Raw genomic sequence first — 111,706 nt, 5'->3', positions numbered from 1 at the left:
GTGCGCGACGCGACGCGGCCGGGGCCCACCGCGCCGCAACCCCGCCGGGACTCCTTCGGACGACTCGACATGGCGCCCTACTTCGGTCCCGGCTGGGTGCGGGGCGACGAGCGGGGGGAGGAGTACCTGACCGTCAACATCTGGGCCCCGCGCAGGGCCGAACGCAGCCCGGTGCTGGTGTTCGTGCACGGTGGCGGGTTCGTCGCCGGCTCCAACCGCGCACCGGTGCACGACGGCGCCGCCTTCGCCCGCGACGGCGTCGTGCTGGTTGCGTTGAACTACCGGCTCGGTGTCGCCGGGTTCCTGGACCTGCCCGGGGCGCCGCGCAATCGAGGGCTGCTCGACGTGCTCGCGGCCCTGGAGTGGGTGCAGCGCAACATCGCGGCCTTCGGCGGCGACCCCGCAAACGTGACCTTGGCCGGCCAGTCGGCGGGCGCGACCACGGCCGCCGGTGTGCTCGCCGATCCCCGGGCCGAAGGCCTGTTCCACCGGGCGATCGTGCAGAGCGGCAGCGGACTGGGCGCGTTCTCCCCCGAGCAGGGCGCCCGGGTGGCCCGAGCGGCCGCAGAGGCGCTGGGCGTGGCACCGGACGCGGAGGGCTTCGCCGCGGTCCCCGACGAGGACCTGGTCGCGGTCGTCCCCCGACTCGCCGGGACCGACCTGCGCACCGCCGACCGCTTCGACCCGCTCATGGGACTCAGCCCGTTCAGTCTGGTGCTGGACCGCCAACCGGCCGAATGCCGCCTGGCCGATGTCGACCTGCTCGTGGGAACCAACGCCGAGGAAGGCAACCTCTACCTCGCGCCGCATGGCGACCTGCCCGCCTCGACCGCCGAGGACGTGCACGCGACCGCGGCCCGCGCCCACGGCGACCCCGACCGGCTCGTCGCGGCCTACCAGGCGCAGCGGCCGGACGCCGGGCCCGGCGAGCTGCGGTCGGCCATCCTCGGCGACGCGCTGTTCGGCTTCGGCTCCCGCAGGCTCGCCGAGGCGCACGGCGGCGCTCACGTCTACGAGTTCGCCTGGCGGTCGACCGCTCTCGACGCGCAGCTCGGGGCGGCGCACGCGATGGAGCTGCCGTTCGTGTTCGACGGGCTGGAGACTCCGGGGCTGCGCGGCGCGCAGGGATTGACGGGGCCGGAGGAGCCGCCGGAAGCGTTGGCCAAGGAGATGCATGCGGCGTGGATCGCCTTCGCCCGCACCGGGGACCCCGGCTGGCCGCGGTTCGGAGAGGGCGGCCGGGTCCGCCGGTTCGATACGGTTTCCGCGACCACCGAAGCGCGGGACCTGTCCGCCTGGTAGACGGTGCGCACCGTCGCCGCCGTCTGCGGCGCCTTGGAACACTTCGCTCGGCGGGGAAGGCGGTGGCGAAGCGGCCCGAATAGGCCGCGACCACCGTGACGTCGACCCCGGCGGCCAGGCGCGGCGGGACCGCGCCGGATGTTGCCGAAGAGCGCCGGCACCAACCCGCTCCGCGGTGGCGGGATCTCGGCAGGTGGCCGGCGCCGGCGCACGGCGCCGAAGAGTAGGACCCCGGGAGTACCGATCCGGACCTGGTGCGCGGGGTGCGCGGACATCGGCCGCGCACCCGCGCAACCCCCGGGAACCGCCCTGCGTCCCGGTCCGGTGCTGATCCGACGGCCGCAAGTTCGAATCCTGCCAGGCGCGCCACATATCCGCGGGTCAGGACACCGCGATGCGGTGTTTCCGGTCCAGCTCCCCGCCTACAGGGACCAGGGCGGGCCCATACTGCGACCAGGACCGCGCCGCGAGCTGCACTCAGCCTTTTCCGCGGGGTGCGCAAATCCAGGTCCGGCTCGGTTTCATAGCAGGGGGCTTCGCGGAAGCCGACGAGGTCGGCGGCGAAGGTCACGGGCACATCGGCGACCAGCGCCGGTGGGGTCGGGCCGGTCGCGGTGGAGGCCGGTCGTGCTGGCCCCGGAGAGTTCGGCGGGTCCGTTCTCGCGTGCGGTCCTCGTCGGCCAGGGACGACCGCCTAGAGCGACTGCGCCGCCCGCAGCCGGGTGTTGCGCGCCTCGATGGCCTCCCATGAGGCGGGCACCACAAGGTCGGCCCCGCTGAGCGCGAACTCTTGGGCTGCCTCCGCGTGGGGGCGCAGACGCCGCTCGTAGGCGCTGAAGGCCGCCTCGAGCTCATCGCCCCGGTGTCCAAGCTCCTCGGTGAGCATCCACGCCCCGAGCATGGCCAATGAGGCGCCGCGCCCGGCCATCGGGGTCGCGCAGTGCGCGGCGTCCCCGATCAGCACGACCCGTCCGCGGTGCCAGGTCGACATGTGAATCTGGGCGATCGCGTCGAAGTAGAGCTCGGGGTCGTCCTGCGCGGTCGTGAGCAGCGTGGGGACCTTCCAGTCGTCGACGCCGACGAAGGCCTCGGCCAGAATGCGCTTCTGCGCAGCCAGATCACGGTGGTCGTAATCGATCGGTTCGGAGCGGAACTGGAAGAGTGCCAGAGCTTTGTCGCGGTAGCGGGCCAGGCCGGCCATGCGGCCCGGCAGGTTGAGGACCTCCGTCGTGCGGTCGCCGGGTGTCGCCTGGTCGGATGCATCCCCGAGCGCAACGTACATCCCGAGGTGTTTGGTGAACTCCTTCTCGGGGCCGAACACCAGCCGACGCACCGTCGAGTGCACCCCGTCGGCGCCGACGACGATGTCGTAGGCGGCCTCGCGGCCGGAGGCGAAGGCGACCGCGACCCGGTCCCCGCTATCGGCCAGCGTCCGGACGGACTCCTCGAAGCGCAGGCTGACCTGCTCGGGCAGGGCCCGGCGCAGGATGTTCATCAGATCCTCACGGGGAATCTCGATGTCTTCGGAGGATTCGTCGATCTCCTGCCGGACCAAGGGGGCGACGGGCGCGCCGGACCGGTCGATGAACTTCGTCTCCTCGGTCATGGTGATCCGGTGTTCCTGCACCGCGTCGAGGATGCCCATGCTGCGCGCGGTGTCGATGGCCTCGCCACGCACATCGATGGGCGAGCCGTTGGTGCGCAGGTGGTTCGCCCGCTCGACGATCTCGACCTCGTGCCCGACGCGCGCCAGGTCGATCCCGGCGCTCAGTCCGGCCACGCCTGCACCGTTGATCAGGATTCGCATAGTCGCTCCTTCGTCCTCAGTGCCGTGATCTCTACAAGCCGGAGCTCTTTCGCCCCCAAAGTACTTGGTCGGTGACCAAGTCTCAATCGGGGAGCGGCGTGCGGCCGATTACTGTGGAGCACAAGGCCAACGGAGGAGCACATGGTTCAGCAGCGTCACAACAGAGAGGGGGTGGTCCAGGCGGCCCTGGATCTGCTGGACGAAGAGGGCATCGAGAAGGTCACCCTGCGCGGCGTCGCCAAACGACTCGATGCCCACCTGAACACCGTCTCTTACCAGGTGCGCACCAAGGCGCACCTGTTCGAGCTGATGGCCGACGCCGTCCTCGGCGACCTCGACCTCGATGGCCTGCCTGACGACCCCCGGCAGCGAGTCCACGCCTTGGCCGCAGGACTCCGCGCCGTCATGCTCTCCCGGCGTGACGGGGCTCGACTGGTGGCCGGCACCGACGCCTTCCAGGCGAATACGCTGCGTGCCGCGGACATCCTCGCCGCCGCCACCCTGCAGCTCGCCGCCGATGAGGCAACCGCTGCACGAAGCGTCTGGAGCATTCATTACCTGGTGCTGGGGCTGACTCTGGAGGAGCAGGCCGGTCGCAGCGGGATGCCTCCAGGTGGACGACTCGTCTTTTCCGAGCAGGATTACCCGTCCCTTCACCGCCTGGGTGCCCGAGCCGTCAACGAGCCCTTTGAAGAACGCCTGCGCTTCGGTGTGGAGGCCGTCATCACCGCCGCCGCGGCCCACGGAGGATGATTTTTTCGCTCCGCGCGGCGGCTCCTGCTTCACTCCCGCGTGTGCGGGACCCGCACCTGTTCCCGAACCACGGTGCTGTTGCGCATCGGTGCACTCCCGCGGGCGCGGGGCCTTCAGCGCTCTGTTCCCGCGGCACAGGCCGGTGGCCGGTCGGCTACTGCGCCGGCGCGGGCAGCAACCGGCTCAGGGCGGATTGCCCCACTGCGGTGAGCACCTCGACGTCCATCCCGGTACGGCCGAGCGCGATGACTCCGAGTTGGGCGGCGAGGACCGCGCGGGCAACCTCGCCAGCGTTGGCGTCGGGGTCGACGTCGCCTTCGCGCTGGGCGCGCTCGAGCGCCTCGGTGAGGACGGTGACGACCGCGTCGTAGCTGCGGCGGGCCTCGGCTGCGACGTCCGGGGCGCTGGCGGCGAGTTCGGCGATGCTGTTGGCCAGCAGGCAGCCCCGCCGCGCGGCCGCTCCCGTCGGGTCGCCGGTCATGCTGAGCACGAACTCGCGCACCAGGTCGACCCCTCGTGGCGCGGACTCCAGACGCTCGCGCAGCATCAGCAGGTTCGCGTCGTCGTAGTCGCGTAGGACCCGCAGGAAGAGGCTGTGCTTGTCCCCGAAGGCCCCGTAAAGGCTGCCCTTGCCCAGCCCACTCACGCGCAGCAGGTCGTCCATCGACGTCGCTGCGTAGCCCTTGTTCCAGAACTCGTCGCGGACAGCGACGACGACGCGGTCTTCGTCGAACTCCCGAGGTCGAGGCATCACCCAACTCTACGAGTTCTGGACCCGCTGGGCCACAACCGGCGGTCCGCTTCGCGGCCGCCCTGCTGCCGCCCCGCTTTCAGGGCGCCCCCGGGTGGCCCGACGAGCAAGGTCGTGAAGCCCCGCTCGGCGAGCCACTGCACGAGATATTGACCAATCAGTCCAGATAGGACAGAGTTGTGGACGATCCAGTCCATAATTCGAGGAGGTGGGCGGCGTGGCCGTCCTGACAGGCAAGGTGGCCGTGGTCACCGGCGGCAGCAGCGGCATCGGGCTCGCGATCGCGCGGGCCTTCCGCGACGAGGGCGCGAGGGTGTTCATCACCGGCCGGCGCAAGGAATCGCTCGACACGGCAGTCGCCGAGCTCGGCGAAGGCGTGACCGCCATGGTCTGCGACTCTTCCGTGCCCGCCGATCTCGACGCTCTCTACGAGACCGTCCGCGAGCAGGCCGGACACGTCGACGTCGTGGTCGCCAACGCCGGCATCGGCACGACAACACAGTTGGGTGAAGTGACCGAGGAGCAGGTCGACGGCCTGTTCGCCACCAACGTCAAGGGAACGATCTTCACGGTCCAAAAGGCGCTGCCGCTGCTTCGAGCAGGGGCCTCCATCATCTTGACCGGCTCGACCGCCGCGACACACCCGCAGCACGGCCTGGAGATCTACGGTGCGTCCAAGGCCGCGGTGCACAACCTGGCCCGCGGCTGGGCACACAGCTCGCGCCGGTACGGCTTCCGCGTCAACGTGCTCTCGCCGGGCATGGTCCCCACCCCGGGCATGCTCGACCTCGTCCCCTCGGAGGCTCGGGAGCGGGCCAAGGAGATGATCCCTCTGGGACGGATGGGCGCCCCGGAGGAGATCGCCGCAGCCGCCACGTTCCTGGCCTCGGACGCCTCAAGCTACGTCAACGGCTCCGCGCTCGCCGCCGACGGCGGAGCCGGGCAGGTCTGACTCCCCCGCCTGCCCCTGGGGAGCCCAAAGCGTCGAGCCGGGCGACGATCGCCTCCAGCACGTCCTCAGCACGGCTCCACCGCGGGGTACCGCGACGGAGCCTGTCGTAGCGGGTGCCGCTCCGCGCCGCGCGACGTGGCAGAACCCGGGCTCGGCGGCGTTGCGCCCGCGGTGGTCGGCCCGGTCCAGCGCGGGCGCACGCCCACCGCGCGATCCGCGCCGTCTGCGATGCCCTCGCTGGTCGGACGGCCCGGGACGACCGCGCGGTCCGCGGCCCGGGGTGCGGGCGGCCACCCGCACCCCGGGCCCTCTTCCTTCTCCGCTACCGCTACTGCAAGGTGTCCTTGATCCTGCCGGCGACACCGCGCGCCTGGCCCGGCACGTGGGGCCCGCCCGAGGCGTCGGTGCGCGAGGTGACGTACTGGTGCGGCCGGGGCGCCGGCGCCGAGGCCTTGCCGCCCAGCGCGGCGGGATCGGCCATGTACTCGAACGAGTGCCGCCCGTCGGGCGCCTGCCCCGAGGCCCAGGGCCCCTGGTCGGCCTCGCCTCCGTCGGACAGGTGCCAGTGGGTGCGGGCGTGGGCCTGGTTCTCCTCCTCGAACAGGTCGTCGGGAGCCACGGGACCTTCCAGGCCGTCCTCCTGCAGCTGCTCGATCGCGGCCAGCCACTCGTTCTGGTGCACGGTGTCCCGGGCCAGGTTGAACTGCAGCATCGCCTTCACGCCCGGGTCGTCGGTCATGTGGTAGAGCCGCGCCGTCTGCAGCCGCCCCTGGGACTCCGCGGCGACGTTGGCCCGGAAGTCGGCCATCAGGTTGCCGCTGGCCACGATGTACTTGCCGTTCCACGGAGTCCCCGCGGAGTCGACCGGCAGCGCGCCCCCGCCGCCGACGATGGCCTGCTGCGGGTTCATCCCGCCCACCACGGCCGCCACGGCCGGTTCCTTGACGGCCTCGGCGGTGACGTCGTCCGGGGCCCCTTCGAGGAGGCGGCCCACCATGGTCGCGATCATCTCGACATGCCCGATCTCCTCGGTGGCGATGTCCATGATCAGGTCCTTGTACTTGCCCTCCATCCGGCAGTTCCAGCCCTGGAACAGGTACTGCATCGTCACTGTCATCTCACCGAAGGCGCCACCGATGAGCTCCTGGAGCTTCATCGCATACAGCGCGTCGGGCTTTTCCGGCTTGGCTTCGAACTGCAGATCACTGGTGTGGCGGAACACGGACGACTCCCCTGTGAAAGTGAACGGCCAGCGCGGCCGCCTCGGCGGCGGCCCCCTCGGACGCGGGCCCGGTGACGACGGCCGCTACCCCTCGCCCGTCCGTCGATTCACCTCACTTCCACCCGGCTGCATCGGATCTAACGGACCGTGAGGAGGACGGTGCCGCGCTTGCGGCCCGAGTCGACGCGCCGGTGGGCCTGCCGGATGCCGTCGAGCGGGAAGCGGCCGTCGACGACCGGCGCGAGCCGCCCCTCCACCGCCAGACGGGTGAGCACCGCGAGGTCGGCGGCACGCTCCGCCTGCGAGCGCAGCCCGGTCAGCGCCAGGCGGGCCCTTCGGTTGCCGAACAGGCGCGTCTGCAGGGTGTGCAGGAGGATCGCGGCACCGGGCACGGTGGTGAGGTAGACGCCGCGCGGACGGAGCAGACGACGGCACCGGCCGTAGGAGCCGGTGCCCACGGCGTCGAAGACGACGTCGAAGCGCTCCCCGACGCGAGTGAAGTCCTGCTCGGTGTAGTCGATCACCTCGCCGGCGCCCAGCGAGGACACGAGCTCGGCGTTGGCGCCGCTGCAGACACCGGTGACCTCCGCGCCGTAGTCACGGGCCAGCTGGACGGCCGCGCTGCCGACGGCCCCCGAGGCGCCGTTGACGAGGATGCGCTGACCGCTCGCCAGGCGCGCGTGGTCGCGGAGGAAGGGCAGCGCGGTCAGCCCGCCGTCGGCCACGGCGGCCGCGTCCTCCTCGGGCAGGCCCGGCGGCCGGTGCAGCGCCCCGGCAGCCGATACGCGGGCGTACTCGGCGTGGGCACCCATCGCCGCGCCGGTCTCGGCGACGACGTCGTCGCCCGGGGCGAACCCCGTGGCTCCGGGCCCGGTCTCCGCGACCGTTCCGACGACGAGCCCGCCCAGGACCGGGTGGCGCGGTTTGCGCAGCCCGAAGGCCAGCCGGGCGAAGGCGGGGCGGGCGGAGCGGGCGGCGCAGTCGGTGGGGGTGACGGCGCTGATGCGCACCCGCACCAGCAGCTCGCCGCCGCCGGGGCGCGGGCGGGGGACCTCAGCGACGCTCAGCACGTCGGGGGCTCCGTAGCGGCGGCAGACGGCCGCTCTCATGGTGGTCGCGGGAGCGGCGTTGGATGGCTGTGGGGACATGGCGCAGTCCTCTCCGCCCGATGCGGGCGAGACGGTCGGCGGGCGCGGTCGGCGACCGCGGAAGGGAGCGCAAAAGGCGGAGCCCGGGCGGTCGTGCTCAGGCGTGGTCGCCATCGGGCGCGTCGGGATACTGGAAGACCTCTTCGAGCGGGGTGCCGAAGACCCGTGCGATCTGGAAGGCGACCTCCAGCGAGGGCGAGTAGCGCCCCTGCTCGATGGCGATCACGGTCTGGCGGGTGACGCCGATGCGTTCGGCCAGGTCCGCCTGGGTCATCTCGCCGCTGGCGAATCGCAGAGAGCGGATGGAGTTGGTGACGCGGGTGCGCTTGGCCATGCTAGAAACCCCGCCGGTACGCGGAGATCTTCACGGCCGAAGACGTGAGGGCGTTCAGCACGAACGCCAGGTAGAGCGTGTTGGCGATCCAGAAGTGCGCGAACTGGGCCAGGGTCAGCACCAGCGCCGCCGCGGCGACCGCAGCGAGCACGTAGAAGCCGATGTGCTCACCGTGCCGGTAGATCTCGGCGTCGCGCTCGTCGCGCCGCTCCCGGCCATGCGGGCCGACGACCATGTTCAGTACCAGCGCGGCGCCGATGGCCAGGAGCATCGGGCGGACGTAGTCCACATCGGCGACGGGGCCTGCGGCGACCCGCGCGAGGATGACTGCGGCGTACACCGCTGACACCACCAGGGTGACGGCGGCGTACGTCCACACCCGCCTCTCTTCGAGTGACACGTGCCCTCCCCGATGTAAAACGAACTTGACACCAGGAATGTAAACCAGGGCAGACACGACGTCAACTATTTTTAACATCCCGGGGCGCCGCACGCGGATCCTCGCCCGCGCCGCGTCGGGGTCGCCCCCTTCTGCGCGCGCATGACCTGCCGTGATCAGTCCACGTGCACGGCGCCCGACGGGCATGCGGCTTCCGCGTGGTCGACGGCCTCACGCTGGTCGTCGCCGGTTCCCCCTGCAGCACCAGGACGAGGCCGTGGTCCTCGTCCTGGCCGAACACGTCGGGAGCGGCGAGTACGCACTGTCCCGCTCCCACACAGACTCGCCGGTCTCCGGTCACGTGCATCGGATTCTCCGCTCTCACCAGGTGACGATCAGTTCGTCGACCGGGGAGGCGTTGTCGCCCAGGGTCTGGCGCCCCGGAGCGAACGCGCTGCCGTGCGCGAGGCGCAGCGCGCGGGTGTCGAGTCCGGCACCGAGCACGACGACCTGCGCGGCTCGATCGGCGTCCCCTCGTTCGCACCGGCCGGAAGCGCCGGTGGCGGCAGGTCGGCGCCTTCGGGGGTCAGCGGCCGTGCAGTTCCTCGAGAAGCGCGAACCCGTCCGCGATCCAGGCCAGCTCGGTGCGGGCACGGGCGATGAGGCCGTCGTAGGCGTACACCTTGTAGCGCACCGCGAGCTCGGCATCCCGCTCGTTCAGCGTGGAGAGGCGAGCCGCCAGGGTGGGGTGGCTGCGGTCGAGCAGGGTGGCCCGGGTGCCTTCGAGCATGCGCAGCTGCTCCTCCCAGTACGCCTGCTGCTGCCGCAGCTGCTCCCGCACGGCCGCGGGATCGGCGAAGTCGAAGTAGGCCGCCTTCAGGTACGCCGGATCGCGCTGCCGCTGCGGTACCAGGGGCGACTCCATCCAGGCGCGGAAGTCGGCCAGCCCGGCGTCGGTGACGTGGTACTCCTTCTTCGTCCCCTTCTTGCCCCAGGGCACCTCGACCGACGTGAGCAGCCCGTCGCGCTCCATCCGGTTGAGCTCGGGATAGATCTGCGAGTCGGGCGCATGCCAGACGTGCGCCACTGAGCGGCTGAAGCTCTTGGAGATGTCGTACCCGGTCATCGACCGACCTGTGAGCAGTGCGATCAGCGCGTAACGCAGTGACACCGGCCCCCGCCTCTCCGATTCGGTGGCGCTGTCCGTCCTTGCCAACTAACTATATCCATAGGTAGCTTGTGAGCCGCGCAACACATACCTCTCTTCATAGGGAGTTTCCATGACCCTCACCGCCTCCTCTCCCCTGGCGGACACCGCCCCACCGACCGCCGCGGCGGCGAAGATCTTCAACCACCCCCGCAACGCCTGGTATGTCGCGGCCTGGGACCACGAGGTCACCGGCAAGCAGCCGCTGGCGCGCACCGTCGCCGGCGTTCCGCTGGCGTTGTGGCGCAACAGCGAGGGCCGCGCCGTCGCCCTCGCCGACGCCTGCTGGCACCGGCTCGCACCGCTGTCGAAGGGCAGGGTCCTGGGCGACGAACTGCAGTGCCCGTACCACGGACTGCGCTACAACGCGAGCGGTCGCTGCACGGGGATGCCGGCGCAGGAGACGATCAACCCCAGCGCGGTCGTCCCCTCCTACCCCGTTGTCGAGCGCTACCGGTACGTCTGGGTGTGGGTCGGAGACCCGGACCTGGCCGACCCGACCGCCGTGCCCGACATGCACCAGATGGACGACCCGGCCTGGGCCGGCGACGGCGAGACCATCCACGCCGAGTGCAACTACCAGCTCGTCCTCGACAACCTGATGGACCTCACCCACGAGGAGTTCGTGCACTCCTCGAGCATCGGGCAGGAGGAGCTGTCCGGGGCCGAGTTCGACGTGACCCACGAGGGCGACACCGTCACGGTCACACGCTGGATGCGCGACATCGCGCCGCCGCCGTTCTGGCTGAAGAACATGCGCGACAAGTTCCCCGGGTTCGAGGGCAGGGTCGACCGGTGGCAGATCATCAGGTTCGAGGCCCCGGGCACGATCTGCATCGACGTCGGTGTGGCGAAGGCCGGTACCGGTGCGCCCGAGGGCGACCGCAGCCAGGGCGTGAACGGGTACGTGATGAACACGATCACCCCGGAGACCGACCGCTCCTGCCACTACTTCTGGGCGTTCATGCGCAACTACCGCCTGGACAGCCAGACCATCACCACCCAGCTGCGCCAAGGTGTGCACGGGGTCTTCGGCGAGGACGAGGACATGCTGCGCGCGCAGCAGCGGGCCATCGACGCCAACCCCGAGCACGAGTTCTACAGCCTCAACATCGACGCCGGCGGCATGTGGGTACGCCAGATCCTGGAGCGCATGCTCGCGGCGGAAGGCCGTCCCTCCTCCGCACCGGCTTCCGGCCGAGGGGCTTGAGGTGGCGGTGCAGGCCCGGGCCCGCTGGCAACGCGCCCGGGTGGTCGAGGTCGCCGACGCAGCCGAGGGTGTACGCCGCATCGTCCTCGAACCCGAGCATCCCGAGCACGCCGCGCCCGGCACACACATCGACGTCGAGACCGGCAGCGGCGCCCGCCGGGTGCGCTCCTACTCCGTGGTGCGCTCCGAGGACGGCGGCCGCAGGCTGACACTCAGCGTGCAGCTCTCCCCGACCTCGCGCGGCGGCTCCGCGGCGATGCACCGGCTGCGGGTCGCAGACGAGGTGGCCGTCACCGGACCGCTCCAGAACTTCCCCCTCGCGGTCGGCGCCACCCGCTACGTACTCGTGGCCGGCGGTATCGGCGTCACCGCGCTGGTGGCGATGGCCTCCGCGCTGCGCCGCCGCGGCGCCGACTACGAGCTGGTGCTCGCCGGCCGCAGCCGCGCCGTGATGGCCTACCTCGACGACCTGGTCGCCGAGCACGGCGATCGGGTGCGTGTTCACGTCGACGACGAGGGCACCTCGCTGGCGGTCGGCGACCTCGTCGCCGGGATCGCCCAGGCGCCCGCCGCCGCGACCACCGAGCTGTACATGTGCGGTCCGATCGGGCTCATGGACGCCGTCTCGCGGACCTGGGCCGAGCACGGCCTGCCGACGACCAACCTGCGCTTCGAGACGTTCGGTTCCAGCGGCCGGCACCCGGCCGAGGAGTTCGTGGTACGCCTCCCCCAGCTCGACCGGGAGATCACCGTCGCACCCGACACCTCGATCCTCGACGCCCTCGCGGCGGCCGGCGTGGACACGCTCTCGGACTGCCGCAAGGGCGAGTGCGGGTTGTGCCTGGCCAAGGTGGTCGACTCGACCGGCACCATCGACCACCGCGACATCTTCCTGAGCGAGTCCCAGAAGGAGCGCTCGAGCAGCCTGTGCCTCTGCGTCTCCCGGGCGGCGGCCGGCAGCGGCCAGGCCCGTCCCGCCGTCCTCTCCCTGCACCTCACCTGACCCGGCGCGCCGCCGCCTGCACCCGGACCCCCACCACCTGGACACCCCATGAACATCACCGCACGCATATCCCAGACACCGATGAGCGGCTACCAATGGCTGATCATCGCCCTCTGTACCTTCATGAACTGCCTGGACGGCTTCGACGTGATGGCGGTCGCCTTCACGGGGCCCTCGGTCACCGAGGAGTTCGGGCTGACCGGATCGCAGTTCGGGCTGCTGGTCTCGGTCGGTCTGATCGGGATGGCGATCGGCTCGATGCTGCTCGCTCCGTTCGCCGACCTGGTCGGTCGGCGCCCGCTGATTCTGCTCAGCCTCGCCCTCGGCACGATCGGCATGTTCGGCGCGGCGATGGCGCCCTCGGTGACGGTCATGGGCGTCTTCCGCCTCGTCACCGGCATCGGTGTCGGCGGCATCCTGGCCAGCACGAACGTGATGGCCAGCGAGTTCTCCAACGCCAGGAACCGCGGTTTGGCCATCGGCATCTACACCGCCGGGTACGGCATCGGTGCCACGGTGGCGAGCCTGGTCGCGAAGGCCGCGGTCGGCGGTGACTGGCGGATCGTCTTCTACGCCGGTGGTTTCGGCACCCTGCTCGCCCTGGTCGTCATCGCCGCCATCCTTCCCGAGTCGGTCGCCTTCCTCGAGCAGAAGCGCCCGAGCGGCGCCCTGGCACGGATCAACCGGACACTGGCCCGGATGCGGATGGAGGTCCTCACCGACACCGACCTCGACCAGGCCGCCGCCGCCCGCACGAGAGGCGAGCGGGCCGCTTCGGGGTGGCTCAAGCAGCGGCTGCCCCCGACCGTTCTGCTCTGGATCACCTTCATCACGATCATGTTCGGCTTCTACTTCGTGAACAGCTGGACACCCACGCTGCTGGTCGAGGAAGGCCTCTCCGAGGGCGCCGCCGTGACCGCCGGGATGGCGATCTCCATCGGCGGCACCGTCGGCTCGATCCTCTATGGAGTCGCCGCCCGGATGCGTACGCCGCGGGTGGTGCTGATCGGGTTCTCCCTGCTCTCCGCCGCGATGATGGTCGTCTTCATCCTGAGCACCTCGACTCTGTGGCTCGGGTTCGGCATCGGCGTCGTCGTCGGCGCCCTGATCAACGGCTGCATCGCCGGTGCGTACACCGTCGGCCCGGCGCTCTACCCGGCCAACATCCGCAGCGTCGGCATGGGCTGGGCGCTCGGGATGGGGCGCATCGGAGCCATCCTGTCCCCGACCGTCGCGGGCATGCTCAACGACGCCGGCGCCTCGGCGACCCAGCTCTACGTCGGTGCCGCCATGGTGGTCGCCACCTGCGCACTCGTCCTGGTCGGCCTGCGCCGGTACGACCCCGACTCCAGCCCGGCTGTCAAGGAAGAACTGGCCGTGTGACCTCCGCCCGGCCTCTCCGCGGCGCGGGCCGTCCGGTTCTCCGGTCGGCCCGCGCTCGTCACGCGCCGCGCACGGCCGCGCTCCTCCCGACCGGAACGCGGAACCCCCGGACGGGCGGACCGCTGGAGGCGCCGCTCCGATGCCGTGGTCGCCGTCCCCGGCACGACCAACCCCGACCATCTGCACGCCAACGTCGCGGCCGCAGAGGTCGCCGAGCACCTGACCGAGGCCGAGGTCGCCCACCTGACCGGCCTGGTAGACGAGTCGCGGGCCGTCCTCGACCCGACGTCCCAGCCGGGGTCCGGCACCGCCGCGGACGCCGGCCACCGCTGACACGGCAGATCCCACCGCGGCGCCCCCGGAGTGGCCGCCGGGCGCGCGCAGCGTAGAAGTATCACCCTTGACTTATATTGGGCGGTGCTTATTCTGGTCGTGTGCACGCCTTCGACGTTCTCGGTGACCCTGTCCGCAGACGCATCCTCGAGCTGCTGGCCGGCGGCGAGATGCCGGCCGGCGACGTCGTCCGCGTGATCGGCGAAGAGTTCGGGATCAGCCAGCCGGCGGTGTCCCAGCACCTCAAGGTGCTCCGGGAGTCGGGGTTCACGGACATGCGGGCCGAGGGGACCCACCGGGTGTACTCGCTGGACCCGGAGCCGCTGCGCAGCGTCGACGAGTGGCTGGATCCGTTCCGGCGATTCTGGGCACCGCGCCTGGATGCGCTCGGCACCGAGATCGCCCGCGGCAAGAAGGCACGACGAGACGGCGCCACGCCGGCGCCGTCCGACGACGAGGAGCAGCCATGACCGGGCCGTCCGACAAGATCATCGCCTCGCAGGCGGAGGAGGTGCGCCGCGACCTCGCCGTCGATCGCGAGGGGAACAGGCAGCACACGGTTCAGACCATCAGCCAGTCCTATCCGACCACGCTGGAGGACCTGTGGGAGGCCTGCACACAGCCCGACCGGCTCGGGCGCTGGTTCGCACCGGTCAGCGGCGACCTGCGGCTGGGAGGCCGCTACCAGGTCGAGGACAACGCCTCCGGCGAGGTGGTGGCCTGCGATCCGCCGCGGTCCTTCACGGTGACGTGGGAGTTCGCCGGGGAGTCCAGCCAGGTGGCCGTGCACCTCGCCCCGGAGGGGGACCGGGTACGGCTCACCCTGGAGCACCAGCACACCGGCGACGCCGACTCCGCGTTCTGGGCCCGCTTCGGACCGGGCGCGACAGGGGTGGGCTGGGACCTCGCCCTGCTGGGTCTGGCGCTGCACCTGGTCGCCGGGGAGGACCGCCCCGACGATCCCGACGCCTTCGCCCGGACCGCGCCCGTCCGGCGGTTCATCCGTGCCGCGAGCGAGCGCTGGGGCGAGGCGTCGGTGCGCACCGGAACACCCCGAGAGGACGCCGCCGCGGCCGCGGACCGCACCACCGCCTTCTACCTGGGTGAGGAGCCCGCGTAGCCGGCGGTCGCGTGGCCGCCTGGGCGGTCGGCATCCGCGCGCGGCATCGGTGCACGCTCCGCAGGGCGCGCCGTCAGGGTGGACTGCGCATCGGGCGCGGGGAGCGGAACGCGCACTCCAGCATCGTCACCGACATCGGCACCACGGGGGCCGTCGCCCCCACGAGCAGCTCGCGCCCCAACCCCGACCGCCCATCCAAGAAGTCCAGCACGTCGCGCATGTCGTTGCGTGCGAAGAGCCGGGCGAAGAACGCCGCGCCGTCCAGGCGCCCGGAGTCCAGGGCGCGCAGCAGCACGGCGTCCATGGCCAGGTGCCGACGGCTGTGCGGGATCGGCGGCAGGGGCAGGCGGCCGCGTTCCAGAGAGCGCACCACCGAGGCGACCTGGCGCTGGATGCCGCTGAAGGTGTAGCCGGTGGACGGTCGGGTCGCACCGCCGGCCGCGCCCATGCGGAAGACGCGCCGCCCCGCCCGCGTCGCGAAGCCGCCGTCCGTCATGGGGATGACCCCTTGCTCGGAGGCCGAGACCGTGAACCGCTCCAAGCCGAGCACCTCCGCGGTGTAGTGGTGCAGAGCCGCTTCATAGCCCGCGTCGTCCAGGACCCGGCGGGTGAACTCCGTGTACTCCACCAGCGCCTCCCGGGGAGAGAGCGGAAGCACGTAGCCGAACGAGACGCCGCGCCGCGGCTGGGCGGTGCGCAGGTCCATCAGCACGGCGGAGCCGGGGTCGAAGGCGTCGTGCCCGGTGTGCACGAACCATCCGCGAAAGTGCTGCAGCAGCGTCGTGCGGGCGGCGGGCGGAGCAGTCAGCGGGCGGGAGTCGAAGACCCGGCGCGCCGTGAGCGAGAGCGGAGAACCGTCGGCTCGCGACGCGTGCACCGTCGCGTGGTCAAAACCGTCGTCGATCGCCTCCACCGTCGCCGCGTACTCGTGGACGTTGGGCCCCATGCGCCCGCGGACGTGGTCTTCGAAGTCCCGGGAGCGGAGCATCTTGTAGGACTGGGGACCGATCGACTGCTCATGCCGGGCGCCCGTGGGCGAGACGACCGACAGTTGGTCCCACCGGGCGGCCAGGACCTCGTCCCACGGGCCGGCGCCGTGCTCCCAGAAGCACCACGTGCGCTCGTTCGGACGCGGCGCTCCCGCCGGAGGTTCGACGAGGGCGATCTGCGGCGTGCCGACGCCGGGCAGCACGATCCCCGCGGCGGCGTGGGCCAGGCTGAGGCCGGCCGCGCCGGCACCGACGATGAGCAAGTCGAATACCCGCATGGCGGTTAGCCTGGCACAAAGACCGGTTCCTTTCGCTTCGGCTCGGAGGATCATGGCAAAGACGGTCCGCGCGATGAAGGCCGGCCGGGTGGGGGACGAGTTCGACCGCGCCGCCGCAGCCTACGACCTGCTCGTCGCGGCGAACCCGGGGTACCACCGGCACCTGCGCGCGTCGGCGCGCAGGCTCGGACTCCCGCGGGGCGGGGAAGGGCTCCGCGTACTCGACCTCGGCTGCGGAACGGGCGCCTCCACCGCCGCCCTCGCCCGCGAGTACCCCCGTGCCGAGATCATCGGTGTTGACGCGTCCGAGGGCATGCTCGCCCGGGCCCGCGCCAAGCGCTGGGGACCCCGGGTCCGCTTCGTGCACGCCCGCGCCGAAGACCTGGCCGCGGGCGCCCTGGGCGGCCCCTCCGACGCGGTGTTCGCCGCCTACCTGCTGCGCAACTGCCCCGACACCGATGCCGCTCTGGCGGCGGTGCGCGACCTGCTCAAGCCCGGGGGCGGAATCGTGCTGCACGAGTACTCCGTCGCCGACTCGGTGGCGGCGCGCTGCGTGTGGTCGCTGGTCTGCTGGGGGGTGATCATCCCCCTCGGATGCGTCGCGACCGGCCGGTCCGCGCTGTACCGCTACCTGTGGCGCAGCGTCCTGGAGTTCGACGGCGCCGCGCGCCTGCGTCGACGGATGGGCGAGGCGGGACTGGAGAACGTCCGCACCCAGGCGCTGGGCGGCTGGCAGCGAGGCATCGTGCACACCTTCGCCGGCACGGCGCCCGCTCCCTCCGGCTCCCGGTGATGTGGGCTCCGGCCGACCCCCGGGCCGAGGAGGTCGCCCCCGCCGCTCCCCGGGCAGCACGGCCCGCAACCGCTCCGAGAACGGCGGTCGTGGGCGGCGGCATCGCGGGACTGGCCGCGGCCACGGGACTGTCCGAACGCGGCGTGTCGACCACCGTCTTCGAGCGCGAACCCGGCCTCGGCGGGCGCCTGCGGGGGTGGCCGACCACCCTCGGCGACGGCAGCGAAGCGACGATGAGCCGCGGTTTCCACGCCTTCTTCCGCCAGTACTACAACCTGCGGGCGCTGCTGGCACGCCTGGACCCCGCCCTGGGCATGCTCAGCCCTCTGCCCGACTATCCGCTCGTGCACGCGAACGGCCTCCGCGACGGCTTCACCGGGCTTCCGGCCTCCCCGCCGCTGAACGCATTCGCGCTGGCGGTGCGCAGTCGGAGCTTTCCCGCCCGCGAACTGGCCCGGGTCAACCTCGCCGCCGCCCTCCAGCTCCTCGACGTCGACGTCCCCGGCGTCTACCGGCGCCTGGACCACCGGGACGCGCCCGCGCTGCTGGAGGCGATCCGCTTCCCTCCGCGCGCCCGGCACCTGGCCTTCGAGGTGTTCTCGCGCAGCTTCTTCGCCGACCCTGCGCGGCTCTCGGCGGCCGAGCTCGCCGTCATGTTCCATGTGTACTTCCTCGGCTCCAGTGAAGGCCTGCTGTTCGACGTCGCCAACGCGCCCTATCCCCAGGCCCTCTGGGATCCCTGGTCCTCCTACCTCGCACGCCGCGGGGTGGGGCAGCGGCTTTCGACACCCGTCTCCGAGATCGCTCCGGGAATCCGGCGCCGCTTCGCCGTCCACCCGGAGGGCGGGGCCGCCGAGGAGTTCGACGCCGTCGTCCTCGCCACGGACATCGCCGGCCTGCGGCGGCTGACCGCCGGCTCTCCAGCCTTGGGCGCACAGGACTGGCGCCGCCGCGCCCTCGCCGCGCCCAGCGCCCCGCCCTTCCTGGTGAGCCGGCTGTGGCTGGACCGGCCTGTACGCGCCGAACGCCCCGGTTTTCTGGGGACCGCCGGCTACCCCACGCTCGACAACATCAGCGTGCTGGAGCGCTTCGAGGACGAGGCCGCCCAGTGGGCGCGGCGCACCGGCGGTTCGGTCGTGGAGCTGCACGCCTACGCGCTGCCGGAATCCTGCGACGTGCACGTCGAGCAGCAGCGCCTGATCGCCCAACTGCACCGGGTCTTCCCGGAGACCGCGCGGGCGGGCGTCGTGGACCAGCGCCACGAACTCCGCGCGGACTGCGCCCTCTTCCCACCGGGCGGCTACGAGCACCGGCTGGCCCCCGCCACCCCCGACCCCGGGCTGGTGGTAGCGGGCGACCACGTCCGTGTGGACCTCCCGGTCGCCCTCATGGAGCGCGCCGCGACCAGCGGGCTGATGGCCGCCAACGAGTTGCTCGCCGGCTGGGGCCTGCCCGGTCACCGGCTGTGGAGCGTGCCCAGCCGGGGTCGCTGGGCGCCGATGCGGGCGCTGGCCCGCTGGGGGCGCGCCGGGGCTCAGCCGGGCCAGTGGCCCGACGTCCGCAGCGCGTAGCGCCGCTCCGCATACGAGATGTCGTCGCGCCACAGGCGCCGGGCGGCCGCGCGCATCAGGGGGCGCACCACCGGCGCGGCACGTGCGGCCAGGGCGAAACCGGGCCGTTCGGAGGAGGCGATGGTCGCCTCGACGACCGCTGTCGTGGGGACACCGCCGCGAACGCCCAAGGGGGTCGCGTGGGTCTCGACCACGCTCCCCTCGCCCTCGCCTTCGATGATGTGCATGGCCACGGTGCGCGGTTCCGGGCAGCTGAACGCGGCCCGCACGGGCACTCCCCACCGGCCGGCCACCTTGAACGCCACCTCCGCGACCATCCGGTCGGGGTCCGGGTCGCTTCCCGACGCCGTCTCGGTGACGCGCAGACCCACGAAGGAGTAGGGGTGGAACCACGACCCGTGCCAGGGGTCGAGCCTGTTGGCCACCACGTCCTCGGGTTCGCACCGTCCGGCCAGGCTCTCCACCGCCGCGAGGGTGGTGGCGGAGGCGGGCCGCTCGGGGAGAACGGGGCGGGCGAGCGGTTCTTCGCCGCCGATCCGGTCCAGGCGGACCCACGCCAGCGTCCCGTCGTCGTAGGCGGGATAGGGCTGCCACCCGGGGAACCCCTCCGGCCCCAGGTCCAGGCCGTGCCAGCGGCACACCAATCTCCCCGCGTCGACGGCGCCCCGGCACAGTGGTGCTCCCAAGTGCGGACAGGCGCCGGGCGCCGCGTGCAGGCGCCCCTCGCCGTCCCGCCAGGCGACGATCTCGCTGCCGGCGACCATCCGCCCGAAGGGGCGGTCCCGACGAACGTCCGCGCTGGCGGCGAGCACGTACCAGTTCCCGGAAGGACGCGCCAGCGCACGTTTGACAGCGGCGCCGATCACCGCGGGGGACGCCTCGCGCCACGAGGGGCGCTGGCGGCTCCACCGCGTCGCGGGCAGTCGACGCAAGGGGAACCGTCGGGGCTCGAAACCGGGCATGTTCCTCCTTCACATCACCGGCGCCGGGTGCGCGGGCGGGTCACGCGCTGAGCCCGCGTGCCGCCCAGGCCCTGGCCAGCGCCGGCACCGCGGTGCGCACGCGGCGGGAGCGCGCGACGCGGTGGCGCCGCGACCATACGTCGTACCCGGCGTCCTCGATCTCGTCCAGGATGCCCCGGTACAACCGCAGGGCCGTTTCGACACACGGCCGCGCGACCGCAGAGAGCATCGCGCACCCCGGCTCGGCTTCGCGGTAGACCGCGCGGTTGAAGGCGACCACCTCCGCCAGGGCCCGGCGGACACGGGTGTCCTGGACGCGCGTACGGCGGCAGCGCATCAGCAGGTCGCGGTCGACACCGTGGCAGGCGAGCACGTCGGCCGGAAGGTAGACCCGCCCCCGGTCGAGGTCTTCGGCGAGGTCGCGCAGGAAGTTGGTCAACTGGAAGGCCGTACCCAGCGCCGCCGCGTGCGGCGCCGCTTCGGCCCGGGGCACCACGGTCCCCAGGACGGGAAGCACCTGCAGGCCGATCACGGCGGCCGAGCCGTACATGTACGCATTGAGTTCCGCGAAGTCGGCGTAGTCGGTGACGGTCAGGTCCGCGCGCATGGACCCCATGAACGCGGCGAAGTACTCCGCGGGGATTTCGTAGCGCCGGGCGGTGTCGGCCAGGGCCCGCACCGGCGGAGCCTGCGCCCGCCCGCCGGACAGGGCCGCGTCCAGATCCCGCTCGACGCCTTCGAGCAGCGCCGCGCTGTGCTCCGCCGTCCGCCCCGGTTCGGGTTCGTCGACCAGGTCGTCGACCCACCTGGCGAATCCGTACAAGGCGTGGATCCCCGGTCTCCGCCCGGCGGGAAGGACCCGAGTGGCCAGGTAGTACGTGCGCCCGTGCCGGGCGTGCAGAGCGCGGCTGCACGCGTAGTCCCGGCGCAGTGCGGTCCCGGTGACGCCCGCCGCGTCGAGCTCGGCGGCCGCTCCTCTCGCGATCACCGTGCCCCCTTGCCCACGGCTGCCCCGCCCGCTATCCGGGCGGCCGCCAGCTTCCCGGACACCAGGGCTGTGGGGAGTCCCACTCCGGGCGTGGTGCCGCACCCGGCAAGGACCGCGTTTTCGGTGCCCGCTACGCGGTTGCGCGGCCGGAACGGGCCCGTCTGGGCGAACGTGTGCGCCGTGGCGAAGGGGGTGCCGTAGGCCATGCCTCTGCGCGACCACTCCAGCGGAGTGGTCAGCCGCTCGGTCACGATCGCGGCTCCGAACCCCTCCAGCCCGCGCCGCTCCAGCGTGCGGACGAGGCTGTCGCGGTAGCCGTCCGCCGCGCGCCGCCAGTCGATCCCGCCGGTGCGCAGGTTGGGGCACGGTGCCAGCACGTAGTACAGGTCGCGCCCGGGGGGCGCCAGTGCGGCATCCGTGGCCGTGGGGCGGGTGACGAGCAGAGAGGGGTCGCTCATGGTCGTGCCGCGTCGGCAGATCTCGTCGAAGGTCTGCTCCCAGGCGGCGCCGAAGGAGATGGTGTGGTGCGGCGTCTCGGCCCACGCGCGGTCGACCCCGGCGTGCAGGACCACGGCGGAGGGCGAGAACCGCAACGGGACCGGGCGCCACGGGGTTCGCCCGAGCAGGCGGTAGGCCATGGGCAGGTCGGGGGTGAGTACCACGGCGTCGCAGTCGAGTCGGAGGCCTTCGGCCGTCTCGACCGCCGTGACCCTGTCGCCGCGGCGCACCAGGCGCCGCACCTCCTGGCCGAAGTGGAGGGTTCCTCCGGCGGCGACGACGGCGTCGGCGAGCGCGTCGCTCAGCGCCCTCATGCCGCCCATGGGGAAGTACACGCCCGCGATGGTGTCCATGTAGGCGATGACCGCATAGGCCGCCATCGCCTGCTGCGGGGCCACGCCGGCGTAGAGGGACTGGAACGAGAAGATGCGGCGCAGTCGCTCGTCGGACACGAAGCGCCCGATGGCCGGTGCGAGGCGCCCGAAACCGCCCATGGCGGCCAGGTGGGCGAGCTCCGGGGTGAGCAGCTGCAGCGGCGAGTCGAAGTTCGCGTCGATGAACGACCGCATCTGGAGCCGGTACAGCCGGCCCAGCCAGCCGCGCAGGCGCAGGTAACCCCGGGCCTCCCGGCCGCCGGCCTTGCGGGCGACCTCCTCGGCCATGGACTCCGCGTCCGTGTGCACGTCGATGGTGGAGCCGTCGGCGAATCGGGCACGATAGGCGGGGTCGAGCCGGACGAGGTCCAAGCGGCGGTCGAGGGAGTCGCCCACGGCCGAGAGGGCCTCGTCGATCAGGTGCGGCATGGTGAGTACCGTCGGCCCTGTGTCCATGCGGAAACCGTCTGCATCGTCGCGGCCGGCGCGCCCTCCCGGATGCCCGTCGCGTTCGACGACCGCCACGGATCGCCCGGCTCCCAGCAAGTGCAGCGCGGCGGCGAGTCCCGACAGGCCGGCGCCCACGACGACGACGTGGTCGGTGCGGCCCGGAACGGTACGCAGCTGAGATTCGCTCGGCTTCATGGCTCTCTCCTCTGTCGGACCGATTCCGGAACGCGTATCCGGGCCTGTACCGAGAGTCGCGCCGCTGTCGGTTGCCGGCCGTCACCAGCACGCGCCACCGGTTCGGTCAGGTCGCGCGTGTGATCGCCCCGTCCGCCCGCCGCCGGAGCTCCTCGTAGGCCATCGGGGTGATGGGCGCGTCTGCGAGGGAACGCGTTCCCTCGCGCAGAAGCGCGGCGAGACGCTGTTCCACGGCCTTCTTGGCCCCCAGGGCCGCCAAGAGGTCGGCGACCGCGCGCACGTCGGCGTCGGGGAGCCCGGGGTCGCCGATCGCCGAGTCCAGCATCCGCACCGCCTCGCGGTCCCCGCGTTCGCGCGCGCGCCGCAGGCCCACGGCCAGGAGCAGAGTACGTTTGCCCTCCCGCAGGTCGGCGCCGACCGCCTTACCCGTCTGCGCGGGTTCGCCGTACAGGTCGAGCAGGTCGTCGCGCAACTGGTAGGCGGAACCGACCGCCTCCCCGTACCTGCGCAGGGCCTGGACGACCTTCTCGTTCGCGTCGGCCAGGGCCGCGCCCAGGTGCAGCGGGCGCTCGGCGCTGTAGGCGGCCGTCTTCAGCCGGTTGACCCGCAGCGGGGTGGACTCGGCCGTATCGCCCCGCGCCTGGGAGCGCATGTCGAGGAACTGGCCGACCACCATCTCCGTGTGCATGGCGCGCCAGGGTCCACGTGCCCGCTCCCGGGCGTCGGGCATATGGCTCAGGGCTTCGGTGAACATGTCCTCCGCCCAGACCAGGGCCAGATCGCCGGCGAGCAGGGCCGCGCTCTGCCCATAGTGGTCGGGGTCGCCGAGCCACCGCTTCGAGCGGTGGTCGTTCGCGAACCGCACGTGGACAGCGGGCTCGCCGCGGCGTACCTCGGATTTGTCCATGACGTCGTCCTGGAACAGCGCGAACGCCTGGACGAGTTCCAGCGCGGAGGCGGCACGCAGCGCAGAGGCGGCTTCGGGACCGTCGTCGGCGCCGCCCGCGGCACGCCAGCCCCACCAGGCGAAGGTCGGCCGGACTCGCTTGCCTCCCTCGACGACGAACCGGGCCAGCCGGTCGAGGACCTCGTCGGCGAAGTCCACGTCCAGGCCCGCGACGGCGGGGCTCCGCCGACCCAGGAAGTCCTCGAGATGCCGGGTGACGGCCTCACGCAGACACGCGTCCCCGCATGCCGCCGGACAGGACGCTTCGTGGTGCTTCCGGTCGCCCCGGGGGCGCACCCTCGATCCGGATGCAGTCAATGTCGGCCTCCTCGACCACGAGTCGCGTGCGTCGCTCCTGCCGGGTTCCGCCGAAGACGGGAAGCTCCTGTTTTTCCTTCGCGCTTGCCGAGGCTGTTTCGAGGACCGATCGGCGGCTGCGGTCGGCACGCCGCGTCGGCGTGTCCGGGACCGTGCATTCCGGACGGTGCCGCCGAGCGCGGGCGAAGAGCCGGCGTTTCGGCCGCCCGTGTCAGCGACCGCCTGGTGTACCGCCGACTCGCCTACCGCCCCCGCACTTGCGCAAACCTCCGCCGAGTAAACGCCGACCGCCACGCGAAGGCCCCGGAGAATTCGCCCGCCGCCGTCGGACGCGCGAAGCGGTACTCCGCCGGCGCGGCCGGTTCTCCCAGGAAGAACCCGAGAATATCGCCGAACGGGGCGCGCAGCAGGCCCGGCACGCCGCCCGGCGCCGCAATGCCCGCCCGCACGTTCACGGGTGAACCGCTCGACCGCCCGGGCTTGTGCGACCCGAGGATCCGGAGCGGGTCCGGGCCCTTGCGCAGCAGCGCACGGCCCTCAGCGGGCGGGCACGGGCTAACAGGTCGGCGGGTCCTCGCGCAGGCCGTGGAGGACCTTGGCGGCGATGTCGGCGAACCGGTCGAGCTCATCGGCGGTGAGCCGGTCGACGAACAGGCGCCGGACCTCCTGGGCGTGGCCGGGCGCGGCCGCCTTCAGCGCGGCGAGGCCCTCCGCTGTGATCACGACGTCGACGCCACGGGTGCCGCACCGCTCCCGGCGGGTCAGGCCCCGCTTGCACATCCGGGTGAGCTGGTGGTGCAGGCGACTCTTCTCCCAGCCGGCCACCCGCCCCAGTTCATAGAGGGGGCGCGCCGGAACGACGGATCACGGCGCGGCCCGGACCGGGCAGGCCCCACCGGGCGCCGGACCTGAGGGGGGACGGGGCGCCGAGGCGGTCCGGCTCCGCCGGGGACTGCGCGACTCGGACCGACGCTATAACGCGCGGGGTGCCCGGCCAAGCCCGGTCGCGGGAAAGGCGGCCGGGATCGGGAGGAGTCCGTCGACCCGTCAATCCCGTCAACCTCGCCAAGCCCGCCGGACCGTCCGCGGCTACGTCCCGGACGGTCCGCGCAGGAAGTGGTGGACGGTCGACGCCTGTCCCACGATGGAGTGCGCGGCGTCGCGCAGGACGTGGACGGTCGCGTGCGGAACACACCGTCGCAACCGGCGGGCGGTCTCGTGCGAGTCGAGCATCGCGTCGTGGGCCCCGACGACGGCGAGAACGGGCATGGGCAGCCCGCGAAGGGCGTCGTCGGAGAAGGCGGGCAGCCTCTCCATGCGGGGCCTGAAGTGGGCGAACGTCAGGGCCATCGAGTCGAGGAACTCCCTCGTCCCGGCTCCCCGCAGACCGGCGACCGCCTCCAGCGTCCTGCGCTGTCCCCACCGTCCGAACGGCCGCAGCAGCAGGGCCTTGAGCATCCATCCCGACTTCTGCCTGCCGATACCGCCCGGGCACAGCAGCGCCAGGCGGGTGACGCGCTCGGGCCGCCGCGTCGCGTAGTCCAGGGCCAGCCATCCGCCGAGGGAGGCGCCGACGACCGCCGCGCGTGCGACGCCGAGGCCGTCCAGCACCTCGTCCAGCCAACCGGCGTAGGCCGCCGATCCCAGCGGCGGCCGGGACGGGGCGCTGAAGCCGGGCTCGCCGATCACGTCCACGGCGTAGACGCGGAAGTGCTCGGCCCAGACGGCGGCGTCGCCCATCCACATCGCCGTGTTCGTCCCCGACCCGTGCAGCAGGACCACGGGCGGCGCGGTCTCGGGCCCGCAGGCCACGGCGAACGTCTCGCCTTCCCGGGTGGGCACCCGGACGTGCGTGTTCGGTACCGACCACCGCTCCAGCAGGCCCCGGTAATGGTCGCGGACGGCCCGTGCACCGGCTTCGCTCCGGTAGATCCCCTGGGGTGTGTTCACGGTTCGACCACCGTCCCGACGAGTTCCAGGACGCGCGTGGTCTCGCTCAGGCCGCCGAGGACGACGACCTTCAGCCGGGCCCGCTCTTCGTCGTAGGAGGTCTCGAAGCGCAGCCGCCGACCGTCGGTGTTCCCGCCGGCGGCTCCCGTCAGCAGGGTGGTGACACGGTGGGCGTCCTTGGGGCCGATCGCGTCGATCTCGACGATGCTCGACACGTCGACGTGCCGCCGCCGGGCCGCGGCACCGGGCGCGGCGGCGACGGTGCCTCCGGTGAACGCCTCAAGGCTCTCATGGGTGATCCGGTACTGCTTGCCGATGCGCGCCGCCGGTAGCCGCCCGTCGCGCACGTAGCCGCGCACCGTCTTGACGTGCAGGCCCAGCAGGTCCGCCACCTGGTCCGCCGAGTAGAGCCGCTGAGACACGGCCTCCTCCTCACCGGTCGCCGTCGAGCGCAGGCCGAACCCCCTGGCATAGAATCCGCCATCACTCCCTTTGCGTCCCGATCGTAGACCATATTATGGAATGATAGGGAACATTGCGGAACGACGAGCCCGATCTACTCAGACCAGGGAGGTGAAGGCGGCGTCGCCCGGGTGGACACGGAAGCGGCGGCCTGCGGACCGCGGCTCGGGCGACCGGTCGCCCACCTGCCCCCTCACCGGCGTCTGCGGAGAGGCGGCGTGTCCACCGGGCAGGGGTCGCGGAGCCGCCTTCGGCGGCCCCGCCCGGCTCGCCGGTTCAGCCGGCGAACTCCAGGGGCGCCATGCCGACCGCACCCGGCACGACCCGGAACAGGGCGCCCGCCTGCGGCCACCGCTCTGTGTCGAGGTTCTCCGCCGAGGTGGTGATGTACAGCTCGGACAGGTCGGGGCCCGCGAAGGTGCAGGCGGTCGGGCGCGGAACGGGCAGTTCCACCACGGTGTCCAGCCGCCCGCCGGAGGTGTAGCGGTGGACGGCGGCGCCGTCCCACAGCGCCACCCAGACACCGCCCTCGGTGTCCAGGCAGATGCCGTCGGGGTTGCCCTGCTCGGGCGGGATCTCCACGAAGGCGCGCCGTTCGCCCAGCTCCCCGTCCGGGGCGACGTCGAAGGCGTCGACGCGGTGCGTGGGCGTGTCGACGTAGTAGGCACGGTCGCCGGAGGGTGTCCACGCCAGCCCGTTGGAGATGGTGACCCCGTCGAGGATCCGGGTCGCGCTGAGGTCCGGGTCGAGCCGGTACAGCGCTCCGCGTCCCGGCGCGGCGCCGTAGTCCATGGATCCGCAGTAGAAGCGGCCGTGGAGATCGCACCCGCCCTCGTTCATCCGCACCTGGGGATCGCTCCACAGCTCCGGAAGGCGGTGGACCTCGGCGGAACCGGGTTCGATGAGCGCGAAGCCGCGCTCCACCGCCACGACGAAACCGCCGTTCTGGCGGGGGCGGGCGGCGGCGGCGACGCGGCCGACGGCGGTGCGCTCGATGGCCCCGTCGGTGTGGCGGCGCGCCAGGATGTCGCCGGCCAGCATGTCCATCCACCGCAGGCAGCCGTCGGCGGGACACCACACCGGGCCTTCCCCGTGGTAGGCCAGAGGCGGTCCCGCCTGTTCGGCTCGCAGGCGCCGGGGACGGTCGCCCTTGGTCGGTCTGTGCGGCACACGGCAAACATACGCCACGGCCGGGCGCGGCCATCAAGCGGTTCCGCACCGGGTGGAGGGCGCCCGTCCGGGGCGCTTTCCGTCCGGCCCCGGGCGTCGAAGGCGGGCACGGCCTCCGCCTGTGCCAGGACCGGGCACGGCGGGCCGGCGCCCGGCACGCGGCCTTCCGCAGCCGTCCGGCGGGGGCGGGCGGGCCGGACGCGGTCGGCCGCCGGTGCCCGGCCCCGCCGACCGGTGATCCGCCCGGGGCGTCAGCTCCCCGACGCGGCGGGTGCGTCCGCGCGTCGGGACCCGTCCCCGTCCGGCTGCGCCTGGGCCGTGGGAGCGTCGGCGGGCGAGGAGTCCGGCGCGATGCGCTCGGCCGCGTTCAGCTCGGCCGCGGCCTGGCGGCTCAGCCCGAAGAAGTAGGTGAGCACGAACCCGGCGATGTAGCCGACCACCAGGCCCAGGCCGTAGACCAGGACCGCGGCGCCGATGCCCTGGCTGCCCTGCAGCAGGGGGAACAGGGCCAGCCCGGAGGGGCCGATCGCGGTCGAGCCCGCGCTCACCCCCAACTGGTTGGCCAGGCCCAGAAAGCTCCCGCCGGCCGCGCCGCCGGCGCAGGCGGTCAGGAACGGGCGGCCCAGCGGCAGAGTCACGCCGTAGATCAGCGGTTCGCCCACACCGAGCAGGCCGGCGGGAAGCGCCGAGCGGATTGTGCTGCGGATCCCCTCGTTGTGCTTGAGCCGCACATACAGCGCCGCGGCCGCGCCGACCTGCCCCGCGCCGGCCATCGCCAGCACCGGAAGCAGCACGGTGTAGCCGTCCACACCGATCAGAGTCGTGTGGATCGGGATGAGCGCCTGGTGCAGGCCCAGCATGACCAGGGGCAGGAACAAGCCGCCCAGGATCAGCCCGGCCAGCGCCCCGGCCTGGCCCAGCAGCCAGTCGGCCGCCACTCCGATGGCCGCCGACACCTCTCCGGCCACGAACATCAGCCCGTACACCGTGATCAGACCCGAGACCAGGACCGCGACGGTAGGGGTGATGAGGATGTCCAGGGTGCCGGGCACCCACCGGCGGGTCCAGCGTTCGACGTAGGCGCACAGCGCCGCCGCGCCCAGGGCCCCCAGCACACCGCCCTGGCCGGGCGCCAGTTCGGCGCCGAAGGCCTGGATGTCGGCCACACCGGCGAAGGGGATGATCGCGGCGACCGCGCCGCCCAGAATCGGGGTGCCGCCGAACTCCTTGGCGGTGTTCACGCCCACGAAGACCATGATCAGGGACATGAACCCCTTGGCGATTGCGTCCAGCGCGGGCAGGACGGGCGTCAGCCAGCCCAGGTTGGTGAACACGCCGGTCACCCCGGCCAGGATGCCGCAGGCGATCAGCGCGGGGATCAGCGGTACGAAGATGTTGGCGATGCTCCGCAGGAACAGCTTGAACGGGGTGGCGTTGCGCCGCTTGTTCTCGGCCCGGATCGCCTGGCCCTTGGCGGCCAGCGCTTCGGCGTCCGAACCCGCGCCGGACGCCGCCCCCTCCGCCGCCGCGGGGTCCGCGCCGCTCCCGCCGCCCGCGTCGCCCGCGCCGACGCGTTCGGAGTCGACGAGCCGGGCGAACTCCTCGGCGACCTTCGACACCGCGGCCGGGCCCAGCACGATCTGAAAGGTCTCGTCGTCGACCACGCCGAGGACCTTGAGGTGGTCGCGGATGTCCTGCTCACGGACGCGGGCGCGGTCGGCGACGCCGATCCGCAGCCGGCTGATGCAGTTGGTGACGGAGGTGACGTTGTGCTCGCCGCCGACCAGCGCGAGCAGCTCCCGTGCTGTCGCCGCATGTTCGGTGGCACCCGAGTCGCTCATTGCCAGCTTCCTTCCGGGCTCGGGGTTGGGGGGTGTGCGGGGGCGTCAGCCCCCGGGGGCGGCCGCTTCGACCGCCTCGCGGAGCCGACCGCCGCAGGCGCCGAGGAGGCGGGCCGCCTCCGCTGCGTCGACGCGGCCGAGGATGGTGAGGATGGCGGTCTTGACGTCGCCGCCGCTCGCGGACAGGGCCCGGTGCACCTCGTCGCCGCCCGCACCGGTGGCCATCTCAACGATCCGGTGCGCACGGGCACGCAGCTTCTCGTTGGAGCTGCGGACGTCGACCATGAGGTTGCCGTAGGTCTTGCCCATGCGGATCATGGCGACGGTGGAGAGCGTGTTCAGCACGAGCTTCTGCGCGGTTCCCGCCTTCAGGCGGGTCGAGCCGGCGAGCAGCTCGGGACCGGTGTCGATCTCGATCGGGTGGGCGGCGGCCGCGCCCAGGGGTGAGCCCGGGTTGGAGGAGACGCCGACAGTGAGGGCGCCGCGTTCGGCGGCGCAGGCGACCGCCGCGACGGTGTAGGGAGTCCGCCCGGAGGCGGAGACGCCCACCACGGTGTCCTCGGCGGCGAGGCCCAGCGCGTCCAGATCGGCGACGGCGGCCCGCTCGTCGTCCTCGGCTCCCTCGACCGCGCTGTCGATCGCCGCCGGCCCGCCGGCGATCAGCCCGATCACCTGCTCCGGATCGGTGTTGAACGTGGGCGGGCACTCCGAGGCGTCCAGCACTCCCAGTCGGCCCGCGGTTCCCGCGCCGACGTACACGAGCCGGCCGCCGGCGGCCATTCGGGCGGCGATGGCGTCCACGGCCGCGGCGATGGCTCCGGCCGCGGCTCCCACCGCGGGTGCCACGATCGCGTCCTCGGCGTTCATGGTGCGCACGATGGCCTCGGTGGCCATCCGGTCGATACCGCTCAGATCGCTCCGGCGGGCCTCGGTCGCCAACGAGGTGAGGTCGGCCCGCAGGTCGCGGATCGGACCCTCCGATTGCACCGGACTGTCGGCCCCGCTGGTGTCAGTAGTGGCCATGAGCTGGAGCAGTCCCTTCCGAGGCGTGCGCACGGCCGCAGGAGTTCCCTGCGACGTAAAATTTCCACCCGTAGTGTCACATATCAAGTAGGAAAGTTACATCCCTCATCCGGCTCCGGCGAGAAGGAGGGGCCCAGCGCAACGCAACCGCACCCGCCTCCGCGGCCCGGCTGGATGCGGGGGGCCGGACCACGGGGAGTACTTCCGGACGCGCGGGCCCCGCCGTCGCCGCGTGCCCCGCGGTAGCCGGCGTCCGGGGCGCGCCCAGGTTGCCGCGGAGTGCGCTGTGGGCGCACAGACGCCGCCCCTGTCGAGCTGCCAGCGTTTCGCAACCGGGTTCCGGACGGCCGGGGGAAGCTGGGCGCGCGCATCGGCCGGAATGCCGGAGCCCCGGCCGCCGATCCGCGCCGGTTCCGAGCACGGCGGCGTTCCGTCCCCTCCCCGACCGGCGCGCCCCACGCAGCAGGCGGGTGTGGAATCGGCGCCGCGTCCCTTGCGCCCGCCGCCGAGACAGCGGCGTCGCTTCCGCCCCGGTCCAGCGGGCCCTGTACCCGAACGCGGCACCGGGCACTGCCGGCGCGGTAGCGATGGCGAGGCGGCACTGCTCGACCCGGGCGGCGAGGCGGCGATCCCGTGCATTCGCGGAGGCGGTGCGTTCTTCACCGTTCCGCGATTCCTTGCAGCCGTCCGCCCGCCCTGCCGCTTCCGAACCACACCGGCTCTCCCCCGGAACCGGGAAGAAGCCGACGGCGTCTACCATTGCGGGTCGACAGCCGCTGCCGGCATCGGATCGTCGCATTTCGAGGATCGCGGGGCGGCTGTACGGCGTTCCCAGCGGCGACTCCACACAGGTCACGATGTACGGCATCCGAGGACGGCAGCGGCCGAGCGCGCGAACGCGCCGGCGCAGCCGCGTTCCGCGCACCGCGGCGGACACGCTCCGAAACCTGCCGACCACCGCAGGCGAGGAACCGAGGCACAGGAGCGCTCTTCCCTCCGGCGTCCGACACGGACTTTCGCGGAACCCCGCAGAAACGAAGAAGAGGAGAGGCACCATCTATCGGCACCGGAGTATCAGCGAATGAAGAATTCCCCGTCACCCGACCGACGAGATCCCGCGGGAGAACCGACCACCGACAGCGCGACGGCGCAACCGGCACCGCGGATCCGTACCGACTGGATCGTCTTCGGGGTGAACGCGGTCATCATGTTCGTCCTGGTCGGGTGGGGGGTCGTATCGAAGGATACGCTCGCCTCGTCGGCCCAGACCGCACTCGACTGGCTCCTGCGGAACACCGGGTGGGGCCTGGTGCTGGCGACCACGGCGTTCGTCGTCTTCGTGGTCTGGCTGGCGGTGAGCCGCTACGGGCGGATCCCCCTCGGCAAGGACGGCGAGGAGCCGGAGTTCCGCACCGTCTCGTGGATCGCCATGATGTTCAGCGCCGGCATGGGGATCGGCCTGATGTTCTTCGGCGTCAGCGAGCCCCTCACCCATTTCGTCAAACCGCCGCCGGGAACGGTGGACGGCGGCAGCGAGGCGGCCATCGAGACGGCGATGGCCACGACCCTGTTCCACTGGACACTGCACCCCTGGTCGATCTACGCCGTCGTCGGCCTGGCCATCGCCTACGCCAGTTTCCGCCGCGGCCGCACGCAGCTGATCAGTTCGGTGTTCGCCCCACTGCTCGGGCGGAGCAGCGCCGCCGGGCCCGTCGGCAAGCTGATCGACATCCTGGCGCTGTTCGCCACGCTGTTCGGTTCCGCGGCCTCGCTGGGGATCGGCACCCTGCAGATCCGCTCGGGCATGCAGGAGTCCGGGTGGATCGACAGTGCGAGCAACACGGTCCTGGTGGTCATCATCGTGGTGCTGACCATCTGCTTCGTCATCTCAGCCGTCTCCGGCGTCTCCCGGGGTATCCAGTGGCTGTCCAACACCAACATGGTGCTCGCCGGCCTCCTGGCGGTCTTCGTCTTCGTGATGGGGCCGACCGTGTTCATGCTCAACCTGGTGCCCACGAGCATCGGGAGCTACATCGCCGACTTCGGCGACATGGCCTCGCGCTCCGGGGCCACCGGCGGCCGCGAAATGGACAAGTGGCTGGGCACCTGGACCGTGTTCTACTGGGCCTGGTGGATCTCCTGGACCCCGTTCGTCGGGATGTTCATCGCGCGGATCAGCCGCGGGCGCACCATCAGGCAGTTCATCACCGGGGTGCTTCTGGTGCCCAGCACGGTCAGTGTGGTGTGGTTCTCGATCTTCGGCGGCGCCTCGATCGACCTCCAGCGCGACGGCGCCGACGTGTTCGGGGCGGGCGAGGCGGAAGCCCAGGCCTTCGCGGTGCTGGAGCACCTCCCCCTCACCGGGATCACCACGGTCATCGTGATGGTCCTGGTGGCGATCTTCTTCGTCTCCGGAGCCGACGCCGCGTCGATCGTCATGGGGACGCTCTCCCAGCGCGGAACGATCGAGCCGCGGCGGACCGTGGTCATCTTCTGGGGTGCGGCCACCGGCGCCGTGGCCGCGATCATGCTGATCGCGGGCGGCAAGGACGCACTATCGGGCATCGAGAACCTGACGTTCCTCGGGGCCCTGCCGTTCGCGCTGGTCATGGTCCTGCTCTGCGTCTCCCTCATGAAGGATCTGCGCAGCGACCCGATGATGCTGCTGGACAACAAGCGGGTGGAGGTCGTCGAGGCCGCGGTCCAGCAGGGCGTGGACGAGCACGAGGGGGAGTTCCGGTTCGACATCAGCCCGACGATCGACGACGACGGGGGCGCGTCCGAGCCCGGCGGCTCCCCCGGCCCGAAGGGCTCGTCCGGCTGAGCCGGGGCCCGCACCCCCGATGACACGAGCCGCCCGCCCGGCCCGGCGAGTCCCCCGGAGCCGGGCGGGCGGCCGGCGGAAGCGGCAGCACACCCAGCCGGCGGCACCGGGCTCGCCGCCGGTGGGGCCAAGGGCCGGGCGCCGACGGGGCTCAGGGGCGCGCGGTGCTTACTTTGTGCCGTCCCGGTCTTCGCGGTAGAGGACGAGGTGCTCGTGGTAGAGCACGCCGTCGCGAATGTCCCCGGTCGCGGTGAAGCCGGTGTCGTCCACGTAGTCCAGGTGGTTTCCGCGCACGGTGTACCGGCCGGTGTAGGCGCTGCGCCGGTCGCCGCGCGCCTCGTCATAGCGCCCGTCGGCGCGCAGCTCCTGCCGGATGTAGCCGTCCGCAGTGACCCACATGCCGATGACATCGGCGCCGGGCTGGTCCGCTTCGCGCAACGTGTTGCTCCTCATCCCTGCTCAATCCCTGCTCTTCCCTGTTTGCGGTCTCGCGCTGCCAATTCTGGGGAAGCGGCGAGGGCGGCGCCAGGCCGTGCGGTGTCCGGGAGTGCCGCACCCACCCGACCGGGCCCGCCTAAGTCCGGCGGGTGCAGCACCCGCCGAATACGCGCCGCTTGTCGCCCGAGTCCGCGGCGGCCGCGAACGCGGGAAAACCCGGGGGCGCCTGCCAGGCCGCGTCATTTCCCCGACGCGCGGCGCGGCTTTCCGGCCCGCATTCCCCTCCTTCCGGGATTCGAATGCGCCAAGGCAGCGCGCCCGGCTTGACGTGAAACGCGTTCCTGCCGTAGGAATAGGAAATAGGAACCGTGAAAGAGTTGCCGACGGGCAGCATTTGCAGAGGCGCCGGCGAGGGCGGCCGCAGCCCTCGCGCTCGGGCCGGAACCACCGTCCAGCCAGGGCACCCGGGTCGCCGTCGCGCAGCGGTAAGCAGCCCGGCGCGACGGCGACGGATGCCGTTCCGCGGCCCGGCAATGCCGGCATTCGAGGAGGCACAGTGGCGCAGAAGGTACAGGTACTTCTTTACGACGACGTCGAGGGAGGCGAGGCCGAGGAAACCGTGTCCTTCGGACTCGATGGAACCTCCTATGAGATCGATCTCAATTCGGAGAACGCCGACAAGTTGAGAACAGCGATCGCGCCGTTCGTCGAGTCCGCCCGCAAGATCCGCGCGCCCAAGGGCGGCGGATCCAAGCGCAAGAACCAGCCCAGCAACCGGGAGCGCACCGCCGCGATCCGGGAGTGGGCCAAGCAGCAGGGCAAGCAGGTCAACGACCGCGGGCGCATCCCGGCCTCGATCGTCGCCGAATACGACGCCGCGCACTAGTGCCCCGGCCGTGAACGCCGACCGCCGGGCTACCGCGCCGGTCGGCGTTCACGGCCGGTGATGGGACTGCCCGAGGCGGCCGCTGCGGTCGCTATTTCGGGCCCCATGCGGCCCGGTCCGCCCCTCCCCGCGTGCGAGGTCGGCTGTGCTGCGGCCCGTCGGCCGCCGCGCCTGTAGCCCGCCCGTCCTGGGAACTCGGCCCTTGCGATTGTCCGGCGGATGTCCTTCCGGCGGGGGCCGTCCATGCACCATGCTGATGCGTGAGCGGTGGTTCGCCGCGAAGGCGACGGCCGGCCGCCACGGGGAGGGCAGGGCGATGACCACACGTAGAGCGAGAGTGACCTGCGACTTGTCGGTCTCGGTCGACGGGTACTCGGCCGGGCTCAACCAGAGCGAGGAGCGCCCCTTCGGCGACGACGGCGGCGACGGCTGGGGCGGCAGGCTGCACGCCTGGTTCGCCGGAACCTCCGAAGAGAACCGGGCGGAGGTCAACCGGATGACGGCCGCCCGGGCGTTCATCATGGGCCGCAACATGTTCGGCCCCGTGCGCGGCGAGTGGGACCGGGAGTGGAACGGCTGGTGGGGCGACGATCCGCCGTTTCACGGCCCGGTCTTCGTGCTCACCCACCACCCGCGCGATCCGCAGCCGATGGACGGCGGCACCACGTTCCACTTCGTCACCGACGGAATCGAGTCCGCGCTGGCACGCGCGCGCGAAGCGGCCGGGGACGGCGACGTCGCGGTCCAGGGCGGCGCGACCACCGCCAACCAGTACCTCGCGGCAGGCCTGATCGACGAGCTGCGGCTGCACATCGTGCCGTTCACGCTCGGCGCCGGTACGCGGCTGTTCGACGGTGTTCCGCCGCTGGAGCTCGAACAGGCGGAGTCGCGTGCGGCGACCTCCGTCACGCACGTGACCTATCGCGTGCTGCCCTGAGCAGGTTCGGTCCGGCCGCGCGAGCAGGGAGAACCCATGGGCGGCGACGATCCGCACATCCATGTCGCGTCGAAGGTGCTCCGCGACGACGCCGCGGTCCACCCCCACCTGTGGCGCCGCTACGCCCACGTCCTCATCGACAGAACGCGGCCCTCCAGTTCATCGGCTCCGTCCGCGCGGGCCAGGCGTCGGCTTCGCGCTTGGAGTCCAGCCATGCGCCGCAGCCGCACCCGCCGAGTGGGGGGCCGAGGCGATCCTCCACCTGATCCGGACCGGCGCCGAGCGCGCCGACCTGGTTCCCGCACGGTTCGGCGGCACCTACACCGGCTGAGGACCGCCGCCGACGTCCGCCCTGCCCCGGCCGCCGCCCGCACGTGGACGGTCCGGCCGAGCGCACCGGCCGCAGCCTGCGAGGCACCTTCGCTCTCCGGGGCCGGCGCCCGGACGGCGGCGGGGCCGAGCGGGCGCGCCGTCGCCGCAGCCCCGGGGATACGGGTTTTCCGCATTCCGAGAAGGCGGTTTACCTTCGCCGCCGACAGGCGCACTATGGAACGCGCCGCCGTGCGCTCGAACCGCGGGGCGCTCGGTTCTGCAGCCATCGATGTCGCGACCCCCGTCCCTGACACGCGACACAGGGAGTGCTCCGATGCGTGTTCCATCCCCCCTCAGCCCGCTCACCGGCCGGGACGCCGCCTGATGGCCCGGTCACTGCGCACCGAACTCGACACCGGCGCGATGTCGGGATTCCAGTGGACAGCGGTCGCCGTGTGCTGGCTGCTCAACGTGCTCGACGGCTTCGACGTCCTGGTCATGGCCTTCACGGGGCGGGCGGTGCAGACCGAGTGGGGCCTGTCCGGCGCCCAGCTCGGCCTCCTGCTCAGCGCGGGACTGGTCGGCATGGCCGCCGGTTCGATGCTGCTGGCGCCGTGGGCCGACCGGATCGGCCGCCGCCCGATGATCGTGCTGTGCCTGGTTCTGGCCAGCGCGGGCATGCTGCTCTCCGGAGTCAGCCAGTCGATGCTGCACCTGGGGATACTGCGGGTGCTCACCGGCATCGGCATCGGCGGCATCCTGGCCGGCAGCAACGTCATCGCCAGCGAGTACGCCTCGAAACGCTGGCGCGGCCTCGCGGTCAGCCTCAACTCCACGGGCTATGCCATCGGCGCCACCGGCGGCGGTGTGGCCGCGGTGGTCCTCATCGACCAGTTCGGCTGGCGCTCGGTGTTCCTGTTCGGCGGTGTATGCACGGCGGCGCTGATCCCGCTGGTCCTGCTGCTCCTGCCGGAGTCGCTGGACTTCCTCACCACCCGCCGCCCAGCCCGGGCATTAGAGCGCGTCAACACCCTGGCCCGCCGGATGCGGCGCGAACCGCTTGAGGTTCTCCCGGCCCCCGAGCACGCCCCGAACAACATGGGCGCCGGGTTCCTGCGGCTGGTGGCCGCCGACCACCGCCGCACCACGCTGCTGCTGTGGCTGCTGTTCTTCCTGGCCATGGCCGGGTTCTACTTCATCACGAGCTGGACGCCCACGCTGCTGACCGAGGCCGGGCTCTCGGCCGACCAGGGCATCACCGGCGGCACCCTGCTCAACGTCGGCGGCATCCTGGGCGCGGCCGCCCTGGGCCTGCTTGCGGCGCGGTTCGCGCTGCGGTCGGTGCTGATCGCCTACATGGTGCTCACCGCGGTCCTGCTGGGGGTGTTCATCGCCTCGACGTCGGTACTGGCCGCGGCGTTCCTGCTGGGCGCGTTCATCGGGCTGTTCGCCAACGGCTGCATCGCCGGCCTGTACGCGCTGGCCCCGACCGTCTACGGACCGGGCGTGCGTACGACCGGCGTGGGCACCGCCATCGGCATCGGCCGGATCGGCGCGATCGTCTCTCCCACCGCCGCCGGAGCGCTCCTCGACCTCGGCTGGACGCCGCAGGCGCTCTACGTGGTGGTCGGCGGGATCTTCGTCGCGGCCGCGGCCCTCCTGCTCCTGGTACGCCCGGTCACGGCCCCCGAGCCGCAGGCGCCGGCGGCCGAGGCGCAGTGACGTACGGCCGCCCCCGCCCCGCGGTTCGCGACAGCGGGAGGGGGCGGCCGCGCTCGACGGGGCTGCGGTGAACCGGTTTCGCGCGCATTCCGGAGGTGAAGACCGGGCGGTCGTTCCGCAGTGAATTCCTCCATTACCGCCGGGTACAGAAGGCCGCACCGCCACGGGTTTCCCTCCTCTCCCGAAAGCACATACGGCGGTGCCGAAAGCCGTGCTCGGCCGCTCCGGTCGACGTCCTGGCCCCGGATCCGCCGGCCTTCCCGCTGCTGTAGCGTGGCGCACTCGGTGCCGTGACCCGACGACGGACGAAGGAGCCGAGACCATGACCACCGACGCTGAGGCGGCTTCCTCCGCCGGGACCGCGCTGCCGCCGCTGGCGACGGCGGTCGGCGGAGGACTCCTCGTCGGCTGTCTGACCTCCTACGGGCAGGGCCTGCTGCCGTCCGCGCTCGCGCCGCTGGCCAACTCGGCCGGGTCGTGGAGCCTGATCGCGTTCCTGCTGGCGATGCGCGGCCCGCGCCCGTGGCTGTGCATGCTCGCGGCGTCGCTGTCGCTGGCGGCCATGGTCCTGGGCTACGACCTCGCCTCGGTGCTGCGCGGCTATGCCGCCTCGCCGGTCGCGACGGCCTTCTGGCTGACGGCGGCCGTGGTGGTGGGCCCGGTGCTGGGCTGGGGCGCCGCCACCGTGCGCCGCCGGAGCGGGCTCGCTCCCGCGGCGATAGGCGCCATGAGCGGTGTGCTGGTCGGCGAGGGCGTGTACGGGCTGCTCTACATCGCCGACACCACCTCGCCCCTCTACTGGTCCGGCTCCGTCGCCGCGGGAACGGCGCTGCTCGCCTGGGCCTGTGTGCGGCGCTTCCCCGACCCGCGTTCCATCCTGCTGGGCACGGCCGCGACCGCCCTCACCGCGGCGGCGTTCGTCGGCGTCTACTCGAGCAACGTCCTGGTGCTGTTCTCCCGCATCCTGTGAGCCGCCCGGACGGGCGTCGCCGGACGGCCATCGTGTGACCTGCGGGAATCGTCACCCCGAGGACGTCGGATCAGCCCTGGATTACACCACTCGCATTCCGCGGCCGAGGCGATCGGGTGGCAATCGCCTCCCCGGCACGGGCGTCGCCTTTTACCCGTTCCCGGGTAGGCGCTCACGCATCCCCGGTTACCCGACCCCCGCGAGGTGCGTTCCATGCCCCGATCCACATCCGCCGACGACGTGCCGCGCCGTACGGCCCGGGTCCGTCTGAGCAGCAGCGCATTGCGCGCGTGGCGCCACGCCGGCCCCGAGCGGACCGCCGTCGTGACGGTCGCCAAGTCCGCGCTGGCCGCCACGGCCGCCTGGGCGGTCTCCCATACGCTGCTGCAGGCCACATCACCGGCCTTCGCCCCCTTCGCCGCCGTGGTGATGGTCCACGTCACCGTGCGGGAGTCGTTGGCGCGGTCGCTGCGGTTCGTCGGGGCCGCGGTGCTGGGCGTGTGCCTGCAAGGGCTGCTGGGGTTCGTGTTCGAGCCGCGGCTGTGGACGTTCGCGGTCGTGGCCACGGTCGCCCTCGTCATCGGCCGGTGGTCGAGGCTGGGCGCTCAAGGCCAGCTGGTGACCACCGCGGCGTTCTTCGCCTACTCGGTGTTCATCAGCGACGACGGCGCCGCCGACCGCATGGGCATGCTCGCGCAGCTGGTGGGCCTCGTGCTCGTCGGGTGCGCCATCGGCCTGGTGGTCAACATCCTCGTGCTGCCGCCGCTGCGCTACCGCCGCGCCGAGTACGGCGTTACCAACCTCGCCCGCTCCTCCGGCGACCTGGTCGGCGAGGTCGCCGGCATCATCCAGCAGCGACCGCCCGCCGAAGACGAGGCCGACGAATGGTGGCAGCGGGCGCGGCGCCTGGAGGGAATGGGGGCGCGGGTGCGCGAGGCGCTGGACGAGGGGCGGCGCAGCCTGCGGTGGAATCCGCGCCGGCTGCTCATGCGCACCCGGCCGTCGCTGGACGGCTACTTCGAACTGGCCGACCGCCTGGCGGCCACCGGCGAGCGCATCCGCTCGATCGCGACCGTCCTGCGCCGCATCAGCCGGGACGGCGACGACGCGGAGCCGGCGTTCCTCCGGCGCTACGGGCAGTTCCTGGCGCAGCTGCACCGCAGCCTGGACCGGTTGGCCGACATCGATCCCGACCACCTGGACCGGGCGCTCTCGGCGCTGGAACAGGAGAGCTCCCGCGCACGGGAGGTGCTGGAGGAGCTGGTGGCCTCGGACGCGGCCGGCGAGGTCGACCTGTTCGACGACCGCATCCGCGGCGGGCTGCTGTTGGAGGCGCAGCGGCTGATGGCCGAGATCCAGGGCGCGGACGAGGCGCTGGTTCCGACCGAGCAGCCCTCGCGAGCCGAGCACGGCTGAACCTGTGCCCGGGCCGCTGTGCGGCCGTTCGCCGACCGCCACCTCGCGGAGGGGAGGTCGGGCAGGTGCAGGCCGCCCCGGTCCGGACGGCGGCCGCGCCCCTGCTACGAGGGGTTGACGCCGAACATGTGCCTGTAGGACAGCTCGCCGCCCAACCATCCCGAATAGCCGAGAATCGCCGTGCTGAGCGCCGAAAGTATCAGCCCCGGCGGCAGGACCGCGCCTTCCGGATCGGGAATCCTCAGCAGGAAGGAGACCAGCAGCAGAACCAGCACGACGCCGTTGGCGGCTCCGTGCCGCAGCGCCTTCGCGTGCTTGCGGATCTTCCGGCTCCCGATGAAGTCCACGAAACCGGGTACGGCCGCCACCAGACCGCTGAAGAACCCGCCGCCGACCAGCCACAGGCCGGCCAGGGCCCAGGCCCGCGACCCTTCGGCCAGATACCCGATGTCCGCGGCCAACGCGGCGATGACCAGCCCGATCGGCAGCGCGATCAGCATCGGATGGATGGGGTGCCCCTTGATCGCCGCACGGCTGGGCGTCGGCTCATGACTCATTGACTACTCCTCCCGCGCTGGCCGGCCGCTACCCGCGGATCCGAGGACACTAACGGTCACGGGCCGAACGCAGCGCGGGACGCGCCGACAGCCCCGCAGGCAGGACGAGCGCGCCTCCGCCATGCGCCACGACCCCGGCCCGAAGCGGTGGTGCAACGCCCCCGACGACGAGGGCGGAAAGGGCTAGGACCGCGCCGCCCCGGGCGGCCCGGGCGGCCGTACCGCGCGAGGCGCGGCCCGGTGTCGCCGCGGGGCTTCCGCGCCCGGCCGCACACCCCGCCGCCGGACTTTCCTGCGCACTCGCAGCGCCCGCGCGCCCCGGCCGCACACCCCGCCGCGCCGTTCCCCGTCCCCCGCGACGGCGGGCGCCGCTGGACGCACGACCCCGGAGACGACGATCGTTCGGGGCCGTTTTCGCTGTTCACGCTCACACAGGGTCGGCGAACCGCCATACTGCCGCTGCTGGCCCTTGCGGGGCCGGTGATGCCGACCGGGGCGGTCGCCGCCGCGGCCGCCGCGGGCGGTTCGCGACGATTCCGCTGTACACCGGCTTCGGGCACAGGAGGGGAGCCTGAGCCGGTGCTGCCGCACCAGGCGGATACGCAACGTCGCGATGCGGGTGCGCAGAGTCGTGCCCCGGCCGGCGCATCCGCGCGGTTCGGCGGGGCCGCCCCCGGCGACCGGGCCGTTGCGCAGCGCTCTGTTGAGCCGGTGCGGAACGCCGCCCCGTTCGGACCCGACCGCGGCCACAGCCGCCCAGACGCCATATCGAACTCCTCGGAGGGGAACCACATGACGCAGACACCGGCGACGGAACCCGCCCACGGCCGCGACAGCGGCTCGGCCGCCGGCAACCACACCCAGCGCTACGAGAACACCGCGGTGGTGACCACCTGCGGTCTCGAGGCCCCGCACGTGGTCTCCTCCGCCGAGTTCGACGAGCGGCTGGCCGCGACCTACGCACGGCTGCGGCTTCGCCCGGGACTGCTGGAGAGCGTCGCAGGCGTCCGCGAACGCCGGTGGTGGCCCCGCGACGTCAGCTTCACCGACGCCGCCACCATGGCCGGGGCCAAGGCACTCGCCGAGGCCGGAATCAGCGCCGATGAGGTCGGGCTGCTGATCGACACCTCGGTCAGCCGCGCCCACCTCGAACCGGCGTCGGCCGTCGCGGTGCACCACGCGCTCGGCCTGCCGACCAGCTGCCTCAACTTCGACCTGGGCAACGCCTGCCTCGGCTTCCTCAACGCCGTCGAGCTGGCGGCCACGATGATCGACGCCGGCCGCATCGGGCACGCGCTGATCGTCGACGGCGAATGCGCGCGGCCCATGCAGACCAGGACGCTGGAACGCCTGGCACGCGAGGACGCCACCCGCGAGGACGTCCTCACCCAGTTCGCCACCCTCACCCTGGGCTCCGGCGCCGCCGCCATGGTCCTGGGGCGGCGCGACCAGCACCCCGCGGGGCACCCGTTGCTGGCCGCCTCCACCCGCGCCCACACCGAGCACCACCGGCTGTGCGTGGGCGACCTCGACGGCATGAGCACCGACGCGAAGGGACTGCTCGACGCGGGAGCCTCCATCGCCGCCGCCGCCTGGGCCGCCGTGCCCGCGTCGTTCGGCTGGTCGGACATGGACTGCTACATCTCCCACCAGGTCTCCACCGCCCACACCCGGGAGATGTGCGCCGCGATGGGGATCGATCCCGGACGTGTGCCGCTGACCTTCCCGACCTACGGGAACATGGGCCCCGCGACCATCCCGTTCACCCTGGCCGCCCACGCCGGCGGCCTCGAACGCGGCGACCGGGTCCTGCTGATGGGTGCGGGTTCCGGCCTCAACGCCTGCTCCGTCGAACTGGCCTGGTAACCCGACTGGACGCGGGCTCGAAAAGCGCGTCCGCGGGCGGTGGTGCCGTGGCCGGCCGTGCGGCCTGTCACGGCACCTGTCCGGGCGGCGGACCGTGCTTCGTGCCGGGCCCCTTCGGGGCGTGCGGAGGCAGGCGCCGAACCTGCTCGTCGTAGTCGTCGAGCACGCGCGCGAGCTGCAGGCGCGCCTCCTCGGGCATACCGGTCGGCGCGCTGTGCACCACGTACCGCGCGGCGGCCATCAGGGTCGCGAGCTCGTGCGCGTGCAGGGTCGCCCGGAGCACGGTCAGCCGCTCTCGTTCCAGTCGCACGGTCAGCCCGGGGAGCCGAGGTACTCGCCGATCTGGGCGAGCTCGCTGCTGAAGGTCTCGTGATCCTCCTGCATGCCGTTCAGGTAGGCGCTCCAGCCCAGGCTGTTCTTGGCGTAGTGGACGGCCTCCTGGATCTCCTCGTCCGACGCGCCGAACAGTTTCGCCGCCTCGGTGTGGAAGAGGGTGCAGTACTGGCACTTGGTCTCGGCATGCAGTGCGACGCCCATGAGTTCCTTGTACTTGTTCGGGATAAGCGTCTCACCCAGTTCGAGCCGCTTGAAGATCTCCCATTCCGGCGCCATCAGTTCGTCGGGAATCCGGGAAAAGAAGTGCGGCACGATACCCAGCGTGTTCTTGATGTCGGCCTCGACCTCGCCACGGTTCGCGGTGGTCATTTTTCGCCCCCTTGCCGAAAACCGCCCGCGCTTTACGGACGTATCACCTTCGGGACCCGAGCAGCCGACCGCCAACCGGAAACCGAACCGGCCGATCACCCCACTCGCAGTCCTCTAGCCTCAGTCTGCGCGCCCTCCGAGGGCGAACCAACCCCCTTTCCCAATCATTCGCGGTTTTTACCCCCGCGTGGCGTCGCGTCGCGTTTTCCCGAGAACCGGGCCGCACTTGAACGCCGCAGCGGACTCCGAATTCCCCGCGCCGTCGCGTCGTTTTCGCAGAGAATGCGCAGCGCACTCTCCGGAGGTGGGCCCGACGGGCGGCGCACGCGGCGATGTCGGCGCCGAACGGCCCGGCTCCGATCGCACCGGAACGGTTTATTGCGCAGCCGGCCGCGCCGCGGAAAAGCCCCCGGTGAGCGGCGGTTGTTCGCTTTGCCGCCGCTTTGCCGCGCGGCGGCGCCGATCGCGGTGGAGGGAGCCCGCAAGCACGGGGACCGGCGCGGACGCGGAGACCGCGGAGACTAAGCGCCCGCGCCTTCGTCGGGGTGCAGGGAGTCGAGGATGCGGGCGAGTCCGAACGTGAACTCGTCGGCGTAGTCGTATCCGGGGCCGAGGGCGTACTCGGCGAGCTCGGTGAGGTGGGGGTAGGTGTCGGCGGGCATCCCCTGCAGGATGGCGCCCGCGACCTCCTCCAGCTCCGCCGAGCCGCTGAACGGCAGACTCAGCTCCTGGATCACGAAGCCGTACAGGTAGCTGTCGATCAGGGAGAAGGCGTGCGCGGCCATCCGGACGGAGAACCCGCCGGCGCGCAAGGCGCCGATGACGGCGTCGTGGTGGCGCAGGGTCGCGGGACCGGGCCGGGAGCGGGAGTCCATCAGGCCGACGGCCCAGGGATGGCTCCGGAGCACGGCGCGGACGGAGGTTGCGCGGTGGCGCATGGCGCTCTTCCAGTCCGTACCGCCCGGCGGCAGGTCGATCTCGCCGAAGACCGCGTCCACCATGCCGTCGAGGACGTCCTCCCGGCCTGCGACGTGATGGTAGAGCGACATCGCCTCGACGCCCAGCGGTTCGGCGATGGCCCGCATGGTGAGCGCGGCCGAGCCCTTCTCGTCCGCCACCGCCACCGCCGTGCGGATCACGCGCTCGCGACTGAGCGGGGTGCGCGCCGACACCCTGCGGCGGCCTTCGCCTCCCTCGCGCATCCGTTCCTCCCTTCGCGCCTCTTGTTCGACTTACAGGATAAGGCTAACGTGTCTTATAGCGTAAGGTACGCATACCGGCGAAAGGACTGCGCCATGGGCACGGATCGGGTGAAGAGGGTCTGCATCGTCGGGGCTTCCGGGAAGCTCGGGAGGTACATGGTCCAGCACGCGCTGGAACGCGGCTACGAGGTGGTCGGCGTCTGCCGCGAGCGCAGCGTGCCGAAGCTGGCGGAGTTCGAGGGCCGGATGACCGTCGTCGCGGGGCCCACGAACGATCCGGACGTGATCCGGCGCGCGGTCGCCGGGTGCGACGGTGTACTGACCGTTCTGGTGCCTTGGGGCGTGCAGCAGCACGCGTCGGGCACGGCGCAGGCGGTGCTCGACCACGCGCGGCCGGACGCGCGCCTGGTCTTCTCCTGCGGCTGGCACATCACGCGCGACGGCGGGGACACGTACTCGCGGGCGTTCAAGGCGGCCCTGCGGATCGCCTCCCTGCTGGGCAGACTCCTCCGCTACGTCGAGATCGACGACCAGGTGGAGGCGTGCCGCCGGGTGTTCGCCAGCGACACCCGGTGGACCGTGGTGCGCGGCAGCACCCTGGAGGAGGGCGAGAGCCAGGGGCTGCCCGCGTGGAGCCGGCATGTCGGCGACCCGGTCCTGGCCAGCGACCGGACGCGCCGGGTGGACTTCGCGCTGTTCATGGTGGAGGCGCTCACCGACGACGCGCTCGTCCAGGAGGCGCCGGCGATCGTCGGCCGCCTCACGCCCAGCGCACTCGCCCACGCGGACGCCTCCCGCGACCGCGCCTAGCGCTCCGCGCCCGGGAGCCGCTGCGGCGGCGGGTGCCGCCGCGACACCGTGGAGCACCTACGCTCCCGGCGCGAACCCCGCGGTCAGGCGGTGTCGGGCTCGTTCTGCAGGTCGAGCCGCTCGCGGAGGCCGTCCCAGTCCTTCCCGCGGGCCATGGCCCGGTACACCGGCAGCGGCGTGGTCGTCCGCCGTCCGACCGTCATCGTCAGGCGTGGGCCGCCTGCATCCAGGCGGGCCCGCGGACGGACGGCGGTCCGCGCCCTGGCGCCCAGCATGATGGGCACGCGCAGTTCCCCGTCGGTGTGAGCACGAAATAGGGCATGCGGACGTAGACGATCCCGAAGACCAGGAGAACCACCCCCGGGAACGAGCGCGGCCGCGCCCGCCTCGCCGTCGACGGTCGCCCAGAGCCAGACGCCCGTGCCGGATACGCCGATACCGAGCGCCAGGAACAGCCCGCACAGCCACCAGGCGAACCGCACTGTGACAGTCACGATCTTCACCGCTTCCGGTGGAGGGAACCGGCCCGGCAGACCGGGCCGGTGCTTGATTTTAGAAGGGCTGCGGGATCCCGCGCCACTGCCCCGAACGGGGTCGTCGCGCGCCGGGGCGCGGAAATTCCGGGTGCGGCGCAGCGGCCAGGTGTGGAACCATCGGCGCATGTTCATGTTCTTCCGACTCGGCTAGCGCTCCGCTAGCCGATCCGAGGCCCGCCCGCGGCTAGCGATGCGGGAGCCGGCCGTCCGGCCGCTCCCGACCGCTACCGGGAAGAACAGTCATGCCCTCTGCGCGCCCCGGCGCGGCCGAGTCGCTCGCCCGCGCCCTCTCCCTCAGCGCATCGCCGCGGACGCTCGTGCGCACCGTCACAGGTCTCGAACACCTGGCCGCCCGTGAGTTGGCCGAAGCCGGCCACCGCGTGGTCGGTTCGTCCAAGCGCCAGCTCGTCGTCGAGCCCACCGCCGCCACCGCCATCACCGATCCGCCGCGGCTGGCCGACGACCTCTTCCTCGTCGCCGCCGCCGTCGCCGACCCCGGCAGGACCAGGCCGGGCCTCGCCTCGGCGGCCGCCGAGGCCCGCTCCCTGCTGATCCCGCCTTCGTGGGCCCGCGCCGCGGAGGGATGCGCGGTCACCGCGTCGTTCCACGGCCGGCGCAACTACACCCGCTTCGACATCGAGGACGCGGTCGGCGCGGCCCTGCGCGAGCGCACCGGCGCCGCCTATCACTCCCGGCGCGCGGGAACGGCCCCGCCCGCGGACAGCGTCGAGTGGCGCGTCCTGCTCGACGGGACGACGATGTGGATCGGCGTGCGGCCGTTCGACGCGCCACTGCACCGCCGCAGCTGGCGGCGCGAGACGGTGGTCGGGAGCCTGCACCCGCCCGTGGCCGCGGCGGTGGCCCGGCTCGCCCGGATCAAGCCGGGCCACCGGGTGGCCGACACCTTCTGCGGAGCCGGGACGCTCCTGCTCGAAGGCCGCGAACTCGCGCCCGGCGCCGAATACCTGGGTGTGCACCGCGACCCGCGCGCCATCGCCGCGGCGCGGGCCAACACGCCACGACCGGGTGCGGTCCGATGGCGGGTCGGCGACGCCCGGCACTTCGCCGAGTCGCATGCGCGGGTGGACCGCATCGTGACGAACCCGCCGTGGGACGTCCGCCTAGGCATCGGCGACCTGGCACCGTATGCGCGTAGGTGGCGGCGGGCCCTGCGGCCGGGCGGGCTGGTCGCCGCGATCGTCAGCCGCGACCAGTCGGCGGCACTGGCCGAGGACCCGCGCTGGCACGTTCTCCACGTCCACGAGGTCAGCCTCGCCGGCCGCCACCCGCGCATCGTCGTCCTGCAACCCGCCCCCTGACCGGGCCGCCCCCCGTCGGCCGGTCCGGCGGCGGGCGGTCGTCCCTTCCCCCGGAGGGCCGGGGAGCGGATCAGTACGGGTCGCGGGCGGCGCGGTCGAGGACGGCGTCGAACACCGCGGCGGGGAGTTTGGAACCGGCCTGGCTGCGGGCGATCCTTCCCGCGCTGGGCACGTCCGCGCGCTCGGGCCAGGTGTCTGCGTCCCACAGCGACGAGCGGGCGAAAGCCCGGCTGCAGTGCAGGAACAGTTCCTCGACCGTCACCTCGACCGCCAGTCCGGGCGTGACGTCCCGCATGGCCATCCGCTCCAGGTAAGGGGCCTCGGCGACGATTCGGGCGCCGCCGTTGACCCGCACGGTGTCCCCCGAGCCCGGCACGAGGAACAGCATGCCCACGTGCGGGCGCTGGAGGATGTTCTCCAGGCTGTCAAGGCGGCGGTTGCCCTTGCGGTCGGCGAACGCCAGCGTGCGGTCGTCGAGCACCAGGACGCTTCCGGGCGGGTCGCCGCGGGGCGAGACGTCGCACGATCCGTCCTCGGCCGCGGTCGCCAGCAGGAAGAACGGGCTCAGTTCGATGAAGCGGCGCGACTCGGCGTCGATGTGGTCGATGCCCTTCTCCGCGATCGCCCGCACGGGTGGTTTCACATGTTCGCGCAGTTCCGCGGCCGTGCCGATCACCCTCGTCATACTCCCCCTACCGGTCAGCCGACGCTGGAGCGGCCGTGCCGCCTGGAGCCGGTGAAGACGACGCCCCGTGTCGCGAGGCGCCGAAGGTGCCGCCCGGGCCGTGAACCCGGCGAAAACCGCTGCGCCCGGGGTGCGCCGCCGCCTCGGTCGCCTCGTCCGCCGGGTCGACTGCATGCGGTCAGCCTGGCACCGACGTGAACACCGTTCAACCCTCAGCGGTTCGCCGCGGGGTGAGGAGCGGTCCGAGCGCCGAACGGCGCCGGGGCGGCCCCCGAGGTGGCGGCGGTCGCCGCGCCCGGCGGCGTCGTCGCGCTGCACACCCTCGGTGTGCTGCACGGCTTCGGCCCGGCGGCGCCGCGCGGCCCGGCCGTCATCGGCGTCGACGGCATTGCCGCGGTGCGCGACCCCGCCGCTCTCACGTCGGTGCGCATCGGCCGGCGACCCGGCCCGCATCGTCCGGAGCGCTCGACAGGAAGGGTGCGCGCCCGCGCGTTCAGGGCTTGCGGCCGACGCCGCAGTACTGCGCGACCGGCGCGACGGTGCCCACCTCCGCCTCGTCGGGGTGCCAGAGCGTGCAGGAGACAACGCCGGGCTCCACCGGCTCCAGCCCGCCGAACAGATCCCGCAGTCCCGCGGCGTCGCGGAGGGTGAGCGGGGTCGAGCCGCCCTCGTTCCACAGCCGGGCCGCCTCCTCCATGGCCTCGCGGTGCACCTCGTTCGTGGAGTGCGAGACCACCAGGAAGCTGCCGCCGGGCACAGCCTCCATCACCTGCGTGATGATCGAGCGCGCCTGCTCGGCGTCGGGGACGAACTCCAGGACGCCCAGCAGCATGACGGCCACCGGGCTGCCGAAGTCCAGCGTCCGAGCGGCGCCGGCGAGCATGTGCTCGGGCTCACGCAGGTCGGCGTCGATGTAGTCGGTGGTCACGTCGTCGCCGCCGGCGAGCAGCGCGCGGGCGTGGGTGAGCACGACCGGGTCGTTGTCGACGTAGACAACGCGGGCTCCGGGCGCGACCTCGCGGGCGACCTCGTGGGTGTTGCCGGCGGCGGGGATTCCGGTGCCGATGTCGAGGAACTGGCGCACGCCCTCCTCGACGGCCAGGTACCGCACGGCCCGGCCGAGGAAGGCGCGATCGGCGCGGGCGTTGTCGACCATGGCGGGAATGGCGGCCAGGATCTGGTCGCCGGTGTCACGGTCGGCGGCGAAGTTGTCCTTGCCGCCGAGCCAGTAGTCCCAGATCCGGGCGGGATGAGCGACGCTCGTGTCGATCGCGCGGGCGGCGGCCGGCTCGGAGCCGACCCGCATCCATCCGGGCGTTTCGCTCATCCGGGCACTCCTGTCTGCGGGGATGGCATGTCGGACATACCGCTGCGAATCATAGCGCCAGCAGGCATTCGCAACGCCCGCCCGCAGCCGCAGCCGGGCAGGGCCCGGCGGCCGCACGGCGCCGCTGCGCCGGCGGCCGCCGGCGGGGCGGACGCGGTCAGCGACCGCCGGCGCCGGCAATACGTCATGGACAAGAAGCAATAAACTCATATAGTTTCAAATACGTGGTTACAGCAAACAGGCCAGGCGACCGGCCGCCCGAGGATCTGACCGCGCGGGCACGCATCAGAGACGCCGCACTCGCGCAGTTCGCCGAACACGGGTTCGCCGGCGCGACCCTCAAGGGCGTGGCCGAGGCCGCGGGGGTCTCGATCGGGCTCGTCCAGCACCACTTCGGCGCGAAGGACGCCCTGCGGCAGGCGTGCGACACCTACGCCGCCGAGACCCTGGGCAGCCTCGACGGCCTGGGCGTCACCGGCGGCGAGATCATTGACACCGACTTCCTCTCCCGGATGTTCCAGCACAGCCCGCTGATCCTGCGCTACGTCGCCCGCGCCATGGTCGACGGCTCCCCTTCGGCCGCGTCGTTCTTCGACAGCGGCGCCTCGGCCGCCGAGGCGTTCTTGAGCCGGACCTGGCCCGAGCGCTTCCCGCCCGGCTCCGACCGGGTGCGCGACGCCGCGGCGGTCATGGCCGCGATGCACCAGGCGACGGTCGTGCTGCACCGGCACCTCTCCCGGCGCATGGGCGCCGACGTGCTGGCCGCCGAGAACACGGCACGAATCGGCCTGGCGATGTTCGACGTCTACGCCTCCATGGCCGAGTTCGCGGCCTCCGACACCGGAACGGCCATCCGCGACGCGGCGCACACCTACCAGCGCGGCACCTCCACGTCACAGAACGGACCCGACGATGACCGAGACCGTTGACATCACCGGGCTGGTGAAGACCTTCGGCACCACACGCGCCCTGGACGGCCTGGACATGGCCGTCCGACCGGGCGAGGTGCACGGCTTCCTCGGCCCGAACGGGGCGGGCAAGTCCACCACGCTGCGGATCCTACTCGGCCTGAGCCGCCCGGATTCGGGCACGGTGCGGCTGCTCGGCGGGGACCCCTGGGAGAAGGCCGTCGAGCTGCACCGGCGCCTGGCCTACGTCCCCGGCGACGTCGCCCTGTGGCCCGGTCTCACCGGCGGCGAGGTCATCGACCTGCTGGGGCGGCTGCGAGGCGGTGCCGACCGGCGGCGCCGCGACGACCTCGTGCAGCGCTTCGCACTCGACCCGAGCAGGAGGTGCCGCACCTACTCCACCGGCAACCGGCAGAAGGTGGCGCTCATCGCGGCCCTGGCCGGAGACGCCGAGCTTCTGCTGCTCGACGAGCCGACCTCGGGACTGGACCCGCTGATGGAGGCGGTCTTTCGCGAGTGCATCGCCGAGGAGCGCGCCCGGGGCCGCACCGTCCTGCTCTCCAGCCACGTCCTCTCCGAGGTCGAGGCGGTGTGCGACCGGGTGACGATCGTCCGCGCCGGCCGGACGGTCGAGGCGGGCACCCTGTCCGAGCTGCGCCACCTCACCCGCTCCTCGGTCTCGGCCGAGCTGGCCGCCGAACCGAGCGGGCTGAGCGGACTGGCCGGGGTGGACGACCTGCGGACCGAGGGCCGCCACGTGCGCCTCCAGGTCGACACCGACCGGGTCGGCGACGTCCTGGTCCACCTCCACTCACTGGGACTGGTCGACGTCACGGTACAGCCGCCCACGCTGGAGGAGCTGTTCCTCCGCCACTACCAGGCCGAACCGGGCGCACCCGCCGACCGGGGCCGCGGACTGGGAACGGCGGCCCGATGAGCGCGGCCGCACTCGCGCCGCGGGCGCCGGCGGGCGCCGGCGGCACGTTCACCGGAGCCGACACGCTGGCCCGGCTGCTGCTGCGGCGCGACCGCGTCATGCTCGCCGTGTGGCTGCTGCTGAGCTGGGGCGTGGCCGCCGGGCGGACGGGCGGCACCTACGCGTCGCTGTATCCGACCGCCGCGGCCCGCCAGGCGCGCTATGACCAGGTCATGACCGACGTCCCGATGTACAAGCTGTTCCAGGGACCGGCCTACGGCACCGACATCAACGCGCTGCTGGTGCAGGAGACGTTCGGCGCCGCGACCATTCTCGCGGCGCTCGGCGCGGTGGTTTTCACGGTGCGGCACACCCGCACCGACGAGCAGGCCGGCCGACGCGAGCTCGTGGGCTCGACAGCGGTGGGACGCCACGCCCCGCTGGCCGCGGCGCTGCTCGTCGTGTTCGCTGCGGGCGCGCTTCTGGCGGTGCTCACGAGCGCGGCGATGCTGGCCTCCCGCATGCCCGCCACCGGATCGCTGATCTTCGGCCTCGTGGTCGGGAGCGCGGTGTGGATCTCGGCTGCCATGGCGGTGGTCGCGGCGCAGCTGACGTCCGGGCCGCGCGCGGCGATCGTCGGCGCCTTCGCCGCCTTCATGGGGCTGCACTTCGTCCGCGGGGTCTCCGATCTCGCCGGACCCGGCCTGACCTGGCTGGGGTGGCTGACGCCGAACGGCTGGCTGCAGCGCACCCAGCCGTTCGCGGCGGACCGCTGGTGGCCGTTCCTGCTGGTCGCGGCCCTGGTCGTGGTCCTCGTGCGCGTGGCGCTCCTCCTGTCTGAGCGCCGCGACCTCGGTTCCGGGGTGCTGGCCTCCCGCCCCGGCCCCACCACCGCACCGCGCGGGCTGAGCGGCACGTTCGGGCTGGCCTGGCGGCAGCACCGGGCGATGGCGCTGGCGTGGGTCGCGGGCACGGCCGCCATCTGCGTGCCCACGGCCCTGGTGGGGTCGGCCGCCATGGACCAGTACGCCACCAGCGACCGGATGGCCGAGTGGGCGGCGGCGACGGGGTCGGCCGACCCGGCCGACGTCCTGTTCGTCTACATCGCCTTCACCACCGTCTTCCCGATCACGCTGTACTCGCTCCAGACCGTGCTGCGGATCCGGGCGGAGGAGGACGACGGGCACGCCGCACTGCTGCTGTCCACTCCGGTCAGCCGGCTGCGCTGGGCCGCCGGGCACCTCGCGGCGGCGCTGGCCGTGCCCGCGGTGCTGCTGGTGGTGGTGGGCCTGGGGTTCGCCCTGGGCGCCGACGACGCGTCCGCCATGCTCGCGATCACCGTGCGCCTCATCCCGGCCGTGTGGGTGATGGTGGGCATCGCCATGGCCGCCTGCGGCCTGGCGGGCCGCGCCGCGCCCGTGGTGGCCTACGGCGCGCTGGTTGTCGCGCTCACTGTGGAGTTCGGCCAGCATCTGGGCTGGCCGAGCTGGCTCTTCCTGGCGTTCTCACCGTTCTCGCACGTGCTGCCGTTCCTGGGCGTGCCCGGCGCCGCCACGCTGATCGTCCTCACGGCCCTCGCGGCCGGGCTGTGCGCGGCGGGCCTGGCCGGCCTGCGCCGCCGCGACCTGATCGGCTGAGGAGACCGGGCCTCCCGGATCGCCGCCGCGCCCGGGAGGCCCGCCTGGGACCGGCCCCGGTCAGCAGCCCGTGAAGTGCTCGTCCGCGGACCAGCCGGTGTTGGCCCACTCCTGGGCGTCGGCGGGGGTGAAGCCGGAGTACCGCTTCGCCAGTTCGCCGAGCAGCCACTCGGTGAAGCGGGCGGCCCCCTGCGGGCAGGTGTGGATGCCGTCGGCGCTGCGGTAGGCCTTGCCGTCTGTGACCTGCTGGTAGGTGTCGCCCCAGACGGCGCCGGCGTCGAGCAGGACGGCCTTCTCCGACGAGTCGGCGACCGTCCGGGCCGCCTCGGGGGCCCGTTCCAACTCGCCCATGTGCGGCCGGTAGAAGTCGTCGGGCTTGATCGGCGGCGAGGTGACGAAGACCAGCCTCGCGCCGGCGTCGGTCACCGTGCTCAGCAGCCGGTCGTAGGCGTCCCGCTGCTCCGTGCGGCTCCCCCAGTCGTAGGTCGTGATCTGGTAGACGACCACGTCGGGCTCTGCGGAGGTGATCTGCCCGGGCAGCTTCTCCCAGTTCTTGTCGGCGAACGGTCCGACGACGTTTCCGCCGCCGTCGGAGGCGATGGACTCGAATCCGACGTCGCTCGCCTCGAACGCGGGCGCCAACGGCAGCGCCTCGCCCGCGGCGACGGAGTCGCCGAGGAAGAGCACCGTGGACAGCTCCGGTCCGGAGGGAGAGTCGGCCGCACCGGTCGGTCCGGAGGTGTCCGACGCCGTGGAGTGGCCGGAGCACCCCGCGGCCACCAGGACGAGACCGATCAGACTGATCAGCCGGAGAGCGGGAATCGGTTTCCTGTTCATGGCTCCGACACTGCCGCCGCCCCGTCCCTGCGCCTCCCCCGCCGTGTCGCGGTCGTGTCGCAAGAGTGCGCCGCGGCCGCGGCGCGGGCCGCCCGGTGTCCATACTGGGTGCGATGACGTCGATTCTGCTCGTCGAGGACGATCCCCTGGTCCGGCGCGGCCTCCAGCTCGCGCTCGGCCGGCACGGCCACGAGGTCCGCACGGCGGCGACGGGGGAGGACGGCCTGCGCGAGCTGCGCTCGGCGGCGCCGGATCTGGTGGTGCTCGACCTGATGCTGCCGGGCATGCACGGCTTCGAGGTGTGCCACCGCATCCGGACGGCGGGCGAGATACCGGTGATCATCCTGACCGCACGCGGCGACGACGTCGACGTGGTCGGCGGCCTGGAGGCGGGCGCCGACGACTACGTCGTCAAGCCGGCCCGGCCCTCGGTGCTCGACGCGCGGATCCGCGCGGTGCTGCGCCGCAGCACAGGGGTCTCCGAGGGCGTGCGGGTCCACCGCGACCTGCGCATCGACACCCGGGGGCTGACGGTGTCGCTGCGCGGCGAAGCCGTGGCGCTGACGCCGACCGAGCTGCGGCTGCTGCTGACCCTGTCCCGGGCGCCCGGGCGGGTGTTCAGCCGCCGGCAGCTGCTGGAGGAGGTGTGGGAGCACGACTACCTCGGCGACTCCCGCCTGGTCGACAACTGCGTGCAGCGGCTGAGGGCGAAGGTCGAGGACGATCCGGCGGCCCCGGCGTACGTGCAGACCGTGCGCGGTTTCGGTTACCGGTTCGGCCCCCTGTGACCGGGCGGTCGTGGCTGCGCGGGCTGCGCGCCCGACTGCTGGTCGCCTTCGTTCTGGTGACCGTGCTCGGTGCGGGCGCGGCGGCCTGGTCGAGCGCCGGATCGGCGAGCCGGGCGCTGGTCGCCACGACCGAGCAGCGGATCACCGAGACCGCGGCCGACCGGGTCGGCGCGGTCGCGCCCGAACTGGTCTATCCGCCCGACCAGGGCGCACTCGACCGGCTGCGCGCGGCCGTCGGCGGAAACACGCTGGTGACCTATCGCGGCATGCGCTCCGCCGGCGGTTCCAGGACCGGTCTGGTCACCGGTTCCCTGCGCAGCGCCGTGCGGGACCGGAACCGCCCGGTCACCCAGCGGATCACCGCCCACGGCCGGCCCTGGCTGCTGGTCGGGATGCCCGTCATGATCACCGCGCCGGACGGAGAGCGCACCCCCTCCGGTATCGAGGTGTACTCGGTGCGCGACCTGTCCGGCGTCGAGCGGCGGATCGACGGCCTCGCCGGGTCCGCGGTCGCCACGGCCGCGCTGGCGCTGCCGCCGGCGGTGCTGCTGGCGCTGCTGGCCGCGCGCAGCGTGCTGCGACCGGTACGCGAGCTGCGCGACACCGCCCGCCGGCTGGCCGCCGGCGACCTGGACGCGCGGTCGCCGGCCCCGGGCGCCGACGAGCTGGGCGAGCTGACGGCGACCGTCAACGAGATGGCCGAGTCGGTGCAGTCGTCGATGGACGCGATGCGGCGCATGCAGGCCGACGCCCGGCGCTTCGCCGCCGACGTCTCCCACGAGCTGCGCACCCCGCTGAGCACGCTGACGGCGGTGATGGAGGTGCTGGCAACGGCCGCCGACCGGATGGAGCCCGACGACCGGGAGTCCGCGCAGATGGCGATCACCGAGACCCGCCGACTGGTCACGCTCGTCGAGGACCTGATGGAGGTGTCGCGCTTCGACGCCGGCACCGCCCGGCTGCGGGCGGAGGAGGTCGATGCGGCCGGCGCCGTGCGGGACTGCCTGCGGGCGCGGGGGTGGCTGGACCGCGTCGAGCTGGAGGCGCCGGAGGGGGCCGTGCTGCGGCTGGACCGGCGCCGGTTGGACGTCATGGTGGCCAACCTGGTCGGCAACGCGCTGCGGCACGGCGAACCGCCGGTGCGGGTGCGCGTGCTTGCGTCTCGCCGGCAGGTGCGGATCGAGGTCGCCGACAGCGGTCCCGGCCTGCCCGGCGACGTGCTGCCGCACGTGTTCGACCGCTTCTACAAGGCCGACGCGGCGCGCACCCGCACCCCCGGCAGCGGGCTCGGGCTGGCGATCGCGCTGGAGAACGCCCGCCTGCACGGTGGCGACCTCACCGCGGACACCGCCGAGGGCGGCGGTGCGCGGTTCGTGCTGCGGCTCCCCCGAGACCTGGAGGACCTGTGACAGGAGCTGTCAAACGGATCTGGCCGGTATTGGCGGTCGTGGTGCTGGCGGGCTGCGGGATCCAGCCCTCCGCCGTCACCGGCGCGGGCGAGGCGCCGACCGGCGTGGCGGCGGGTCCGACGCTGTACTTCGTCGGACCCGACGGCGGGCTCCGGCCGGACCAGCGGCGGACCGGCGGCCTGGGCACGGTTCCCGAGGCGATGTCCCTGCTGTTGACGGGCCCCGGCGAGGCTTCCGGCCTGCGGACGGAGATCGCCCCGGTATCGATGACCCGGGTGGGCGTTGCCTACGGGCGGGGCGTGATCCGGCTCCACGTGCCGCTGACGGCCGACGACGTGACCGCACTGGGGACCGACCAGCTGGTGTGCACGGCGCTGGGGGTCCATGTGCAGAGCGGCGGCTCCCAGAGCACGAAGGTGCAGGTCCGCTTCACCCAGCCCGCCCCGGATTCGGACCGGCGGCGTTCCTGCCCGCTGATGGAGTGATCAGTCCAGCGCGGTGACGTCGACCGCGGGGGGAGCGGGAGCGGGCAGGGCCGCCCACAGCACGGCCAGGCCGATCATGGCGGCGGCGAAGGCGACCAGTCCGCTCCGCCCTCGGGCCCACGCGGCGCGGAACCTGATCGGGTCTTCGATCAGGTACTTCGACAGCGCGGCCAGACCGGTCGCGACGCCGCACACCAGCGCCGTAAGCGGCCATCCGCCGAGTCCCGTGCGCTCCGGCGAGAGCAGCACGATGACGGGCCAGTGCCACAGGTACAGGCTGTAGGAGACCAGTCCGAACCACCGCAACGGACGCCAGGCGAGGGCCCTGGCCACCGGCGTCCGCGGCGACTGCGCGCACAGCCCGATCAGCAGGGCGGAGGCCGCGGAGTGCGCGAAGAGCCCGCCGGTGAACAGCCACAGCGAGTCCGCACCGGAGGCGAGCAGCCACGTGGCGGTGATCCCGGCCGCCGCCACCGCCGCGGCGGCACCCGCCCACCGGCCGACCGCACGCGCGAGCACGGCACGCGCCGGCCGGGTGGCGACCGCGGCGCCCAGCAGCAGCGAGAACGCCCGGGTGTCGGTACCGGTGTAGACGCGGCTCGGGTCCGCCGGACTGACGACTGCGACCATCAGGACCAGCGACGCGGCGGAGGCCAGCACCGCCACGGCCGCGACCCGGCGGTCCGCCCGCCGCCCGGTCCGGGCGGCGACCAGCAGGACCGCCGGCCAGACCAGGTAGAACTGCTCCTCGACGGCGATGCTCCACAGGTGCTCGAACACCCGCTCCGCCCCGAACCGGTCCCAGTAGCCCGCCGACTCCGCGATCAGGTGCCAGTTGACCAGGTTGAGCTGAACCCACGGGCCGTCGGCGAGCGTCGTCCGCACCATGTCGGGCGGTCCCGCCGCCCAGACCAGGACGGTGACGGCGGCGAGCATGGTCACCAGGGCGGGCATCAGCCGGCGGATCCGCCTGCCCCAGAAGGCCGCCAGGGACACGGTGCCGGTCGCCTCGACCTCCCGCAGCAGCAGGTCGGTGATCAGGTAGCCGGACAGGGCGAAGAACAGGTCCACCCCGAGGAAGCCGCCGGACAGGTGCCCGGTGTGGAACAGCAGCACTCCGAGGATCGCCGCACCGCGCAGCCCGTCCAACGCGTGCAGGTGGGCCTTTCCCCCGGTGCCCGGTTCGGCGGTCGGTCCGATGGAGGGCCCCGGGGCGGGCCCGGCGGCCGCGGCAGGTGGAACTGGCGTCATGGCGCCGAGTGTGCTGTGCCGGTGTCGGCGGGCCGTCCGCGCCGCGTCGCAGTCGTGTCGCAGGCGCCCTCAGCCGCGACGGGCCGGAGGGCGATCGCCCGGCTCGGCGGGCTCGACGCGGCGGCGCCGCCCGGCGGGCGGCGCTTCGGCACCGGCCTTCCCGATCCTCTCGCCTGCGTTCGGGCTCCACCGCCCGGCGGGCGGCGGCTGCGCACGCGACCGCGCGGCAGGCCCGTCGTGCCCCGGGAGCAGCACGGGGGCGCCGCGGCGGGGCCGGGAGGCTGAGGCTCAGCGGTAGCCGGTGCAGTCGGCGGGCCGGCCCGCCCATTGGACCTCGGCGAGGTAGCGCCAGGCGTCGGGGCGGGATCCGTCGGTGTCGGTGAATCCGTAGACCCGGGCCATCCCGCCGCTGGAGACCGTCCGGCCCGCCCAGCGGGCCCGGTCGGGGTCGGCGGCCAGGGCCGCGACCGCGCGCCCGGTGTAGGCGGGGCTCTCGGAGATGCAGAAGTGCGGCTGGTGCCGGACCGCGTCGCGCCAGTTCGCCTCGGTGACGCCGAAGGCGTCCAGCATCATCTCCGAACGCAGCCACCCGGGGGTCACCGCGACGGCGGTGCCGCCGGCGGCCCGCATCTCCTCGGCCTGGGCCAGCGCCAGGCGCTGCACCGACACCTTCGCCAGGTCGTAGAAGCAGCCGACGGAGGAGCGGTACTCGGCGTTGGCCTCGGCGGTGCCGTCGGTCATCTCCACGACCAGGCCTCCGGGCTCGCGGTTGATCAGGGGTAGCGCGAAGTGGCTGGTGATGATGTGGGTGTCGACGCCCAGCCGCAGCTGGCGCAGGCCCTGCTCCAGGGACAGCTCCCACAGCCGCTTGCCGAAGACGGTGTAGACGTCGCCGCCCCAGACGTCGTTGACCAGGATGTCCAGCCGGCCCTGCTCGGCGTCGATACGCTCGGTCACCGCACGCACCTGGTCGGGGTCGAGGTGATCGGCCGCGATCGCGGTGGCGGTGCCGCCCGCGGCCTGGACCAGCTCGGCGGTCTCCTCGATCGTCTCGGGCCGGTCCATCTCCGATCGGGCGGTCCGGGTGGTGCGACCGGTGGCGTAGACGGCCGCGCCCGCGCGGCCCAGTTCCACCGCGATGGCGCGGCCCGCCCCGCGGGTGGCCCCCGCTACGAGGGCCACCCTGCCCTTCAGCGGCGCCCCGCCGGCTCCGCCCGCCCGCCCCGTCTCGTCCGTGCCGTCCGTCTCGCCCATTTCGTTCACCGTGTCCGCGCCCCCTCGTTCCGGCCGCCCGCTCCCTCCCCTGCTCGTTCTACTCCCTATCCCTGACACCCTCTGGCAGGACGCGCGCGGCTTCGGCGGTTTCCACCGGGAGGAGCGGACGAGTCCCGCCTCCCCCGGCGTGGCGGCCGCCGGTGCTCGGACGCGAGCGCGTCACGGCAGGCGCTGTGCCCGGAGGACGGTGTCGCGGGTGTGGTGTGTGCCCGCGGGCGCGGGCACGTTCCGCGGACGGGCCTCGTCGACCAGGACGCTCCAGTCGGAGCCGAGGAGCCGGGCGATGTCGGCGGGCTGGTAGTAGCCGCCCGGTGCGGCCCCGTGCTCGAGGCGCTCCGGCAGGTCGGCGAGGTCGTGGCTGCCGACGAGCAGCGTGCCGCCGGGGGCGACGGCCGCCAGCAGGCCGCGCAGCGCGGCGTGGTCCGGACTGCGCGGGAGCGGGACGTACTGGACGGACACCAGGTCGAACGCGCCGACGGGTGGCGGCATGGTGGTCAGGTCGCCGCGCCGCCACGCCACGCGGTCGGCGACGTCGGCACCCGCGGCGGCGGCGCGCTGCAGGGCGACCCCGGAGACGTCGATCGCCGTCACCAGCCATCCGCGCCGGGCCAGCCAGAGGGCGTCGGCGCCCTCGCCGCAGCCCACGTCGAGCGCCTGCCCCGGCGCCAGGTCGGCCGCTTCGGCGACGAGCACCGCATTGGGGGCACCGCTGAACATCTGCTTGCGGCCGGCGTACTTCTCGTCCCAGGACTGTGCTTCCATCGTCCTCGCCTCTCGTTGGTCTGCTGCGGTCGGATGCCGTGGCGCCGGTCGCCCAGAGGTGCTCGCACAGGCGGGCCTCCGGCTCCGATGAGAAGGGGGCGTCGTCGACCGCCACCGCGCGGTCGGTCTCCTCGGCGGTGGGACCGGACTTGATCGCGCCCGCGGCGGCGCCGGAGGCGGCCGCCGCGCGGACGTCGGCCGCCGGGTCGGCGACGTCCTACGTCGGTTGTCTCGACTCACCGTGACCACCTCCCGAACCCCAAACTGCTCCGCCGGGGACATGAGGGCAAAGTCCTTTGCGAGAACCGCAAAATCCGCGGGTCGGTACGGGATGAGCGACGCCTTCGACGCCGTGCCCAGCGCCGTCTGCCCGCGTCTGCGGGAGCTGCGGTGCCGCAGCGGACGCACATGCTGAACGCCGGTCGGAGCCACCGGCATCCCGGTCGGCACCCTCTCCCGCCTCGCCGTCGGAATACCAGCGTGCGCGCGGTGTTGGCCAAACTGTGAAGAACATCGGATTCCTGTCTTTCGGGCACTGGACACCCTCGCCGCACTCCCGCGTGCAGTCGGCCTCCGACGCACTGCTGCAGTCGATCGACCTGGCCGTCGCCGCCGAGGAGGTCGGCGCCGACGGGGCGTACTTCCGGGTGCACCACTTCGCCCGGCAACTGGCGTCGCCCTTCCCCCTTTTGGCGGCGATCGGGGCGCGGACCGAGCGGATCGAGATCGGCACCGGCGTGATCGACATGCGCTACGAGAACCCGCTGTACATGGCCGAGGACGCCGGCGCCGCGGACCTGATCGCCGGGGGGCGACTCCAGCTCGGGATCAGCCGCGGCTCGCCCGAGCAGGTCGCCAAGGGCTACGAGTACTTCGGGCACCGCCCGGCCGAAGGCGTCTCCGACGCCGACATGGCCCGGGAGCACACCGCGAAGCTGCTCGACGTCCTCAGGGGCGAGGGGTTCGCCGAGCCGAACCCGCGGCCGATGTTTCCCAACCCGCCGGGACTGCTGCGGATCGAGCCGCACTCCCCGGGCCTGCGCGAGCGGATCTGGTGGGGCGCCGGCACCCGCGCCACCGCCGAATGGGCCGGCCGGCAGGGGATGCACCTGATGAGCTCGACGCTGCTCACCGAGGACACCGGTGTGCCGTTCCACCAGCTGCAGGCCGAGCAGATCCGCCTCTTCAAGGACGCGTGGCAGGAGGCGGGCCATGCCCACGAGCCCCGCGTCTCGGTGAGCCGCAGCGTCTTCCCGCTGGTGAGCGAGCTCGACCACCAGCTCTTCGGCCGGCAGGCCGGGAGCACCGACCAGGTCGGCCACCTCGACGACGGCCTCGCGCGGTTCGGCAAGACCTACGCGGCCGAGCCGGACAAGCTCGTCGAGGACCTGGCCCGCGACGAGGCCGTCGCCGCCGCGGACACGCTCCTGCTCACCGTGCCCAATCAGCTGGGCGTGGACTACAACGCCCACGTGCTCGACAGCCTGCTGCACTACGTCGCCCCCGAACTCGGCTGGCGCTGACCCGCCTCCGACTCCGCCGACCCGTCGCCGCACGACTCGGTGCTGCCGACCGGCGCCGCCCCCGGCGGCCGCCGGGGGCGCGGCACCGCCGTACGACTGCGCCGTGGTGTGCCCCCCGGGGGCGACGGCGGCGTCCCGCGGGGGCGCCCGCTCGCGGGTGGCGGCGCCACCGCCCGCGAGCGGTGGGCGCAGGCACTCTACGCGCCACCGCGTAGGCCGAAAGCCGATCCGGGGCCGACGACCTGGGCGGGCCGATCGGCCCACGATGGCCCTGTGACGAAACCAGTTGTCGAGACCGCGGACCTGACCAAGCGCTACAGCCGCCGAACGGCGGTGGACGCCGTGGGCATGCGGATCCGCGAAGGCGAAATCTACGGCTTCCTCGGACCCAACGGCGCGGGGAAGACGACGACCCTGCGCATGCTGCTCGGGCTGGTGCGGCCCAGTGCCGGAACCGCGCGGGTGCTGGGCGCCGCGCCGGGCGACCCGGGGACGCTCGCCCGCGTCGGGATGCTCGTCGAGGGCCCCGCGTTCTACCCCTACCTGTCGGGACGGGACAACCTCCGCGTCTTCGCACGGTATGCGCGCGCACCGGCTTCCCGCATCGACGAGGTCCTCAAGACCGTCGACCTCTCCGACCGCGCCGACGACCGGGCGGCGCGCTACTCGCTGGGCATGAAGCAGCGCCTCGGGGTCGCCGCCGCCCTGCTCAACGACCCCGAGCTGCTCGTGCTCGACGAGCCGACCAACGGGCTCGACCCCGCGGGAACGGCGGACATGCGCGACCTCATCCGCGACCTGGGCGCCGGGGGCCGCACGGTGCTGCTGTCCAGCCACCTCCTCGGCGACGTGCAGCAGGTCTGCGACCGGGTCGGGGTGATCGCCCGGGGACGGCTGGTGCGCGAGGGCACCGTGCGCGAGCTGCGCGGCGGCGGCAGCCTGCGCGTCGTCGCCGCCGAGAGCGAGGACGCCCGTGCCGTGGCCGAGCGGCTGTACGGCCCCGACCGCGTGAGCGCGCGCGAGGGAGCGCTGCACCTGGCTGTGGACGCGGCCGAGGCGCCGCGGCTGAGCCGGGAACTGGTCCGCGCCGATGTCGACCTGCACGCCATCGGCTGGCACGAGCGGTCCCTGGAGGAGACCTTCTTCGAGATGACGGCGAGCGCGGACGGAGCGGAGCGATGATCGAGAGTTTCACGGCGGAGGCGGTCAAGCTCGGCAAGCGGCCGGCGGTGTGGACCGTCGTCGGCGCGTGGGTCGTGCTCAGCCTGGTGTTCGGCTACGTCTTCCCCTATGCCAACGCCGAGACGGGCTCCGGCGGCACCGGCTCGGACGGGCCCGACCCCACCGCGGGGGACCTCGCGGGCGCGCTGCCCGCCGAGCTCGTGCCCACCGCCATCGGGGGTTACCCGATGTTCGCCGGCGCCCTCGCGCTGATCGTCGGGGTGCTCGCGGTGGGCGGCGAGTACGGGTGGGACACGATGAAGGCACTGCTGACCATGGGACCCCGGCGGGAGTCGGTCATGGCGGGCAAGCTTGCGGCCCTGGTGGCCTTGCTGCTGCCGGTGGTGCTGCTGGCGTTCGGCGCCGACGCGTCGGCGAGCCTGCTCGTCGCCGCGTTCACCGACAACCCCGCGCAGTGGCCGCCCGCGGACGAGGTTCTCACCGGGGTCGGTGCGGCCTGGCTGATGGTCTCCATGTGGGCGCTGGCCGGCGCGTTCCTGGCGACCCTGGTGCGCGGCACCGCGCTGGCCGTCGGCCTCGGCGTGGTCTGGGCGCTTGCGGTGGAGAATCTGCTGCGGCTGTTCGGATCGTCGCTGGAGGCGGTCGAGGCCGTGCAGAGCTACCTTCCGGGCACCACCGCGGGCTCGCTCGCCGCGTCCCTGGGCGTCGAGCCGGGGTCAACACCGGGCGTGACCGACGCGGTCGACGGCGGCACCGCGATCCTGGTGCTGGTCGGCTACGTCGTGGTGTTCGCCGGAGCCTCGATCCTCCTGGTCCGCCGCCGCGACGTCGCCTGATTCACCCCCGGCCGACCGCCGCGCCAGCCCACGCCCCGGCCGCGCCGTTCGCGTGAGCGGGGGCGGGGTGGGCGCCGATTCCCGGCGCGGAACGCCTTTCGACCGCGCACCTTCCGGAAGGGACGCACAGCCGTTCCGTCCGGGAAGGTGAGAGGGCGGGAATCGCGGTCGCCGGAATCCGAGAGGAGGCGACCCGGTGTGGTCTCGCTCCGATATCCGAGCGAGCCGAAATCCACCGGAAAGGCCTCTTGGCGGGACGACCGCGCATTCTGCGGTGCGCGGATTCCCTCGGCACCGCTAAGCCCGGCCGATTCCGTGCCGCCCCGGTCCGGCGGCCGTGCGCGAATGGCGTCAGGCCCGCGAGGGGTCCTCCCGGCCGGCGGCGATGTTGCCGGCGACGTGGCCGGTGAGGCGGTCCCAGTTGCCGTAGCCGATGGCCGCCTTCTCCTTCTCGGTGAACGGCGCCTGTTCGAGGAACGACCGCGCCACACCGCCGCTGGTGTCGAGGAACGGGAAGCCGCCGGGCCGCGTTCCGAAGGTGTACGGATAATCGGTCGAGTACAGCATGCGCTCGGTGCCCACGACCTCGGCCGTCCACCGCAGGTAGCGCTCGCTCACCGTGCCGCTGCCCGCCACCCAGAAGTTCTGCCGGAAGTAGTCGATGAGCGGCCGCTCAAGGCCGGCCGCGGGGGCCGTGATCCCCACGTGGTCGAGGTAGAAGAGGACCACCTCGCCCCAGTGCCCGGCGATGACCTGGAGATCGGGGTGGCGGTCGAACACTCCGGAGAGGACCATCCGCAGGTACTGGACGCCGAGGTCGTAGTACCAGCCCAGCCCCGCGGTCGCCAGGATTCCGCCGAGGGGGCCGGGCAGGCCGGAGTAGTAGGCGTCGACGACCGGCTGCGGCGGGGTCTGCGGGTGGAAGTGCAGCGGCACCCGCAGCCGCTCCGCGACGGCGTAGAGGTCGTCGAACTCCGGGGCGTCGGCCGGCCGGTCGCCGGTGCGCCCGTACAGCATCGCACCGCGGAAGCCGAGCCGGGTGACGGCTCGCTCCAGCTCGGCCGCCGCGGCCTCGGGATCGGGTGTCGGGACGGCCGCCAGCGCCTGGAACCGCTGGGGGTTGGCGGCGACGGTGTCGGCGAGCGCGTCGTTCGCCTCGCGCGCGACGGCCGCGGCCTCCGCGGCCGCAAGGTCCTGCACGCCCGGCGTGGACAGCGAGAGAACGGCGACGTCGACGCCCTGGTCGTCCATGTCGGCCAGGCGCCGCTCGCCGACGTCCCGAAGCCGCCTGGCCAGGGGCTCGTCGCCGTATCCGAGCTGCGGGCTCTGCGGCAGTCCCGCACGCGCCCAGGCCTCCATCAGCACCGGCAGTACCACGTGCTCCTCAAGCCCGACGATGCGCAATTCCTCCGGCATTCCACGACCCCCTCGTTCGACGTTTCCCGGTGGTGTCAGCCGACGCGCCCCCGCAATTCGCAGATTCTCCTCGACCGCACTCCGGCGTGCTCCCGCGCACCCGTATCGGCCCGTTCGGGAATCGGCGCCGGCGGGGCGGCCGAATACGCGTTGCGCCCCGCCGGCGGACGGCTTCGGACCTTCGCGTCCAGGCGGCCGTCCGCACCGTCCAGACGTTGTTTCCATCGAAAACGATAATAAATTATCATCGATACTCCCTGCGGTCCAACGCGGAGGTGGCGCCGATACGCGGAGCGCGGGCGCGGCCCGCGCCGAACGGGCCGCCGCGACCGCACCGCCGCCACCGGGAGCCTCCCGTGCGCCGACGCGGAAGGGGGCCGCAGGCGGTGCCGCGCCGGAGCGCCCGCGGCCGCCGCCGCGCACTCCCCCGCCCTCACCTGCGGTGAGGCGGCCCGCACGCTTCGGCGACCCTGTCGCACCTATTTTTTTCGGGGTCTTGACGAAAATCACACCCCGGTCGCATGCTGTCGGCATGTCGTCCCAGGCCGGCCCACTGACGCGACTCAGACGTGGCCACAAAGAGCTCGTCCTCGAACTGCTGAGCAAGCACGGCCCCCTGAGCCGGAGCAGTCTCGGCAGCCTCAGCGGGCTGTCCAGGACGACCCTCTACGAGATCGTCGCCGAGCTCGTCGCTAACGGCGCCGTGGTCGCCTCCCTGCCCGAGCCCGCCGAGCGCAAGCGCGGGCGCCCCGTGGAGAAGCTGACCCTCAACCCCGGCGCCGGCCAGGTGATCGGCATCGACTTCGCCCGCCGCGCCGTCCACGTGGCCGCCGTCAACGTCGCGCACGACGTCATCGGCACGGCGAGCGCCGCGCACGCGGCCGAGCTGACCTGGCCCGAGCGGGTGGACCTCGCCGGGCGGCTGGTCCACTCCCTGGGCGACGGAAGCCTGGACCTGGGTTCGCTCACCGCCGTCGGCGTCGGCGTCGTCGGCCCCGTCTTCAACCCGGGCGACGAGGCCACGCCCGCCCGCGGTGTGGACGGCCTCCCCGACCTGCTGCACGAGCGCTTCGAGGTTCCGGTCGTCACCGACAACAACACGCGGCTCGCCGCCCTGGCCGAGGCCACGTGGGGCGCGGCGGCCGGGAGCCGGGAGATGGTCTACCTCCGGCTCTCCTACGGCGTCGGCGGCGGGCTGGTCTTCGGCGGCTCTCTGCACCGCGGACCGCAGGGCCTGTCCGGCGAGTTCGGCCACATCAAGGTCGTCGAGGACGGGAAGCCCTGCGAGTGCGGCGGCACCGGCTGCCTGGAGACCGTGGCCTCCGCCGGCGCGGTGCTGGACGCCTACCGCGCCGGCGGCGGCACGGCCGAGGACGTCCCGGCGCTGGCCTCGGCGCTGCGCGAGGGCGACGCGACCGCCCGTGACCTGCTCGCCGACGTGGGCGCCCGGGTCGGCGACGTGCTCGCCGGGCTGTGCAACGCGGTCGGCCCCGGCCTCGTCGTGATCGGGGGCGAACTGGCCGCGACCGGGCCGGCACTGCTGGAGCCCCTGGAGGAGGCGCTGCGGGCGCGCGTCATGCCGCTCTCGCGGCAGTGGGTGGACCTGCGCCCGGCGACGCTCGGCGAGACCGGCGGCGCCCTGGGGGCCATCGCCCTGGTGCTCCACGAATCGCCCGTGCTTTCCCGCTACCCCATGAACGCGAAGTCCGAGGAGGACTCATGAGCAACCCCCCGACCCGGCCGGAGCATCCATGGCCGTGATCACCCCACCGCAGAAGGAGGCGCCGGCGCGCCCCCGGCCGCGCAGCACCGGACGGCGTCCGAGGCGCTCGCTCGTCCTCAACCTCGCCTCGCTCGTGATCGGCCTGGCGGTCTGGGGCCTGGTGTCCCTGTTGGGGATCGCCGACCTGCCCGGACCGCTCACGGTCGCCTCGCGCGCGTTCGAGATGGCCGTCGACGGGACCCTCGCCGGCGACCTCGCCGCGAGCCTGCGGCGGGTGTTCATCGGCTTCGCGCTCGGCACCGCGCTCGCCGTGCCGATCGGGTTCCTCATGGGCTGGTACCCCACGGCGCGGGGGCTGCTGGAGCCCTACGTCCAGTTCTTCCGCATGGTCCCGCCGCTGGCCCTGATCCCGCTGGCGATCGTGCTCCTGGGGATCGGCGAGGTGCCCAAGATCTTCGTGATCTTCCTCGCTGCCTTCCTGTTCAGCGTGGTGTCGACCCTGCAGGGCGTGGTCAACGTCGACCGCACGCTGATCAATGCGGCACGCGTGCTGGGCGCGCCGGACCGGACCATCTTCGTGAAGGTCATCATCCCGGCGTCGGCCCCGTTCATCCTGGTCGGCATGCGGACCGGGCTGGGCGCCTCCTGGGCCACCCTGGTCGCCGCCGAGCTGATCGCCGCCCAGGCGGGGCTCGGCTACCGGATGCAGCAGGCCCAGCTCTACTACGACCTGCCCACCATCTTCGTGGGCCTCATCGCCATCGGCGTTCTCGGTATGGCCATGGACCGGCTGCTGCTGCTCGCCGAGAAGCGCCTCACCGGCTGGCAGGAGCGCCGATGACCGACAAGCCCGAGAACAAGATCGAATTCCGCGACACCGCGAAGTCCTACCCGATGAAGGACTCCGTCTTCACCGCGCTCGACGGCGTGTCCCTGGAGATCGCCGACCGGGAGTTCGTCACCGTCGTCGGCCCGTCCGGCTGCGGCAAGAGCACGCTGCTCAACCTGGCGGCGGGGCTGGACGAGCCGACTTCGGGCGAGGTGCTCGTCGACGGCCTGCGCGTGGAGGGCCCCGGACCGGACCGCGGCGTGATCTTCCAGCAGTACGCCCTGTTCCCCTGGCTCACCGTGCGCCGCAACGTCGAGTTCGGCCTGCGCATCGCCGGCATCTCCGCCGACGAGCGCGCCCGCCGGGCGCAGCGGGCGATCGACCTCGTGGGGCTCACGGAGTTCGCCGATGCCCTGCCCAAAACGCTGTCGGGCGGCATGAAGCAGCGCTGCGCCATCGCCCGCGCCTACGCCGTGAGTCCGCAGGTGCTGCTCATGGACGAGCCCTTCGGCGCCCTGGACGCGCTCACCCGGGTCCAGCTGCAGGACCAGCTCTTGGAGACCTGGACCAAGGAGCAGCGCACCGTCATGTTCATCACCCACGACGTGGACGAGGCCGTCTACCTCGCCCGGCGCGTGATCGTGATGGCGGCCCGGCCGGGCCGCATCCACCGGATCATCGACGTGGACCTCCCCTACCCGCGGACGGAGCAGGTGCGGCTCTCCGCCGACTTCAGCCGGATCCGCAACGAGGTGTGGCACTCCGTCTACCACCAGGAGACCCCCGCGCCCGCGCACTGACCCGCTGCGCCGGCGCGCGGTGCCGGTCCCCTCCGACCGGGCCGCACCCGCTGCGACCGGGGCCGCTCCCCCGGACCGCCCGGCCCGCCCACCCCGTACAGAACCCATCGCCATCCCACGGAAGGACCGACCCCCCATGCGCTTTTCCCGTCCTACCCTCGCCGCGATACTCGCCGTGACCGTCTCCTCACTGTCGATGACGGCGTGCGGCTCCGACGCCGGCCAAGGAGGCGCCACGGACGTCAAGTTCGGCTACATCAGCGACTACAACGGCGCCAGCCTCCTGGCCATCGCCGAGAACCAGGGCCTGTGGGAGGACGCCGACCTGAACGTCGACGTCAAGTCCTTCACCAACGGGCCCGTGCAGATCCAGGCCCTGGGCGCCGGCGACCTCGACTTCGGCTACATCGGCCCCGGCGCGATGTGGCTGCCCGCATCCGGCAAGTGCAAGGTCGTGGCCATCAACACCCTCGCCTACGCCGACCGCGTCATCGCGCAGCCGGGCATCTCCTCGATCGAGGGGCTGAAGGGCAAGAAGGTCGGCGTGCCCGAGGGGACCTCCGGCGAGATGGCGCTCAACCTCGCGCTCGAAGACGCCGGAATGTCCCCCGACGACGTCCAGAAGGTGCCCATGGAGCCCTCCACCGTGGTCTCCGCCTTCGCCTCCGGCCAGATCGACGGCGCGGGGATCTGGTACCCGCTCATCGACACGATCAAGGAGAAGGTGCCGGAGCTGAACGAGGTCGCCAGCACCCGCGACATGGGCGACAAGTCCTTCCCCACCGCCTTCGTCGGCGGCAACGGCGTCGACGAGGAGACCACCACCAAGGTGATCGGCGTGCTCCAGAAGGCCAACGACTGGCGGGCCGAGCACCCCGACGAGACCATCGCCCAGACCGCCGAGATGCTCGAGATCTCCGAGAAGGACGTCGAGCGGGACGCGGCCAACGTCGAGACCATGCCGACGGCCGACCTCGTCAAGGCGACCGAGGACGGCACCACCGACCAGTGGCTCAACGGACTGAGCGAGTTCTTCGTGGACACCGGCCAGCTCCAGTCCGTCCCGGCCCCGGAGGACTACTACACCGGCGATCTCTACATGAAGGCGTACCAGAAGTGAACCTGCTCTTCCTCATGACCGACCAGCACCGCGTCGACACCCTGGGATGCTACGGGAACCCGCACGTGGCCACGCCCAACATCGACAGGCTGGCGTCCACCGGCGCCCGGTTCGACCGGTGCTACACCCCCACCGCCATCTGCACGCCCGCGCGGGCCAGCCTGCTCACCGGACAAGCGCCGTTCCGGCACCGCCTGCTGGCCAACTACGAACGCAACGTGGGCTACCTGGAGGACTTGAACGAGGACGTCTTCACCTTCCCCGAGGCACTGCGCGAGCAGGACTACCAGCTCGGCCTGATCGGCAAGTTCCACGGCGGCACCCACCGCAACGCGGCCTCCTACGGGTTCGACGGTCCCGACATGCAGGGCTGGCACAACCCGGTCGACCACCCCGACTACCTGGCCTACCTGCAGGAGCGCGGTCTGCCGCCGTACCGGATCACAGACCCGGTACGCGGCACCACGCCCAACGGCAACCCCGGAAACCTGCTGGCCGCCCGCCTGCAGCAGCCGGTCGAGGCGACCTTCGAGCACTACCTCGCCACGCGCGCCATCGAGCAGCTCGACAAGTACGCCGCCGACGGCAGGCCGTTCTTCCTGGCCACCCACTTCTTCGGGCCGCACCTGCCCTATCTGCTGCCCGACGAGTACTACGACCTCTACGACCCCGGTCTGGTCGAGCTGCCGCCCTCGATCGCCGAGACCTTCGACGGCAAGCCCGGCGTCCAGCGCAACTACAGCGCCCACTGGACCTTCGACACCATGCCGATCGAGGTCACCCGCAAGCTGATCGCCGTCTACTGGGGCTACGTCACGCTCATCGACGGCCAGATCGGCCGCATCCTCGACCGGATGGACGAGCTCGGGCTGTCGGAGGACACGTCGGTGTTCTTCACCGCCGACCACGGCGAGTTCACCGGCGCCCACCGACTGCACGACAAGGGCCCCGCGATGTACGAGGACATCTACCGGATCCCCGGAATCGTGCGCGTGCCCGGAGCCCCGCCCCAGGTGCGCGACGAGTTCGTCACCCTCACCGACTGCACCGCCACGGTCCTGCAGCTCGCCGGGTGCGACACGTCGGCGGCGGTGGACAGCCGCAGCCTGCTGCCGCTCGTCCGCGGCGAGCACCCCGACTGGCCCGACGAGCTGCTCGCCGAGTTCCACGGCCACCACTTCCCCTACCCGCAGCGGATGATCCGCGACGACCGCTACAAGCTCATCGTCAACCCCGAGTCCGTCAACGAGCTCTACGACCTGCACGACGACCCCCACGAGCTGAGCAACAGGTACACGCACCCGGAGATGTCCCGGACGCGGCGCCGCCTCATGCGGCGGCTGTACGACCTGCTCCGCGACCGGGGCGACAACTTCTACCACTGGATGACGTCGATGTACGACATCGGCGAAGCCGACTACGACCCCAGCCTCAGCGCGTTCGAACCCGCCGGCACCACCCCCTAGCTCCCGGCCGGAGGGGCCCGACCGTCCGCTCGCCCGGGCGCGCACCCGTGGCCACGCGCACCGGCACCGCCGTGCCGCCGCGGGAAGGGTCCGGGGCCGCGCCGCTCCGTTCCGCTCCGCTGCAGGCACACCCCGTTGTTTCCCCCGCGTCGCCCGGGCACGGGCGGCGCACAGCAGATGGCCCCGCGCGCCGGAACCGCTGCCCCGGAAGGGCACCGGCGCTGCGCGGGCCGAAGGAGGACGTGACCGATGACCGACTCCGAGAACAGGTTGCACATCGACCGCCGTTCCGTGCTGGCGGCGGCCGCCGGCCTGGGCGCCGCGGCGGCGCTGCCCGCGACCGCCGCCCACGCGGCTCCGGGCTCCGCCGCGAAGGGCCGGTACCCGGCGAACTGGCCCGAGCTCGAGCCCTACGGCCTCGCCGACATCCGCAAGGACCTGTGGCCGCGCGAGGACAACTCCTTCCTCCTGCCGCTGGAGCTGCGCCCCCGCGACGAGGAGCTCGGCCGGGTCTGGATGCGCGACACCTACGTGAACTGCTTCGTGGTGGGCAACCGCCCGATGTACGTCGCCACCGGCACCTCGCGGGTGCCCGGGCTCGACAAGGCCGCTCCCTACAACGACGGCATCTTCGTGTGGGTGGCGCCGTCGCTGCACGGGCCGTGGAGGCTGGCCGACACCACAGGGATCAGGCCCGGCGCCGAGAAGGGCAAGGTGTGGTCGCCGGAGTTCGTCGACGAGAACCGGGCCGGGCGCACCGTCGTCGCGCCGTGGCAGGAGTACTGGTACGACGAGCGGTTCGGCAAGCGCGGCCAGGCCTGGGCCCCGGAGGTGCACCACTTCCGGGGCACCTGGTACATCGCGGCCTGCATGGGCGACCACTCCCGGAAGGTCGGCTCCTTCGTACTCGTCAGCGAAGGCGGGGTCGAAGGCCCCTACCGGCTCATCGAGGGGAGCCTGGAGAAGCCCTTGGGCGAGTCGTTCCTCGGCGGGCCGGGGTTCATCGAGCCCGGGGCCTACCACCACATCGACGGCGGCATCTACACCGAGGGCGACGACGCGTGGCTGGTGCTGCACAACGACCTCTACGCCAGGTTCCGGGACGACATGGAGGACATCGTCCCGGCGACCGGCCTCCCGGCGTTCCAGCAGCGGCCCTACTCCCCCGAGCCCTACATCGAGGGCGCCTACGTGCACAAGCACGGCGGCAGGTACTACCTCCTGCAGAGCGTCTGGAGCCGGAGGTCGACCGGGGCCGACGGCGGCACGCGCTACGCCTACGACCCGCGCGGTGACGGCCGCGAGCAGTTCCAGTACGACACGGTGATGGCGGTCTCCGACAACTTCGAGGGGCCCTACTCCCGGAGGTGGACCGCCGGGGTGGGGATCGGCCACAACAACATGTTCGAGGACCACCGCGGCAAGCTGTGGGCGACGTTCTTCCGCAACCCCGCCGCCGGCTACTGGTCCGATCCCGCGCGCATCGGCGACGCCGCCGTGCCCGGTGTCGTGCGCATGGAGTGGACCGGGCCCAAGGGTGACCGCATCTACGTCCGGCGCCGCCGCGGCCGCGCCGCCGACGGCGGCTGACGCCTCCGCCGTCCGGGCGCGCACGCGCCCGGGCGATGGGAGCCCAAGGCCCCCGGTCCGGTGCGGGCGCGGCCCGCACCGGAGCGGGGGCCGCCGCCGTGCGCCCGGTGACCGGCCCGCCGCCGGGCCCGCGTCAGCGCGCCACGCGGAACCCGGTGTTGCCGCTGGAGCTGTCCGGGGAGTTGCCCATCCGCGCCGACGTCCGGTAGCGGAAGCAGTAGGACTCGTGGCACATGTGCGAGCCGCCCTTGAGCACCCGGGACTGCCCGTAGCGGGGTCCCGTGGGGTCGGTCCACGGGCCCTTGCGGTGGTAGCGCGGGTTGAACCAGTCCGCGCACCACTCCCACACGTTGCCCGTCGTGTTGTACAGCCCGTAGCCGTTGGGCGGGAAGGCGTCCACCGGGCAGGTGCCGGTATAGCCGTCGGCGGCGGTGTTGCGCTCGGGGAACTCCCCCTGCCAGACGTTCATCCGGTGCTCGCCGCCCGGCTCGCGCTCGTCGCCCCACGGGTAGGGCCGGCCGGAGAGGCCGCCCCGCGCCGCGTATTCCCACTCCGCCTCGGTCGGCAGCCGGGTGCCGGCCCACCGGCAATAGGCGAGCGCGTCGTCGTGCGAGACGTGCACGACCGGGTGGTCCCGGCGTCCGCGCAGCCCGGAGCCGGGGCCCTCCGGGTGGCGCCAGTCGGCGCCGTGCACCTGGCGCCACCACGGCGCGCCGGCGGCGCCCCGGGTCGGCGGGAACCGGCGCGGCAGGAAGCCCGCGAAGACGAACGACCAGCCGTACCGTTCGGCGTCGGTCGCATAGCCCGTGCCCTCGACGAACGCCGCGAACTCGGCGTTGGTGACCGCTGTGGCGGCGATCTCGAACGGGCTGAGCGCCACCTCCCGGACCGGCCCTTCGCCGTCCTCGGGGTAAGGGCCGTCGGCGGTACCCATGAGGAACGTTCCGCCCGCCGGCTCCCGCCACCCGCCGTGCGGTGGAGCGGCGGCCGCCGCCTCGGCGACGGGCACCGGCCCCTCGGCGGCCCGCTCCTCGCCCCGAGCGGGGGCGCAGCAGGCATGCGTCTGTTCAGTGGGGACGTCTGCGCTCATCGGAACTCCTTGCACCGTCGCACGGGACCCGGACCGGCGGGGCGGCTGACCCGCGGCCGTCGTCGGTGCCCACCATTCTCCCGCGCTGGTCACGCCGCTGCACAGCGCCCCCGGGCCGGGCGGGGCGGCGCCGGCGCGGTGCAGGTCCTCCCGCGCCTCCTGGGAGGACGCGGTCGTGCTGCCGCCCCCCGGGGGCAGCGCGAACGCGGCGGTCGCCGCATCGTCGAGGTTCATCGCGCGGCGGAACGTTGTGCGACGTCGTCGTGCAGCCCTCGCGGACGGCCGCCGCGGCGATGTCGACGTGGAAGGACGGCGAGCACCCGGCGGCCGCCGCCGATCCCGCGGTACCTCGCATGCGCCGACGCGCACGGGCGGCGCGGGTGAGGGCCCGCGCCCGTTCGCGCCCGGGGCCCGGGGGCGGAGGACCTCTCGGCCGCAGAGCGCTGTCGACCGGCCGTACGGCCTGCGGCGCCGTGCGGCCGGGCAGTGCGGTGGAGCGGGTGGAGCGGTAGGCGGCTCTACTCGCGGACGCGGTCGCGCTCGCCGGCGGGCCGCCCTGTGCCGGCGGTCAGGCTGCCCAGCAGGGACAGCGCCTGCGCGGACGGACTCCCCGGCTCGGCGTGGTAGACCACGACCTGCTGGCCGGGGGCGCTGTTGACGCTCAGCGCCTCGTAGCCCAGCGTCAGCTCACCGACGAGGGGGTGCCGGAACCGCTTGGTGTCATGGCTCTTCTGCCGGATGTCGTGGCGGGCCCACAGCCGGCGGAACTCCGCGCTGTGCAGTGACAGCTCCCCCACGGTCTCGACCAGCTCCGGGTCGTCGCGGTCCGTCCCGACGGCCGCGCGCAGGCCGCCGACCGTGTTGGCGGCGACCCGTTCCCAGTCCGGGTAGAACTCACGGGCGTCCGGATCGAGGAACACCAGCCGGACCAGGTCCCTGCTGTAGGCGTGGCCGTCGAACAGGGCGCCGCCCAGCGCGTTGTGCGCCAGCACGGTGAGGCGGCGGCCGAGCACGAGGGCCGGGGTCTGCGGCCAGGCCGCCATCATCCGGGCCAGGTTCGCGCTCACCTGCTCCCGCCGTGCGGCGCGGCGGCGCCGGCCCGGCAGCGGGAGCGCCAGCCGGTGCAGGTGGGAGGTCTCGTCCTCGCCCAGGTCCAAGGTCCGGGCGAGGGCGTCGACGACCTGCGCGGAGGGGTGCCGCTCCCGGCCCTGTTCCAGGCGCACGTAGTAGTCGGTGCTCACACCCGCGAGCATCGCGACCTCCTCCCGGCGCAGGCCCGCCACCCGGCGCCGGGGCCCAGCCGGGATTCCGGCGTCCTCCGGCCGCACGAGTCCGCGGCGCGCTCGCAGGAACCCTCCCAGCGGGTTGTCCGTGTCCATGCAAGCCACGGTAGGCGCGCGGCGCCACGCTGGGGAGGGCCGAGGGTGGCCGCGCTGCACCCAGGCTCGCGCCGGACGCACCGCGCCGCCGCGCCGCCGCACGAGCGGCCCGGACCGCTCATGCGGACATCGCCCGGTTCGCGACGGCGCGCGGACTCGACGCCTCGGGGCTCTTCTCGTGGCGGCCGCCGGTGCTGACCGTGCCGCCGGCCTCGACGAGAAGGATCGAGGCGCCTGGTGCCAGGACGGGGCTTCCTCGTCGAGTGCGGGGAGGTGCGCGTGGAGGCGGTGGCGGCCGCGAGCGGCCCGGGAACGGCGGCCGACCTGCGGACCCTGATGCGGCGCAGGACCGGCCTCGGCCCGGCGGCCGACCGCGACCGCTTCGGCCGCCGGGCCGCTCCCGAATGACACGGCCGGCCTTCGGCCCCGCGGTGCGGCGGGGCCCGGCTGCCGCGTCCTGCGGTTCGGGGGCGCAGCGGGCGGTCAGGAGGTCCGGCCTATCGTGTCGAGCGCCGCGGCGACCGCGCGGCGGCCGGCTGCGTCGAGCGGGCGGACCGGGCGGGGCAGGTTCGGCTCGCAGGCAAGAGCGAGCTCCACGGCGATCGCTGATATCACCCGGTAGCTGCCGTAGCGGACGAACAGCTCCCACAGCGGATCCAGTTCCGCCGACAGGGCGCGGGCCCGCTCGGCCTCCCCCGCGGCGGCCGCCCGCGCGACGGCGAGGCAGGCCTCGGGCAGGACGCCGGCGACGGCGCTGTACCAGGCGTCGCAGCCGGCCAGCAGGCCGTCCGCGCCCGCCCCGTCCCCGCTGACACCGATCGTCACGTCGGCGGGTACGGCCGCCCGCAGCCCGGCGACGCGGGCGCGCGCCTCGCCCGGGTCGGCGGGAACCGGCGGGATCTTGACCGAGGCGACGCCCGGGAGGTGCGCGATCCGGCCGTGCAGCTCGTCGCTGAAGGAGACATGTGTGGTGACCGGGTTGTCGTAGACGACGAGGGGCACCGAGAGGTGTGCGGCGACGTCCTCGTACAGCCCGAACACCTCGTCATCGGTGAGGGGCTGATAGGTCATGGGCGCCAGCAGCACAGCAGAGGCCCCGGCCTGCTGCGCGTCCTCGGCGTTCTCCAGCACGTCGCGTGTGCGCAGGGCCCCGATACCGACCATCACCGGCACGGTGCCGGCGCTGCGCACCGCCAACCGGGCGGCGCGGGCACGCTCCCGCCGGCCGAGGTAGGCGTAGCCGCCGGTGGATCCGAGGGCGCCGACCGAGTCGGCGCCGGAGGCGGCGATCCGGCCGACCATGCGCTCGTAGGCCGCTTCGTCGATCCCGTCGTCGGTGGTCGGCGTGAGCGGGAACGCACTGAGTCCGGTGAACACGGGGACCCCTTCCTCTCGCGAGCTTCCTCCTGGCCGCGCCCGTACCGAGCCGGATGCGCACGGCGACGCCCACGCAGACTACGACGCCGACACCGCCGAGGACCGTCGGCCAGGTCAGCGCCTCGTCCAACGCCGAGTCGCACCCACCCCGCCCCACAGACCCCCTCCCGCACCCCGCCGGGCCGCCGGGCGGGCCCTCGCGCACCGAAATCCCTTCGCCGTGCGCGCCGCGGTTTGGCACCATGCGGCGCATGGCCGACGACTTCGTCCCCGGACTGCGGCTGGCGGGCGACCTCTACCGAGAGGTCGTCGGACCGGCGCTGAGCGACGCCGTGCCGCACCTGGTGCACACGGCCGCTTTGATCGGCCCGGGCTCGGAGGTAGTGGGGTTCGACACGGTCCGCTCCACCGACCACGACTGGGGGCCGCGCCTGCAGGTGTTCCTCAGCGGGCACGACGCCGAACGGCACGCGGACGCCGTCGCCGATCTGCTCACCGGCCGCCTGCCTGCGACCTTTCGGGGCTATCCCACGAATCTGGAACCCGTCGGCGCGGACGGCACCCGGCACATGCGGGCCTCCGCCGGGCGTCCGCACCACGCGGTCGCGATCACCGGTCTCGGCGATTGGCTCACCGGACACCTCGGCTTCGATCCGCGATCGGACACCACTCTGTTCGACTGGCTGGCCACTCCCGCCCAGGTGCTGGCCGACACCACGGGCGGGGCGGTCTTCCACGACGGCCTGGGCGACCTCGGCGCGGTGCGCCGACGCCTGTCCTGGTATCCGGACGACGTGTGGCGCTACGTCCTGGCGTGCCAGTGGCAGCGCATCAGCCAGGAGGAGGCGTTCGTCGGACGCTGTGGAGAGGTGGGAGACGAGTGCGGCTCGGCGGTGGCTGCGGCCCGGGTGGTGCGCGACCTGATGCGCCTGTGCCTGCTGATGGCGCGCCGGTATCCTCCCTACGGCAAGTGGCTCGGCAGCGCCTTCGCTCGACTCCCCTGCGCGCCGGCGCTGGCCCCGCTGCTGACCGCCGCCACGGCCGCCGCGTCCTGGCGCGACCGCGAGCACCACCTGGCCGCGGCCTACGAGCGCGTCGCTGCCGCGCATAACGCCCTCGGCCTCACCCCCGACCTGAACCCGCGCACCCGCCCCTACCACGCCCGACCGTTCCGGGTCCTGCACGCCGAGCGCTTCGCCCAGGCCCTCCTGGAGACGGTCGCCGACGGCGCTGTACGCGCGCTTCCGCCGACCGGCAGCATCGACCAGTACACCGACAGCGCCGACGTCCTCTGCCGTCCCGAGCGCCGCCGGGCTGTGGCCGCCGGGCTTTACCGGGGCGCGTGACCGGGGGGCGCGGGAGGCCCGCGGTTGACCTCAACTTTGGTTGAGGAACAAGACTGGTGCGCGTCGTTCAGTCACCAGCAGCGGGAAGGCGACCAGATCATGCGTGTTGCAGAGGCGGAGCGGTTCGGCGGCCCCGAGGTTCTGCGTCCGGCGCACCGGCCGGATCCGCAGGCCGGTCCGGGCGAGGTGCTCGTCGCGGTGGCGGCGTCGGACGTCATGTTCCTCGACGCCCAGCTCCGTTCGGGATGGGGGCGGGAGTACTTCCGGATGCGGCCGCCCTACGTCCCCGGCAGCGGGGTGGTGGGCCGGGTCGTCTCCGTCGGAGAGGGTGCGGACCCCGGGCTCGTGGGCGCCGAGGTGCTCGCCGAGACGGGGCAGCGCGATCCCGAGACCCACGTGCCGCTGACCCCGACCGACGGCTACGCGGAGCTGGTCGCCGCACCGGCCCGCTACCTCGTCCGCCTGCCCGGCGGACTGGACGGCCAGGCCGCGCTGGCGCTGCTGCACGACGGCCCCACGGCGCTGCAGCTCGCCGAGGCCGCCCGCTTCACCGCCGGCGACCGGGTCCTGGTGAACGCGGCGGCCGGGGGCGCCGGCAGCCTGCTGGTGCAGATGGCGGCCCGCGCGGGCGCCCGCGTCATCGGAGCCGCCCGGGGCCCGCGCAAGCTCGCGCTGGCCCGCGAGCTGGGTGCGGAGGCCGTGGTCGACTACTCCGAGCCCGACTGGACCCGGCGGGTCCGCGAGGCCACGTCGGGGAAGGGGCCCGATGTCGTCCTGGACGGAGCGGGCGGCCGCCTGGGACGGGAGGCCTTCGGCATCACGGCGCGCGGTGGCCACCTGCTCGCCTACGGCGCCTCCGGCGGCGACTTCGCCGAGACCGGTGCGGCGGAGGCGCGGGAGAAGGGGGTGCGCGTCACCGGCCTGTTCGACCTGCCCTCCCTCGACGGGGACGGCAGGAGGCGGCGGGCCGAGGAGGCGCTGGCGGAGGCCGCGGCCGGCCGGTTCAGGCCGACCGTCGGTCAGACCTTCCGCCTGGACGAGGCCCGCGAGGCCCATGCCGCGATCGCGTCCCGGACCAGCGTCGGCAAGACCCTGCTCGTGCCCTGAACCGGCGGGTGTGGCGCGGCGGCCGGTGCCGCCGCGCCACGGGTTGAGGCGTGCTGCCTGTCGTCAGGTCAGTTCGCGCTGCAGGAGACCGACGGCCAGGTCCAGTTGCCGTTGTGGTCGATCGTCATGCCCCAGTTGTTCCCGTTGCCGTTGGACGAGGCGACCAGGGTCTGGGCGTCGGGGTAGTCGGCGTTCACGTTCCAGGTCGCCAGTACCTTCGCCGGGGACGGCACGTTGACCCGCACTTCCCAGCTGCTGGCACCGCTGACCGAGACGTTGAGGTTGTAGCGGTCGTCCCACTGCTCGCCGGCGGAGAGCGAGGCGGTGCATCCGCCACCGCCGCCACCTCCTCCGCCGCCACCACCGCCACCGCCGCCGGAGGTGCCGAGCGTGATGTTGGAGTTGCCGCTGCTCTGGAAGCCCTCGGTCGCCATGATCATGTAGTCGTGGTTGCCGAGGTTCATGCCGTGGCTTGCCCACGCGTCGAAGTGGTTGCCCGCGGTGATGGTCCCGCCGGTCCGCCTCTGCTGGCGGACGCTCCAGTACTGCGGGAACGTGGCGGTGCCCTCGATGGAGGGCTTGTCGTAGCGCATCGTGCGGTAGATGTCGTAGGTGCCGCCGTCGCTGGTCACCGTGCCCTGGTACTCGCCTTCGGGCCGGTAGCTGCCCCAGTTGTCCACGACGTAGTACTCGACGAGCGGGTTCCTCGTCCAGCCGTAGAGCGTCAGGTAGGAGTTGCCGGACGGGTTGAAGCTGCCCGAGTACTGCACGGTCCTGCGGCCGCCGGTGCTCCAGCCCTTCCCTGCGACGAAGTTGCCGGTATTGCTCCACTGCGTGCTGTAGTTGCCGCCGGACCCCAGCTCCATGGAGACCGTGCCCTGGCTGTCGGTCCAGAACGAGTAGAAGTAGCCGTCGTGGGTGCCGGTCTGGTTGGTGGTGACGGCCGCGCTTGCCGGAGCGGGCAGCATCATCGTGGCCGTGACCACCGCTACCGCTGCCGCCGAGACGCGGCCGACGAGCGATCTTGTGCGGACGCGGCTGGGGGTGCGCCGCCTTGTGGGGGATGTGTTCATGTTCGGGTTTCCTCCTCGTGCGGTCTGGCGGAGGGGCCGGGCGCGCGGCCCGGCGGGTCTGCCAGTACGGCCAGTGTTCGTGTGGTCGCTCGAGCTGTCAATAATTTCCGGAATACTTTCGGAGTTTTCGGGGCGACATGCGTTGACCCGGTGCAGCACTGCGACCATGTTCTTCCTGGACACCCGCACTGGCCGGACAATCCGACCACTCAAAGAAGCCGATAGTTTCGATATACTTCCGGATGTTCCGCAGGCCATCTCGCACCGAGCGGCTTCGCGGGCCGCCCCGCGCCCGACACAGCAGTGCGCTCCCCTCCGCCCGCGGAGGGGAGCGCACCCGGGCTTGGGCTCCGGTCGGTATGAGGCGAAGAGGGTGCCGGTGCGCCGGTCGACCGCCGGCCCTTCGAGCTGCACCAGCTCGCCGGGCTCATCGCCGGGCGTCCAAGTGGCGCCGTCGGGCGGGTGGCGGGTCGAAGGCGTGCAGCAGCTCCGCCGTCGGCGGTGATCCGGCTGGTGGCGACGGTGGCTTCTCCGGCCTGCGTGACGACGGCCCGCGCCGGGCCGCACCGCGGCTGCCGGACGCGCCCTGCCGCCGCGCCCCGCTCAGGCGCCGCCGCGCGAGGTCCAGGGCACGGTCGGCTGCAGCACCGCCTCGGCCAAAGCTCCGGACCGCAGTCCGGTGATCTCCTGGTACTCCGGGTCGGCGACCATCCGGCCGAACGCCTCCCGGCTCGGGTAGCGCACCAGCAGCACCGCGTCCCAGTCCTGGCCTGCCTCGGCCACCAGGGGCGCCGCGCCGTCGCCGGCGTAGAGCAGTTCGGCTCCGTACCGCTCCAGGAAGGGCCGCGCCTTGCGCGTGTACTCCGCGTAGGAGGCCCGGCCGTGCGGGGTGAACCGCAGCAGGTTGAGCATCACCACCGCGCCCCGTCTCCGGGGCGGCCGTGCCGGCGGCACGCCCGACCACGACGAGGAGGCCACGATGGCAGTCGACCCCGCCGGCTCCGACCTCGCACGCTTTGTGCGGGAGGACCCCGACGGACCGCCGATGCGGCGCACCGCCATCGTACATACCATCCAGTCGGTATCCACGGTCGGTGTACCGTCCGTACCCGTCCTCCTCGTCGCGCAGCGAGCAGCGCCCGGCCCTCGGACCTCCGCGGTGTGCGGTGCGGCGGCGGGACGCGCCGCGGCCGGCGTGCAGCGGCGGCGCCTAGAGTGGCCGCCGTGACTGCGGATGCGACCGACTCCCAACGGCGGGACGCCGAGGCCGCCGCCACGCGCGAGCTGTGGCGCGGTCTCGGGCTGCCGGGCCTGATCGACGTCCACACCCACTTCATGCCCGACAACGTGCTGCGCAAGGTGTGGGCCTTCTTCGACGCCCTCGGCGAGGGCGTCTGGCCGATCACCTACCGCCTCGGCGACGAGGAGCGGGTCGCGCTGCTGCGCGCGTTCGGCGTCCTGCGCTACACGGCACTGGCCTACCCGCACCGGCCCCGCATGGCCGAATGGCTGAACGCCTGGAGCGCCGACTTCGCGGCGCAGCACCCCGACTGCCTGCACAGCGCCACGTTCTTCCCGGAGGAGGGGGCCGCCGGCTACGTCGTCGACGCGATCGGCGCGGGCGCCCGCGTGTTCAAGGCCCACGTGCAGGTGGGCGGCTACGACCCGCGCGACCCTCTGCTCTCCGGCGTCTGGGGCGCGCTGGCCGACTCCGGCACGCCGGTGGTGGTGCACTGCGGCACCGGACCGCAGAGCGGGCGCTTCACCGGCCCGGGCGTGTTCGCCGAGGTCCTGCGCGAGCACCCCCGCCTCACGGCCGTCGTCGCGCATTTCGGAACCCCGGAGTACACCGAGTTCATGGACCTGGCCCAGCGCTACGAGCACGTGTACCTGGACACGACGATGGTGTTCACCCGCTTCACCGAGCGCACCGCCCCGTTCCCCGCCGCCGAGCTGCCGCGCCTGGGGGACCTGCGGGAGAAGATCCTGCTCGGCACCGACTTCCCGAACATCCCCTATCCCTACAGCGAGCAGCTGCGGGCGCTGCGGGATTTGGGTCGGGGCGACGACTGGCTGCGCGCGGTCCTGTACGGCAACGCCGCCCGCCTGTTCGGCCTCTGAGGGACCGCGGGCCGGCGGCCGTCCGCTCGGACGCGGTGACCCGCTTCCCTGCGCCCGACCCCGACGGGGACGACCGCGCCGCGGCCCTCGTCAGGTCCGATGGCGGCGCGGTCGTCCGCGGGGTCAGCGCTGCGCGACCTCCGGTTCCGGCTCCGGCTCCGGCTCCGGCTGCCGGCGGCGGATGCCGAACCCGCCGGTCAGCGGCGCCAGGACGGCCAGGAGTACCGAGAAGGCGAAGCCGCTCCAGTTGAAGACGGCCCACGGCAGGAACTCGAAGTTGGCCACCCCGAGCGTGGTCGCGAAGAACACCCCGGAGACCGTCCACGGCATCAGCACCTCGGTGATGGTGACCGAGTCCTCCATGCTGCGCGACAGGTTGACCGGGTGCAGGTTCCGCTTCTTGTAGGCCTCGCCATAGAGGTCGTTGACCAGGAAGAACGTGACGAGGGCGTTGGAGGTGCCGTTGATGATGGCGAACCCGGACAGCAGGGTGGTGGACACCAGCCCGCCGGTCGAGCGCAGCCCCTCGATCATCCGGCGGAGCAGGACGCGCAGGACGTTGGAGTTCTCCAGCGCGGCGGCGAAGAAGAAGGCACAGAAGACGAAGAACGCCGACTGGTACATCGAGTACAGCCCGCCGCGCTGCAGCAGCTCGGTGAGCGTGTCCGACACGGCGCCGCCGTCGGGCAGCATGTCGGTGGTGAAGCCGGAGACGGTCGCGGCGAAGAGGTCGGCGACGCTGAAACCCTGCACCAGCACGGCCAGCACCAGCGCCGACATCGACGACACGAACAGCACCACCAGCGGGGGCTTTTTCATGATCGAGCCGATCAGCACCAGCGCCGGCGGGACCAGCAGCAGCGGGTTGAGGGTGAACAGCCCTTCCAGCTCGGTGAGGGTGCCTTCGACTTCACCGAGGTCGACCGACGAGGCGCCGATGGAGTTGCCCGCGACCAGGAACACCGCGATCGCCAGCAGCGACGAGGGCAGGGCGGTGTAGAGCATGTGCCGGATGTGCTCGTAGAGGTCGGCGCCGGCCGCCAGCGAGCTCATGTTGGTCGTGTCCGACAGTGGGGACAGCTTGTCGCCGAAGTAGGCGCCCGACACCACGGCGCCCGCCGTGATCGCCACCGAGACGTCCATCGTCTGCGCGACGCCGATCAGGGCCACGCCGATCGTCCCGCCGGCGCCCCACGAGGTCCCGGTGAAGGTGGCGACGATCCCGGTGACGATGAACGCGAGGACGTACAGGTAGGCCGGGTCGATCAGCTTCAGGCCGTAGTAGACCATCAGCGGGATGGTGCCGGAGATCATCCAGGTGCCGATCAGCATGCCGATGCTGAGCAGGATGAGGATCGCGGGCAGCGCCCGCTTGATCTTCTCGCCCATGTCGGTGAGGATCTGCGCCAGGCTCGTGCCGTACCAGGCGGCGAACAGGGAGAGCACCACGCCCGCGAAGATGAGCATCAGCTCGGCGGGGTACTTCAACACTCCGATCCCGCCGACGAGGATCGCCACGGTCGCGGCCACGGGGACCAAAGCCATGGCCACCCCCGGTAGGGGCGGTGTTCTGGTCTCCTCCTGGGGGGAAGTCATAAGCATCCTCTCGGTACTGGTGGGGGTGGGTCGGGGCGACGGCTACAGCTTGGCGAACGCCCCTTCGAGGTCCTCGATCTGGCGTTCGGCGCCTTCGAGGCCGACGGACAGGCGGACGGTCCCCGGCGCGATCCCCCGGGAACGCAGCTCCGCCTCCGTGCCGGGCCGCAGCGGTGCGGTGACGAGGCTTTCGTAGCCGCCCCAGCTCGTGCCGATGCGGAACAGCGACAGGCCGTCGACGAACGCGGCGACCCGTTCGAACGTCGCGTCGCCCAGCTCGAAGCTGAGCAGCCCGGAGAACCCGGTGAACTGGCTGCGGACGATCTCCTCGTCGGGGCGGTGGTCGGCGTGGGGGTGGTGCACCGCCTGGACCTCGGGGCGCTGCGCCAGGTGGTCGACCACCCGGCGGGCGTTGCGCTGGTGCTCCTCCATGCGCAGCGGCAGGGTGCGCAGGCCGCGCAGGACCAGCGACGCCTCCTGCGCCGACATGACCGAGCCGAAGAGCTGGTGCCCGTTGTAGAAGACCTCGCGGATCACCTCGCGCGAGCCGATCGCCGCGCCTCCGACGACGTCGCTGTGCCCGCCGATGTACTTGGTCAGGGAGTGGACGACGATGTCGACTCCTGACGCCAGCGGCTTCTGGAACAGCGGGGTCGACCAGGTGTTGTCCATGACCGTGCGGATTCCGCGGCGCCGCGCGACGCGGGTCAGCGCGGGCACGTCCAGCACCTTCATCCGAAGGGTGCCGGGACTCTCGACGTAGATGAGCGCCGTGTCGTCGCGGAGGTGGTCCTCGATGTCGGCGGTGGCCTCCGGCAGGACGGTGTGCTCGATTCCGAAGCGGCGCAGGTACTCCGCCAGCTCCAGGGTCGGACCGTAGACGTTGTTGACGAACAGCACGTGGTCGCCGCTCTTGAGCAGGCCCGCCAGGACGGCGCTGATCGCCCCCATCCCGGAGCCGAAGCACTTGGCGGCCTCGCCGCCCTCCAGCAGCGCCAGCCGCTCCTCCAGGAACGCGACGGTGGGGTTCGTGCCCCGGCTGTAGACGTAGTTCTCGTGCTCGGCCGCCTGCTGCCGGGTGAACTCCTCGAAGGACGGCTTGGTGAACAGGCTGGTCTGGAAGATGGGCGGGGCGACGGCACCCGTCTGGTGACCGGGCCCGTCCCATTCGCCCATGCAGATTTCCCTGTCCGTGCTGTCCACGCTGTTCACCCGTGCTCCCCCGTGAGTCTGCGGCTGACGATGTGCGGCGGCGGGTCCCCCGCTTGTGGCGGCGCTGCGCCGGCCGCCGCACCGGTTCCGCGCCCCCGGTCGGCGGCCGGTTGGGGCCGTGAGCAGGAACGATCGCGCGGAATCCATCGGCCATCTTGTAATACAAGCTGATAAGCAGTCAACGGGTCCGCAGAAATAATGCGGGCCGTCGCCGGGGCACTGCGGTGCGTGGCGCAGCTCACCGGGTGCTGTGGGCTGCTGCGCCCTCGACCGCCGCGCCGGGCGGCTCTGTAGGCTGAAGGCGCAGGTACACCGATCCAGCGAAGGGCGGGGCGAAACACGATGGGGGCAGCGTCTGCGGGACGGGCTGATCAGGAACCCGCGGGACGGAGCGGCCCCCAGCGCGCCCGGCCGCACTCGCTGACCGCACAGGTCGTCGACTTCATCGAGGAGCTGTGCGTGGGCCCCGACGCCAAGCCGGGGGGCCGGCTGCCCTCGGAGAAGGAGCTGGCCGAGCGCTTCGGTGTGAGCCGGGTCGTGCTCCGCGAGGCCATGAAGACCCTGGAGGCCAAGGGGCTCGTCCACCGCCGCCAGGGCAAGCCGGCGGTCATCGCCTCGCCCAACGCCCTGCCCGTGGAGGACTTCGTGGCGCTGTCGGTGCTGCGCGACCGCAGGGCGCTGATGGAGTTCACCGAGATCCGCAAGGCGCTGGAGGTGCACGGCGCCCGGTTGGCAGCCCAGCGCATCGCCGGCCCGGACGAGGAGCAGACCCGCGAGCACATCGCCCGCGCGCGCGAGGCCATCGCCGAGATGCGCGCCGACCCGCTCGACGTGCCCACGCGGCTGCGCACCGACGTCGCCTTCCACCAGGCGCTCGCGGCGGCCTCGGGCAACCGGAGCCTGACCCAGATCCTGGACGCGCTGGAGCAGTCGCTGGCCGAGAGCCGCGAGCGGAGCCACCTCCGCTTCCTGGCCACCGCCGAGGACCCCGCCGCCTCCGCGACCGAGCACGAGGTGGTGCTCGACGCCGTCCTCACCGGCGACCCCGCCCACGCCGTCGCGGCCATGGAGCACCACCTGCAGGTCACCCTGCACGAGATCCGCACCCGGCCCGACCCCGAGGAGTCGCCGGAGCCCTGACCGCCTCCGCGCTCCCACCTCCGCTCCACCGACCGCGCGAACACGACGGCGCCCACCCGCGGACGGTGTTCGCGGATGGGCGCCGTGGGGGCGGGTGAACGGTTCAGGGGCGCTTCACTCGGTGCGCAGGTCCTTGGGGACGATGTCGGTGTAGCCGGGCGGGTCCTCCACCAGGCCGGTGGACTCGTGGAACTCCAGCGCCGCCTCGACCGACTCCTTGGGGAAGCCGATCCCGTCGGGCACCTCCTCCTGCATGATGGGCAGCAGCTCGGCGCGAGCGTCGGCGTCGATGCCCTCCATGTACTCGGCCAGCAGCTTCTCGACCTCCGGGTCCTCGCGGATGTCCTTGTTCGCCCGTTCGATCGCGCGCTGGAAGCCCGCGACCTCCTCGGACTTCTGCTCGCGGACGTCGGCGGTCGTGAAGACGACACCGTGGGCGGTGTGCTCGAACCCGGGGATGTCGCCGCGCGAGGGCGAGATGTAGGCGCTGCCCACGCCGGTGGCGTCGGCCTGCTGTGCGACGGGCTGGAAGAACGACAGCGCGTCGACCTGGCCGGACTCCAGCGCGCCCAGGGCCGCGGGCGGGTCGGCGCCCAGGTTGACCAGCTTGGCGTCGGTGGCCGCCTCCATGCCGTTCTTCTGGAAGAGGTAGGCCACCAGCGCCTCGGTCCCGCTGCCGGGGCCGGTGATGCCGATGTTCTTGCCCTTCAGGGCGTCGATGCGCTCCTCCAGCGGCGCGTCCTGGCCGGGGCCCTCGAAGTCCTCGCCGACGATGATGTCGACGTAGTACTTGTCGACCAGGCTCGCCGTCAGCTCGGTGGAGTCGTCCCTGCCGTAGAGGTTGAGCGCGTCGGTCAGGACGCCGGCGCCCAGGTCGATGCTGCCCGACTGCAGGGCGGCGGCCAGCTTGGCGCCCGTCCCCAGCCGGGGCCGCTCGCCGAGCTCGACGCCCTCGTCCTCGAAGTAGCCGCGCTCCTCGGCGACGTAGAGGGGGAAGAACGCGACGGAGTCGCTGATCTGCCCGACGTTGAGCACGCCTTCGGGAGTGTCCGAGGCACCGCCGGCGCACGCGCTCGTGGCGAACACCAGGGCCGACAGCACTCCTGCCGCAGCGGCCGCGCGCCCTCGGCGCGGCCTGGTCGTGGTTGTCATGTCCGTGCCTCCGCTGGTTTCCACCGGCTCACGCGGTGATCGAGAAGTCCGACGAGGAAGTTGAGGATCGCGGCGATCACGCTGAGCACCACGAGTGTGGCGAACACGCCCGCGGTGTCGAACGTGGCCGCGGAGTTGCTGATCAGATAGCCCAGGCCGCGGTTGGACGCGACCAGCTCGCCGATCACGGCGCCGATCAGTGCGTAGGGGATCGCCACCTTGAGTCCGGTGAGCATCCCGGTCATCGACGCGGGAAGCACCACCTTGAGCGCGATGTCGCGGCGACCGCCGCCCATGAGCCGCACCGCGTCGATGAGACCGCGGTCGACCTCGCGCACGCCGGCGGCGGTGTTGAGGAAGACGAGGAAGAAGACGGTCACCGCCGCGAGCAGGATCTTCATGTCCATCTCGATCCCGAACCAGACGATGAACAGCGGGGCCAGCGCCACCTTCGGTATGGCGTACAGCGCCATGATGAAGGGGTCCAGGACCTTGTAGAAGGTCGGCACGGACGCCAGCACGAACCCGAGCAGCGCGCCGCCGGCGGAGCCGAGCGCGTAGCCGTAGACCACTTCCTGGAGGGTGATCCAGGAGTGCATCCACAGCGTGCCGTCGGCGTTCCAGTCGACCAGGCGGGCCCAGATGTCGGTGGGCCGGCTGGTGAAGCTGGCATCGAAGAGCCGTCCGGCGGCCAGCTGCCAGACCGCGACCAGGGCGACGATCAGCGCGATGCGCGCCGCCCAGATGGAGGTGGTGCGGCCGTTGCGCTCCCACCAGGTGCGCTGCAGCGCTACGACGTCGGCCCGGGACTCGGCCCCGGTCTTCGGTGATTGCGTCGATTCGGTCATGGTGCTCATCTCGCCCCCTCGCGCAGCGCTTCGGTCATCTGCCGGTGCAGCGCGACGAACGCCGGCTCCACGCGCAGCTCGTCGGGATCGCGCGGACGGGGCAGGTCGATCCCGCGGTCGAGCACGCGGCGCCCGCGCAGCCCCAGCACCACGACGCGGTCGCCGAGCAGCAGGGCCTCCTCGATGTCGTGGGTCACGAACACCACCGTCTGCCCGCTGTCCTGCCACAGCCGCAGCAGTTCGGTCTGCAGTTCGAGGCGCAGCTGGGCGTCCAGGGCGCCGAACGGCTCGTCCATCAGCAGGGTCTCGGGGTTGCCGACCAGCATCCGGGCCAGGCTGACCCGGCGCCGCATGCCGCCCGAGAGCTCGCGCGGGTAGTGGTGCTCGAACCCGCTCAGGCCGACGCGCTCGACCAGCTCCATGGCGCGGTCCCGCCGCTCGCGGGCGCCGACACCGCTGATCTCCATGGGCATCTCGACGTTGCGGCGCACGTCCCGCCAGGGCATCAGGGTGTCGCTCTGGGTCAGGTAGCTGATCTCCGTGCGGGGACCGTCGACCGCGCCGCCCTTGTAGGTCACGGTGCCCGATGTGGGCTGCAGCAGCCCGGAGAGCAGGTTGAGGGCGGTGGACTTGCCGCAGCCGCTGCGCCCCAAAATCGTGACGAAGCTGCCCTGCTCCACCTGCAGATCGAAGTCGCGCAGTGCCACGATTCCGGTGTCGTCCTTGACGAACTGCTTCGTCAGGCCCCGTACTTCCAGTAGCGTGCTCATTCTCGCACTCTGCCCGCCGTGTCGTCCTCGGCCCGCAGGCCGTAGGCGTCGTAACTGAGTTCTCCGGAGCGCCAGCGCTCCCGCAGGCCGTCCTCTTTGGCGATCCGCGCGCGGACCGCTTCCACGGTGGCCTCGACCCCGTCCGCCGGCACCGCCGCCGCGCCGTCGTCGTCGAGCAGCACCACGTCGCCGGGTGTGACGCCGGTGCCGCCCAGCCGAACCGGGACGTCGACGGAGCCGCGGACGTCCTTGGTGGCGCCGCGCACCCGCCGCCAGCGCGTCCACACCGGCAGGCCCATCGCGCGCAGGTCGGCGACGTCGCGTACGGAGGCGTCGACCAGCACGCCGGCCGCGCCCCGGACCTTGGCCTGCGTGGCCAGCAGGTCGCCGAACAGCGCCACCGGGCGGGGCTCGGGCATGGTCAGCACCAGGATCTCGCCCGGCTGCAGGCGCGACATCACCTCGTGAACGGCGCGGTTGTCGTCCTGCCCGCACAGCGCGATGCGCGCGGGGCCGGCCACCCGGCTTCCGGGCAGCAGCGGCTCCAGGCCGATGTCGATCAGGCCCGCGCGCCCGGCCGCCTCGTAGACGGTGGCCACACCCGCCTCGGCGAGCTCGGCCACCGCTGCTCGCGTCGCCCCGCTCACAGCGACGCCACCGCATTCGGCAGCAGCCGGTGGAACGCCTCGGCCTGGCGGATGCCGGTGTCGCCGGTGACCTTGCGCGCGTGGTTGCCGCGCTGGTCGGCGCGCTGTCGGTAGTAGTCCTGCAGGTACTGCTGGGCCGCCATGGCCGACATGGCCTCCACCTTCTGCTCGAAAACCGGGGTGATGTCGACGTAAACCGTGGGCACGAACCCGCACAGCTCGGGCTGGTGCGGCTCGAAGACCAGGAACTCCGACGGCGGCGCGGTGCGGAACCCGCTGGCCACCCCCGCGCCGGAGGTCAGCAGCCGGGCCTGGGCCACCGCGGCGTGGGCCGCGGGGTGGTCGGGATTGAAGGGGTCCTTCTCCGGGTGGGTGAGCACCACGTGCGGCGCGAAGTCGCGCATCATCTCGGCCAGGCGGTCGACGGCCTCGGGGCCCACGGTCAGCGGGTAGTCGCCCAGGTCCAGCGCCTCGAAGCGGGCGCCGACCGCGGCCGCGGCCTTCTCGGCCTCGGCGTGGCGGAGGCGCTTGACGTTCTCCTCGGTCTGTCCCGGCTGCTCCCAGAGCTTCCCGGACTCGCCGCGCTCCCCGTAGGACAGCGCGACGACGACGGCCTCACCGCCCGCGGCGGTGTGGCAGGCGACGGCTCCGGCGGCGCGCCAGACGAAGTCGGCGCTGTGGGCGCCCACGACCATCATGCGTCGATTGCTCATCGGGTCCCCTCCTGGGCGGCGGTGGCGGCGCCGGCCCGCTCGCTGTCGGCACCGGCCAGCCACCGGGAGTTGGCCACCGCCATGGTGCGGATCTCGGATTCGGTGAAGCCCTCGGCGAGGAGCCAGTCGGCCAGGATGGCCAGGCCGTCCTCGACCGGGGGGTTGAACGGCTGGCCGAGGTCGCTGGAGAGCACGGAGTTCTCCGGACCGGCCGCGCGGACGTTGTCGACCCAGGTGCGCCACGCGACCTTGCCGGTGTAGGGGGTGGTGAAGCAGCGCTCCAGCAGCACGCCCTGCTCGGCCAGGCGGCGCTGGCGCTCGGCGGCCACGCGCTGGGAGGTGAACTCCGGGTGGGTGACCACCACGCGGCGCACGCCCTCGTCGAGCGCCGCGCGGGTGACGACCTCGATCTCGCCGGTGCTGAGGTGGCCGGTCGCCAGGGTCATGTCGTGCTTGGCGACGACCCGCAGCACCTGCCGCGTGATCTCGCGGACCCCGCCGTCCGCGTCGAGGACCTCGACCGGGTCGGCGGCCATCCCCTCGGCACGCAGCTCGTCCTGGAGCTGCGCCCACATCGGCGGCGTGGCCCCGTCGGGCATGGCCGCGGTGCACTCCCGCTGGTTGGAGCTGTCGACGGTGGGCAGCCACACGACCTGGGCGCCGCCGCGGCCGGCGATGTCGACCGCGATGGGGTTGAGGCCGCCGACCGAGCCGTTGAGCGTGATCGCGCCGACCGCGCGGCACTCGGGCACCGCCGCGTTGACCACGGCGGCGCGCTCGGCGGTGGGGACGTAGTGCGACTTCAGTACGAAACCGGCCAGTCCCACCGCCGCGAAGCGCGGAGCCAGCGCGAGGTCGTCGATCCGCCGCCGCATCACGTCCGGTGCGACGTGGATGTGGGTGTCGTAGGCCCCCGCGACGAGTTCCCGCGCCCGGGGCGATGGCGTCGGATGCTCCGTCATACCGCCTCAAATCAGTGTCGACATAATGACTGAAGAAATTGTTAACAATTTTGATCACACGTGTCAAGGCTCACGTGGTGCGGATCTCCGCTGGTCGAGGCGCCTCGCAGGGCTCTTTGCACATGACAAAGCGCGGCCGCGCGCCCGCCGGAGCGGGCCGCGCGACCGCGCCGCCGCCGGTCCCGGGCCGCCGGAACCCGGGGTCTCGGGCAGGTGCCTACACCCGCAGGCCGCCGCCGGGAGTGACCTCCTTGAGCGCGCCGATGACGCTGCCCAGGTGCGTGCGCATGGCCCGCTCGGCGGCCTCGCAGTCGTGGGACCCGATGGCGTCGATAATCGCCAGGTGCTCGGGCAGCGAGACACCGGGCCGGCCGGGCTGCAGCGACAGCCGGAACTGGTGGCGCACGCTCTGCGCGCGCAGCCGCTCCAGAACCGCGCCCGCGGTGTGCTGGCCGCTCAGCTCGCGGATGCGGCGGTGCAGCAGCTGGTTGGCCTCGGAGTAACCGAGCACGTCGCCCTCGCCGACCAGGCGCTGCATCCGGTCGCCGATCTCGCGCAGCTCGGCCGACTGCGCGTCGTCCACCCGCTCGGCGGCCTTCGCGGCGCACAGGCCCTCCAGCATCATCCGCACCTCGCAGATCTCCACGGCCTCGTCCAGCGAGACCGCGCGGACCCGCGCGCCCCGGTTCTGCTCGCGCTCGACCAGGCCCTCCTCGGTGAGCTGGAGCAGCGCCGAGCGCACCGCGCTGCGGCTGGTACCGAACCGGGCCGAAAGGTCCGCCTCGACGAGGCGCTGCTCGGGCGCGAACTCGCCGCTGGTGATGCCCTCGCGGATCGCCGCGGCGACAGAGCCCCCCGCGCCCCTCTCCCGACTTCCGGCCGTATGCTGCGAGCGCGATCCCCCGCGGTTCGTAGCCACCATCCCTCGCTTCCCGGTGCTCCGCCGGCCCCGATAGCCCATCGGCAATATTGTCGCCAATTTCGTTGTCAGATTACTGTAGACCTGCTTCGACCGACGACTGTGGGGAGCCGACCGTGAGTGGCGAGCAAGCGAGGGACGTCCGGATCGCCGTACTGGGCCTGGGTGAGGCAGGCGGGCTGATCGCCGCCGACCTGCGCGACTCCGGGGTGCGCGTCCAGGGCTACGACCCGGCCAAGCGCGCGCCCGAGGGCGTCGCCGACGCGGCCGACGAGGCGGCGGCCGCCTCCGGGTGCGACCTCGTGCTCAGCGTCAACAGCTCCAAGGCCGCCTTCGACGCGCTGCACAACGGCCTGCCCGGAACCGGCCCCGACACCGTGTGGGCCGACCTGAACACCGCGGCGCCCCAGCTCAAGCGGCGGCTCGCCGAGACCGCGGCCGAGGCGGGCATCGGCTTCGCCGACATCGCCCTGATGACACCGGTCCCCGGGCGCGGCCTGCGCACCCCGATGCTCGCCTCCGGGCCGAGCGCCGCCCGCTGCGCCGAGCTGCTGGGGCCGCTGGGCGCCGGCGTCGAGGTGATGGAGGGGCCGGCCGGTCTGGCCGCCGAGCGCAAGCTGCTGCGCAGCGTCTTCTTCAAGGGGATGGCGGCCGCCGTGGTCGAGGCGCTGGAGGCCGGGCGCGCCGCCGGGTGCGAGGAGTGGCTGCGCGGCAACATCGCCGAGGAGCTGCAGCGCGCCGATGCCGGCACCGTGCAGCGGCTGGTCGAGGGCAGCCGCCTGCACGCCGTCCGCCGCGCCGACGAGATGCAGGCCGCCTCCGACATGCTCACCGACCTGGGCGTTGCGCCGCGGGTCAGCGCCGCGAGCCGGGACCTGCTGCAGGACCTGCAGAACCTCGACTAGGGCCTGCTCGGAACGGGCGCCGCACCCCGTTGCCGACGCGGACAGTCACACCGGGGCGATGCGGGCCTTGAGCAGGCAGAACTCGTTGCCCTCGGGATCGGCGAGGACGTGCCAGGACTCCTCGCCGGTCTGACCCACGTCGGCGGGCACGGCCCCCGCGGCCAGGAGGCGTTCAAGCTCGGCGTCCTGGTCGCGGTCGGTGGCGTTGAGGTCGATGTGCAGCCGGAGGTCCGCCTTCTTCGGCTCGTCGTCGCGGCTGAAAATGATCGTCGGCTGCGGGCCGCCGAACCCTTCCCGCGTCCCGATCTCGACGCAGTCCTCCTCGCGGTCGAGCACGACGAAGTCCAGCACCTCGCACCAGAACCGCGCCAGCGCCTCGGGGTCGCGGCAGGCGAGCACGAGTTCACCGATACGGCATGCCATTGACGGAACCTACTTTCGTCGAGGGGACTTTCGAGAGCCGCGCGGGCCCCAGGGGCTCCCGCGGCGGGAACACGTGGCGACCGTACCGGGCGAGGCGAGCCGGGGCGAGCGAATTTTCCGGCCCTCCCGACCGTGCCGCCGAGGCTGCGCCGCGGGCAAAACTTAGGGCACAGTCCGGAATCGGGCCGCGCGTCGGGTTTGACCGGCGTCACGAGGCGCGAAAAAGTGCGAGACACACCATCACCATCCCCTGAAACCGTGGAGCCACCCTTGAGCGAGCACACTCCCGCATCCGGCGGAGACGCGCCGCCGCCGTCCCTCGACCTCTCGGTGCCGCACTCGGCCCGCGTGTGGAACTACTGGCTGGGCGGCAAGGACAACTACGAGGCCGACCGGGTCGCGGGCGACGGAGTCCTGGCCACCATCCCCGACATCCCCGACGGCGCGCGCGCCGAGCGGGCGTTCCTCACCCGCGTGGTCCGCTACCTCGTCGAGGACGCGGGCATCCGCCAGTTCCTCGACATCGGCACCGGCCTGCCCACCGCTGACAACACCCACGAGGTCGCCCAGCGACTCGCGCCCGAGAGCGCCATCGTCTATGTGGACAACGACCCGCTGGTGATGGTGCACGCCCGCGCACTGCTGACCAGCACGCCCGAGGGCACGACCGACTACATCGAGGCCGACCTGCGCGAGCCCGAGACCATCCTCGCCAAGAGCGCGGAGACCCTCGACTTCGACCGGCCGATCGGGCTGATGCTGCTCGGCGTGGTCAACCACGTCGTCGACGACGCCGAGTCCTACGAGGTCGTGTCGCGGCTCGTCCGGGCGATGCCCCCGGGCAGCCACCTCGTGCTCACGCACTCCACCGCCGAGATCCACGGCGAGCCCATGCGCCAGGTCATGCGCGAGATGAACGAGCGGGGCGGCACCCCGATCTGCGCCCGCGACCAGGGGCAGATCGAGGGCTACTTCGACGGCACCGAACTCCTCGATCCGGGCGTGGTCACCTGCTCGCAGTGGCGACCGCAGGACACCGGGTCGGGCCCTTTCGCCGCCGTCCCCGATCCCGTCTACCTCTTCGGCGGCGTCGGCCGGATCGGCTGAGCGGTGCCCCGGCGGCGGCCGGCTCCTACCAGGTCACGGGCAGCTCCACCAGGCCGCCCGTGACCGCCCGGCCGTCGCAGGACAGCGTGCGGGTCTCCGCGGCCAGGCGCATGCCGGGAAAGCGCGAAACGAGGCCGGCGAAGACGGCGTGCAGCTCGATCCTGGCCAGCGGCGCGCCGATGCAGTACCGGGCGCCGTGGCCGAAGGCCAGGTGGGCGCCCGCGTTGCGGGCGGGGTCGAAGCACTCGGGATCGGGGAACACCGCCGGGTCGTGGTTGGCGGCACCGGTGTCCAGCAGTACCAGTTCACCGGCGTCCACGCGGACTCCGGCGACCTCGAAGGCGGTGCGGGCGTAGCGCGGTATCCCGCCGGAGGGCCTGGCCGGCGCGCGCAGGACCTCCTCGACCGCGCCGTCGATGCGGCCGGGGTCCTCATGCAGGCGCTTCCACAGGCCCGGCTCGGTCAGCAGGTGCAGCGCGCCCAGGCCGATGGCCACGACCGTTGTCTCGTGCCCGGCGAACAGCAGGGACATCCCGAGCATCGCGGCCTCCTCGTCGCCGACGCCCTCGGTGGCGCACAGCCGCGAGAGGACGTCGTCGCCGGGTTCGCGCCGCTTGCGCGCCACCAGCTCCAGCCCGTAGCCGAACAGGTCGGCCAGCCCCTGCTCGGAGCGGGCGCGGTCGCCGGTGTCCGCGGCGGCCCGCGTCCAGGTCCGGAAGCGCTCGCGGTCGGCGACGGGGACGCCGAGCAGCTCGCAGATGACCGCGACGGGCAGCGGGACGGCCAGCGCCCGGTGCAGGTCTGCGGGCGGGCCGCAGCGGTCGAGGTCGTCGAGCAGTTGCGCCGTCAGCTCCGCGACACGCGGGCGCAGGGCCCGCATGCGCTTGGGCGCGAAGTGCGGGCGAAGCAACGCGCGCATGCGAGCGTGGTCGGTCCGCTCGGTGGCGAAGTCGCCGTGAGGGCCGCCGAACAGCACGGAGTCGCCGGTGCGCGCGGCCTCGTCCGGCGCGGGGTGCGAGCGGCCGAGCCTGTCGTCGTCCAGCAGGCTGCGCACGAGCGCGTGGTCGGTGACCAGCCAGGCGTCGTCGCCGACCGCGGTGAGCACCCGGTGGATCGGGCCGCGCTCCTGGAGCTCGCGCCGGACGGGAGGGGCCTCCAGCGGATGGGACTGCTCGAACGGAAGACGTGCGGCGGGCATGCGCCCTCCTCGAAGTCGACGCCAATTTGTATACTGTGCTTTAAACAAAAGCACATGTATACTTAGGAGTCAACAACGAGTTCGCGAGGAGGCGGAGAACGTGACGGACACCCGCAGCGGCGGCGGTTCCGGGCAGGCGGACGACAAGGCGGCCGACCGTGTGCGCCGGATGAATCGCGCCGACCGGCGCGAGCAGATCCTGGACGCCGCCACGCGCGCGTTCGCCCGCAGCGGGTTCGCGGCGACCGGCCTGGACGACGTCGCCGCCGAGGCGGCCATCACCCGCGTGCTGCTCTACCGGCACTTCGACTCCAAGGCCGCCCTCTACCGGGCGGTGCTGGACCGCGCCTGCGAGCGCCTGGCCGAACAGGTGGGGACGGACGGCTTCGGCGACGAGGCGATCCCGGCCCTGCTGGAGGCGGCGGCCGCCGACCCCGACGGGTTCCGGCTGCTGTTCCGCCACGCCTCGCGCGAGCCGGAGTTCCGCGACCTCACCGACGCCCTCGCCGCCGCGTCCGTCGACACCACGCGCAGGAACCTGGCCGGGCGGCTGCCCGAGGGGCCCTGGGCGGAATGGGCGGCCCGACTCATCCCCGCCCTGGCGGTCGAGGCCGTCATCGCCTGGCTGGACACCGGCCGACCCGATCCCGCGGCCGCCGCCGGGCGCATCAGGGCCTCGATCCACGGCGTCATCGCCGCGGCCGCCGGCGCGCCCTAGCCGGCAAGCACGGGTCCGGGCGGCCGCCGCGGCCGGCGCCGGCTCTGCGGTGCCCCGGGGGCTCCGGGGCGCGGGGCTCAGATGACCCCGAGCTCCCGCATGGTGTCGGCGACCTTGACGAAGCCGGCGATGTTGGCGCCCAGCACGTAGTTGCCCGGCGCGCCGTAGGTCTCCGCCGTCTCGCGGCACATGGTGTGGATGTCGGCCATGATCTCCGACAGCCGCCGGTCGGTGTAGTCGAAGTGCCAGGAGTCGCGCGAGGCGTTCTGCTGCATCTCCAGCCCGGAGGTGGCCACACCGCCCGCGTTGGCGGCCTTGCCGGGGCCGAAGGCCACGCCCGCGTCGGAGAACACCTTGACGGCGGCGGGCGTGGTCGGCATGTTCGCGCCCTCGCCCACGGCGGTGACGCCGTTGCCCACCAGGGTCTCGGCCGAGCGGCGGTCCAGCTCGTTCTGCGTGGCGCACGGCAGCGCGATGTCGCAGGGCACGTCCCAGATCGAGCCGCCGTCCACGTGCTTGGCGCGCCCCAGCCGGTCGGCGTACTCGCTGATGCGGCCCGCGCGCGTCTCCTTGATGTCGCGCACGAGGTCGAGGTCGATGCCCGAGTCGTCGACGATGTAGCCGGCCGAGTCGGACATCGCCACGACGGTGCCGCCCAGCTCGGCGGCCTTCTGCGCGGCGTAGACCGCCACGTTGCCGGAGCCCGAGACCACCACCCGGCGGCCGTCGAACCCCTCGCCGCGCTCGCGCAGCATCTCGCCGACGAAGTACACGGTGCCGTAGCCGGTGGCCTCGGTCCGCACCTGCGAACCGCCCCAGTTCAGCCCCTTTCCGGTGAGCACGCCGGACTCGTAGCGGTTGGTGATCCGCTTGTACTGCCCGAACAGGTAGCCGATCTCGCGGCGGCCGACACCGATGTCACCCGCGGGCACGTCGGTGTACTCGCCGATGTGGCGGTGCAGCTCGGTCATGAAGGACTGGCAGAACCGCATGACCTCGGAGTCGGACCTGCCCTTGGGGTCGAAGTCGGACCCGCCCTTGCCGCCCCCGATGGGCAGGCCGGTCAGCGCGTTCTTGAAGATCTGCTCGAAGCCGAGGAACTTGACTATGCCCAGGTCGACCGAGGGGTGGAAGCGCAGGCCGCCCTTGTAGGGGCCGAGGGCCGAGTTGAACTCCACCCGGAAGCCGCGGTTGACGTGGACGTCGCCGCTGTCGTCGGTCCAGGGCACGCGGAAGATGATCTGGCGCTCGGGCTCGCACAGCCGCTCCAGGACCCGGCCGTCGACGTACTCGCCGTGCCGCTCCAGTGCCGGTTCCAGCGACTCCAGCACCTCGTGCACGGCCTGGCGGAACTCGGGCTGGTCGTAGTCGCGCCGCTCGATGTCGGAGAACACCTTCGCGGTCAACCGCAGGCCGTGGTCCTCGGGCGGTCGCGTCGTCATCTCTGCGTCTCCATGATCTTCTCGTCCGGCAGTCGCCGTCGTGCCCTGTGTGCCGGCCGTCCGCCGGCGGGCGTCGCGCCCGGGCGGCGGACGCCGCAGGCCTCGGCCCGCGATGCCCTGATCAACCGCGTCGGGAGGCCCCCGACACTGTACTTCGCCCTCTTCCGACGGTATCGGGCGGGCGCGCGCTGCGCAGGCACCGCGAGCCGCACGCGGCTCCACCCCGGCGGCGCAGCCGCCGGGGGTCGGCGGGACGCGGGCCGGCGGACCGTGCGGCCGAAGCGCGGACCGTTTCGCACAACAGCGCATTCCACGCAGGGCGTTCGGCTTTCCTGTGCGTTATGCCCGTCCTGAATGGCCGACGCCGGCCAGCGGGCGGCGAATGCGATTCCGCTTAGGCATCCGGGCCTGCCAATGGGATGTCCCGCGCGGCTCGCCGGAATCCGGCCGCAGCCGCGCAACGCCGCAGCGCAGCCCCGCGCGGGCCCGACCCCTCGATGCCCTCCCACCCCGGAGCCGCCCACGTGTCCACTGCGGGGGCGGAGTCCATTACCGCGCGCTCCGGTCCGCTGCCGGACTTGTTCACCGGCGGCCCATCGGCGGACCGGCGCATCACGGCGCCGTGCCCGGCCGCCCGGACCCGCGCGCGGCAGGACCGGGCGGCCGGACGCGCGGCGCCCGGCTCAGGCCCGCTTCCAGTTCTTGAGGCTGTCGATGGCCACGGCCAGCACGATGACGGCCCCCTTGATGATGAGCTGATAGAAGTAGGGCACGTTCATCAGCAGCAGCCCGTTGCTGAGCACACCCATGATCATCGCGCCGATCAAGGTCCGCTGGACGGTGCCGATCCCGCCCATCAGGCTCGTACCGCCGAGCACGACGGCGGCGATCGCGTCCAGCTCGTAGGTCTCGCCGGCGGTGGGTTGGCCCGACATCACGCGCGCGGAGAAGATCACGCCGGCCAGCCCGGCGCAGGCGCCCGCGATGACGTAGACCCGCACCAGGGTCCACTTCACCTTGATGCCGGCCAGCCGCGCGGCCTCGGGGTTGCCGCCGATGGCGTAGACCTCGGTGCCGAACCGGGTGTAGCGCAGCACGAACCACAGGACGGCGAAGACGGCGAGCATCAGCACGACGGGCACGGGCACGCCGGCGACGAAGCCGCTGCCCATGAGGCGGAACCCGAGGTCGTCGGCCAGCAGCGGCTGGCCGTCGGTGAGCAGGTAGGCGGTGCCGCGCAGGTAGGTCAGGCCGCCGAGGGTGACGATGAACGCCGGCAGCGCGAGATAGGCGATGAGTGCACCGCTGAGCAGGCCGAACGCGGCCCCCACGGCGATGCCGCCGGCGACGCAGACGACGGCGGGCAGGCCCGATGTCCACAGCAGCACCGAAACGATGCCGCACACCGCCAGGTTGGAGCCCACGGACAGGTCGATGCCGCGGGTGAGGATGACCAGCGTCATCCCCGCGGCCAGGATCGCGTTGATCGAGGCCGCCCGCGCGACGTTGAAGACGTTGGCGAACGTGAGGAAGTTGGGCGCGAGCACCGCCATCAGCACGATCATCAGCACCAGGACGCCGAGGATGCCGTAGCGGTCCCACAGTCTCGCGAACCGCGGCCTTCCCGCTCGCGGAGCGGGGATGTCCGCCGCCTTGGCGACCGGTGCCGTATCGCCGGCACGACTCGTCTCGGTCATAGGTTTCCTTGGTCCTCGAAAAGGTCGGGGGCAGAGGTGGGGATTGGGGAGGGGAAGGGGGCGGCCGCCGGGCCGGGCCGCCGGTCTCGCCGACCCGCGGCCCGGCCCGGCGGGTGCCTAACCGGTCCCGGCGGCGACGCCCGTGGCGTGCAGCATGACCGCCTCCTCGGTCGCCTCCGCGCGGGAGAGCTCGGCGGCGACGGTTCCGTTGCGCATGACCAGCACCCGGTCGCTGATGCCCAACAGCTCCGGCAGGTCGGAGGAGATGACCAGGACCGCGACGCCCTCGGCCGCCAGCCGGTCGACGATGCGGTAGATCTCCTGCTTGGCGCCGACGTCAACGCCGCGTGTGGGCTCGTCCAGCAGCAGCACACGGGGGGATACGGCCAGCCACCGGCCCAGCACGACCTTCTGCTGGTTGCCGCCCGACAGCTCGGCCACCCGCTGCAGCACCGACGAGCAGCGCACCCGCAGCGCGTCGATCTGCGACGCGACGCGCCGTGAGACGCGTCCGCGCCGCAGAACCCCCAGATCGCTGACCTGTCCCAGGCCCAGCCCGGTGGTGACGACGTTGTCGCGGATGGACATGTCCGGGAACAGCGCCTGCTCCTTGCGGCTCTCGGGTACGTAGGCGACGCCGTTCCTGGTCGCGTCGAGCGGACTGCGGTGGTGGACCGGGCGCCCGCCCACGCGCAGCCGCCCCCTGCGGGCGCGGGCCGCACCGAACAGCAGCTGGGCCAGCTCGGTGCGGCCCGCGCCGATGAGACCGCCGAGCCCCACGACCTCCCCGGCCCGCAGCGTCAGGTCGACCGGGCCGATGCCGGCGCCGTCGCCGATCCCCTCGGCCTCCAGTACCGGCTCGCCCGGCTCCTGCCGCCGACGCGCGTACAGGTCGGTGAGGGTGCGCCCGACCATGCGGGTGACGATGTCCTCGGGCTCCAGCTCGGTGCGCGGCGAGGTGCCCACCCAGTGGCCGTCGCGCAGGACGGTGACGGTGTCGGCCAGCCGGTAGACCTCCTCCATGCGGTGGCTGATGTAGAGCAGGCCCATCCCCCGCCCGCGCATCTCCTCCACCAGGGAGAACAGGCGCTGGGCCTCGGTCTCGGACAGGGCGGCGGTGGGCTCGTCGAGCACCAGCAGGCGGGCGTTCTGCGCGACCGCCCGCGCGATCTCGACGACCTGCTGCATGCCGACGCTGAGGGTGCCCAGGACGGTGTCGGGGTCGATGCCGCCGCCCACGCGCTCCAGCTTGGCGGCGGCCTCGCGCCGGATGCGCGCCCGGTCCAGCAGACCGAACCGGGTGCGGGGCTCGCGGCCCAGCGCGAGGTTCTGCGCGACGGTGAGGTTGGGTGCGAGGTTGAGCTCCTGGTGGATCACCGCGATCCCCAGGTCCACCGCGCGCTGCGGAGTGCTGATCGACACCGGGTTCTCGTCGATCTCGATCGTGCCCGAATCGGGGGTGTGCACCCCGGCCAGCATCTTGATCAACGTCGACTTGCCGGCGCCGTTCTCCCCCATCAGCGCGTGCACCTCGCCCGAGCGCAGTTCGAGATGGACGTCGGTGAGCGCCTGCACACCGGGGAACGCCTTGCTGACCCCGGTCATGCGCAGCAGCGGAGCCGCGGTCACTCCCAGCCCTCGTACTCGTCGAGGTTGTCAGCGGTGATCAGCTCGGTCTCGACGAGCTGCTCGGTGTTCTCCACCTGCTCGCCCTTGTACAGCTTCGTGGCCATCTCCAGGCCGGTGACGCCGAGCTGCTTGGGGTCCTGCGCGGCGGTCGCCTCGAACATGGACTCGGGGTCGGCCAGCTCCTTCTCGGCGGCGGGCGAACCGTCCACGCCGACGATCGCCAGGTCCTCGACACCGGTCTGCTCGGCGGCCAGGTTGGCGCCGAGCGCGGTGGGGTCGTTGATGGCGAAGATCCCGTCGACGTCGGAGTTGGCGGTGAGCATGTCGGTGGCGACGGTCAGCGCCTCCTCGCGGTTGTTGTCGCCGTGCTGGTGGCCCGCGACCTCGATGTCGGGGTAGTCCTCCATGACCTGCTCGCAGCCCTTGACGCGGTCCTGCACCGAGGAGATGGGGGTGCCGTCGATGATGAGGATGCGCCCCTCTCCGCCGATCGACTCGAACAGGTGCTCGCAGGCGAGGCGCCCGGCCTGAACGTTGTCGGAGGTGATGAAGGCTTCGGCGTTCTTGGCGGTGACGTCGACCGCGACGACCGTGATCCCGGCGTCGACCGCGCGCTGCACGGCCGGACCGATGCCCTCGGAGTCGACGGGATTGATCAGCAGCACGTCGATCTGCTGCTGGATGAAGGCGTCGATCTGCTCGTTCTGGGCGCCGAGGTCCTGGCGCCCGTCCTCGGTGACGACCTCGGCGCCCATCTCCTTGGCGGCGTCCTCGACACCGGACTGCATCGCGGTGAAGAAGGGGTTGCTCAGGTCCTGGACCATGAGGCCGATCGTCTCGATCTCGCCTCCCTCGTCCGAGTTGTCGACGGGACTCTGCGAGCTGCATCCGGAGAGCAGGAGGGTGCCGGCGGCCAGGGCGGCGAGGACGGTCTTGGTGTGCGGCAGGCGGTACATGATGCTCCTTCGGGAATCTGCTGCGCCGGAGGTCGGGGTTCCGGCGCCGGGGAGGGGTCGGGTTTCGCGGGGAGGGCCTGCAATGGGTGGGGAACGGCGGTCTCGGACGGGGTCTGCCGGCCGGCGGACGGTCCGGTGCCGCGCCGGTGCGGGGGCGGGGCGGGCGCGGCGGGTGCGGTCAGTGCGGCGCGCCGGTATCGGCGCCGGTCGCGGCGGCCGGTTCGGCGGCGGGTTCGGCGGCGGGTTCGGAGGCGGGTTCGGAGGTGCGCTCGAGCGCGGGGTCGGGCGGCCGGCACAGTACGGCGGTTGCCGCGCCGCTCATACGCAGCGGACCGGCGCCGTGCGGCAGCGCCAGCACGTCGCCGCGTGCCAGGCGGAGGTCGGTGTCGGCGGTGCGCAGCGTGCCGGAGCCGTCCAGCACGACGAGCACGCCGAACCCGGCGGGGACGCTTGTATCGGCCCCTTCCGGCGGCCGCAGCAGGTCGGCGCGGAAGAAGGGCGCGGCCGCGGGCGCCAGCAGCGGCCGGGGCCCCTCGGCGGGCGCGGCCGCGAGTGCGGCGGGCACGCGCAGCGCCTCCACTTCGGCGGCGCTGAGCGGGGTGCGGCGTACCGCGTCCAGCGCGACGTCGAACCCCAGCCCGAGATGGCCCTCGCTGGGACCGTCGATGGCGTAGCCGCGCCAGTCGAGCAGGATGGAGAAGTCGGTGGGCTCCTGGACCTCCAGCACGAACGCGCCGGCGCCGAGGGCGTGCGGCACGCCCGCGGGCACCACGACGGTGTCGCCGGTCCGCAGCGGTACCTCGTGCATCCGCTCCAGCAGGCCGGCGGTGTCCTGGCGTTCGACCAGGCCGGCGAGCTCACCGCGCTCGACCGGAACGCGAAAGCCCAGGTGGACGGTTGTGGCGTCCTCCGCGTCGAGGACGGCCCAGGCCTCGGTCTTGCCGTGGGCGCACCCGAGGTGGCGTCCGGCGAAGGCGCGGTCGGGGTGCAGGTGGACGGGCAGGCGCTCGCCGGCGTGCAGTAGCTTGGCCAGCAGCTCCGGCTGCGCGCCGAACCGCTCCACGTGCACGGGGCCGAGCCAGGCCGCCGGGTCGGCGGCGATGGCGTCGCGCAGCAGCGAACCGTCCTCCAGGCGGCTCAGCCCGGCGGGTTCGGCGCCGGACCGGGCGGTCGTCGACGCCAGCCACTCCTCGGGTGAGCGTTCACAACGCGGCGGGCCGCCGCGCAGGTCGGCTATGGCCGCACCTCCGCGATAGAAGTGCTCCATCGCCGCGACCGGCATCCGCAGGGGACGCATCCGCACCTCCTTCGACCTCCAGGACAGACAACGTTGTCCCCAGTACAGTGATCCGGCTCACTTGGACATGTCAAGAGGTATCCGGACATTCGACCTGCATAGCGGGGTGCAGCGGCGATGCCGGAGGGGGCCGGGCGCGTGGCCCGGAACGGCCGCAAGACAACGTTGCCTCGCCCCCGTGCATCCAGTACGTTGACGGCACCGGCGCCGCCCCGCGCCGAGTCGCCGAGCCCCGCCCCCAGGCCGAGGCAGGGCCGCGGTCGCCCTCCGCGCCGCCGACGAGACCGAGGAGCCCAGCCATGACCGACCAGGCCGCTGGGCCGGACCCCGGCCGCCGGCCCACGATGGTCGACGTCGCGCGGGCCGCCGGGGTGAGCCTCAAAACCGTCTCGCGCGTGGCCAACGGGGTGCCCACGGTGCGCGCCGACCTCGCCGAGCGCGTCCGCGACGCGATGGCCGAGCTGGGGTTCCAGCGCAACAACGTGGCCGCGAACCTGCGCAGCGGCCGCACCACGGCCACGATCGGGCTGATCATCCTCGATCTGGCCAACCCGTTCTACTCCACGATCGCCGCGGCGGCCGCGGCTGTGGCCGAGCGGTTCGACACCCAGCTGATCACCGCCAGTTCCGGCTGGGACGCGGTCCGCGAGCGCGAACTCGTGCTCGACCTGTGCGAGCGCCGGGTGGACGGGCTGATCGTCGCTCCCACCGGCGACGACCAGTCCTACCTGGGCGCCGAGATCGCGCGGGGCATGCCGGCGGTGTTCATCGACAGCCCGCCGAGCGGGTGCCTGGCCGACACGGTGCTGATCGACAACCGCACCGGCACCCGCGACCTCATCCGCCGGCTGCTCGCCGAGGGGCACCGCGAGATCGGGGTGATCACCGACTCGCTCAACGACTTCACGATGCGCGAGCGCCTGGCCGGGGCCGCCGAGGCCCTGGAGGAGGCGGGGATCGAGACCGGCCGACACTTCCGGAGGATCTACTCCGACCGCCCGCACGACGCCGGCGACGCGGTCGGCGCCATGCTGGACTCCTCCGAGCCGCCCACCGCGCTGTTCTGCGGCAACAACCGCATCCTGCTCGGCGCCGTCGAGGAACTCGCACGCAGGCGCGACCGGACGCGGCTGGCGGCGTTCGACGACTTCGAGTTCGCCAAACTGCTGCCCCGCCCGGTGACCGTCGTCGGCTATGACACGCGCACACTGGGACGCCTGGCGGCGGAGCTGGTGTTCCAGCGGCTGCGCAGGCCACGCTCGGCACCGGCGAACTACGTGGTCCCCACCTACCTGGTGGACCGCGGCATGGCGGCCGACCCGGCGTGATCGCCCCCGGCGGGCGCGTGCCCGCCTGGGCCCGGCGCCGCGCGGCGCGGCGCGCGTAATGTGGCGCCCATGACCGGACTCGAACCGGCGCCGCACCCGGCGGCCGGACCGGAGACGACCGCCCTACCCGCGGGGGAGATCGTGCTGCGGGACGAGGGCACGCGGCGGGAGTGGCGGGTGGCCCTCGACGCGTTCTCCATCGCGGCGTGTCCGGTCACGCTGGACCTCTACCGCGCCGTGCTGGGCGAGGGCGCCGCGGACGGCGCGGGCCCGTGCGCACCGGTCACCGAGGTCTCCTGGATCGACGCGGTGCGCTTCTGCGACCGGCTCTCGCTCGCGGCGGGGCTGCGCCCCTGCTACTCCGGCGAGCCGGGCCCCGACGGCCTGGGCATCGCCTGCGACTGGGCGGCCGACGGCTACCGGCTGCCCACGGAGGCGGAGTGGGAGTACGCCTGCCGGGCCGGCGGCGCCGCGGTCCGCTACGGCGAGCTGGACGACATCGCCTGGCACCGCGGCAACTCCGGCGGCGCTGCCCGCGAGGTCGCGACCCGGGCCCCCAACGCCTGGGGGCTGCACGACATGCTCGGCAACGTGTGGGAGTGGTGCTGGGACCGCTTCGACCCGCGGGTCTACGGCCCCTACCGCGTCTTCCGCGGCGGCGGCTGGAACGACCTGCCGCGCGGCTGCCGCGCCTCGTGCCGCCGCAAGAGCCACCCGACGCTGCGCACCGACGACCTGGGGTTCCGCCTGGCCCGGTCGCAGCCGGCGTAGCGGGAGGCCCCGGTCCGGAAGCGCGGAGCGCCCCCGGCCCCCGTCAGTCCCGCTCGGGCGGGCCGTCCCAGCGGGCGACACCGGCGAGCCCGGAGACCTGCTGGGAGGTGTAGTAGGGCTGGTTGTCGCGCGGGCGCCAGTCGGCCAGGTGCACCACGCCGGGCGGCACCGGGGTGACGTCCGCGAAGAAGGCCTTGATCTCCTCCTGCGTGCGCACGCGCAGGTTGGCGCTGGAGGAGCGGTACTCCTGGCTGGCGTAGTCGGCCCGGTCGGGGTGGCTGTCGGACTCGGCGTGGCTGATGACCAGGTAGGAGCCGGGCGCCAGGTGCTCCAGGTGGCGGCGCACCAGGTCGTAGGGGTGCTGGTCGTCGGTGACGAAGTGCAGCAGCGCCAGCATCAGCAGTCCGACCGGCCGCTCGGGGTCGATGCGCGCGGTGAGCTCGGGGTGGCGGTAGAGCCCCTCGGGTTCGCGCATGTCGTGCTGGACGACGCCGGTCAGCTCGGGGTCGTCGGCCAGCAGCGCCTCGGCGTGCACGCGCACGGCGGGGTCGTAGTCCACGTAGACCACGCGCGCGTCGGGGTGGCGGCGGCGGGCGACCTCGTGGACGGGGTCCTGGGTGGGCAGGCCCGAGCCGATGTCGATGAACTGGTCGATACCCTGCTCGCAGAGGAAGTCCACCGCCCGACCCAGGAACAGCCGGTTGGCCACGGCGCTCTGCCTGGTCTCGGGCAGGCTCTGCATGATCCGGTCGCCCAGCTCCCGGTCGACCGCGTAGTTGTTCTTGCCGCCCAGGTAGTAGTCGTAGAGCCGGGCGGGGCTGGGGACCGTGGTGTCGATGCCGGCGGGCGCGGCCGGATCGGGGGTGGAGGGCGCGTCGGTCATGGCGAAACCCGTTTCCATGCGTGCAGAAAAACGGCGATTCAGGAGGAATCGCCTCGACTCCAGCCACTCTAGAGCCACCCGGCCGATCCCGCGATCCCTTGCGCGCCGGGCCTTGCGGAAGCGGCGGCCGTGCCGCCGCCCGCCGCCGGTGCCGGTCCGACGGCGCGGCGCGCGCCCGCCGCTGCTCAGCGCGTGAGCTGCCGGCCGCCGGCGACGGAGAGCACCTCGCCGTTGACGTGCCCGTTGGCGCCGGAGCCGAGGAAGGCGACGGCGCCGGCGACGTCCTCGGGGGTGCAGATGCGGCCCGTGGGCGTCTCCTCCCCCTCCGCCTCGACCGCGGAGCGGCCCATCCGCGGGTGGTCGAGCGCCCGCTGGGTCAGCGTGAACCCGGGGCGCACGACGTTGGTGAGGACGCCGTGGCGGGCCTCGCGCACAGCGAAGACCCGCGCGGCCGCCTCAAGCGCGCCCTTGGCGGCCGGGTAGGCGGCCGCCGCGGGCATCGGCTGGGCGAGGACGTCGGAGGACACGAGCACCACGCGCCCCCACCCGGCGCTGCGCATCGCCGGCAGCGCCGCCTCCACCAGCGCCACCGGGCCGGCGGCGTTGGCGGTGAGCCCGGCGGTGAGCTCCTCCCAGCTGTACTCGAAGGAGGAGGGCCAGACGACGGCGTTGACCACCAGGACGTCGACGCCGCCCAGCCTCCGCTCCACCTCGGCCACGACCCGGGCGCAGGACGCCGGGTCGGCCTGGTCCAGCTGCACGCCCACCGCCCGGGCGCCCGCCGCTTCGGCGGCGCCCACGGACTCCTGCGCACCCGCGCCGTCGCTGTGCCAGCCGACCGCGACCGCGGCGCCTTCTGCGGCGAACGCGGTGGCGACGGCGCGGCCGATGCCACCCGAACCGCCGGTCACCAGGACCGTTCTTCCGTCGAGTTGCAGGTCCATGCCATCCTCCCAATTAGATAGCCGACTACTTATTAGCCGACTATACATCAGTAGCATGGGCGGGTGGAAAGCGAAGAGGCCAGGCGGGTCAACCGCGCGCTGAACAAGATGGGCAAGCTCTACCGCGAGGTGAAGTCCCGCAAGCTCGCCGAGCTGGGTCTGCACCCCGGTCAGGACGTGCTGCTGTGGCTGCTGGCCCAGGAGGAGGGCGGTATGACCGTCTCGCAGCTCGCGGCGCGCCTGGGCATCGAGCCTCCGACGGCCACGCGCACCCTGGCGCGGCTGGAGAAGCGGGAGCTGTTCCGCCGCGAGCCGGTGCCGGCCGACCGGCGCCAGGTGCGCGTCGTGCTGACGCAGGAGGCGCGCCGCCTGGTCCCGCGGATCGAGGCCGTCTGGGACGAGCTGGCCGAGGAGGCCCTGGGCGGACTGACGCGCGAGCGGCGGGAGGCCGTCGTCGAGGCGCTGGAGGACGCCGGAGACCGCCTCCGCGAGCAGGTCGCGGAGGCGGTTCTGGCGGAGGAGTAGGCCGGCCGGCAGCGGCGCCGCGGCCGGCCGGAGGGCCGCACCTCGCGCGGCCGGCCCTCGCGGCGCGCTCACGCGGCGGTGAGTCGGCTCCAGATCTCGTTTCCGCACAGGACGAGGAAGAGCCCGCCCGCCACCGCCAGGCCGACGTTGCTCACCACGCCGTTGCGCCACTCCTGCGGCGTGCGGCGGGTGTTCAGCAGCCACATCAGGGTGAAGGCCAGGAAGGGCATGAACGCCGAACCGAGGACGCCGTAGGCGATGACGAGCTGGATCGGCTTGTCGAACAGCAGCAGGAGCATGGACGGGAACGTCAGCCACAGCAGGAAGGCGCGGAACTCCCAGCTGGACTCCCGCTCCTCCACCGGCCGGTCGGCGCGCCCGCGGATGTTGCCCACGAAGTCGGCGAACATCAGGCTGACGCCGTGCCAGACGCCCAGCAGCGACGAATAGGCGGCCGCGAAGAAGCCGATGAGGAAGAGCACCGAGACGAACGTCCCGAAGCGCTCCTGCAGCACCTCGCCGAGCTGGATCAGTCCCTCGTCGCCTTCGGCGAGCGCGATCTGGGCGCTGTTCAGCAGCTCGGCGCCGACGATCAGCATCGCCACGACGAACACGCCGGTGGTGATGTAGGCGACCCTGTTGTCCAGCCGCATCATCCGGATCCAGCCGGCGTCGCGCCAGCCCTTGGCGTTGCACCAGAAGCCGTACGCGGCCATGGTGATCGTGCCCCCGACGCCGCCGATCAGGCCGAGGGAGTAGAAGAGCGAGTCGGGCGGGGTGGTCGGCACCAGGCCCGCCGCCATGGAGCCGATGTCCGGTACGAGGTAGACCGCCAGTCCGACCACGGTGACGAACAGGACCCCGATCAGCACGGTCATCACCCGCTCCAGCACGGGGTACCGGTTGAACCAGACGAACCCCAGCCCCGAGATCCCGGCCAGGACCGCGAACACCCACAGCGGCACCGAGGGGAACAGCGCCTGCAGGGGCAGCGCCGTCGCCGACATCGCGGTGGCGCCGTAGACGAAGCCCCACAGCACGATGTAGGGGCCGAAGAAGACGAACGTCCACAGGCCCATGCCGCGCCAGCCGTCGAAGATGGTCTGGCCCGAGGCGAGGTGCCAGCGCCCGGTGGCCTCGGCCAGCGCGATCTTCACGAGGCAGCCGACCACGACCGCCCACAGCAGGGTGTATCCGAACCGCTCACCCGCCACGAGGCTGGCGACCATGTCGCCCGATCCCACACCCGTGGCGGCCGCGACGATCCCCGGACCGATGAGCCGCCATCTGGGCTTGTGCTGCTCCTGCTGCTGTTGCGCCACAAGTGTCCCTTCGAGGTCGTCGCGCCGGGTGAGGGTGCCGCGGCGTAGTGCGATTCCACGACATTCCCCACATCCGAGGCAACCCGTGCAGCGGGACAGCTTCTCCGGATTCCGGGATCGACCGGACGCGCGGTGCGGTCGGCCGAGCGAGCGGCCGGCCGCACCGCGCTGCCCGGAACTAGCCGAACTGGTCGAACTGGCCGGGCCGGTAGTCGCCCGCGGGGTTCTGGACCATGACGTTGAGGCGGTTGAAGGTGTTGATGACGGCGATCGCGGACACCAGGGCGACGAGCTGGTCCTCGTCGTAGTGCTTGGCGGCGTTCTCCCAGGCCTCGTCGGTGACGCCGCCGGCCGCGTCCGCGATGCGGGTGCCCTGCTCCGCCAGTTCCAGGGCGGCGCGCTCGGCGTCGGTGAAGACCGAGGCCTCCCGCCAGGCGGCGACCAGGTTGAGGCGGGTCTGGGTCTCACCCGCGGCAGTGGCGTCCTTGGTGTGCATGTCGACGCAGAAGCCGCATCCGTTGATCTGGCTCGCGCGGATCTTCACCAGCTCCTGCGTCGCGGCCGGCAGGGACGAGTCCGCGAGCGCCTTGCCCGTGGCGACGAGGTGCTTGAGGATCCTGCCTGCGGTGGGGTTGCTCATGACGTCCAAACGGGGCTCCATGCCGGACTCCTTCTGCTGGGTTCGGTGTAGTCGGCGTACACATGACTGACGGAGTGGCCCGGACGGATGTGACACGCGCGGATGCGACGAGCGCGGATGTGACGAGCGTCTCCCCCTACCCGGCGCGGACCCGCGCGGCGGGCGGCAAGGGCGGCGGGCGGCAAGGGCGGCGGCCGCGGCCGGGCCCGCTCAGCCTCCGCGCAGGTGGTCGCGCAGACGGCGGGCGGTGCGCCCCATCAGCGCCTCGGCCGCGGGCTGGACGGTGGCGGGCACGCGCGAGGCGGTGAGCGCGGCGACGGCGAACGCCTGCCCGTCGGCGTGCTCGACCACGCCGAACTCGTGCCGCAGGTTCAGCAGGGTGCCGGTCTTGGACGACCACGCGGCCGCGTCGGAGGCGAAGTCGGGCGCCAGCCGCTGCCGCAGCACGTTGGCGCCCATCAGCTCGCGAACCCGCTCGGCCACCGCTGGCTGGACCGCAGAGGGCCGCCACAGCGCCTGCAGCAGCTCGACCAGCGCCCGCGCCGAACCGGAGTTGGCGCGGGTCGCGTCGAGCAGGGCCAGACCGTGCCCGCGCCCGGGCGTGCCCGCCTGGATGGCCAGGGTGTGGGCCAGGTGCGTCTCGCCGGGGTCGAGGCGCTCGGCCGGGGTCTCGTGCAGTTCGCTGAGCGTGTGGCGCACAGTGAGCCCCCGCAGGCCCGCCGACTCCAGCCACCGGGCCACCCCGGAGGGCGGGGTGAGTGCGAAGAGGGCGTCGGCGGCGGCGGTGTCGCTGATGCAGGTGCTCAGGTAGACGAGGTCCTCCAGCGCCGCCCACGCGGGATGGCGGAACCTGGTCAGCCCCATGGGCCCGGGCGTGGTGACGCGGCCCGGCTCCACCCGGACCGGCTCCGCGCCGTCCAGTTCGCCCCGGCGCACGCGCTCCAGGGTGGCCGCCGCCAGCGGCACCTTCACCAGCGAGGCGATCGGGTAGTCCAGGTCCGGGTCGATGCCGATCTCCTGCCCGGTGTCCAGGTCGCGCACCAGGAAGGAGCCGTGCAGACCGCCATCGTCGAGCTCGCGGCGGACGTCGCGGAGCAGGGCGGACTCGCCGCCGCCGAACGGGTCCGGGCTCACCGGAGCGCCTCCTCGCCGCGGTCGGCGCCGAGGCAGGCGGCCAGGCCCTCCGCGAGGTCGCGCTCGATGCGCTCGGCGTCCTCGCCCTCCCCGGCGGCGACGGCGTAGCCGCGCACCGGGTCGATCCCGCCCGCCGGGCGCCAGTGCAGGCCCAGTTCGGCGGCCTGTGCCGCCGAGCACAGCAGGAGATCGGCGGAGTCCAGCACGTGCGCCGCGGCGGTGGTGAAGGCCGAGGCCACCGCGATCTGGGCGGGCTGCAGGCCCACCGACTCGCCGAGCCGCCGGACCCGGTCGCGGATGTGGGGGACGTCGTCCTCGGGTTGGATCCACACGCGGCGCCGGACCTCGGAGTCGCCCCGGCCCACCCGCAGCGTCTCCAGGTGCACGGCCGCGGAGTGGTGTTCGGCCACGCTCGCAAACCCCAGCCGGACCCGCCATGCGGCCTCGTCGGCGGGCACGGCGGCGACGGACGCGCGCACCTGCCGGGTGCGCAGCAGGTCCTCGCGCGCCCGCGGCGGCGCAGGGTGCAGGTCCAGGCGGACGTCCTGGTGCAGCGCGGCGGCGCCCAGCAGCGCCAGCTCGCGCGTGCCGCACACGTCGGGCACGGCCAGCCGCAGCGGCGCGAGGCGGGCGCGTTCGGCGTCGTGCTCCATGGCCTCGGCCAGGGCGACCAGCCGCCGGGCCGAGGGCAGCATGTCGCGGCCGAAGGGGGTGAGGGTGGCGCGGCGGGTCGAGCGGTCGAACAGCCGCCCGCCCAGATGCCGCTCCAACGCGCCGATGCGGCGGCTGGCGACCGGCTGCGGGATGCGGGCGGCCGCCGCGCCGAGAGTGAAGCTGCCGCGTTCGCTCACGTAGACGAAGGCGACGCAGGCGCCGACGAGATCCATGGCCTGATCCTATGCCGGAATCGCATGGGAACCGCTGTTTCCGTCTTAGACAGCATCAGCGGGCACGGCCAGACTCTGCTGCGTGGCCGCCGAACGGCGGCCTCCCGCCCGCGCGCAGGGCGGTCGGGGGACTCCCGTGCCTGGTCACGGCTCCGAATCCGCATGCGCGCGGTCGGCAGAGTTCGCACCAGAGGAAGGCTTCGCCCATGAACCTCCGATTCCGCCGCAGTGCGGGGCTGACCGCGGCCGCCGCGCTCGTCCTCGCTCCGCTCGCCGGATGCGCCGCCGACGAGGGCGCCGCACCCACCGCCTCCCCCGTCGCGGCCTCGACCCCCGCGTCGGGGTCCGCGCCCTCGGTGCCGCGCGGCGAGTACGTACCCGACCTGAAGCGGCTGGAGAAGGAGCACGACGCGGACGTCGGGGTCTACGCCCTCGACACCGGATCCGGCGCGGCCGTCGCTTACAACGCCGGCGAGCGGTTCGCCTACGCCTCCACGCACAAGGCCTTCTCCGCGGGGGCCGTGCTGGAGCAGACCCCGATGGACGAACTGGACAGGCGCATCACCTACACCGAGGACGACCTGCTCGAGTGGGCCCCCATCACCTCGAAGCACGTCGACGAGGGCATGGAGCTGCGCGAGGTGATCGACGCGGCCGTGCGCTACAGCGACAACACGGCGGCCAACCTGCTCTTCGAGGAGCTCGGCGGGCCGGAGGGCCTGCAGGAGGCGCTGCACGGGATCGGTGACGAGACCACCCACGTCGACCGGATCGAGCCCGGACTCAACGACTACGAGCCCGGCGACATCCGCGACACCAGCACGCCGAAGGCCATGACGACCAGCCTGCGCGCCTACGCCCTCGGCGACGTGCTGCCCGAGGAGAAGCGGGAGCTCCTCGTGGACATGCTGCGCCGCAACACCACCGGCGACGCCCTGATCCGCGCGGGGGTGCCCGAGGGCTGGACGGTCGGCGACAAGACCGGGAGCGGCGGATACGGCACCCGCAACGACATCGCCGTGGTCTGGCCGCCGGATGACGACCCCATCGTCATGGCGGTCATGACCAAGCACGACGAGCCCGACGCCGAGACCGACGACGCCCTGGTGGCCGAGTCGGCGGAGGTCGCGGTCGACGCACTGGCCTGATCCCGGGCAACCCCGCACCGCCGCACCCCGAAGGCGGTGGAAGGACGCGCGAAACCTGGCCGCCTCACCGACTGAGGTGAAGCGGCCAGGTTCATCGGTCGATCGGCCAGGGAGACATTCGCTTCGATCCCGAGTACAGCAGAGGATCGACTCTCTAGGTTCCACGCACGATCAGGACATCAGTAGCCGTTCGCGTAACCGTTCCCGTTCCCGTCGCCGTTCCCGTTCCCGTTCCCGTTCCCGTCGCCGTTCCCGTCGCCGTTCCCGTTCCCGTTCCCGTTCCCGTTCCCGTTCCCGTTCCCGTCGCCGTTCCCGTTCCCGTC

107 protein-coding genes (1 of these 107 cut by a window edge) are annotated in these 111,706 nt (G+C 72.8%); 47 read left to right on the top strand and 60 right to left on the bottom strand.

Annotated features, from left to right (window positions below):
- On the top strand, positions 1-1,302 hold the 3' portion of the coding sequence (locus tag ABEA15_RS13835) for a carboxylesterase/lipase family protein (RefSeq protein ID WP_345556953.1). It extends 150 nt beyond the left edge of the window; only the last 1,302 of its 1,452 coding nucleotides appear in the window; the start codon falls outside the window, past its left edge; it ends in the stop codon at positions 1,300-1,302.
- Positions 1,303-1,996: 694 nt separating this feature from the next.
- On the opposite strand, the gene ABEA15_RS13830 is transcribed toward ABEA15_RS13835, so the two are convergent.
- A complete protein-coding gene (locus ABEA15_RS13830; RefSeq protein ID WP_345556952.1) occupies positions 1,997-3,109 on the bottom strand; it encodes an FAD-dependent monooxygenase in 1,113 nt (370 codons plus the stop codon).
- 141 nt (positions 3,110-3,250) lie between these two features.
- Between ABEA15_RS13830 and ABEA15_RS13825 the strand changes: the two genes are divergently transcribed.
- Positions 3,251-3,862, top strand: coding sequence for a TetR/AcrR family transcriptional regulator C-terminal domain-containing protein (locus ABEA15_RS13825; RefSeq protein WP_345556951.1), 612 nt, complete (start codon positions 3,251-3,253; stop codon positions 3,860-3,862).
- 154 nt (positions 3,863-4,016) lie between these two features.
- On the opposite strand, the gene ABEA15_RS13820 is transcribed toward ABEA15_RS13825, so the two are convergent.
- Positions 4,017-4,613, bottom strand: coding sequence for a TetR/AcrR family transcriptional regulator (locus tag ABEA15_RS13820; RefSeq protein ID WP_345556950.1), 597 nt, complete (start codon positions 4,611-4,613; stop codon positions 4,017-4,019).
- Between the two features lie 217 nt (positions 4,614-4,830).
- Here ABEA15_RS13820 and ABEA15_RS13815 point away from each other — a divergent pair, with 217 nt between their 5' ends.
- Positions 4,831-5,565: an SDR family NAD(P)-dependent oxidoreductase gene (locus ABEA15_RS13815; RefSeq protein ID WP_345556949.1), complete on the top strand. Its 735-nt coding sequence runs from the start codon at positions 4,831-4,833 to the stop codon at positions 5,563-5,565.
- 328 nt (positions 5,566-5,893) lie between these two features.
- Here ABEA15_RS13815 and ABEA15_RS13810 read toward each other — a convergent pair whose 3' ends face one another.
- From ABEA15_RS13810 to ABEA15_RS13780, 7 genes are all read right to left on the bottom strand, one after another.
- Complete coding sequence (locus ABEA15_RS13810; protein ID WP_344146140.1) at positions 5,894-6,787, bottom strand: manganese catalase; 894 nt, start codon at positions 6,785-6,787, stop codon at positions 5,894-5,896.
- 137 nt (positions 6,788-6,924) lie between these two features.
- Positions 6,925-7,935 (bottom strand): NAD(P)-dependent alcohol dehydrogenase, encoded by a 1,011-nt coding sequence (locus ABEA15_RS13805; RefSeq protein WP_345556948.1) that lies wholly within the window; start codon positions 7,933-7,935, stop codon positions 6,925-6,927.
- 97 nt (positions 7,936-8,032) lie between these two features.
- Positions 8,033-8,269, bottom strand: a complete 237-nt coding sequence (locus ABEA15_RS13800) for a helix-turn-helix transcriptional regulator (protein ID WP_344146146.1) — start codon at positions 8,267-8,269, stop codon at positions 8,033-8,035.
- A 1-nt stretch (position 8,270) separates the two neighbouring features.
- Positions 8,271-8,669, bottom strand: a complete 399-nt coding sequence (locus ABEA15_RS13795) for a hypothetical protein (protein WP_345556947.1) — start codon at positions 8,667-8,669, stop codon at positions 8,271-8,273.
- Between the two features lie 61 nt (positions 8,670-8,730).
- Complete coding sequence (locus ABEA15_RS13790) at positions 8,731-9,015, bottom strand: ferredoxin (protein ID WP_345556986.1); 285 nt, start codon at positions 9,013-9,015, stop codon at positions 8,731-8,733.
- Positions 9,016-9,029: 14 nt separating this feature from the next.
- Positions 9,030-9,302, bottom strand: coding sequence for a class I SAM-dependent methyltransferase (locus ABEA15_RS13785; RefSeq protein ID WP_344146155.1), 273 nt, complete (start codon positions 9,300-9,302; stop codon positions 9,030-9,032).
- Positions 9,235-9,819, bottom strand: coding sequence for a PadR family transcriptional regulator (locus ABEA15_RS13780; protein WP_344146158.1), 585 nt, complete (start codon positions 9,817-9,819; stop codon positions 9,235-9,237). The genes ABEA15_RS13785 and ABEA15_RS13780 overlap by 68 nt, the downstream gene beginning before the upstream one ends.
- A gap of 109 nt (positions 9,820-9,928) precedes the next feature.
- Between ABEA15_RS13780 and ABEA15_RS13775 the strand changes: the two genes are divergently transcribed.
- The 6 genes from ABEA15_RS13775 (at position 9,929) to ABEA15_RS13750 (ending at position 14,904) form a co-directional block, all read left to right on the top strand.
- The gene (locus ABEA15_RS13775) at positions 9,929-11,065 is read left to right on the top strand and encodes an aromatic ring-hydroxylating dioxygenase subunit alpha (protein WP_344146161.1); all 1,137 of its coding nucleotides are present in this window, start codon (positions 9,929-9,931) and stop codon (positions 11,063-11,065) included.
- Position 11,066: 1 nt separating this feature from the next.
- Positions 11,067-12,068, top strand: a complete 1,002-nt coding sequence (locus tag ABEA15_RS13770) for a PDR/VanB family oxidoreductase (RefSeq protein WP_345556946.1) — start codon at positions 11,067-11,069, stop codon at positions 12,066-12,068.
- A gap of 48 nt (positions 12,069-12,116) precedes the next feature.
- Complete coding sequence (locus ABEA15_RS13765; protein ID WP_345556945.1) at positions 12,117-13,451, top strand: MFS transporter; 1,335 nt, start codon at positions 12,117-12,119, stop codon at positions 13,449-13,451.
- 144 nt (positions 13,452-13,595) lie between these two features.
- On the top strand, positions 13,596-13,784 hold the full coding sequence (locus ABEA15_RS13760; RefSeq protein ID WP_345556944.1) for a hypothetical protein: 189 nt from the start codon (positions 13,596-13,598) through the stop codon (positions 13,782-13,784).
- A gap of 101 nt (positions 13,785-13,885) precedes the next feature.
- Positions 13,886-14,254, top strand: coding sequence for an ArsR/SmtB family transcription factor (locus ABEA15_RS13755; protein ID WP_344146173.1), 369 nt, complete (start codon positions 13,886-13,888; stop codon positions 14,252-14,254).
- Positions 14,251-14,904 carry an SRPBCC family protein gene (locus ABEA15_RS13750; protein ID WP_345556943.1) on the top strand — a complete coding sequence of 218 codons (654 nt, stop codon included), beginning with the start codon at positions 14,251-14,253 and terminating at the stop codon, positions 14,902-14,904. Before ABEA15_RS13755 ends, ABEA15_RS13750 begins: the two co-directional genes overlap by 4 nt.
- A 73-nt stretch (positions 14,905-14,977) precedes the next feature.
- On the opposite strand, the gene ABEA15_RS13745 is transcribed toward ABEA15_RS13750, so the two are convergent.
- Positions 14,978-16,171 (bottom strand): lycopene cyclase family protein, encoded by a 1,194-nt coding sequence (locus ABEA15_RS13745; protein WP_345556942.1) that lies wholly within the window; start codon positions 16,169-16,171, stop codon positions 14,978-14,980.
- 52 nt (positions 16,172-16,223) lie between these two features.
- On the opposite strand from ABEA15_RS13745, the gene ABEA15_RS13740 reads away from it, so the two are divergent.
- Together ABEA15_RS13740 and ABEA15_RS13735 are read left to right on the top strand one after the other, a co-directional pair.
- Entirely contained in the window at positions 16,224-16,964 is a 741-nt protein-coding gene (locus ABEA15_RS13740; protein ID WP_345556941.1) for a class I SAM-dependent methyltransferase, read from the top strand.
- Positions 16,964-18,535, top strand: coding sequence for an FAD-dependent oxidoreductase (locus ABEA15_RS13735; RefSeq protein ID WP_345556940.1), 1,572 nt, complete (start codon positions 16,964-16,966; stop codon positions 18,533-18,535). Before ABEA15_RS13740 ends, ABEA15_RS13735 begins: the two co-directional genes overlap by 1 nt.
- Here ABEA15_RS13735 and ABEA15_RS13730 read toward each other — a convergent pair.
- From ABEA15_RS13730 to murQ, 10 genes are all read right to left on the bottom strand, one after another.
- Positions 18,499-19,497, bottom strand: a complete 999-nt coding sequence (locus ABEA15_RS13730) for a DUF5914 domain-containing protein (RefSeq protein ID WP_345556939.1) — start codon at positions 19,495-19,497, stop codon at positions 18,499-18,501. The genes ABEA15_RS13735 and ABEA15_RS13730 overlap by 37 nt on opposite strands.
- A 40-nt stretch (positions 19,498-19,537) precedes the next feature.
- Positions 19,538-20,485, bottom strand: a complete 948-nt coding sequence (locus tag ABEA15_RS13725; protein ID WP_386699575.1) for a phytoene/squalene synthase family protein — start codon at positions 20,483-20,485, stop codon at positions 19,538-19,540.
- On the bottom strand, positions 20,482-22,002 hold the full coding sequence (gene crtI, locus ABEA15_RS13720; protein WP_345556938.1) for a phytoene desaturase family protein: 1,521 nt from the start codon (positions 22,000-22,002) through the stop codon (positions 20,482-20,484). The genes ABEA15_RS13725 and crtI overlap by 4 nt, the downstream gene beginning before the upstream one ends.
- 106 nt (positions 22,003-22,108) lie before the next feature.
- The gene (locus ABEA15_RS13715) at positions 22,109-23,266 is read right to left on the bottom strand and encodes a polyprenyl synthetase family protein (RefSeq protein WP_345556937.1); all 1,158 of its coding nucleotides are present in this window, start codon (positions 23,264-23,266) and stop codon (positions 22,109-22,111) included.
- Between the two features lie 555 nt (positions 23,267-23,821).
- Positions 23,822-24,091 carry a MarR family winged helix-turn-helix transcriptional regulator gene (locus ABEA15_RS13710; RefSeq protein WP_345556936.1) on the bottom strand — a complete coding sequence of 90 codons (270 nt, stop codon included), beginning with the start codon at positions 24,089-24,091 and terminating at the stop codon, positions 23,822-23,824.
- 264 nt (positions 24,092-24,355) lie between these two features.
- On the bottom strand, positions 24,356-25,216 hold the full coding sequence (locus ABEA15_RS13705) for an alpha/beta fold hydrolase (RefSeq protein ID WP_345556935.1): 861 nt from the start codon (positions 25,214-25,216) through the stop codon (positions 24,356-24,358).
- The gene (locus ABEA15_RS13700; protein ID WP_345556934.1) at positions 25,213-25,638 is read right to left on the bottom strand and encodes a helix-turn-helix domain-containing protein; all 426 of its coding nucleotides are present in this window, start codon (positions 25,636-25,638) and stop codon (positions 25,213-25,215) included. Before ABEA15_RS13700 ends, ABEA15_RS13705 begins: the two co-directional genes overlap by 4 nt.
- 316 nt (positions 25,639-25,954) lie before the next feature.
- Positions 25,955-26,848, bottom strand: a complete 894-nt coding sequence (locus tag ABEA15_RS13695) for an SMP-30/gluconolactonase/LRE family protein (RefSeq protein ID WP_344146205.1) — start codon at positions 26,846-26,848, stop codon at positions 25,955-25,957.
- 251 nt (positions 26,849-27,099) lie between these two features.
- Entirely contained in the window at positions 27,100-28,689 is a 1,590-nt protein-coding gene (locus ABEA15_RS13690) for a PTS transporter subunit EIIC (RefSeq protein WP_345556933.1), read from the bottom strand.
- 45 nt (positions 28,690-28,734) lie between these two features.
- Entirely contained in the window at positions 28,735-29,712 is a 978-nt protein-coding gene (murQ, locus tag ABEA15_RS13685) for an N-acetylmuramic acid 6-phosphate etherase (RefSeq protein ID WP_345556932.1), read from the bottom strand.
- A gap of 1,192 nt (positions 29,713-30,904) precedes the next feature.
- On the opposite strand from murQ, the gene ABEA15_RS13680 reads away from it, so the two are divergent.
- Positions 30,905-32,536: a BCCT family transporter gene (locus ABEA15_RS13680; RefSeq protein ID WP_345556931.1), complete on the top strand. Its 1,632-nt coding sequence runs from the start codon at positions 30,905-30,907 to the stop codon at positions 32,534-32,536.
- 168 nt (positions 32,537-32,704) lie between these two features.
- Here ABEA15_RS13680 and ABEA15_RS13675 read toward each other — a convergent pair whose 3' ends face one another.
- Complete coding sequence (locus ABEA15_RS13675; RefSeq protein ID WP_345556930.1) at positions 32,705-32,989, bottom strand: Atu4866 domain-containing protein; 285 nt, start codon at positions 32,987-32,989, stop codon at positions 32,705-32,707.
- A gap of 541 nt (positions 32,990-33,530) precedes the next feature.
- On the opposite strand from ABEA15_RS13675, the gene ABEA15_RS13670 reads away from it, so the two are divergent.
- From ABEA15_RS13670 to ABEA15_RS13650, 5 genes are all read left to right on the top strand, one after another.
- Positions 33,531-33,860 carry a histone-like nucleoid-structuring protein Lsr2 gene (locus ABEA15_RS13670; RefSeq protein WP_345556929.1) on the top strand — a complete coding sequence of 110 codons (330 nt, stop codon included), beginning with the start codon at positions 33,531-33,533 and terminating at the stop codon, positions 33,858-33,860.
- A 316-nt stretch (positions 33,861-34,176) separates the two neighbouring features.
- On the top strand, positions 34,177-34,797 hold the full coding sequence (locus ABEA15_RS13665; RefSeq protein WP_345556928.1) for a dihydrofolate reductase family protein: 621 nt from the start codon (positions 34,177-34,179) through the stop codon (positions 34,795-34,797).
- A 696-nt stretch (positions 34,798-35,493) separates the two neighbouring features.
- Positions 35,494-36,831, top strand: a complete 1,338-nt coding sequence (locus ABEA15_RS13660; protein WP_345556927.1) for an MFS transporter — start codon at positions 35,494-35,496, stop codon at positions 36,829-36,831.
- A gap of 322 nt (positions 36,832-37,153) precedes the next feature.
- The gene (locus tag ABEA15_RS13655; RefSeq protein ID WP_345556926.1) at positions 37,154-37,801 is read left to right on the top strand and encodes a DUF6518 family protein; all 648 of its coding nucleotides are present in this window, start codon (positions 37,154-37,156) and stop codon (positions 37,799-37,801) included.
- Between the two features lie 213 nt (positions 37,802-38,014).
- Entirely contained in the window at positions 38,015-39,217 is a 1,203-nt protein-coding gene (locus ABEA15_RS13650) for an FUSC family protein (protein WP_345556925.1), read from the top strand.
- A gap of 104 nt (positions 39,218-39,321) precedes the next feature.
- On the opposite strand, the gene ABEA15_RS13645 is transcribed toward ABEA15_RS13650, so the two are convergent.
- On the bottom strand, positions 39,322-39,774 hold the full coding sequence (locus ABEA15_RS13645; RefSeq protein ID WP_344146237.1) for a DUF2231 domain-containing protein: 453 nt from the start codon (positions 39,772-39,774) through the stop codon (positions 39,322-39,324).
- A 792-nt stretch (positions 39,775-40,566) separates the two neighbouring features.
- Here ABEA15_RS13645 and ABEA15_RS13640 point away from each other — a divergent pair.
- The gene (locus ABEA15_RS13640; RefSeq protein ID WP_344146239.1) at positions 40,567-41,640 is read left to right on the top strand and encodes a 3-oxoacyl-ACP synthase III; all 1,074 of its coding nucleotides are present in this window, start codon (positions 40,567-40,569) and stop codon (positions 41,638-41,640) included.
- Positions 41,641-41,707: 67 nt separating this feature from the next.
- Here the strand turns inward: ABEA15_RS13640 and ABEA15_RS13635 are convergent, their stop codons facing one another.
- The 3 genes from ABEA15_RS13635 to ABEA15_RS13625 form a co-directional block, all read right to left on the bottom strand.
- Entirely contained in the window at positions 41,708-41,950 is a 243-nt protein-coding gene (locus ABEA15_RS13635) for a hypothetical protein (protein ID WP_344146242.1), read from the bottom strand.
- Between the two features lie 2 nt (positions 41,951-41,952).
- Entirely contained in the window at positions 41,953-42,288 is a 336-nt protein-coding gene (locus ABEA15_RS13630) for a carboxymuconolactone decarboxylase family protein (protein WP_345556924.1), read from the bottom strand.
- A 578-nt stretch (positions 42,289-42,866) separates the two neighbouring features.
- A complete protein-coding gene (locus ABEA15_RS13625) occupies positions 42,867-43,547 on the bottom strand; it encodes a TetR/AcrR family transcriptional regulator (RefSeq protein ID WP_345556923.1) in 681 nt (226 codons plus the stop codon).
- 93 nt (positions 43,548-43,640) lie between these two features.
- On the opposite strand from ABEA15_RS13625, the gene ABEA15_RS13620 reads away from it, so the two are divergent.
- Positions 43,641-44,357, top strand: a complete 717-nt coding sequence (locus ABEA15_RS13620; protein ID WP_345556922.1) for an NAD(P)-dependent oxidoreductase — start codon at positions 43,641-43,643, stop codon at positions 44,355-44,357.
- Positions 44,358-44,440: 83 nt separating this feature from the next.
- On the opposite strand, the gene ABEA15_RS13615 is transcribed toward ABEA15_RS13620, so the two are convergent.
- Entirely contained in the window at positions 44,441-45,025 is a 585-nt protein-coding gene (locus ABEA15_RS13615; RefSeq protein WP_345556921.1) for a hypothetical protein, read from the bottom strand.
- A gap of 110 nt (positions 45,026-45,135) precedes the next feature.
- Here ABEA15_RS13615 and ABEA15_RS13610 point away from each other — a divergent pair, with 110 nt between their 5' ends.
- Positions 45,136-46,212 carry a TRM11 family SAM-dependent methyltransferase gene (locus tag ABEA15_RS13610; protein WP_345556920.1) on the top strand — a complete coding sequence of 359 codons (1,077 nt, stop codon included), beginning with the start codon at positions 45,136-45,138 and terminating at the stop codon, positions 46,210-46,212.
- A 70-nt stretch (positions 46,213-46,282) separates the two neighbouring features.
- On the opposite strand, the gene ABEA15_RS13605 is transcribed toward ABEA15_RS13610, so the two are convergent.
- On the bottom strand, positions 46,283-46,897 hold the full coding sequence (locus tag ABEA15_RS13605; RefSeq protein ID WP_345556919.1) for an MSMEG_1061 family FMN-dependent PPOX-type flavoprotein: 615 nt from the start codon (positions 46,895-46,897) through the stop codon (positions 46,283-46,285).
- A gap of 493 nt (positions 46,898-47,390) precedes the next feature.
- Positions 47,391-48,224 (bottom strand): SAM-dependent methyltransferase, encoded by an 834-nt coding sequence (locus ABEA15_RS13600; RefSeq protein ID WP_345556918.1) that lies wholly within the window; start codon positions 48,222-48,224, stop codon positions 47,391-47,393.
- Between the two features lie 224 nt (positions 48,225-48,448).
- Between ABEA15_RS13600 and ABEA15_RS13595 the strand changes: the two genes are divergently transcribed.
- From ABEA15_RS13595 to ABEA15_RS13585, 3 genes are read left to right on the top strand one after another with little or no spacing between them, the layout of a single operon-like run.
- Positions 48,449-49,153 carry a TetR/AcrR family transcriptional regulator gene (locus tag ABEA15_RS13595; RefSeq protein WP_345556917.1) on the top strand — a complete coding sequence of 235 codons (705 nt, stop codon included), beginning with the start codon at positions 48,449-48,451 and terminating at the stop codon, positions 49,151-49,153.
- The gene (locus tag ABEA15_RS13590; RefSeq protein WP_345556916.1) at positions 49,137-50,069 is read left to right on the top strand and encodes an ABC transporter ATP-binding protein; all 933 of its coding nucleotides are present in this window, start codon (positions 49,137-49,139) and stop codon (positions 50,067-50,069) included. Before ABEA15_RS13595 ends, ABEA15_RS13590 begins: the two co-directional genes overlap by 17 nt.
- Positions 50,066-51,685 carry an ABC transporter permease gene (locus ABEA15_RS13585; protein WP_345556915.1) on the top strand — a complete coding sequence of 540 codons (1,620 nt, stop codon included), beginning with the start codon at positions 50,066-50,068 and terminating at the stop codon, positions 51,683-51,685. The genes ABEA15_RS13590 and ABEA15_RS13585 overlap by 4 nt, the downstream gene beginning before the upstream one ends.
- Before the next feature lie 60 nt (positions 51,686-51,745).
- On the opposite strand, the gene ABEA15_RS13580 is transcribed toward ABEA15_RS13585, so the two are convergent.
- Entirely contained in the window at positions 51,746-52,522 is a 777-nt protein-coding gene (locus ABEA15_RS13580; RefSeq protein ID WP_345556914.1) for an SGNH/GDSL hydrolase family protein, read from the bottom strand.
- A 113-nt stretch (positions 52,523-52,635) separates the two neighbouring features.
- On the opposite strand from ABEA15_RS13580, the gene ABEA15_RS13575 reads away from it, so the two are divergent.
- The 3 genes from ABEA15_RS13575 to ABEA15_RS13565 are packed head-to-tail and all read left to right on the top strand — an operon-like array spanning position 52,636 to position 55,204.
- A complete protein-coding gene (locus tag ABEA15_RS13575; RefSeq protein ID WP_344146269.1) occupies positions 52,636-53,310 on the top strand; it encodes a response regulator transcription factor in 675 nt (224 codons plus the stop codon).
- Entirely contained in the window at positions 53,307-54,719 is a 1,413-nt protein-coding gene (locus ABEA15_RS13570) for an ATP-binding protein (protein WP_345556913.1), read from the top strand. The genes ABEA15_RS13575 and ABEA15_RS13570 overlap by 4 nt, the downstream gene beginning before the upstream one ends.
- Complete coding sequence (locus ABEA15_RS13565) at positions 54,716-55,204, top strand: hypothetical protein (RefSeq protein ID WP_345556912.1); 489 nt, start codon at positions 54,716-54,718, stop codon at positions 55,202-55,204. Before ABEA15_RS13570 ends, ABEA15_RS13565 begins: the two co-directional genes overlap by 4 nt.
- Here the strand turns inward: ABEA15_RS13565 and ABEA15_RS13560 are convergent, their stop codons facing one another.
- The 3 genes from ABEA15_RS13560 to ABEA15_RS13550 form a co-directional block, all read right to left on the bottom strand.
- A complete protein-coding gene (locus ABEA15_RS13560; protein WP_345556911.1) occupies positions 55,205-56,455 on the bottom strand; it encodes an acyltransferase family protein in 1,251 nt (416 codons plus the stop codon).
- Between the two features lie 288 nt (positions 56,456-56,743).
- Entirely contained in the window at positions 56,744-57,709 is a 966-nt protein-coding gene (locus ABEA15_RS13555; protein ID WP_345556910.1) for an SDR family oxidoreductase, read from the bottom strand.
- Positions 57,710-57,889: 180 nt separating this feature from the next.
- Positions 57,890-58,492 (bottom strand): class I SAM-dependent methyltransferase, encoded by a 603-nt coding sequence (locus ABEA15_RS13550; protein WP_345556909.1) that lies wholly within the window; start codon positions 58,490-58,492, stop codon positions 57,890-57,892.
- Positions 58,493-58,995: 503 nt separating this feature from the next.
- On the opposite strand from ABEA15_RS13550, the gene ABEA15_RS13545 reads away from it, so the two are divergent.
- The 3 genes from ABEA15_RS13545 to ABEA15_RS13535 all read left to right on the top strand — a co-directional run bounded on the left by ABEA15_RS13545 (position 58,996) and on the right by ABEA15_RS13535 (position 62,033).
- Positions 58,996-60,015 carry an LLM class flavin-dependent oxidoreductase gene (locus ABEA15_RS13545; protein ID WP_345556908.1) on the top strand — a complete coding sequence of 340 codons (1,020 nt, stop codon included), beginning with the start codon at positions 58,996-58,998 and terminating at the stop codon, positions 60,013-60,015.
- A 273-nt stretch (positions 60,016-60,288) separates the two neighbouring features.
- Positions 60,289-61,197: an ABC transporter ATP-binding protein gene (locus tag ABEA15_RS13540; RefSeq protein WP_345556907.1), complete on the top strand. Its 909-nt coding sequence runs from the start codon at positions 60,289-60,291 to the stop codon at positions 61,195-61,197.
- On the top strand, positions 61,194-62,033 hold the full coding sequence (locus tag ABEA15_RS13535; protein WP_345556906.1) for an ABC transporter permease subunit: 840 nt from the start codon (positions 61,194-61,196) through the stop codon (positions 62,031-62,033). The genes ABEA15_RS13540 and ABEA15_RS13535 overlap by 4 nt, the downstream gene beginning before the upstream one ends.
- Positions 62,034-62,384: 351 nt before the next feature.
- Here the strand turns inward: ABEA15_RS13535 and ABEA15_RS13530 are convergent, their stop codons facing one another.
- Complete coding sequence (locus tag ABEA15_RS13530; RefSeq protein WP_345556905.1) at positions 62,385-63,449, bottom strand: amidohydrolase family protein; 1,065 nt, start codon at positions 63,447-63,449, stop codon at positions 62,385-62,387.
- A gap of 532 nt (positions 63,450-63,981) precedes the next feature.
- On the opposite strand from ABEA15_RS13530, the gene ABEA15_RS13525 reads away from it, so the two are divergent.
- The 6 genes from ABEA15_RS13525 (at position 63,982) to ABEA15_RS13500 (ending at position 70,977) form a co-directional block, all read left to right on the top strand.
- Positions 63,982-65,172: an ROK family protein gene (locus ABEA15_RS13525; RefSeq protein ID WP_345556904.1), complete on the top strand. Its 1,191-nt coding sequence runs from the start codon at positions 63,982-63,984 to the stop codon at positions 65,170-65,172.
- A 28-nt stretch (positions 65,173-65,200) separates the two neighbouring features.
- Positions 65,201-66,013 (top strand): ABC transporter permease, encoded by an 813-nt coding sequence (locus tag ABEA15_RS13520; RefSeq protein WP_425579392.1) that lies wholly within the window; start codon positions 65,201-65,203, stop codon positions 66,011-66,013.
- Entirely contained in the window at positions 66,010-66,801 is a 792-nt protein-coding gene (locus ABEA15_RS13515; protein ID WP_425579391.1) for an ABC transporter ATP-binding protein, read from the top strand. Before ABEA15_RS13520 ends, ABEA15_RS13515 begins: the two co-directional genes overlap by 4 nt.
- Positions 66,802-66,937: 136 nt before the next feature.
- A complete protein-coding gene (locus tag ABEA15_RS13510; RefSeq protein WP_345556902.1) occupies positions 66,938-67,921 on the top strand; it encodes an aliphatic sulfonate ABC transporter substrate-binding protein in 984 nt (327 codons plus the stop codon).
- On the top strand, positions 67,918-69,387 hold the full coding sequence (locus ABEA15_RS13505) for a sulfatase family protein (RefSeq protein ID WP_345556901.1): 1,470 nt from the start codon (positions 67,918-67,920) through the stop codon (positions 69,385-69,387). The genes ABEA15_RS13510 and ABEA15_RS13505 overlap by 4 nt, the downstream gene beginning before the upstream one ends.
- A gap of 249 nt (positions 69,388-69,636) precedes the next feature.
- A complete protein-coding gene (locus tag ABEA15_RS13500; RefSeq protein ID WP_345556900.1) occupies positions 69,637-70,977 on the top strand; it encodes a family 43 glycosylhydrolase in 1,341 nt (446 codons plus the stop codon).
- A gap of 133 nt (positions 70,978-71,110) precedes the next feature.
- Here the strand turns inward: ABEA15_RS13500 and ABEA15_RS13495 are convergent, their stop codons facing one another.
- Positions 71,111-72,067, bottom strand: a complete 957-nt coding sequence (locus ABEA15_RS13495; protein WP_345556899.1) for a formylglycine-generating enzyme family protein — start codon at positions 72,065-72,067, stop codon at positions 71,111-71,113.
- 518 nt (positions 72,068-72,585) lie between these two features.
- Positions 72,586-73,446 carry a helix-turn-helix transcriptional regulator gene (locus tag ABEA15_RS13490; RefSeq protein ID WP_345556898.1) on the bottom strand — a complete coding sequence of 287 codons (861 nt, stop codon included), beginning with the start codon at positions 73,444-73,446 and terminating at the stop codon, positions 72,586-72,588.
- 237 nt (positions 73,447-73,683) lie between these two features.
- Between ABEA15_RS13490 and ABEA15_RS13485 the strand changes: the two genes are divergently transcribed.
- Positions 73,684-73,854: a hypothetical protein gene (locus ABEA15_RS13485; RefSeq protein WP_345556897.1), complete on the top strand. Its 171-nt coding sequence runs from the start codon at positions 73,684-73,686 to the stop codon at positions 73,852-73,854.
- Positions 73,855-73,929: 75 nt separating this feature from the next.
- Here ABEA15_RS13485 and ABEA15_RS13480 read toward each other — a convergent pair whose 3' ends face one another.
- Complete coding sequence (locus ABEA15_RS13480; protein WP_345556896.1) at positions 73,930-74,823, bottom strand: dihydrodipicolinate synthase family protein; 894 nt, start codon at positions 74,821-74,823, stop codon at positions 73,930-73,932.
- 251 nt (positions 74,824-75,074) lie between these two features.
- On the opposite strand from ABEA15_RS13480, the gene ABEA15_RS13475 reads away from it, so the two are divergent.
- Positions 75,075-76,169, top strand: a complete 1,095-nt coding sequence (locus tag ABEA15_RS13475; RefSeq protein ID WP_345556895.1) for a DUF4037 domain-containing protein — start codon at positions 75,075-75,077, stop codon at positions 76,167-76,169.
- Positions 76,170-76,268: 99 nt separating this feature from the next.
- Entirely contained in the window at positions 76,269-77,276 is a 1,008-nt protein-coding gene (locus ABEA15_RS13470) for a zinc-binding dehydrogenase (RefSeq protein ID WP_345556894.1), read from the top strand.
- 68 nt (positions 77,277-77,344) lie between these two features.
- Here ABEA15_RS13470 and ABEA15_RS13465 read toward each other — a convergent pair whose 3' ends face one another.
- On the bottom strand, positions 77,345-78,349 hold the full coding sequence (locus tag ABEA15_RS13465) for a glycoside hydrolase family 11 protein (protein WP_345556893.1): 1,005 nt from the start codon (positions 78,347-78,349) through the stop codon (positions 77,345-77,347).
- 603 nt (positions 78,350-78,952) lie between these two features.
- Complete coding sequence (locus ABEA15_RS13460; protein ID WP_425579395.1) at positions 78,953-79,261, bottom strand: DUF1330 domain-containing protein; 309 nt, start codon at positions 79,259-79,261, stop codon at positions 78,953-78,955.
- Between the two features lie 372 nt (positions 79,262-79,633).
- Here ABEA15_RS13460 and ABEA15_RS13455 point away from each other — a divergent pair, with 372 nt between their 5' ends.
- Positions 79,634-80,470: an amidohydrolase family protein gene (locus ABEA15_RS13455; protein WP_345556984.1), complete on the top strand. Its 837-nt coding sequence runs from the start codon at positions 79,634-79,636 to the stop codon at positions 80,468-80,470.
- A 123-nt stretch (positions 80,471-80,593) separates the two neighbouring features.
- Here the strand turns inward: ABEA15_RS13455 and nhaC are convergent, their stop codons facing one another.
- Both nhaC and ABEA15_RS13445 read right to left on the bottom strand, forming a co-directional pair.
- Complete coding sequence (gene nhaC / locus ABEA15_RS13450; RefSeq protein ID WP_345556891.1) at positions 80,594-82,066, bottom strand: Na+/H+ antiporter NhaC; 1,473 nt, start codon at positions 82,064-82,066, stop codon at positions 80,594-80,596.
- 42 nt (positions 82,067-82,108) lie between these two features.
- Positions 82,109-83,242: a trans-sulfuration enzyme family protein gene (locus tag ABEA15_RS13445; RefSeq protein WP_345556890.1), complete on the bottom strand. Its 1,134-nt coding sequence runs from the start codon at positions 83,240-83,242 to the stop codon at positions 82,109-82,111.
- A gap of 378 nt (positions 83,243-83,620) precedes the next feature.
- Between ABEA15_RS13445 and ABEA15_RS13440 the strand changes: the two genes are divergently transcribed.
- The gene (locus tag ABEA15_RS13440; protein ID WP_344146349.1) at positions 83,621-84,418 is read left to right on the top strand and encodes a FadR/GntR family transcriptional regulator; all 798 of its coding nucleotides are present in this window, start codon (positions 83,621-83,623) and stop codon (positions 84,416-84,418) included.
- 114 nt (positions 84,419-84,532) lie between these two features.
- On the opposite strand, the gene ABEA15_RS13435 is transcribed toward ABEA15_RS13440, so the two are convergent.
- The 7 genes from ABEA15_RS13435 to ABEA15_RS13405 form a co-directional block, all read right to left on the bottom strand.
- Complete coding sequence (locus tag ABEA15_RS13435) at positions 84,533-85,570, bottom strand: ABC transporter substrate-binding protein (protein ID WP_344146352.1); 1,038 nt, start codon at positions 85,568-85,570, stop codon at positions 84,533-84,535.
- Positions 85,567-86,427, bottom strand: a complete 861-nt coding sequence (locus ABEA15_RS13430; protein ID WP_344146355.1) for an ABC transporter permease — start codon at positions 86,425-86,427, stop codon at positions 85,567-85,569. Before ABEA15_RS13430 ends, ABEA15_RS13435 begins: the two co-directional genes overlap by 4 nt.
- Complete coding sequence (locus tag ABEA15_RS13425; RefSeq protein WP_344146358.1) at positions 86,424-87,188, bottom strand: ABC transporter ATP-binding protein; 765 nt, start codon at positions 87,186-87,188, stop codon at positions 86,424-86,426. The genes ABEA15_RS13430 and ABEA15_RS13425 overlap by 4 nt, the downstream gene beginning before the upstream one ends.
- Complete coding sequence (locus ABEA15_RS13420; RefSeq protein WP_345556889.1) at positions 87,185-87,835, bottom strand: 4-carboxy-4-hydroxy-2-oxoadipate aldolase/oxaloacetate decarboxylase; 651 nt, start codon at positions 87,833-87,835, stop codon at positions 87,185-87,187. Before ABEA15_RS13420 ends, ABEA15_RS13425 begins: the two co-directional genes overlap by 4 nt.
- Positions 87,832-88,548 (bottom strand): PIG-L deacetylase family protein, encoded by a 717-nt coding sequence (locus tag ABEA15_RS13415; RefSeq protein ID WP_344146364.1) that lies wholly within the window; start codon positions 88,546-88,548, stop codon positions 87,832-87,834. Before ABEA15_RS13415 ends, ABEA15_RS13420 begins: the two co-directional genes overlap by 4 nt.
- Complete coding sequence (locus tag ABEA15_RS13410) at positions 88,545-89,510, bottom strand: DUF6282 family protein (RefSeq protein WP_345556888.1); 966 nt, start codon at positions 89,508-89,510, stop codon at positions 88,545-88,547. The genes ABEA15_RS13415 and ABEA15_RS13410 overlap by 4 nt, the downstream gene beginning before the upstream one ends.
- A 217-nt stretch (positions 89,511-89,727) precedes the next feature.
- Positions 89,728-90,432, bottom strand: a complete 705-nt coding sequence (locus ABEA15_RS13405; RefSeq protein ID WP_345556887.1) for a GntR family transcriptional regulator — start codon at positions 90,430-90,432, stop codon at positions 89,728-89,730.
- A 113-nt stretch (positions 90,433-90,545) separates the two neighbouring features.
- Here ABEA15_RS13405 and ABEA15_RS13400 point away from each other — a divergent pair, with 113 nt between their 5' ends.
- Positions 90,546-91,334 (top strand): NAD(P)-dependent oxidoreductase, encoded by a 789-nt coding sequence (locus tag ABEA15_RS13400; RefSeq protein ID WP_345556886.1) that lies wholly within the window; start codon positions 90,546-90,548, stop codon positions 91,332-91,334.
- A gap of 45 nt (positions 91,335-91,379) precedes the next feature.
- Here ABEA15_RS13400 and ABEA15_RS13395 read toward each other — a convergent pair whose 3' ends face one another.
- On the bottom strand, positions 91,380-91,757 hold the full coding sequence (locus ABEA15_RS13395) for a VOC family protein (protein WP_344146376.1): 378 nt from the start codon (positions 91,755-91,757) through the stop codon (positions 91,380-91,382).
- A gap of 270 nt (positions 91,758-92,027) precedes the next feature.
- Between ABEA15_RS13395 and ABEA15_RS13390 the strand changes: the two genes are divergently transcribed.
- On the top strand, positions 92,028-92,864 hold the full coding sequence (locus ABEA15_RS13390; protein WP_344146379.1) for an SAM-dependent methyltransferase: 837 nt from the start codon (positions 92,028-92,030) through the stop codon (positions 92,862-92,864).
- Between the two features lie 25 nt (positions 92,865-92,889).
- Here the strand turns inward: ABEA15_RS13390 and ABEA15_RS13385 are convergent, their stop codons facing one another.
- On the bottom strand, positions 92,890-94,062 hold the full coding sequence (locus ABEA15_RS13385) for a cytochrome P450 (protein ID WP_345556885.1): 1,173 nt from the start codon (positions 94,060-94,062) through the stop codon (positions 92,890-92,892).
- Positions 94,063-94,162: 100 nt separating this feature from the next.
- On the opposite strand from ABEA15_RS13385, the gene ABEA15_RS13380 reads away from it, so the two are divergent.
- Positions 94,163-94,780 (top strand): TetR/AcrR family transcriptional regulator, encoded by a 618-nt coding sequence (locus tag ABEA15_RS13380; protein ID WP_345556884.1) that lies wholly within the window; start codon positions 94,163-94,165, stop codon positions 94,778-94,780.
- A gap of 77 nt (positions 94,781-94,857) precedes the next feature.
- Here the strand turns inward: ABEA15_RS13380 and gdhA are convergent, their stop codons facing one another.
- From gdhA to ABEA15_RS13355, 5 genes are all read right to left on the bottom strand, one after another.
- Positions 94,858-96,222: an NADP-specific glutamate dehydrogenase gene (gene gdhA / locus ABEA15_RS13375; RefSeq protein WP_345556883.1), complete on the bottom strand. Its 1,365-nt coding sequence runs from the start codon at positions 96,220-96,222 to the stop codon at positions 94,858-94,860.
- Between the two features lie 683 nt (positions 96,223-96,905).
- On the bottom strand, positions 96,906-97,919 hold the full coding sequence (locus tag ABEA15_RS13370; RefSeq protein WP_344146391.1) for an ABC transporter permease subunit: 1,014 nt from the start codon (positions 97,917-97,919) through the stop codon (positions 96,906-96,908).
- Between the two features lie 117 nt (positions 97,920-98,036).
- Positions 98,037-99,548 (bottom strand): sugar ABC transporter ATP-binding protein, encoded by a 1,512-nt coding sequence (locus ABEA15_RS13365; RefSeq protein ID WP_344142044.1) that lies wholly within the window; start codon positions 99,546-99,548, stop codon positions 98,037-98,039.
- Positions 99,545-100,504 carry an ABC transporter substrate-binding protein gene (locus ABEA15_RS13360; protein WP_344142045.1) on the bottom strand — a complete coding sequence of 320 codons (960 nt, stop codon included), beginning with the start codon at positions 100,502-100,504 and terminating at the stop codon, positions 99,545-99,547. The genes ABEA15_RS13365 and ABEA15_RS13360 overlap by 4 nt, the downstream gene beginning before the upstream one ends.
- A gap of 178 nt (positions 100,505-100,682) precedes the next feature.
- Positions 100,683-101,801, bottom strand: a complete 1,119-nt coding sequence (locus ABEA15_RS13355) for a class I mannose-6-phosphate isomerase (protein ID WP_345556882.1) — start codon at positions 101,799-101,801, stop codon at positions 100,683-100,685.
- A gap of 299 nt (positions 101,802-102,100) precedes the next feature.
- Here ABEA15_RS13355 and ABEA15_RS13350 point away from each other — a divergent pair, with 299 nt between their 5' ends.
- A complete protein-coding gene (locus ABEA15_RS13350) occupies positions 102,101-103,129 on the top strand; it encodes a LacI family DNA-binding transcriptional regulator (protein WP_345556881.1) in 1,029 nt (342 codons plus the stop codon).
- 69 nt (positions 103,130-103,198) lie between these two features.
- Positions 103,199-103,900, top strand: coding sequence for a formylglycine-generating enzyme family protein (locus ABEA15_RS13345; protein WP_345556880.1), 702 nt, complete (start codon positions 103,199-103,201; stop codon positions 103,898-103,900).
- A 43-nt stretch (positions 103,901-103,943) separates the two neighbouring features.
- Here ABEA15_RS13345 and ABEA15_RS13340 read toward each other — a convergent pair whose 3' ends face one another.
- Entirely contained in the window at positions 103,944-104,801 is an 858-nt protein-coding gene (locus ABEA15_RS13340) for an SAM-dependent methyltransferase (RefSeq protein ID WP_344142050.1), read from the bottom strand.
- 167 nt (positions 104,802-104,968) lie between these two features.
- Complete coding sequence (locus ABEA15_RS13335) at positions 104,969-105,727, bottom strand: SDR family oxidoreductase (RefSeq protein WP_345556879.1); 759 nt, start codon at positions 105,725-105,727, stop codon at positions 104,969-104,971.
- 63 nt (positions 105,728-105,790) lie between these two features.
- Between ABEA15_RS13335 and ABEA15_RS13330 the strand changes: the two genes are divergently transcribed.
- Positions 105,791-106,252, top strand: a complete 462-nt coding sequence (locus ABEA15_RS13330) for a MarR family winged helix-turn-helix transcriptional regulator (RefSeq protein WP_344142052.1) — start codon at positions 105,791-105,793, stop codon at positions 106,250-106,252.
- A 68-nt stretch (positions 106,253-106,320) separates the two neighbouring features.
- On the opposite strand, the gene ABEA15_RS13325 is transcribed toward ABEA15_RS13330, so the two are convergent.
- The 4 genes from ABEA15_RS13325 to ABEA15_RS13310 all read right to left on the bottom strand — a co-directional run bounded on the left by ABEA15_RS13325 (position 106,321) and on the right by ABEA15_RS13310 (position 110,235).
- The gene (locus ABEA15_RS13325; RefSeq protein ID WP_344142053.1) at positions 106,321-107,574 is read right to left on the bottom strand and encodes an Nramp family divalent metal transporter; all 1,254 of its coding nucleotides are present in this window, start codon (positions 107,572-107,574) and stop codon (positions 106,321-106,323) included.
- Positions 107,575-107,752: 178 nt separating this feature from the next.
- On the bottom strand, positions 107,753-108,235 hold the full coding sequence (locus ABEA15_RS13320) for a carboxymuconolactone decarboxylase family protein (RefSeq protein WP_345556878.1): 483 nt from the start codon (positions 108,233-108,235) through the stop codon (positions 107,753-107,755).
- Positions 108,236-108,424: 189 nt separating this feature from the next.
- Positions 108,425-109,348 (bottom strand): serine hydrolase, encoded by a 924-nt coding sequence (locus ABEA15_RS13315; protein WP_344142055.1) that lies wholly within the window; start codon positions 109,346-109,348, stop codon positions 108,425-108,427.
- Positions 109,345-110,235, bottom strand: coding sequence for a LysR family transcriptional regulator (locus tag ABEA15_RS13310; protein ID WP_345556877.1), 891 nt, complete (start codon positions 110,233-110,235; stop codon positions 109,345-109,347). Before ABEA15_RS13310 ends, ABEA15_RS13315 begins: the two co-directional genes overlap by 4 nt.
- Before the next feature lie 206 nt (positions 110,236-110,441).
- On the opposite strand from ABEA15_RS13310, the gene bla reads away from it, so the two are divergent.
- Complete coding sequence (gene bla / locus ABEA15_RS13305) at positions 110,442-111,383, top strand: class A beta-lactamase (protein WP_345556876.1); 942 nt, start codon at positions 110,442-110,444, stop codon at positions 111,381-111,383.
- Positions 111,384-111,706: the final 323 nt, after the last annotated feature.

The organism is Streptomonospora halophila (assembly GCF_039542725.1).
GTDB lineage: Bacteria > Actinomycetota > Actinomycetes > Streptosporangiales > Streptosporangiaceae > Streptomonospora > Streptomonospora halophila.
This window is presented reverse-complemented; position numbering and strand designations above follow the sequence as displayed.

Excerpts from the sequence above, each read along its gene's own strand:
- ABEA15_RS13830 (WP_345556952.1), bottom strand. The coding sequence starts at position 3,109 with ATGCGAATCCTGATCAACGGTGCAGGCGTGGCCGGACTGAGCGCCGGG.
- ABEA15_RS13825 (WP_345556951.1), top strand. The coding sequence starts at position 3,251 with ATGGTTCAGCAGCGTCACAACAGAGAGGGGGTGGTCCAGGCGGCCCTG.
- ABEA15_RS13820 (WP_345556950.1), bottom strand. The coding sequence starts at position 4,613 with ATGCCTCGACCTCGGGAGTTCGACGAAGACCGCGTCGTCGTCGCTGTC.
- ABEA15_RS13805 (WP_345556948.1), bottom strand. The coding sequence starts at position 7,935 with ATGTCCCCACAGCCATCCAACGCCGCTCCCGCGACCACCATGAGAGCG.
- ABEA15_RS13800 (WP_344146146.1), bottom strand. The coding sequence starts at position 8,269 with ATGGCCAAGCGCACCCGCGTCACCAACTCCATCCGCTCTCTGCGATTC.
- ABEA15_RS13790 (WP_345556986.1), bottom strand. The coding sequence starts at position 9,015 with ATGCACGTGACCGGAGACCGGCGAGTCTGTGTGGGAGCGGGACAGTGC.
- ABEA15_RS13775 (WP_344146161.1), top strand. The coding sequence starts at position 9,929 with ATGACCCTCACCGCCTCCTCTCCCCTGGCGGACACCGCCCCACCGACC.
- ABEA15_RS13765 (WP_345556945.1), top strand. The coding sequence starts at position 12,117 with ATGAACATCACCGCACGCATATCCCAGACACCGATGAGCGGCTACCAA.
- ABEA15_RS13750 (WP_345556943.1), top strand. The coding sequence starts at position 14,251 with ATGACCGGGCCGTCCGACAAGATCATCGCCTCGCAGGCGGAGGAGGTG.
- ABEA15_RS13745 (WP_345556942.1), bottom strand. The coding sequence starts at position 16,171 with ATGCGGGTATTCGACTTGCTCATCGTCGGTGCCGGCGCGGCCGGCCTC.
- ABEA15_RS13740 (WP_345556941.1), top strand. The coding sequence starts at position 16,224 with ATGGCAAAGACGGTCCGCGCGATGAAGGCCGGCCGGGTGGGGGACGAG.
- ABEA15_RS13735 (WP_345556940.1), top strand. The coding sequence starts at position 16,964 with ATGTGGGCTCCGGCCGACCCCCGGGCCGAGGAGGTCGCCCCCGCCGCT.
- ABEA15_RS13730 (WP_345556939.1), bottom strand. The coding sequence starts at position 19,497 with ATGCCCGGTTTCGAGCCCCGACGGTTCCCCTTGCGTCGACTGCCCGCG.
- crtI (WP_345556938.1), bottom strand. The coding sequence starts at position 22,002 with ATGAAGCCGAGCGAATCTCAGCTGCGTACCGTTCCGGGCCGCACCGAC.
- ABEA15_RS13690 (WP_345556933.1), bottom strand. The coding sequence starts at position 28,689 with ATGAGCGACTCGGGTGCCACCGAACATGCGGCGACAGCACGGGAGCTG.
- murQ (WP_345556932.1), bottom strand. The coding sequence starts at position 29,712 with ATGGCCACTACTGACACCAGCGGGGCCGACAGTCCGGTGCAATCGGAG.
- ABEA15_RS13675 (WP_345556930.1), bottom strand. The coding sequence starts at position 32,989 with ATGAGGAGCAACACGTTGCGCGAAGCGGACCAGCCCGGCGCCGATGTC.
- ABEA15_RS13665 (WP_345556928.1), top strand. The coding sequence starts at position 34,177 with ATGACCACACGTAGAGCGAGAGTGACCTGCGACTTGTCGGTCTCGGTC.
- ABEA15_RS13660 (WP_345556927.1), top strand. The coding sequence starts at position 35,494 with ATGGCCCGGTCACTGCGCACCGAACTCGACACCGGCGCGATGTCGGGA.
- ABEA15_RS13655 (WP_345556926.1), top strand. The coding sequence starts at position 37,154 with ATGACCACCGACGCTGAGGCGGCTTCCTCCGCCGGGACCGCGCTGCCG.
- ABEA15_RS13650 (WP_345556925.1), top strand. The coding sequence starts at position 38,015 with ATGCCCCGATCCACATCCGCCGACGACGTGCCGCGCCGTACGGCCCGG.
- ABEA15_RS13645 (WP_344146237.1), bottom strand. The coding sequence starts at position 39,774 with ATGAGTCATGAGCCGACGCCCAGCCGTGCGGCGATCAAGGGGCACCCC.
- ABEA15_RS13640 (WP_344146239.1), top strand. The coding sequence starts at position 40,567 with ATGACGCAGACACCGGCGACGGAACCCGCCCACGGCCGCGACAGCGGC.
- ABEA15_RS13625 (WP_345556923.1), bottom strand. The coding sequence starts at position 43,547 with ATGCGCGAGGGAGGCGAAGGCCGCCGCAGGGTGTCGGCGCGCACCCCG.
- ABEA15_RS13620 (WP_345556922.1), top strand. The coding sequence starts at position 43,641 with ATGGGCACGGATCGGGTGAAGAGGGTCTGCATCGTCGGGGCTTCCGGG.
- ABEA15_RS13615 (WP_345556921.1), bottom strand. The coding sequence starts at position 45,025 with ATGAACATGCGCCGATGGTTCCACACCTGGCCGCTGCGCCGCACCCGG.
- ABEA15_RS13610 (WP_345556920.1), top strand. The coding sequence starts at position 45,136 with ATGCCCTCTGCGCGCCCCGGCGCGGCCGAGTCGCTCGCCCGCGCCCTC.
- ABEA15_RS13605 (WP_345556919.1), bottom strand. The coding sequence starts at position 46,897 with ATGACGAGGGTGATCGGCACGGCCGCGGAACTGCGCGAACATGTGAAA.
- ABEA15_RS13600 (WP_345556918.1), bottom strand. The coding sequence starts at position 48,224 with ATGAGCGAAACGCCCGGATGGATGCGGGTCGGCTCCGAGCCGGCCGCC.
- ABEA15_RS13590 (WP_345556916.1), top strand. The coding sequence starts at position 49,137 with ATGACCGAGACCGTTGACATCACCGGGCTGGTGAAGACCTTCGGCACC.
- ABEA15_RS13585 (WP_345556915.1), top strand. The coding sequence starts at position 50,066 with ATGAGCGCGGCCGCACTCGCGCCGCGGGCGCCGGCGGGCGCCGGCGGC.
- ABEA15_RS13580 (WP_345556914.1), bottom strand. The coding sequence starts at position 52,522 with ATGAACAGGAAACCGATTCCCGCTCTCCGGCTGATCAGTCTGATCGGT.
- ABEA15_RS13575 (WP_344146269.1), top strand. The coding sequence starts at position 52,636 with ATGACGTCGATTCTGCTCGTCGAGGACGATCCCCTGGTCCGGCGCGGC.
- ABEA15_RS13560 (WP_345556911.1), bottom strand. The coding sequence starts at position 56,455 with ATGACGCCAGTTCCACCTGCCGCGGCCGCCGGGCCCGCCCCGGGGCCC.
- ABEA15_RS13555 (WP_345556910.1), bottom strand. The coding sequence starts at position 57,709 with ATGGGCGAGACGGACGGCACGGACGAGACGGGGCGGGCGGGCGGAGCC.
- ABEA15_RS13550 (WP_345556909.1), bottom strand. The coding sequence starts at position 58,492 with ATGGAAGCACAGTCCTGGGACGAGAAGTACGCCGGCCGCAAGCAGATG.
- ABEA15_RS13535 (WP_345556906.1), top strand. The coding sequence starts at position 61,194 with ATGATCGAGAGTTTCACGGCGGAGGCGGTCAAGCTCGGCAAGCGGCCG.
- ABEA15_RS13530 (WP_345556905.1), bottom strand. The coding sequence starts at position 63,449 with ATGCCGGAGGAATTGCGCATCGTCGGGCTTGAGGAGCACGTGGTACTG.
- ABEA15_RS13525 (WP_345556904.1), top strand. The coding sequence starts at position 63,982 with ATGTCGTCCCAGGCCGGCCCACTGACGCGACTCAGACGTGGCCACAAA.
- ABEA15_RS13520 (WP_425579392.1), top strand. The coding sequence starts at position 65,201 with ATGGCCGTGATCACCCCACCGCAGAAGGAGGCGCCGGCGCGCCCCCGG.
- ABEA15_RS13515 (WP_425579391.1), top strand. The coding sequence starts at position 66,010 with ATGACCGACAAGCCCGAGAACAAGATCGAATTCCGCGACACCGCGAAG.
- ABEA15_RS13510 (WP_345556902.1), top strand. The coding sequence starts at position 66,938 with ATGCGCTTTTCCCGTCCTACCCTCGCCGCGATACTCGCCGTGACCGTC.
- ABEA15_RS13500 (WP_345556900.1), top strand. The coding sequence starts at position 69,637 with ATGACCGACTCCGAGAACAGGTTGCACATCGACCGCCGTTCCGTGCTG.
- ABEA15_RS13495 (WP_345556899.1), bottom strand. The coding sequence starts at position 72,067 with ATGAGCGCAGACGTCCCCACTGAACAGACGCATGCCTGCTGCGCCCCC.
- ABEA15_RS13490 (WP_345556898.1), bottom strand. The coding sequence starts at position 73,446 with ATGGACACGGACAACCCGCTGGGAGGGTTCCTGCGAGCGCGCCGCGGA.
- ABEA15_RS13475 (WP_345556895.1), top strand. The coding sequence starts at position 75,075 with ATGGCCGACGACTTCGTCCCCGGACTGCGGCTGGCGGGCGACCTCTAC.
- ABEA15_RS13470 (WP_345556894.1), top strand. The coding sequence starts at position 76,269 with ATGCGTGTTGCAGAGGCGGAGCGGTTCGGCGGCCCCGAGGTTCTGCGT.
- ABEA15_RS13465 (WP_345556893.1), bottom strand. The coding sequence starts at position 78,349 with ATGAACACATCCCCCACAAGGCGGCGCACCCCCAGCCGCGTCCGCACA.
- ABEA15_RS13460 (WP_425579395.1), bottom strand. The coding sequence starts at position 79,261 with ATGCTCAACCTGCTGCGGTTCACCCCGCACGGCCGGGCCTCCTACGCG.
- nhaC (WP_345556891.1), bottom strand. The coding sequence starts at position 82,066 with ATGACTTCCCCCCAGGAGGAGACCAGAACACCGCCCCTACCGGGGGTG.
- ABEA15_RS13445 (WP_345556890.1), bottom strand. The coding sequence starts at position 83,242 with ATGGGCGAATGGGACGGGCCCGGTCACCAGACGGGTGCCGTCGCCCCG.
- ABEA15_RS13440 (WP_344146349.1), top strand. The coding sequence starts at position 83,621 with ATGGGGGCAGCGTCTGCGGGACGGGCTGATCAGGAACCCGCGGGACGG.
- ABEA15_RS13435 (WP_344146352.1), bottom strand. The coding sequence starts at position 85,570 with ATGACAACCACGACCAGGCCGCGCCGAGGGCGCGCGGCCGCTGCGGCA.
- ABEA15_RS13430 (WP_344146355.1), bottom strand. The coding sequence starts at position 86,427 with ATGAGCACCATGACCGAATCGACGCAATCACCGAAGACCGGGGCCGAG.
- ABEA15_RS13425 (WP_344146358.1), bottom strand. The coding sequence starts at position 87,188 with ATGAGCACGCTACTGGAAGTACGGGGCCTGACGAAGCAGTTCGTCAAG.
- ABEA15_RS13415 (WP_344146364.1), bottom strand. The coding sequence starts at position 88,548 with ATGAGCAATCGACGCATGATGGTCGTGGGCGCCCACAGCGCCGACTTC.
- ABEA15_RS13410 (WP_345556888.1), bottom strand. The coding sequence starts at position 89,510 with ATGACGGAGCATCCGACGCCATCGCCCCGGGCGCGGGAACTCGTCGCG.
- ABEA15_RS13405 (WP_345556887.1), bottom strand. The coding sequence starts at position 90,432 with ATGGTGGCTACGAACCGCGGGGGATCGCGCTCGCAGCATACGGCCGGA.
- ABEA15_RS13395 (WP_344146376.1), bottom strand. The coding sequence starts at position 91,757 with ATGGCATGCCGTATCGGTGAACTCGTGCTCGCCTGCCGCGACCCCGAG.
- ABEA15_RS13385 (WP_345556885.1), bottom strand. The coding sequence starts at position 94,062 with ATGCCCGCCGCACGTCTTCCGTTCGAGCAGTCCCATCCGCTGGAGGCC.
- gdhA (WP_345556883.1), bottom strand. The coding sequence starts at position 96,222 with ATGACGACGCGACCGCCCGAGGACCACGGCCTGCGGTTGACCGCGAAG.
- ABEA15_RS13370 (WP_344146391.1), bottom strand. The coding sequence starts at position 97,919 with ATGACCGAGACGAGTCGTGCCGGCGATACGGCACCGGTCGCCAAGGCG.
- ABEA15_RS13360 (WP_344142045.1), bottom strand. The coding sequence starts at position 100,504 with ATGTACCGCCTGCCGCACACCAAGACCGTCCTCGCCGCCCTGGCCGCC.
- ABEA15_RS13355 (WP_345556882.1), bottom strand. The coding sequence starts at position 101,801 with ATGCGTCCCCTGCGGATGCCGGTCGCGGCGATGGAGCACTTCTATCGC.
- ABEA15_RS13350 (WP_345556881.1), top strand. The coding sequence starts at position 102,101 with ATGACCGACCAGGCCGCTGGGCCGGACCCCGGCCGCCGGCCCACGATG.
- ABEA15_RS13345 (WP_345556880.1), top strand. The coding sequence starts at position 103,199 with ATGACCGGACTCGAACCGGCGCCGCACCCGGCGGCCGGACCGGAGACG.
- ABEA15_RS13340 (WP_344142050.1), bottom strand. The coding sequence starts at position 104,801 with ATGGAAACGGGTTTCGCCATGACCGACGCGCCCTCCACCCCCGATCCG.
- ABEA15_RS13335 (WP_345556879.1), bottom strand. The coding sequence starts at position 105,727 with ATGGACCTGCAACTCGACGGAAGAACGGTCCTGGTGACCGGCGGTTCG.
- ABEA15_RS13320 (WP_345556878.1), bottom strand. The coding sequence starts at position 108,235 with ATGGAGCCCCGTTTGGACGTCATGAGCAACCCCACCGCAGGCAGGATC.
- ABEA15_RS13310 (WP_345556877.1), bottom strand. The coding sequence starts at position 110,235 with ATGGATCTCGTCGGCGCCTGCGTCGCCTTCGTCTACGTGAGCGAACGC.
- bla (WP_345556876.1), top strand. The coding sequence starts at position 110,442 with ATGAACCTCCGATTCCGCCGCAGTGCGGGGCTGACCGCGGCCGCCGCG.